This window comes from Paenarthrobacter sp. NPDC018779 (assembly GCF_044391085.1).
Lineage (GTDB): Bacteria > Actinomycetota > Actinomycetes > Actinomycetales > Micrococcaceae > Arthrobacter.
Genome location: NZ_JBIRZS010000005.1, coordinates 1 through 112,221 on the forward strand (window position 1 = coordinate 1; position 112,221 = coordinate 112,221).

Annotated in this window: 109 protein-coding genes and 2 pseudogenes (1 of these 111 only partly in view); 54 read left to right on the forward strand and 57 right to left on the reverse strand. The window is 63.8% G+C overall.

Translation table 11 applies throughout. The features are described from left to right. Nucleotides 1-210 (forward strand): hypothetical protein (locus ACH488_RS07750; protein WP_397323325.1); only part of this gene is annotated, 210 nt, incomplete at its 5' end. A 116-nt stretch (nt 211-326) separates the two neighbouring features. On the opposite strand, the gene ACH488_RS07755 is transcribed toward ACH488_RS07750, so the two are convergent. Then, a complete protein-coding gene (locus tag ACH488_RS07755; RefSeq protein ID WP_397323327.1) occupies nt 327-518 on the reverse strand; it encodes a YegP family protein in 192 nt (63 codons plus the stop codon). 156 nt (nt 519-674) lie between these two features. On the opposite strand from ACH488_RS07755, the gene nboR reads away from it, so the two are divergent. Together nboR and ACH488_RS07765 are read left to right on the forward strand one after the other, a co-directional pair. Beyond that, on the forward strand, nt 675-1,313 hold the full coding sequence (nboR, locus tag ACH488_RS07760) for a nicotine blue oxidoreductase (RefSeq protein WP_397323328.1): 639 nt from the start codon (nt 675-677) through the stop codon (nt 1,311-1,313). Between the two features lie 10 nt (nt 1,314-1,323). Then, entirely contained in the window at nt 1,324-1,785 is a 462-nt protein-coding gene (locus ACH488_RS07765; RefSeq protein ID WP_397323330.1) for a GNAT family N-acetyltransferase, read from the forward strand. Nucleotides 1,786-1,868: 83 nt separating this feature from the next. On the opposite strand, the gene ACH488_RS07770 is transcribed toward ACH488_RS07765, so the two are convergent. The 5 genes from ACH488_RS07770 to ACH488_RS07790 all read right to left on the reverse strand — a co-directional run bounded on the left by ACH488_RS07770 (nt 1,869) and on the right by ACH488_RS07790 (nt 9,242). Continuing rightward, nucleotides 1,869-4,679 carry a molybdopterin-dependent oxidoreductase gene (locus ACH488_RS07770; protein ID WP_397323332.1) on the reverse strand — a complete coding sequence of 937 codons (2,811 nt, stop codon included), beginning with the start codon at nt 4,677-4,679 and terminating at the stop codon, nt 1,869-1,871. Then, complete coding sequence (locus tag ACH488_RS07775; RefSeq protein ID WP_397323333.1) at nt 4,669-5,604, reverse strand: FAD binding domain-containing protein; 936 nt, start codon at nt 5,602-5,604, stop codon at nt 4,669-4,671. Before ACH488_RS07775 ends, ACH488_RS07770 begins: the two co-directional genes overlap by 11 nt. Then, nucleotides 5,595-6,842: an XdhC family protein gene (locus ACH488_RS07780; protein ID WP_397323602.1), complete on the reverse strand. Its 1,248-nt coding sequence runs from the start codon at nt 6,840-6,842 to the stop codon at nt 5,595-5,597. Before ACH488_RS07780 ends, ACH488_RS07775 begins: the two co-directional genes overlap by 10 nt. Before the next feature lie 315 nt (nt 6,843-7,157). Next, nucleotides 7,158-8,708 (reverse strand): NCS2 family permease, encoded by a 1,551-nt coding sequence (locus ACH488_RS07785; protein ID WP_397323334.1) that lies wholly within the window; start codon nt 8,706-8,708, stop codon nt 7,158-7,160. A 39-nt stretch (nt 8,709-8,747) separates the two neighbouring features. After that, nucleotides 8,748-9,242: a nucleoside deaminase gene (locus ACH488_RS07790; RefSeq protein ID WP_397323335.1), complete on the reverse strand. Its 495-nt coding sequence runs from the start codon at nt 9,240-9,242 to the stop codon at nt 8,748-8,750. Between the two features lie 424 nt (nt 9,243-9,666). Between ACH488_RS07790 and ACH488_RS07795 the strand changes: the two genes are divergently transcribed. After that, nucleotides 9,667-11,007, forward strand: coding sequence for an 8-oxoguanine deaminase (locus tag ACH488_RS07795; protein ID WP_397323336.1), 1,341 nt, complete (start codon nt 9,667-9,669; stop codon nt 11,005-11,007). Between the two features lie 137 nt (nt 11,008-11,144). On the opposite strand, the gene ACH488_RS07800 is transcribed toward ACH488_RS07795, so the two are convergent. Next, nucleotides 11,145-12,104 (reverse strand): hypothetical protein, encoded by a 960-nt coding sequence (locus tag ACH488_RS07800; protein ID WP_397323337.1) that lies wholly within the window; start codon nt 12,102-12,104, stop codon nt 11,145-11,147. A gap of 229 nt (nt 12,105-12,333) precedes the next feature. On the opposite strand from ACH488_RS07800, the gene ACH488_RS07805 reads away from it, so the two are divergent. Further along, on the forward strand, nt 12,334-13,251 hold the full coding sequence (locus tag ACH488_RS07805) for a hypothetical protein (protein ID WP_397323338.1): 918 nt from the start codon (nt 12,334-12,336) through the stop codon (nt 13,249-13,251). Nucleotides 13,252-13,284: 33 nt separating this feature from the next. Here ACH488_RS07805 and ACH488_RS07810 read toward each other — a convergent pair whose 3' ends face one another. Together ACH488_RS07810 and ACH488_RS07815 are read right to left on the reverse strand one after the other, a co-directional pair. After that, nucleotides 13,285-14,220, reverse strand: a complete 936-nt coding sequence (locus tag ACH488_RS07810; RefSeq protein WP_397323339.1) for a hypothetical protein — start codon at nt 14,218-14,220, stop codon at nt 13,285-13,287. A 378-nt stretch (nt 14,221-14,598) separates the two neighbouring features. Then, nucleotides 14,599-14,775, reverse strand: a complete 177-nt coding sequence (locus tag ACH488_RS07815; protein WP_397323341.1) for a hypothetical protein — start codon at nt 14,773-14,775, stop codon at nt 14,599-14,601. Nucleotides 14,776-15,156: 381 nt separating this feature from the next. Between ACH488_RS07815 and pucL the strand changes: the two genes are divergently transcribed. Together pucL and ACH488_RS07825 are read left to right on the forward strand one after the other, a co-directional pair. Next, a complete protein-coding gene (gene pucL, locus ACH488_RS07820; RefSeq protein WP_397323343.1) occupies nt 15,157-16,071 on the forward strand; it encodes a factor-independent urate hydroxylase in 915 nt (304 codons plus the stop codon). A 193-nt stretch (nt 16,072-16,264) separates the two neighbouring features. Beyond that, complete coding sequence (locus tag ACH488_RS07825; RefSeq protein ID WP_397323344.1) at nt 16,265-17,755, forward strand: nucleobase:cation symporter-2 family protein; 1,491 nt, start codon at nt 16,265-16,267, stop codon at nt 17,753-17,755. Nucleotides 17,756-17,951: 196 nt separating this feature from the next. On the opposite strand, the gene ACH488_RS07830 is transcribed toward ACH488_RS07825, so the two are convergent. Continuing rightward, complete coding sequence (locus tag ACH488_RS07830) at nt 17,952-18,707, reverse strand: IclR family transcriptional regulator (RefSeq protein WP_397323345.1); 756 nt, start codon at nt 18,705-18,707, stop codon at nt 17,952-17,954. A 221-nt stretch (nt 18,708-18,928) separates the two neighbouring features. Between ACH488_RS07830 and ACH488_RS07835 the strand changes: the two genes are divergently transcribed. From ACH488_RS07835 to ACH488_RS07850, 4 genes are read left to right on the forward strand one after another with little or no spacing between them, the layout of a single operon-like run. After that, nucleotides 18,929-20,323, forward strand: coding sequence for an NAD-dependent malic enzyme (locus ACH488_RS07835; protein ID WP_397323347.1), 1,395 nt, complete (start codon nt 18,929-18,931; stop codon nt 20,321-20,323). Nucleotides 20,324-20,357: 34 nt separating this feature from the next. After that, nucleotides 20,358-21,956, forward strand: a complete 1,599-nt coding sequence (gene aceB, locus ACH488_RS07840; protein WP_397323348.1) for a malate synthase A — start codon at nt 20,358-20,360, stop codon at nt 21,954-21,956. Nucleotide 21,957: 1 nt separating this feature from the next. Further along, nucleotides 21,958-23,220: a DUF6986 family protein gene (locus ACH488_RS07845; protein WP_397323349.1), complete on the forward strand. Its 1,263-nt coding sequence runs from the start codon at nt 21,958-21,960 to the stop codon at nt 23,218-23,220. 13 nt (nt 23,221-23,233) lie between these two features. Further along, nucleotides 23,234-24,046: a bifunctional allantoicase/(S)-ureidoglycine aminohydrolase gene (locus tag ACH488_RS07850; protein WP_397323350.1), complete on the forward strand. Its 813-nt coding sequence runs from the start codon at nt 23,234-23,236 to the stop codon at nt 24,044-24,046. Between the two features lie 88 nt (nt 24,047-24,134). On the opposite strand, the gene ACH488_RS07855 is transcribed toward ACH488_RS07850, so the two are convergent. Both ACH488_RS07855 and ACH488_RS07860 read right to left on the reverse strand, forming a co-directional pair. Continuing rightward, a complete protein-coding gene (locus ACH488_RS07855) occupies nt 24,135-24,434 on the reverse strand; it encodes a hypothetical protein (RefSeq protein ID WP_397323352.1) in 300 nt (99 codons plus the stop codon). Between the two features lie 151 nt (nt 24,435-24,585). Continuing rightward, nucleotides 24,586-24,891 (reverse strand): MmcQ/YjbR family DNA-binding protein, encoded by a 306-nt coding sequence (locus ACH488_RS07860; RefSeq protein ID WP_397323354.1) that lies wholly within the window; start codon nt 24,889-24,891, stop codon nt 24,586-24,588. A gap of 51 nt (nt 24,892-24,942) precedes the next feature. Here ACH488_RS07860 and ACH488_RS07865 point away from each other — a divergent pair, with 51 nt between their 5' ends. From ACH488_RS07865 to ACH488_RS07905, 9 genes and pseudogenes are all read left to right on the forward strand, one after another. After that, nucleotides 24,943-25,302, forward strand: a complete 360-nt coding sequence (locus ACH488_RS07865; protein WP_397323355.1) for a VOC family protein — start codon at nt 24,943-24,945, stop codon at nt 25,300-25,302. 128 nt (nt 25,303-25,430) lie between these two features. Beyond that, complete coding sequence (locus ACH488_RS07870) at nt 25,431-26,015, forward strand: DinB family protein (RefSeq protein WP_397323357.1); 585 nt, start codon at nt 25,431-25,433, stop codon at nt 26,013-26,015. A gap of 124 nt (nt 26,016-26,139) precedes the next feature. After that, nucleotides 26,140-27,105 carry a phosphodiester glycosidase family protein gene (locus ACH488_RS07875; RefSeq protein ID WP_397323359.1) on the forward strand — a complete coding sequence of 322 codons (966 nt, stop codon included), beginning with the start codon at nt 26,140-26,142 and terminating at the stop codon, nt 27,103-27,105. Nucleotides 27,106-27,107: 2 nt separating this feature from the next. Next, entirely contained in the window at nt 27,108-28,331 is a 1,224-nt protein-coding gene (locus ACH488_RS07880) for a GtrA family protein (protein WP_397323361.1), read from the forward strand. Beyond that, nucleotides 28,328-28,966, forward strand: a pseudogene (locus ACH488_RS07885) (DUF4956 domain-containing protein); the annotation flags it as partial. The gene ACH488_RS07880 and the pseudogene ACH488_RS07885, both read left to right, overlap by 4 nt. Nucleotides 28,967-29,130: 164 nt before the next feature. Beyond that, on the forward strand, nt 29,131-29,919 hold the full coding sequence (locus tag ACH488_RS07890; protein ID WP_397323362.1) for a polyphosphate polymerase domain-containing protein: 789 nt from the start codon (nt 29,131-29,133) through the stop codon (nt 29,917-29,919). 32 nt (nt 29,920-29,951) lie between these two features. Beyond that, nucleotides 29,952-31,508 (forward strand): carbohydrate-binding domain-containing protein, encoded by a 1,557-nt coding sequence (locus tag ACH488_RS07895; protein WP_397323363.1) that lies wholly within the window; start codon nt 29,952-29,954, stop codon nt 31,506-31,508. Nucleotides 31,509-31,720: 212 nt separating this feature from the next. Continuing rightward, nucleotides 31,721-32,194, forward strand: coding sequence for a sensor histidine kinase (locus ACH488_RS07900; RefSeq protein WP_397323364.1), 474 nt, complete (start codon nt 31,721-31,723; stop codon nt 32,192-32,194). A 107-nt stretch (nt 32,195-32,301) separates the two neighbouring features. After that, nucleotides 32,302-34,497, forward strand: a complete 2,196-nt coding sequence (locus ACH488_RS07905; RefSeq protein WP_397323365.1) for a transglycosylase domain-containing protein — start codon at nt 32,302-32,304, stop codon at nt 34,495-34,497. 79 nt (nt 34,498-34,576) lie between these two features. Here ACH488_RS07905 and ACH488_RS07910 read toward each other — a convergent pair whose 3' ends face one another. Next, entirely contained in the window at nt 34,577-35,308 is a 732-nt protein-coding gene (locus ACH488_RS07910) for a glutamine amidotransferase (protein ID WP_397323366.1), read from the reverse strand. Nucleotides 35,309-35,506: 198 nt separating this feature from the next. Between ACH488_RS07910 and ACH488_RS07915 the strand changes: the two genes are divergently transcribed. Both ACH488_RS07915 and ACH488_RS07920 read left to right on the forward strand, forming a co-directional pair. Further along, the gene (locus ACH488_RS07915) at nt 35,507-36,715 is read left to right on the forward strand and encodes an MFS transporter (protein ID WP_397323604.1); all 1,209 of its coding nucleotides are present in this window, start codon (nt 35,507-35,509) and stop codon (nt 36,713-36,715) included. A gap of 175 nt (nt 36,716-36,890) precedes the next feature. Next, on the forward strand, nt 36,891-38,231 hold the full coding sequence (locus tag ACH488_RS07920; protein ID WP_397323367.1) for an ammonium transporter: 1,341 nt from the start codon (nt 36,891-36,893) through the stop codon (nt 38,229-38,231). A gap of 127 nt (nt 38,232-38,358) precedes the next feature. On the opposite strand, the gene ACH488_RS07925 is transcribed toward ACH488_RS07920, so the two are convergent. Then, complete coding sequence (locus ACH488_RS07925; protein WP_397323368.1) at nt 38,359-38,964, reverse strand: DUF1992 domain-containing protein; 606 nt, start codon at nt 38,962-38,964, stop codon at nt 38,359-38,361. 182 nt (nt 38,965-39,146) lie between these two features. Beyond that, nucleotides 39,147-41,441, reverse strand: coding sequence for a SulP family inorganic anion transporter (locus ACH488_RS07930; protein ID WP_397323369.1), 2,295 nt, complete (start codon nt 41,439-41,441; stop codon nt 39,147-39,149). 249 nt (nt 41,442-41,690) lie between these two features. On the opposite strand from ACH488_RS07930, the gene ACH488_RS07935 reads away from it, so the two are divergent. Genes ACH488_RS07935 through ACH488_RS07945 form a run of 3 tightly spaced genes read left to right on the forward strand, consistent with a single transcriptional unit; the run spans nt 41,691 to nt 45,078 of the window. Beyond that, the gene (locus ACH488_RS07935) at nt 41,691-42,758 is read left to right on the forward strand and encodes an acyl-CoA dehydrogenase family protein (RefSeq protein WP_397323370.1); all 1,068 of its coding nucleotides are present in this window, start codon (nt 41,691-41,693) and stop codon (nt 42,756-42,758) included. Further along, nucleotides 42,752-44,116 carry a PIG-L family deacetylase gene (locus tag ACH488_RS07940; RefSeq protein ID WP_397323371.1) on the forward strand — a complete coding sequence of 455 codons (1,365 nt, stop codon included), beginning with the start codon at nt 42,752-42,754 and terminating at the stop codon, nt 44,114-44,116. Before ACH488_RS07935 ends, ACH488_RS07940 begins: the two co-directional genes overlap by 7 nt. After that, a complete protein-coding gene (locus ACH488_RS07945; protein ID WP_397323372.1) occupies nt 44,113-45,078 on the forward strand; it encodes a glycosyltransferase in 966 nt (321 codons plus the stop codon). Before ACH488_RS07940 ends, ACH488_RS07945 begins: the two co-directional genes overlap by 4 nt. 208 nt (nt 45,079-45,286) lie before the next feature. On the opposite strand, the gene ACH488_RS07950 is transcribed toward ACH488_RS07945, so the two are convergent. The 4 genes from ACH488_RS07950 to ACH488_RS07965 all read right to left on the reverse strand — a co-directional run bounded on the left by ACH488_RS07950 (nt 45,287) and on the right by ACH488_RS07965 (nt 49,379). Next, nucleotides 45,287-47,587: a SulP family inorganic anion transporter gene (locus ACH488_RS07950; RefSeq protein WP_397323373.1), complete on the reverse strand. Its 2,301-nt coding sequence runs from the start codon at nt 47,585-47,587 to the stop codon at nt 45,287-45,289. A 249-nt stretch (nt 47,588-47,836) separates the two neighbouring features. Further along, on the reverse strand, nt 47,837-48,418 hold the full coding sequence (locus ACH488_RS07955) for an adenylate kinase (RefSeq protein WP_397323375.1): 582 nt from the start codon (nt 48,416-48,418) through the stop codon (nt 47,837-47,839). 103 nt (nt 48,419-48,521) lie between these two features. After that, entirely contained in the window at nt 48,522-49,019 is a 498-nt protein-coding gene (locus ACH488_RS07960; protein WP_397323377.1) for an SRPBCC domain-containing protein, read from the reverse strand. 12 nt (nt 49,020-49,031) lie between these two features. Continuing rightward, the gene (locus ACH488_RS07965) at nt 49,032-49,379 is read right to left on the reverse strand and encodes an ArsR/SmtB family transcription factor (RefSeq protein WP_397323379.1); all 348 of its coding nucleotides are present in this window, start codon (nt 49,377-49,379) and stop codon (nt 49,032-49,034) included. Nucleotides 49,380-49,524: 145 nt separating this feature from the next. On the opposite strand from ACH488_RS07965, the gene ACH488_RS07970 reads away from it, so the two are divergent. Further along, complete coding sequence (locus tag ACH488_RS07970; RefSeq protein ID WP_397323381.1) at nt 49,525-52,197, forward strand: Tat pathway signal sequence domain protein; 2,673 nt, start codon at nt 49,525-49,527, stop codon at nt 52,195-52,197. 235 nt (nt 52,198-52,432) lie between these two features. On the opposite strand, the gene ACH488_RS07975 is transcribed toward ACH488_RS07970, so the two are convergent. Continuing rightward, nucleotides 52,433-54,433, reverse strand: coding sequence for a rhamnogalacturonan lyase (locus ACH488_RS07975; protein ID WP_397323382.1), 2,001 nt, complete (start codon nt 54,431-54,433; stop codon nt 52,433-52,435). 592 nt (nt 54,434-55,025) lie between these two features. On the opposite strand from ACH488_RS07975, the gene ACH488_RS07980 reads away from it, so the two are divergent. The 8 genes from ACH488_RS07980 (at nt 55,026) to ACH488_RS08015 (ending at nt 62,491) form a co-directional block, all read left to right on the forward strand. Further along, nucleotides 55,026-56,165 (forward strand): LLM class flavin-dependent oxidoreductase, encoded by a 1,140-nt coding sequence (locus ACH488_RS07980; protein ID WP_397323384.1) that lies wholly within the window; start codon nt 55,026-55,028, stop codon nt 56,163-56,165. A gap of 30 nt (nt 56,166-56,195) precedes the next feature. Continuing rightward, nucleotides 56,196-56,579 carry a rhodanese-like domain-containing protein gene (locus ACH488_RS07985; protein WP_397323386.1) on the forward strand — a complete coding sequence of 128 codons (384 nt, stop codon included), beginning with the start codon at nt 56,196-56,198 and terminating at the stop codon, nt 56,577-56,579. A 209-nt stretch (nt 56,580-56,788) separates the two neighbouring features. Next, nucleotides 56,789-57,331 (forward strand): GNAT family N-acetyltransferase, encoded by a 543-nt coding sequence (locus ACH488_RS07990; RefSeq protein ID WP_397323387.1) that lies wholly within the window; start codon nt 56,789-56,791, stop codon nt 57,329-57,331. Nucleotides 57,332-57,478: 147 nt separating this feature from the next. Continuing rightward, nucleotides 57,479-59,455 carry an amino acid transporter gene (locus ACH488_RS07995; protein ID WP_397323388.1) on the forward strand — a complete coding sequence of 659 codons (1,977 nt, stop codon included), beginning with the start codon at nt 57,479-57,481 and terminating at the stop codon, nt 59,453-59,455. A 91-nt stretch (nt 59,456-59,546) separates the two neighbouring features. Then, on the forward strand, nt 59,547-60,377 hold the full coding sequence (locus ACH488_RS08000; protein ID WP_397323389.1) for an oxidoreductase: 831 nt from the start codon (nt 59,547-59,549) through the stop codon (nt 60,375-60,377). Between the two features lie 180 nt (nt 60,378-60,557). Continuing rightward, on the forward strand, nt 60,558-60,728 hold the full coding sequence (locus ACH488_RS08005; RefSeq protein WP_397323390.1) for a hypothetical protein: 171 nt from the start codon (nt 60,558-60,560) through the stop codon (nt 60,726-60,728). 445 nt (nt 60,729-61,173) lie between these two features. Next, nucleotides 61,174-62,304 (forward strand): glycosyltransferase family 2 protein, encoded by a 1,131-nt coding sequence (locus ACH488_RS08010; protein ID WP_397323391.1) that lies wholly within the window; start codon nt 61,174-61,176, stop codon nt 62,302-62,304. Between the two features lie 7 nt (nt 62,305-62,311). Next, entirely contained in the window at nt 62,312-62,491 is a 180-nt protein-coding gene (locus ACH488_RS08015; protein ID WP_397323392.1) for a hypothetical protein, read from the forward strand. 89 nt (nt 62,492-62,580) lie between these two features. On the opposite strand, the gene ACH488_RS08020 is transcribed toward ACH488_RS08015, so the two are convergent. Continuing rightward, on the reverse strand, nt 62,581-63,909 hold the full coding sequence (locus tag ACH488_RS08020; RefSeq protein WP_397323393.1) for a hypothetical protein: 1,329 nt from the start codon (nt 63,907-63,909) through the stop codon (nt 62,581-62,583). A 277-nt stretch (nt 63,910-64,186) separates the two neighbouring features. On the opposite strand from ACH488_RS08020, the gene ACH488_RS08025 reads away from it, so the two are divergent. Further along, on the forward strand, nt 64,187-64,669 hold the full coding sequence (locus ACH488_RS08025; RefSeq protein WP_397323605.1) for an NUDIX domain-containing protein: 483 nt from the start codon (nt 64,187-64,189) through the stop codon (nt 64,667-64,669). Here ACH488_RS08025 and ACH488_RS08030 read toward each other — a convergent pair. The 7 genes from ACH488_RS08030 to ACH488_RS08060 form a co-directional block, all read right to left on the reverse strand. After that, nucleotides 64,658-65,212 (reverse strand): PIN domain-containing protein, encoded by a 555-nt coding sequence (locus ACH488_RS08030; protein ID WP_397323394.1) that lies wholly within the window; start codon nt 65,210-65,212, stop codon nt 64,658-64,660. The two genes, ACH488_RS08025 and ACH488_RS08030, sit on opposite strands and share 12 nt — an antisense overlap. Next, a complete protein-coding gene (locus tag ACH488_RS08035; protein WP_397323395.1) occupies nt 65,213-65,668 on the reverse strand; it encodes an excisionase family DNA-binding protein in 456 nt (151 codons plus the stop codon). A gap of 75 nt (nt 65,669-65,743) precedes the next feature. After that, the gene (locus tag ACH488_RS08040) at nt 65,744-66,523 is read right to left on the reverse strand and encodes an alpha/beta fold hydrolase (protein ID WP_397323396.1); all 780 of its coding nucleotides are present in this window, start codon (nt 66,521-66,523) and stop codon (nt 65,744-65,746) included. Nucleotides 66,524-66,575: 52 nt separating this feature from the next. Beyond that, the gene (locus ACH488_RS08045) at nt 66,576-67,385 is read right to left on the reverse strand and encodes an ABC transporter ATP-binding protein (protein WP_397323397.1); all 810 of its coding nucleotides are present in this window, start codon (nt 67,383-67,385) and stop codon (nt 66,576-66,578) included. Then, nucleotides 67,382-69,139, reverse strand: a complete 1,758-nt coding sequence (locus tag ACH488_RS08050) for a dipeptide/oligopeptide/nickel ABC transporter permease/ATP-binding protein (RefSeq protein ID WP_397323398.1) — start codon at nt 69,137-69,139, stop codon at nt 67,382-67,384. Before ACH488_RS08050 ends, ACH488_RS08045 begins: the two co-directional genes overlap by 4 nt. Then, nucleotides 69,132-70,178 carry an ABC transporter permease gene (locus ACH488_RS08055; protein ID WP_397323399.1) on the reverse strand — a complete coding sequence of 349 codons (1,047 nt, stop codon included), beginning with the start codon at nt 70,176-70,178 and terminating at the stop codon, nt 69,132-69,134. Before ACH488_RS08055 ends, ACH488_RS08050 begins: the two co-directional genes overlap by 8 nt. Nucleotides 70,179-70,192: 14 nt before the next feature. Next, nucleotides 70,193-71,755 carry an ABC transporter substrate-binding protein gene (locus ACH488_RS08060; protein WP_397323400.1) on the reverse strand — a complete coding sequence of 521 codons (1,563 nt, stop codon included), beginning with the start codon at nt 71,753-71,755 and terminating at the stop codon, nt 70,193-70,195. 335 nt (nt 71,756-72,090) lie between these two features. Between ACH488_RS08060 and ACH488_RS08065 the strand changes: the two genes are divergently transcribed. From ACH488_RS08065 to ACH488_RS08105, 9 genes are all read left to right on the forward strand, one after another. Further along, nucleotides 72,091-72,723, forward strand: a complete 633-nt coding sequence (locus ACH488_RS08065) for an RraA family protein (RefSeq protein WP_397323401.1) — start codon at nt 72,091-72,093, stop codon at nt 72,721-72,723. Between the two features lie 49 nt (nt 72,724-72,772). Further along, nucleotides 72,773-74,122, forward strand: coding sequence for an MFS transporter (locus ACH488_RS08070; RefSeq protein WP_397323403.1), 1,350 nt, complete (start codon nt 72,773-72,775; stop codon nt 74,120-74,122). 91 nt (nt 74,123-74,213) lie between these two features. Further along, the gene (locus tag ACH488_RS08075; protein ID WP_274262915.1) at nt 74,214-75,017 is read left to right on the forward strand and encodes a LamB/YcsF family protein; all 804 of its coding nucleotides are present in this window, start codon (nt 74,214-74,216) and stop codon (nt 75,015-75,017) included. A gap of 27 nt (nt 75,018-75,044) precedes the next feature. Further along, on the forward strand, nt 75,045-75,797 hold the full coding sequence (locus ACH488_RS08080; RefSeq protein ID WP_397323404.1) for an allophanate hydrolase subunit 1: 753 nt from the start codon (nt 75,045-75,047) through the stop codon (nt 75,795-75,797). After that, on the forward strand, nt 75,797-76,819 hold the full coding sequence (locus ACH488_RS08085) for a biotin-dependent carboxyltransferase family protein (protein ID WP_397323405.1): 1,023 nt from the start codon (nt 75,797-75,799) through the stop codon (nt 76,817-76,819). The genes ACH488_RS08080 and ACH488_RS08085 overlap by 1 nt, the downstream gene beginning before the upstream one ends. A gap of 105 nt (nt 76,820-76,924) precedes the next feature. Further along, nucleotides 76,925-77,722 (forward strand): SDR family oxidoreductase, encoded by a 798-nt coding sequence (locus ACH488_RS08090; RefSeq protein WP_397323406.1) that lies wholly within the window; start codon nt 76,925-76,927, stop codon nt 77,720-77,722. Between the two features lie 47 nt (nt 77,723-77,769). Then, nucleotides 77,770-78,948 carry a pyridoxal phosphate-dependent aminotransferase gene (locus ACH488_RS08095; RefSeq protein WP_397323407.1) on the forward strand — a complete coding sequence of 393 codons (1,179 nt, stop codon included), beginning with the start codon at nt 77,770-77,772 and terminating at the stop codon, nt 78,946-78,948. Beyond that, complete coding sequence (locus ACH488_RS08100; protein ID WP_397323408.1) at nt 78,945-79,547, forward strand: TetR/AcrR family transcriptional regulator; 603 nt, start codon at nt 78,945-78,947, stop codon at nt 79,545-79,547. Before ACH488_RS08095 ends, ACH488_RS08100 begins: the two co-directional genes overlap by 4 nt. A gap of 28 nt (nt 79,548-79,575) precedes the next feature. After that, nucleotides 79,576-80,163: a TetR/AcrR family transcriptional regulator gene (locus tag ACH488_RS08105; protein ID WP_397323409.1), complete on the forward strand. Its 588-nt coding sequence runs from the start codon at nt 79,576-79,578 to the stop codon at nt 80,161-80,163. Between the two features lie 51 nt (nt 80,164-80,214). Here the strand turns inward: ACH488_RS08105 and ACH488_RS08110 are convergent, their stop codons facing one another. After that, complete coding sequence (locus ACH488_RS08110; RefSeq protein WP_397323411.1) at nt 80,215-80,694, reverse strand: hypothetical protein; 480 nt, start codon at nt 80,692-80,694, stop codon at nt 80,215-80,217. A 1-nt stretch (nt 80,695) separates the two neighbouring features. Between ACH488_RS08110 and ACH488_RS08115 the strand changes: the two genes are divergently transcribed. From ACH488_RS08115 to ACH488_RS08125, 3 genes are all read left to right on the forward strand, one after another. Further along, the gene (locus ACH488_RS08115) at nt 80,696-80,875 is read left to right on the forward strand and encodes a hypothetical protein (protein WP_397323412.1); all 180 of its coding nucleotides are present in this window, start codon (nt 80,696-80,698) and stop codon (nt 80,873-80,875) included. Between the two features lie 313 nt (nt 80,876-81,188). Further along, nucleotides 81,189-81,734, forward strand: coding sequence for a gluconokinase (locus tag ACH488_RS08120; protein ID WP_397323413.1), 546 nt, complete (start codon nt 81,189-81,191; stop codon nt 81,732-81,734). Continuing rightward, nucleotides 81,731-82,303, forward strand: coding sequence for an MOSC domain-containing protein (locus tag ACH488_RS08125; protein ID WP_397323414.1), 573 nt, complete (start codon nt 81,731-81,733; stop codon nt 82,301-82,303). The genes ACH488_RS08120 and ACH488_RS08125 overlap by 4 nt, the downstream gene beginning before the upstream one ends. 299 nt (nt 82,304-82,602) lie before the next feature. On the opposite strand, the gene ACH488_RS08130 is transcribed toward ACH488_RS08125, so the two are convergent. From ACH488_RS08130 to ACH488_RS08145, 4 genes are all read right to left on the reverse strand, one after another. Then, nucleotides 82,603-82,983 carry a hypothetical protein gene (locus ACH488_RS08130; protein ID WP_397323415.1) on the reverse strand — a complete coding sequence of 127 codons (381 nt, stop codon included), beginning with the start codon at nt 82,981-82,983 and terminating at the stop codon, nt 82,603-82,605. A 1-nt stretch (nt 82,984) separates the two neighbouring features. Continuing rightward, a complete protein-coding gene (locus tag ACH488_RS08135; RefSeq protein ID WP_397323416.1) occupies nt 82,985-83,425 on the reverse strand; it encodes a type II toxin-antitoxin system Phd/YefM family antitoxin in 441 nt (146 codons plus the stop codon). Between the two features lie 438 nt (nt 83,426-83,863). After that, nucleotides 83,864-85,822, reverse strand: coding sequence for an ABC transporter ATP-binding protein (locus ACH488_RS08140; protein ID WP_397323417.1), 1,959 nt, complete (start codon nt 85,820-85,822; stop codon nt 83,864-83,866). Beyond that, on the reverse strand, nt 85,819-87,555 hold the full coding sequence (locus tag ACH488_RS08145; protein ID WP_397323419.1) for an ABC transporter ATP-binding protein: 1,737 nt from the start codon (nt 87,553-87,555) through the stop codon (nt 85,819-85,821). Before ACH488_RS08145 ends, ACH488_RS08140 begins: the two co-directional genes overlap by 4 nt. Nucleotides 87,556-87,698: 143 nt before the next feature. Here ACH488_RS08145 and ACH488_RS08150 point away from each other — a divergent pair, with 143 nt between their 5' ends. Next, the gene (locus tag ACH488_RS08150) at nt 87,699-88,535 is read left to right on the forward strand and encodes an alpha/beta fold hydrolase (protein ID WP_397323421.1); all 837 of its coding nucleotides are present in this window, start codon (nt 87,699-87,701) and stop codon (nt 88,533-88,535) included. 51 nt (nt 88,536-88,586) lie between these two features. Here the strand turns inward: ACH488_RS08150 and ACH488_RS08155 are convergent, their stop codons facing one another. The 8 genes from ACH488_RS08155 to ACH488_RS08190 form a co-directional block, all read right to left on the reverse strand. Then, entirely contained in the window at nt 88,587-90,116 is a 1,530-nt protein-coding gene (locus tag ACH488_RS08155) for a CHAD domain-containing protein (RefSeq protein WP_397323423.1), read from the reverse strand. 90 nt (nt 90,117-90,206) lie between these two features. Then, a complete protein-coding gene (locus ACH488_RS08160) occupies nt 90,207-90,692 on the reverse strand; it encodes an SRPBCC family protein (protein ID WP_397323424.1) in 486 nt (161 codons plus the stop codon). A 66-nt stretch (nt 90,693-90,758) separates the two neighbouring features. Continuing rightward, complete coding sequence (locus ACH488_RS08165) at nt 90,759-91,127, reverse strand: hypothetical protein (RefSeq protein WP_397323426.1); 369 nt, start codon at nt 91,125-91,127, stop codon at nt 90,759-90,761. A 125-nt stretch (nt 91,128-91,252) separates the two neighbouring features. Next, nucleotides 91,253-91,588 (reverse strand): PRC-barrel domain-containing protein, encoded by a 336-nt coding sequence (locus ACH488_RS08170; RefSeq protein ID WP_397323428.1) that lies wholly within the window; start codon nt 91,586-91,588, stop codon nt 91,253-91,255. Further along, the gene (locus ACH488_RS08175; protein WP_397323429.1) at nt 91,575-91,997 is read right to left on the reverse strand and encodes a hypothetical protein; all 423 of its coding nucleotides are present in this window, start codon (nt 91,995-91,997) and stop codon (nt 91,575-91,577) included. Before ACH488_RS08175 ends, ACH488_RS08170 begins: the two co-directional genes overlap by 14 nt. Then, nucleotides 91,997-93,226, reverse strand: a complete 1,230-nt coding sequence (locus ACH488_RS08180) for an Nramp family divalent metal transporter (protein ID WP_397323430.1) — start codon at nt 93,224-93,226, stop codon at nt 91,997-91,999. The genes ACH488_RS08175 and ACH488_RS08180 overlap by 1 nt, the downstream gene beginning before the upstream one ends. After that, nucleotides 93,223-93,681 carry a hypothetical protein gene (locus ACH488_RS08185; RefSeq protein ID WP_397323431.1) on the reverse strand — a complete coding sequence of 153 codons (459 nt, stop codon included), beginning with the start codon at nt 93,679-93,681 and terminating at the stop codon, nt 93,223-93,225. The genes ACH488_RS08180 and ACH488_RS08185 overlap by 4 nt, the downstream gene beginning before the upstream one ends. 23 nt (nt 93,682-93,704) lie before the next feature. Beyond that, nucleotides 93,705-93,908, reverse strand: a complete 204-nt coding sequence (locus ACH488_RS08190) for a hypothetical protein (RefSeq protein ID WP_397323432.1) — start codon at nt 93,906-93,908, stop codon at nt 93,705-93,707. Nucleotides 93,909-94,754: 846 nt separating this feature from the next. On the opposite strand from ACH488_RS08190, the gene ACH488_RS08195 reads away from it, so the two are divergent. Next, nucleotides 94,755-95,351: a thymidylate kinase gene (locus ACH488_RS08195; protein ID WP_397323433.1), complete on the forward strand. Its 597-nt coding sequence runs from the start codon at nt 94,755-94,757 to the stop codon at nt 95,349-95,351. Here ACH488_RS08195 and ACH488_RS08200 read toward each other — a convergent pair. The 3 genes from ACH488_RS08200 to ACH488_RS08210 form a co-directional block, all read right to left on the reverse strand. Continuing rightward, nucleotides 95,234-95,914, reverse strand: coding sequence for a hypothetical protein (locus ACH488_RS08200; protein ID WP_397323435.1), 681 nt, complete (start codon nt 95,912-95,914; stop codon nt 95,234-95,236). The genes ACH488_RS08195 and ACH488_RS08200 overlap by 118 nt on opposite strands. Nucleotides 95,915-96,090: 176 nt before the next feature. After that, entirely contained in the window at nt 96,091-96,693 is a 603-nt protein-coding gene (locus ACH488_RS08205) for a DUF305 domain-containing protein (RefSeq protein ID WP_397323436.1), read from the reverse strand. A gap of 182 nt (nt 96,694-96,875) precedes the next feature. Then, nucleotides 96,876-97,268, reverse strand: a complete 393-nt coding sequence (locus tag ACH488_RS08210; protein WP_397323438.1) for a DUF6153 family protein — start codon at nt 97,266-97,268, stop codon at nt 96,876-96,878. Between the two features lie 149 nt (nt 97,269-97,417). Here ACH488_RS08210 and ACH488_RS08215 point away from each other — a divergent pair, with 149 nt between their 5' ends. Next, nucleotides 97,418-98,506 carry a type I restriction endonuclease gene (locus ACH488_RS08215; RefSeq protein WP_397323439.1) on the forward strand — a complete coding sequence of 363 codons (1,089 nt, stop codon included), beginning with the start codon at nt 97,418-97,420 and terminating at the stop codon, nt 98,504-98,506. Between the two features lie 15 nt (nt 98,507-98,521). On the opposite strand, the gene ACH488_RS08220 is transcribed toward ACH488_RS08215, so the two are convergent. Then, on the reverse strand, nt 98,522-99,322 hold the full coding sequence (locus ACH488_RS08220; protein WP_397323440.1) for a hypothetical protein: 801 nt from the start codon (nt 99,320-99,322) through the stop codon (nt 98,522-98,524). Between ACH488_RS08220 and ACH488_RS08225 the strand changes: the two genes are divergently transcribed. Next, nucleotides 99,321-99,581: a hypothetical protein gene (locus ACH488_RS08225; protein WP_397323610.1), complete on the forward strand. Its 261-nt coding sequence runs from the start codon at nt 99,321-99,323 to the stop codon at nt 99,579-99,581. The two genes, ACH488_RS08220 and ACH488_RS08225, sit on opposite strands and share 2 nt — an antisense overlap. A gap of 285 nt (nt 99,582-99,866) precedes the next feature. Here ACH488_RS08225 and ACH488_RS08230 read toward each other — a convergent pair. Further along, nucleotides 99,867-100,016: pseudogene (locus ACH488_RS08230) on the reverse strand (helix-turn-helix domain-containing protein); the annotation flags it as partial. Nucleotides 100,017-100,269: 253 nt separating this feature from the next. Between ACH488_RS08230 and ACH488_RS08235 the strand changes: the two are divergent. Next, nucleotides 100,270-101,163: a patatin-like phospholipase family protein gene (locus ACH488_RS08235; protein WP_397323441.1), complete on the forward strand. Its 894-nt coding sequence runs from the start codon at nt 100,270-100,272 to the stop codon at nt 101,161-101,163. A 131-nt stretch (nt 101,164-101,294) separates the two neighbouring features. Further along, nucleotides 101,295-103,151, forward strand: coding sequence for a gamma-glutamyltransferase (gene ggt / locus ACH488_RS08240; protein ID WP_397323442.1), 1,857 nt, complete (start codon nt 101,295-101,297; stop codon nt 103,149-103,151). A 22-nt stretch (nt 103,152-103,173) separates the two neighbouring features. Here the strand turns inward: ggt and ACH488_RS08245 are convergent, their stop codons facing one another. From ACH488_RS08245 to ACH488_RS08295, 11 genes are all read right to left on the reverse strand, one after another. Beyond that, entirely contained in the window at nt 103,174-103,365 is a 192-nt protein-coding gene (locus ACH488_RS08245) for a hypothetical protein (protein ID WP_397323444.1), read from the reverse strand. 48 nt (nt 103,366-103,413) lie between these two features. Further along, the gene (gene mpaP, locus ACH488_RS08250) at nt 103,414-105,051 is read right to left on the reverse strand and encodes a daptide biosynthesis intramembrane metalloprotease (protein WP_397323445.1); all 1,638 of its coding nucleotides are present in this window, start codon (nt 105,049-105,051) and stop codon (nt 103,414-103,416) included. Next, nucleotides 105,048-106,265, reverse strand: coding sequence for a YcaO-like family protein (locus tag ACH488_RS08255; protein WP_397323446.1), 1,218 nt, complete (start codon nt 106,263-106,265; stop codon nt 105,048-105,050). Before ACH488_RS08255 ends, mpaP begins: the two co-directional genes overlap by 4 nt. Beyond that, nucleotides 106,262-107,080 carry a daptide-type RiPP biosynthesis methyltransferase gene (gene mpaM / locus ACH488_RS08260; RefSeq protein ID WP_397323447.1) on the reverse strand — a complete coding sequence of 273 codons (819 nt, stop codon included), beginning with the start codon at nt 107,078-107,080 and terminating at the stop codon, nt 106,262-106,264. The genes ACH488_RS08255 and mpaM overlap by 4 nt, the downstream gene beginning before the upstream one ends. An 89-nt stretch (nt 107,081-107,169) precedes the next feature. Beyond that, a complete protein-coding gene (locus ACH488_RS08265; protein WP_397323448.1) occupies nt 107,170-107,295 on the reverse strand; it encodes a daptide-type RiPP in 126 nt (41 codons plus the stop codon). 43 nt (nt 107,296-107,338) lie between these two features. Beyond that, nucleotides 107,339-107,464, reverse strand: a complete 126-nt coding sequence (locus tag ACH488_RS08270; protein WP_397323449.1) for a daptide-type RiPP — start codon at nt 107,462-107,464, stop codon at nt 107,339-107,341. A gap of 50 nt (nt 107,465-107,514) precedes the next feature. Then, the gene (locus tag ACH488_RS08275) at nt 107,515-107,652 is read right to left on the reverse strand and encodes a hypothetical protein (RefSeq protein ID WP_397323450.1); all 138 of its coding nucleotides are present in this window, start codon (nt 107,650-107,652) and stop codon (nt 107,515-107,517) included. Beyond that, nucleotides 107,649-108,860, reverse strand: a complete 1,212-nt coding sequence (mpaC, locus tag ACH488_RS08280) for a daptide-type RiPP biosynthesis dehydogenase (RefSeq protein WP_397323452.1) — start codon at nt 108,858-108,860, stop codon at nt 107,649-107,651. Before mpaC ends, ACH488_RS08275 begins: the two co-directional genes overlap by 4 nt. Continuing rightward, entirely contained in the window at nt 108,857-110,110 is a 1,254-nt protein-coding gene (mpaD, locus tag ACH488_RS08285; RefSeq protein WP_397323453.1) for a daptide-type RiPP biosynthesis aminotransferase, read from the reverse strand. The genes mpaC and mpaD overlap by 4 nt, the downstream gene beginning before the upstream one ends. Next, entirely contained in the window at nt 110,107-111,195 is a 1,089-nt protein-coding gene (gene mpaB, locus ACH488_RS08290; protein WP_397323455.1) for a daptide biosynthesis RiPP recognition protein, read from the reverse strand. Before mpaB ends, mpaD begins: the two co-directional genes overlap by 4 nt. A 129-nt stretch (nt 111,196-111,324) precedes the next feature. Further along, a complete protein-coding gene (locus ACH488_RS08295) occupies nt 111,325-111,834 on the reverse strand; it encodes a hypothetical protein (RefSeq protein ID WP_397323457.1) in 510 nt (169 codons plus the stop codon). Nucleotides 111,835-111,921: 87 nt separating this feature from the next. Here ACH488_RS08295 and ACH488_RS08300 point away from each other — a divergent pair, with 87 nt between their 5' ends. Continuing rightward, on the forward strand, nt 111,922-112,221 hold the 5' portion of the coding sequence (locus tag ACH488_RS08300; protein WP_397323459.1) for a hypothetical protein. 279 nt of this gene lie beyond the right edge of the window; 300 of the gene's 579 nt are visible here — the first part of the coding sequence; it begins with the start codon at nt 111,922-111,924; the stop codon falls past the right edge of the window.

The following is a 112,221-nucleotide window of genomic DNA, read 5'->3' on the forward strand; positions in this document are numbered from 1 at the left end:
CTCGGAGCAGACGGCTTCGGCTTCTCCGACACCCGCCAAGCCGCACGCCGCTACTTCAAAAACGACACCCACTCCATCGTCACCAAAACCCTGCAGATGCTGGCGGCGAGGGGCGAGGTTGAGGAGGGCGCGCCGTCGTACGCGATTGACCGGTACAAGCTGCTCGACGTCAACGCGGGCACCACGGGTGGCGCCGGCGGCGACGCGTAACAAGCCGACGCGCAATAAGGCGACACCTGACAAGTCGACCCAAAAGACCGCATGAAAAAGGTGGCGGCAGTGTTCCCAACGAACACTGCCGCCACCTTTGCGTTCAACCGGACAAGCTACGTCCCCAGATTCCTCCGGTCCACGACGAATCCGGTGGCTGCGTTCTCCCGGACGGCATTGATTCCGGCAACCACGGCTGCCAGGCTCGGGAACTGTGGCGACACTGCCACAACGGTTCCATCGTCGGCCGTGAGCCGGAAACGGAAGGTGTTGGTTCCTGCCTTGAGAATTTCGAAACTGCCCGCCATCTTGCTGACCTCCACGCGTCATTGCACCAGAGCTGATTTGAACGTGTCCCTTCAGACAGTAATCGCCGTCGGACGCCGCCAACAGCCCTACCCATGAGTAGTTTGCAACCGATTTTGGTAGATGTCCCGGAAAGCCTTGAAGGAGCTAGAGACCGCATGGAAGCCCGCGCGTATGGTGTGTTTATGACTCAATCCGGCACGGCGCCCATCACCGGCGTCCTGCTCGCTGCCGGGGCCGGCACCCGCTTGGGCCGCGGCCCCAAAGCCCTTCTGCCTTTCCGCGGGCGCACTCTGGTTGAAGTAGTGGCCGATACCCTGTTCGACGGCGGCTGCCGCGAGGTGGTGGTGGTACTCGGCGCCGAAGCCGAACGCATCAGGAACAGCACCGACCTGGAGCGGTACACCGTGGTGGAAAACGCTGCATGGGCAAAGGGAATGGCTGGCTCATTCCGCACGGGAATCGAGGCGGCATCGCAGGGCAACAGCATCATGGTTGCGCTGGTGGACCAGCCCGGATTAACCCCGACGGCGGTGAGCAGGTTGCTGGGCAGCCACCGTCCCGGCCGGATCACTGCGGCCGCCTACCCTGATGAGTCGGGCCAGCTGAAGCGCCGGCACCCGGTGATTATCGACGTCGGACTCCGCGCCGAAGCCGCTGCGGCAGCGAGCGGTGATACCGGTGCGCGATCGTTCCTGAAGGCGCACCCGGGGCTGGTGGACCTGGTAGATTGCAGCGATCTCTGCTCCGGCGAGGACCTGGATACCAAGGACCAGCTGCACCTGCTGGAGGGGTAAATTTGGGGGCATGATCCGCATCGAAAACGACGATCCCGCACGCCCCGACGTCCATGCCCTCTTGAGCGAACACCTGGCCGATATGTTCGCCACGTCGCCCGCGGAGAGCGTCCATGCCCTGGATCATTCGGCGTTGCAGCACGAGTCCATCACGTTCTGGACTGCCAGGGAAGACGGTGTGCTCCTGGGTTGCGGGGCGTTGAAGGTGTTGGGTGTTCCGGGCGAAGCGGAGATCAAGTCGATGCGGACCACTTCCGGGGCCAGGGGTCGCGGCGTAGCCACGTTGATGCTGAACCACATTGTGGCCGAGGCACGGAACCGCGGCTATGACCGGGTTGCCCTGGAAACGGGGACCGAGGAGTACTTCGCTCCCGCGCGGCGTTTGTATGCCAAGCACGGGTTCACGGAGTGCGCTCCTTTTGCCGACTACACCCTGGATCCAAACAGCGTGTTCATGGAACTCCCCCTTTAACCCAAGTAGGGGACAGCAAACGTCGCTATGGGTGTCCATTGCGACGTTTACTGTCCCCCAGTTGGGTAAGCGGGGTGGTTGGGTCAGACGGAGGCGGTGCTGCGGTCGCGGAGGGCCAGGTAGATCTTGTCCCGGGCGATGGGCAGATGGCCGAAGCGGATCCCTGTGGCGTTCCGGATGGCGTTGGCCAGCGCTGGAGCCACGGGGTTGAACGGGCTTTCGCTCATGGACTTGGCGCCGAGTGGGCCGGTGGAGTCGTTGGTAGTGGCAAAGTACACCTCGCTCCGGGGTACGTCCGCGAAGGACGGAATGTGGTACTGGCGCAGGATGTCCGTGGTGACCTGGCCGTGGTCATCCACCTTCACTTCCTCGTACAACGTGGCGCCCAGTGCCTGTGCGATGCCGCCCTCGATCTGCCCCCGGCATTGCCGCGGGTTGACCACCACGCCGGCGTCAGCCGCCTGGACGCTCTGCAGGATCCGCAACTCCCCCGTTCCCGTGTTGACGGCGACCCGGAAGCCATGGACGTTGAAGGCCACCGAGCGCGGCGTCCCACCCCAGTTGCCGTCGGCGGCGAGCCGGACGCCCTGGAGAGTGCCGGCGTCGTAAATCTCCTTCAGCGGCACCGAACGGTCGCCGCATTCCACGGCCCCCTCAACCAAACGGCAGCCCGCCAACGGAACACCGGTCAACGAGGCCGCCACGGTTTGGATGCGGGTGGCGAGCTCCAATGCCGCGGCAAGCGTTGCCTTTCCGGCCACCACCGTTCCGGCCGAACCAAATGCACCCGTATCGTGCTCAACGAGGTCCGTGTCCGATTGCCGCACCTGAATCTTGTACGCCGAGGAAGCCAGCGCCGTGGCAGCCAATTGCGCGTGGACCGTAGTGGTGCCGTTCCCGAACTCCGCCGTTCCGACGTCGACGGCGAACCTTCCGTCCGCTTCCAGGCTCACCCGGGTGTGGGCGAAGTGGCCGCGCGGCGGAACGGTATCGATCATGGACAGTGCCGCGCCTTCACCGGTAACCCACTCCGGGCCGAGGTCGTCGAGGCCCGCGGCACGGTAGCGTTCCTTGCCCCGGTCCAACGCATCGCGCACCAAGTCCACGCACTGGTCCAGCCCGTAGCTTCCGTAGTGCACGTCCTCTTCCGGCTCGGGCGTGGTGGAGAGCATGTGGTCGCCGGAGCGGACCATGTTCTTGAGCCTGAACTCCAGGGGGTCCATGCCGATCCCGACGGCGAGCTCGTCGATGGCGGATTCGATGGCGAAGATCATCTGGCTCAAGCCGTATCCACGGAAGGCTCCCGCCGGGACCGTGTTGGTATACACGGACTGGGCATCCACCTTCTTGTTGGCGCACTTGTACACAGCCAGGGATTCCCCGCAGCCGTGGAACATGACGCCCGGCGCGTGATTGCCGTAGGCGCCGGTGTTGGTGACCACGTCGAGTTGCAGCGCGGTGAGGTAGCCGTCCCGGTTGGCTCCCGCCTTGAGCTTGATGGTGAACGGGTGGCGCGTGGTGGTGGCAGTGAACTGCTCGGTACGGGTGAACTCAAGCTGGACTGGCCTGCGAAGGGCCAGGGCCGCCAACGCCACGAGGTCTTCCGTCAACACTTCCTGCTTGCCACCGAAACCACCGCCCACGCGGCCCGCGACCACGCGAACGTTCTCTGGCTGGAGCTCGAAGAGCCGGACCAGGGTGCGTTTCACCAGGAACGGAACCTGGCTGGAGGAACGGACCATGAGCCGGCCTTCCTCGTCCAGCCAAGCAATGGACGCGTGGGTTTCCATCGCCACGTGCTGCACGCGCTGGGTCTGGTACGTGTGTTCATGGATGAAGTCAGCGGCCGCGAACCCTTCCTCCACACTGCCGAGTTCCGCGTGGACCTCGGCCACCACATTGTCCAGCGGCCGGGCAATCCGGGACTGGACTGCATCCTTCTCCCCGTGGATCGCGGGAGCACCCGGGAGGATGGCTTCCTGCGGCGTGAAGACGGGCTCCAGGAGTTCATACTCCACTTCCAGGGCACGGGCACCGGCCTCGGCAGCTCCCACGGATTCGGCTACGACGGCGGCAACGCGCTGGCCAATGAAGCGGACTACGGTGTCCAGCACCCGGGTATCGTCCGGATCGTCGGTGTAGATCTCGTGTTGTGCGGTCGAGAACAGCTGTTGGGGCGCGTCCTCATGCGTGAAGACGGCAACCACTCCAGGCACAGCCAGGGCGGGTGCCTTGTTGATGGACACAATCCGGGCGTGGGCATGCGGGGAACGCAGGAGCTTGAGGTGCAGCAAGCCCGGGAGTTGCTCCGCCGGGACATCCAGGGTGTAGCGGGCGGTGCCGGTGACCACGGCCTGGCTGGCGGGTGCGGGGACGTTGTCGCCGAGCTGTCCCGCTTTGGCTTCCACGGCGGCTGGTGCCGGTGCCCCGGAAACGTCACTACCGGCGTCGTGCTTGTGAGCGTCGGTTGAATGCCCGCACACCGCGTCCGCGATGGAGCGGTAGCCGGTGCAGCGGCACAGGTTTCCTTTGAGGTTCCGCGGCAAATTGGCGCGCTGCTCGTCGTCGAACGTCGCGGCGGTCATCATCATGCCAGCGGTGCAGAAACCGCATTGGAAGCCCTGGCCCTCCATGAACTGCTCCTGCACAGGGTGGAGTCCCTCGGCAGTGGCAAGGCCTTCGATGGTGGTGACGGCTTTGCCCTCGGCACGGACGGCCGGGTAGATGCAGCTGTGCACGGGCGTGCCGTCCACGTGCACTGTGCACGCTCCGCAGTCACCGCCGTCGCAGCCCTTCTTGACCCCGAAATTGCCTTGCTCGCGCAGGAAGGTGCGCAGGCACTGGCCGGGACGGGGTGTGGCCTGCGAGGCAGCGCCGTTGATCTCAATTGCCATGGGAGGCCTCCTTCGAGGTGCCTGGGAGTTCGGGTTGCGCGGACGGCTGCGGCGACGTGGCGTGGGGCGGCCAGAAGTCGCCGGACACGGTCATCGATTCGTCCAGCAGCTCTGCCCGGATTTCCTCGGCAAGCCGCAACGTCATGTCATGCCGCCACTCGGGCAGGCCGTGGATGTCGTCGTGGTACAGGTCAGCGGGAATTGAATGTTCGACGGCGGCGGCCAGAGTCCGCGCGTCGGGAACCTTGTCCGCGGGGAACCGCAGCTGTACGGGCCGTTTGGTGGAAGCCGTCACGGTGATGACCAGTCCGAAGACGGGATCAAGCCGGCCGATCAGCAGCACGCCGGAGCGTCCAAGGTTGCTCAGGGACAGACGCCGGAAAGCTACGCGGGCGGAGAGTGCTTCTGCGGAAAGGTGGATGCTCCGGAGGAGTTCGCCGGGGGCCAGGACGTTTTGCAGTTCGCCCGTGACGAAGTCCGCGACAGTCACCGTGCGGCTGGAGCCATCAGGGCTGAGGATCGTGGCGACACCGTCGAGTCCGGCGCACAGCGAGATCATGGGGCCCGCCGGAAGGGACGTGCAGATATTGCCGCCCACCGTGGACATATTCCAGATCTTGAACGACGCCACAAAGGAGTCGCAGCTCGGACGGATCAGGGCGAGACCGGGCCACTCGCGGTGGGCGGTTTCCACCGCTTCCGGGAGAGCGTAGAGCTCCGCGACAGTGCAGGTCGCGGCGAGTTCGATGCCTTCATCGCTCACCGTGATGGCCGGCCAGCCCGCATTCCCCAGGTCAAGGAGCCGCTGCAGGACGGTGCTTCCGTAGGAGAAGAGGACGGTCCCGCCAGCCAGCCAGGCGTCACCTTCACGCCACTCGGAAGGGTCCGTGGTGGGCACCACGGCCTCGATGGTGTTCATGTCCATGGGTCCTCCTGGGTTTCAGGGTCTGTGTTAGCGCTCGAGTGGATGGGCCCCGAGCTGTCTTTGAGGGAACGGAACGCGCCTGTTCTGGGCCGGCTCCCGCGTGAGGTCACGATCTCCGCCGTGATGGAAACCGCGACTTCCGCCGGTGTGACGGCACCGAGCTCCAGGCCAATCGGGGAATGCAAACGCTCCAGGGCCTCGGCCGGGGTCCCCTTGTCCAGCAAGGCATCGATGCGTTGCCGGTGGCTTCGCCGCGAACCCATCGCGCCAACGTAGGCGAGCTTCAGGTTCAACGCCGTTTGCAGCAAAGGGATATCGAATTTGGGGTCGTGGGTCAGGACGCACACCACCGTGCGGGCATCGATGCGTCCGGCCGCGGCCTCGCCTTCGAGGTAGCGGTGCGGCCAGTCCGTCACTACCTGGTCCGCGCCCGCGAAGCGGTTTTGCTGGGCAAACGCGGGTCGGGCATCGCAGAGGGTGACGTTGTAGCCGAGCAATTGGCCGGCGGGGAGCAGCGCTGCCCCGAAGTCGTTGGCACCGAAGACCAGCATCCGGGCAGCGGGGAGGCGGCTCTCCACGAACAACGTGATGGGTTGCGGCTCGGGTTCTTCACGGGGGTTGTCCCATCGGTCCAGCGTGACCCAGCCGTCAATGCAGCCTTCGGGTGGAGCGAGCCGGACCAAGCCGGCGCGGCCGCCCTGGAGCAGCGGCTCAATCTGGGCAGCGGCAGCGAAGAGCGTGGCCGGATGGTCCCCCAGCAGCCTGGCGAGGTCCTCGGACTCCATGGCCCGGAACCGGACCGGATCATGCACGACGACGGCGCCTCCTTGGGCGTCGAGCCTGCGGATCAGTGCCAAGGGAGGTGGGTTGTGATCATCGTTGGCCGTGGGGCCTGTGAACGCGGAGAGCTCCGGCATTCCGGCTTTGAGGGGCTGGATGTGGACTTCCAGTTCCCCTCCACAGGTGAGTCCGACGGCGAACGCGTCCTCGGAACTGTAGCCGAACGACTCAAGCCGCGGGCCGCCGTCGCGCATTGCTTCCAGGGCCGCTTCAACCACGGCGCCTTCCACGCAGCCGCCGGACAGGCTGCCCAGGATTTCGCCGTTCTCCGAGACCATCATGGAGGTCCCCATGGGCCGCGGCACGGAACCACCGGTCCCCACGATCGTGGCCACGGCGCAGAGCTGGCCGGAGACCGCAGGCCGCCAGCTGCCCAGTGAAGGCATCAGATCCAGCATGGCTACACGTCCTTTTTCCAGGTGTCCCGGCCAGGTGGCCCGGCCGGAGCAGTGCGCGATCTTGCCCCATGTTCTCATTCCCGAAGGTTGTTGAGGGGTAGTCGCGATTAATCAGTAAGAAGTCATAGGTGCGGGGGCAAGGGCTTCATCTCCCTGCCCCCGCTCCATAGCGGAGCATCGGAACCCAGCCGCCGCCCGCCGTCGTTCCCGTATGGAGCGGGACGACGACGGCGGGCGCCTATTCGTGCGGTGGGATCCAACGGACCGCCGATCATGGTGCCGGTTTGCCCGCCGGCCCGGGGTTTCGCGCGGCCGCTAAATGCCCATCAGGGCGTTGATCGGGCCGCGGGCGAAGTAGATCACGAAGCCTGCCGTGACCACCCACATGAGCGGATGGACCTTCTTGGCCTTGCCCGATGCCGCGTTGACGACGGCGAAGGAGATGAACCCGACGCCGATGCCGTTGGCGATGGAGTACGTCAGCGGCATGGTCACGATGGTCAGGAACGCCGGGAGTGCGATGGCGAACTTGGTGAACTTGATTTCGCGGATCTGCGCCATCATCATCGCGCCAACCACCACCAGGGCTGCCGCTGCAACTTCCAGCGGGACCACCGAGGTGAGCGGAGTGAAGAACATCGAGCCCAGGAAGAGCAAGCCCGTGACCACTGAGGCCAAGCCGGTACGGGCTCCTTCGCCGATGCCCGCTGCCGAGTCGATGTACACGGTGTTGGACGAACCGGAGGTTGCGCCGCCCACTACCGCGCCCATGCCTTCGACAATGAAGGCGGACTTCAGCTTGGGGAACGTTCCGTCCTTGTGGGCCACTCCGGCGCTCTTGGCCAGGCCGGTCATGGTGCCCATGGCGTCGAAGAAGTTGGTGAACACCAAGGTGAAGACCAGCATGGTGGCGGCCAGTCCACCGATCCGGGCAAACGAACCGAAGAGGTCGAACTGGCCCACCAGGCTCAGGTCCGGAACGGACACCAGCTGGCTGGACAGGATGGGGACGTTGAGGTGCCAGCCGCCGGGGTTGTCGGCGGTGCCTGGACCGATGTGGAACACAGCCTCGGCAACAGCGGCGAGGACAGTGGTAGCGACGATGCCGATCAGCAGGCCGCCCTGGATCTTGCGGGCCACGAGGATACCCATGGTCAGCAGTCCCACGATGAAGACGAGGGTGGGGATTGAGGTGATGGATCCGTCATTGCCGAGCTGGACCGGTGGGCCGCCAGCCGTGGGACGGACAAAGCCGGAATCGACGAAGCCAATGAAGGCAATGAACAGGCCAATGCCCACGGTGATGGCGGCCTTGAGTTCCTTGGGTACTGCCTTGAAGATCGCGGTCCGGGCGCCCGTGGCGCCGAAGAGGACAATCAGGACGCCGTTGATGACCACCAGGCCCATGGCTTCGGGCCACGTGACCTCCTGGATCACTGCGACGGCAAGGAACGAGTTGATGCCCAAGCCTGCCGCGAGTCCGAAGGGAAGATTGGCCACGAGGCCGAAGACAATGGTCATGACGCCCGCCGTCAGGCCGGTAACTGCACCCACCTGGGCTGCGGAGAGCCAGCCCCCGGCTACATCCGTTGGGGCGTTCTCGGCAGAGAAGCCACCCAGGATGAGCGGGTTGAGGATCACGATGTACGCCATGGTGAAGAACGTGACCAAGCCGCCGCGGAATTCGCGGGCCAACGTGGAGCCGCGCTTGGTGATCTGGAAGAACTTATCCAGGAAGTTCGGCGGCTTCTTGCCGCCTCCGTTGGCGAGGGCCGTAGCCGTGTGCTTTGCTGGTGCCGCTGTGGGCTCTGCGTTCTTGTCCCCGTTGGGGAAGAGCGCAGCCTGCTTTTCAGCTGCTGTCTGCATTTCTGCGTTTTCCAGGATTTCCATGTCAGCCGCCGGGCCCTAGTAATCAATCCTGGAATCAAGCGTGTTCCAGGTGTTGAACGGCTGGAGGGCCGCCGGAGCCTGGGGGTCGCCCAGTTCCAGCTTGGCTACCGGCATCAGCGCGTCCCGGTTGTGGTTCTCGAAGTACTCGTAGAAGACTGCGTCATCGAAGCCCACGGATGCGGCGTCGTGACGGTCTGCGGCGAAGAACACGCGGTCCACGCGTGCCCAGAGTGCGGAGGCCAGGCACATGGGGCAAGGCTCGCAGCTGGTGTAGAGGGTTGCACCGCTCAGATCGAAGGTTCCCAGTTCGCGGCAGGCGTTGCGGATGGCCGTAACTTCTGCGTGGGCGGTGGGATCGTTCGTGGCGGTTACGCGGTTGACGCCTTCGAAGGCTCGTCCATCCGCGGTAACAATGACGGCGCCAAAGGGGCCCCCACTGTTCAGGACATTGGCTGTTGCCAGCTCAATGGATGTGGCCAGGAATTGCTCGGCCGTGACGGTTGTACTCATGTTGCGACTTCCTTAGTGCTGTGGAAGCCGGGTGACCTGTTCGGGGGCGCTGCAAAAAACAGCTCCAGTTAGCTTGGTTACCAGGCTTCAGCATGTGCGATGAAGGTTAAGTTGCGCCTGGTAGATAGCTTCCCGAGGTCCGGGTGCCCGCCTTTGGCAGTAAGAGCGTAGCACCAGATTTGTGAGCCGCGCCATAGTTTTTTGAAAACTTTATTTCGTCATGCGAAATTACGAATCCAGCGTGCCTGACTCGTCGCTGGCGCGCCAATGTGACCGGCAACCTTTGCTGCGGGCGTTGACGGCCGCCGTCGGGCGCTTTTACGCTTGGTGGACCGGCGCCTTTCCAGGTGGCCGGTTCCTGGATCAGCAGACAGGGCCGAACTGAGCTGGAACGCATTCATGCCGACCAGACAAGGAGCCCTCCGTGCTTTGGATCAAAAACCCCCTGGGTATCTTCACCGCAAACAACCTCGACGCCGGCAACGGCCTGGTGGTTTCCGACTCCGGAACGATCGTTGAACTGGTGCCGTCCGGCGCCCGCCCGTCCATGCCTTGCACCGAATTCGATGCATCAGGCCACGTGGTGCTGCCGGGCCTGATCAACACGCACCACCACTTCTACCAAACCCTTACCCGTGCCTGGGGTCCCGTGGCCAACGTGCCCCTGTTCCCGTGGCTGCAGAACCTCTACCCCGTCTGGGCGCGGCTCACTCCGAGGAGCCTGGAACTCGCTGTGCAGGTGGCGTTGGCCGAGCTCCTGCTGTCCGGCTGCACCACGGCCGCCGATCACCACTACCTCTTTCCCGACGGCATGGACGACGCGATCGACATTGAGGTGGCCGCCGTGCGTTCCATGGGCATGCGGGCCACCTTGACGCGCGGCTCCATGACGTTGGGAGAGGACGACGGCGGGCTGCCGCCCAGGACCACGGTCCAGTCACCCGAGGCGATCCTCGCGGACAGCGAACGACTCATCCGTACCTATCACGAAGCCGGTCCCGGGGCCTCTGTACAGATCGCGCTGGCACCTTGCTCGCCCTTCTCGGTGACGAAGGAAATCATGGCCGAATCCGCCGCCATGGCCGAGCGCTACGACGTCCGGCTGCACACGCACCTCGCGGAAACCATCGACGAGGAAGACTTCTGCCGGTCCATGTTCGGCCTCCGGACCGTCGATTACCTGGAATCCGTTGGCTGGCTCGGATCCCGTACCTGGCTGGGACACGGCATCCACTTCAACGACGAGGAGATCGCCAGGCTGGGAGCCGCGGGCACCGCCGTCGCGCATTGCCCCACCTCCAACATGCGGTTGGCCTCCGGTACCGCCCGCGTCCTGGAACTCGAGGATGCCGGCGTACCCGTGGGCCTGGGCGTGGACGGCTCGGCCTCCAACGATGCGTCCAACATGATTCTCGAGGCACGGCAAGCCCTGTACCTGCAGCGGCTCCGCTACGGCGCCTCTGTTCCCGTATCCCGGGCCCTGGGATGGGCCACCCGTGGGTCCGCCGCCGTTCTTGGGCGTTCGGATATTGGGCAGCTGGCTCCGGGTATGCAGGCTGACCTGGCCCTGTTCAAGCTGGATTCGCTGCGCTTTTCCGGAAGCCACGATCCCGTAGCCGCACTCTTGCTGTGCGGCGCGGACCGGGCTGATCGCGTGATGGTGGGTGGTTCATGGCGCGTGGTGGACGGGGCGATTCCCGATCTTGATGTAGCCGGGCTGATCGCGGAGCACTCGGCCGCGGCACGGAAGTTGGTGGCGGGGTAGGTTTGTCTTGCTGCCCGTAGGCGCGAGAACGCCGGAACGCTTCCCTTTCGTAGGGAACGTTCCGGCGTTTTCGCACCTTTCCGGCGCTTTCGCGGGTTGTTTAGGTCGCGTCGATCTCCAGCATCGACGCGGCTTCGCTAGATCGCGATCTTGTAGATGTGGTGCGTGTACTCGTTCGCGAACGAATCCGTGAACTTGCCGTTTTGCACGGTAATCGTACGGTTTTCCCCAACAACCTCAACCTGGGTTCCCGTGATACCTGACGGGAGGGTGAAGGTCTTGGAACCCGTGCTGCCATTGAGACCGATGCCGGCGAACAGGTAGGCACTGCCATCCTTGGCCTTCAGCATGGTGTCCGTACCCGAAGCTCCGGCATTCCAGACGTAGCTCTGTGTGTTCAGAACAGGCGCCAAGGACTGGATACCGGCCAGCGCAGCCTTGATCTTTGCCTTACGGTCAGCGGGGATGTCCACCAGGCTGTACGTCCCGAACTGGGGATCGTTGTTGTGCTGGAAGATGTTGATGCCTCTCGCCTCATGAATGATGGCAGACCACATGGCGCCTTCCATCTGCTCAGGCGTGATGGTCCGGTCATTGTTGCTCTCCAGGAACGGTCGGGCCGATTCCACGAACACCCAGTTCGGCTGGATTCCCGGGCTTGACTGGTAGACCCTCATCCGGTCCGCGACCCAGCCATACGCAGCGCTGCTCGCGGCCTTGGCCCCATCGGGCCACGACGGCGTCCGATCCGCCTCGAACTGCAGGTCGGCCCGGGTATAGAAATACTGGTCGTTGCTGCTCGCATCCACCGCGGCCATGAAGTCATCCATCAGGCCCGGCGCCCAGTACGTTCCAAAGATGCCCTTGCTGTAGTTTGCGAAGGCCGGACGGCCATCATTCTTGGCCCGGATGTTGGCGACAAGCTGCTTCATGATTTGCAGGTTCTGCTCGGCCGACACACTGCCGCAGCCCAGGCCCACCATCTCGCATTCGTCATCCGTGTCCCAGCCGACCACTCCGGGGTCCGTACCAACCTCGGACTGCTTCCACTCCCCGCCGGGAATGACCAACATGCCAGTGTCAGTGATGGACTTCATGGTTGATCCATCGTGTTCGGCGTTGTGATAGACGTTCACGCCGATGTCCTTGAGCTGTGCTGCGTGGCCGGGCTTGCCGTACCAAACACCGATCGGGAACAGATTCGGATTGTTAAGCTTCGCCGCACCCGGGAACTTGGCCCAGTATCCAGGTCCGCCGTCCCACGGAATGCGGGCCAGGTTGGCCAGGCTGCCGCCGGATGGGGGCGTGGTGGGGGTTGGGGTCGGCGTGGGTGTCGCGGTCGGCGTGGCCGTTGGAGTCGGCGTAGCCGTGGGGGTTGGCGTGACCGTCGGCGTGGCCGTCGGAGTCGGCGTAGCCGTGGGGGTTGGCGTGACCGTCGGCGTGGCCGTTGGAGTCGGCGTAGCCGTGGGGGTTGGCGTGACCGTCGGCGTAGACGTCGCTGTCGGCGTGGCCGTTGGTGACGCTGTCGACGTCGGGCTTGCCGTCGGCGTTGGCGTGGTTGTGGGTGTCGGCGTTGGCGTCGGCGTGGCCGTTGGTGACGCTGTCGACGTCGGGCTCGCCGTCGGAGTAGGCGAGGAAGTCGCCGTCGGTTCCTCCGTTGGAGTCGGCGACGAGGTGGAGGTGGGTTCACTGGTCGGAGACGGCGAGCCGGTCGGTTCCGTCGTAGGGTCCGTGGGACTCGACGTCGGCTCTGACGTAGGTTCCGCCGTCGATGTTGCGGTCGGGCTTTCGGTGGGCGGTGGCGTGCCGGGGTCCGTGCATCCTGCAAGAGCCAACGCGATCACCGCCCCCAGCGTAACGAGGGTGGGTTTCAATGACATTGTTTTCCTTTGGGGAAGCAGCGTTCATGCTGCTGCTGGGCGGCGCCAGACCCCCAGTCCGGCTCTTTGTTTCCACCTGCCAGGCAGGGGTTGTCAGCCGGAATCCCAGGTTCCGGCACAGCCCGATGACGAGCGTCAGTCATTGCTCGACCTGCTGCAGTACGACACGTGCGGACGACTGTCCGGCGCCATCGAGCCAGCAAGTGCGGCCCAAACAAAGGGGCCACGGCGACCTTTAAGACCCGAAGGGTGGCCGTTTGCCCAGCTTACGCGAAGCCCTCAGCAAGCTGCCGATTGTTACGTGGATCACATTCGCCCCATTTCGACAGGGCCGTATCCCCTTAGACGGCTTCCTGCGTGCTAGACGGCAGGGGGCGTCTAATGCGCAGCGGGTCGTCTAAGCGGCCCGCTGAAGAGCCGTCACAATCCGCGCCTTCAACTCTTGTTCCCGGAACAGATCCCGCCATGTGAGCCGAATGAACGTCCAGCCCTGTTCAATCAGGGCCTTCTCCCGTTGCCTCTCCTGGAATATGACCTCGTCAGTGGGCGCAAAGTCGAAATACTTGATCTTCCCGTCAAACTCCAAGGCCACCCTCTTTGCCCGCCAAGCCAAGTCGATCCGATGATTTCCTTCATTCGTCCGGACCTTCACCTGCAAATCGGGCAGCTCAATGCGAAGCCTGACGATCAACTCCCTGGTCAAGGTCTCGCCGGGAGACTCTGAACGAGGATCCGCGTACTTAAGTGCGCGCCGCAAGGTGAGTACTCCACTCCGCCCAGCGAGCGCACGGCACACATCCCACAATTCATTGCGATTTACGCCCTTGCGCAGCGCATGGTCCATCAAGATCAATGCCTGCCGATAGTCGAGCAGGCGGCAACAGTCCACCACGGTGCGCGCCAGAGATGTACATGGAAGTCCATCGACCATCCTGATCTCTCCCGGCTTCAGAGCCCGCGTATGCGGGACAACATCCTTGCCATGCGATACCGGCGATGGAGGTGTCTTTTGGGTGATGTGGATCCGATCGTCAACGTCCCAGAGGAACAAACGATGGAGGCGGGCAGCTGAGGTGTGGCTATAGACCAGCCAACCACCAGACGTCGAGAGCGTCCCATGGGCATGTGCGGCGATGAGTTGGCGACTCTGAACCCACGGCTTTTGCGCTGACCACACCGTCCCCCTGACGTAGCAGCCTCGCCTCAGTCTTACGAGCTCACCGCCCCGAACCAGTGCTGCAATCTTTCGTGAATTGAACCCGGAGTCTTCGAGTTCAGCCGTACGCCAAAGGTTCATGCCGACCGGGAGTTCGTGAAGCGTCTTGCTCGCCATGCAACAAGCCTCGTCGACCGTCCCGAGCGCGCAAAGACTCTACTCTCGCTATGTGGAGAAAGGCAGCCGCACGGCACGACCTGCCACGAAGAACACGCCGCCCAGGCAACACCACATCGATGGCTCCCTGCGCCATAGACGACTCCTGCCGTCTAATGGGCAGCCAAGCATCGAAACGGCCGACGGTGGGCTGGCTGGGCGTGGTGGACGCGGGGGCGGGGTAGGCGCGGGCGCGGGGTGGGCACGGGCGCGAGGTAGGCGCGGGGGCGGGGTGGGGTGGGCACGGGGCAGGGGACAACAAAGCGGGCGGCACCTCCCCAGGTGCCGCCCGCCTCGTTGGCTCTGTTGCGCAGAGTCCGCGCCCCGTCAATGCAGGAATCAGGGGCGCTGCCGGCCGAAGACCGGGAGTGCGCGCAGCCAGCGGGAGAATCCGCTCGCTTTGCGGTCGCAGTCGGCCGGAATGTAAAAGTCCGGATCGGTAGCACCGAAGGGCAGGTACAGTTCCTGGCCCGGCGCCGGGAATTCCACGACGTTGTTCGTATCCTTCGAGTCCATCTGTTCCTCCTCTTTCCAGTGCTCGCTAGCCTAAGAAGTTCCATATCTTGGAAACTTTTTATTGTTATGTGAAAAGTCTAGGAGAAGCCGAAAGCAAGCGTCAAGACCCACTTTTCACCCCGAAGAAGTTGCCCCGGTCACATTTGGCTGTTTCATAACGATCTTCCGGAACCCGTATACACAAGCCGATTTCGTAAGCTACCCTCGAATAAGTTCGTGGCGTAGGTCACGTAACCTGAGAGCAGCAGGCAGGGTCGTAATGAGCTGGCATCCATGGATGCCGGCTCTTTTTTGTTGGGGTCGGCTCCACCAGAAACGCAGTGGAAACACGCGCTTAATTTCATTGATGGAACGTAGTTTCCACCGCACAGAAGTTGGGATATGACCATGAGCAACAACATCGTCCTCGGCGAAAACCAGTACGGCAAAGCAGAAGTCCGCGTCGTCAAGGTCACCCGGGATACGGACCGCCACCAGATCGAAGACCTGAACGTCACCTCGCAGCTCCGCGGTGACTTTGAGGCAGCCCACCTCGAGGGCGACAACGGCCACGTCGTTGCCACCGACACCCAGAAGAACACCGTTTACGCCTTCGCACGTGAAGGTGTGGGCTCCCCAGAGGCTTTCCTGCTGCGCCTCGCCAACCACTTCACCGGCGAGTTCTCCTGGGTTACGGGTGGACGCTGGGAAGCTGAGTCCTACAGCTGGGACCGCATCCAGGCCCACGGCGAAAGCCACGACCACAGCTTCGTCCGCAACGGACAAGAGGTACGCACCGCCGTCGTCGTCCGCGATGGCGCAACCACCCACATTGTTTCCGGCCTCAAGGACCTGACCGTCCTGAAGACCACGCAGTCCGGTTTTGTCGGCTACCCGCGCGACAAGTACACCACCCTCCCCGAGACCACGGACCGCATCCTCGCCACGGACGTATCCGCCCGCTGGCGCTACAACACCAACCTGGACGCCTCGGCCACGGACTTCAACAAGAGCTACGAGGACATCAAGGCCCTCCTGCTTGAGGGCTTCACGGAGAACTACTCGCACGCACTGCAGCAGACCCTCTTTGACATGGGCAAGAAGGTGCTCGAGGCACACAGCGAAGTTGCCGAGATCAAGTTCTCCATGCCGAACAAGCACCACTTCCTGGTTGACCTGGGCCCGTTCGGCCTGGACAACCCCAACGAGGTCTTCTACGCCGCGGACCGCCCGTACGGCCTCATCGAAGCAACCGTCCAGCGCGACAACACCACGGCCGCGCCCGTTGCCTGGAGCGGCATCGCCGGCTTCTGCTAAGCACCACCCGGCCTGGGTCCGCGACTCAACCGCAGGCTCGGCCACCCGGAGTTCGTGTGCAGGTTCCGCCCGAGGGACGCCCCCGCAACGGCGGAACCTGCACCCAAACCCGACCCCAAAAACACCCACACTTTTGTTAGCCAGACACAGTTAGCCAGACGAAGGCGTCTGCCATGAACCCAGAAAGTCTGCCATGAACACCAAGAAGAAGTCCCGCCCCGCCAATACCACCGCCGCGCGTCCCGAGGACCAGCGGCTCTCGATCGGAAGCACCTTCGCTTACGGCTTCCAGCACGTTCTCACCATGTACGGCGGCATCATCGCTCCGCCACTGATCATCGGCGCGGCCGCGGGCATGTCCTCGCAGGACATCGGCCTCCTGATCGCCGCCTGCCTCTTCGTCGGCGGCCTGGCCACCATTCTCCAGACGGTCGGCATTCCGTGGTTCGGCTCGCAATTGCCACTGGTCCAGGGCGTGTCCTTCGCCGGCGTTTCCACCATGGTGGCGATCGTGCAGGGCGGCGGCGGAATCCAGGCGGTCTTCGGCTCGGTCATTGTGGCCTCGCTGATCGGCCTGGCCATCACTCCCCTCTTCTCCAAGATCATCAAGTTCTTCCCACCGGTGGTCACCGGCACGGTCATCACCACCATTGGCTTGACCCTCATGCCGGTCGCCGCCAACTGGGCCATGGGTGGCAACGCCAAGGCTGACAACTATGGCAGCATGGCCAACATCGGCCTCGCAGCACTGACCATGGGTGTTGTCCTGCTGCTGAGCAAGATCGGCAATGCCGCAATCTCCCGCCTTTCGATCCTGCTCGCCATGGTCATTGGCACGGTCATCGCAACCGTCACCGGCATGGCCGACTTCTCGAAGGTTGGCCAGGGCGACATCGTGGCTTTCCCCACTCCGTTCGCTTTCGGCGCGCCCACGTTCGAGGTTGCCGCGATCATCTCCATGCTCATCGTCATCCTGGTGACCCTGACGGAAACCTCGGCGGACATCATCGCAGTAGGTGAGATCGTGGACACCAAGGTGGACTCCCGCCGGATCGGCAACGGCCTGCGCGCCGACATGCTCTCCAGCGCCATCTCCCCCCTGTTCAACTCCTTCACCCAGAGCGCCTTCGCCCAGAACGTGGGCCTGGTGGCCATCACGGGCATCAAGAGCCGCTTCGTGGTCAGCGCCGGCGGCCTCATCCTGGTTGTCCTGGGCCTCCTGCCGATCCTCGGCCGAGTGGTCGCAGCGGTTCCGACGCCCGTCCTGGGCGGTGCCGGCGTCGTGCTCTTCGGTACGGTTGCCGCCAGCGGTATCCGCACCCTCGCGAAGGTCGAATACAAGAACAACATGAACCTGATCATCGTGGCTGCCTCGATCGGCTTCGGCATGATCCCGATCGCCGCCCCGAAGTTCTACGACCAGTTCCCGTCCTGGTTCTCCACGATCTTCCACTCCGGCATCAGTTCGGCAGCGGTCATGGCGATCATCCTGAACATCCTGTTCAACCACTTCAAGGCCGGCAACTCGGACAACCAGTCGGTGTTTGTGGCAGGCACGGAGCGGGTGGTCACTCCCGAGGACATCAAGTGCCTGGAACATGGCGACCGCTTCGAGAACGGCAAGCTGATCGATGCCGAAGGCAATGAGGTCCCGCTCAAGAGCACCTCGTCGTCAGAGCACTAGTTCAGGGCTAACCGGCAAGACGGCAGTGTTTCCTTGGGGGCACTGCCGTCTTTCGCCGGGTTAACGGGCTTTCGATAGAACGTACGACGGCGGCACGCGCCGAGGTGCCAGCGTCACCAGCACGGGGCACGCGGGCAAAGGAGAACCCCCATGCTTGCGGGAAGCATGGGGGCTGTTCGCTTGCTGGAAGCAGGCGCTAGTTCTGGTTGAGCTCCGCGGAGATGGCCAGGGCCGCCTCCCGCAGCATGGGAACTGCGCGGTCGGCGAAGGTCTGGTCCACACGCGTGATCGGGCCGGAAACGGAGATCGCTGTGGGGGTGGGAGCGTTCGGCACGGCCATGGCGAAGCAGCGTACGCCGAGCTCCTGCTCTTCCTCGTCAATGGAGTAGCCACGCTCACGGATGAGCTTCAGGTCGGCCAGGAGCGAGTCGATGTCCCCGATGCTCTTGGCCGTCGGGGTGGGCATGCCGGTGCGGGCCACGATGCCGCGGACCACCTCGTCGTCGAGCTGCGCCAGGATAGCCTTGCCCACGCCGGTGTCGTGCGTGTGGGCGCGGCGGCCTACCTCGGTGAACATGCGCATGGAGTGCATGGACGGGACCTGCGCTACGTAGATCACCATGTCGGAATCGAGGACGGCCATGTTGGACGTTTCGCCGAGCCGCTCCACGAGGGTCTTCAGCTGCGGGCGGGCCACGGCACCGAGTTGCTTGCTGGCACCCTCGCCGAGCCGGATGAGCCGTGGGCCCAGGGCGTAGCGGCGGTTGGGCAGCTGGCGGATGTAGCCGAGCGCCACGAGGGTACGCAGAAGGCGATGGATGGTAGGCAAGGGCAGGTCGGTGGAGGACGACAGCTCGCTGAGCGTGACGTCCCCGCCTGCATCCGTGATCAGTTCCAGCAGTTCAAAGACGCGCTCAACGGACTGCACGCCTCCGGAGGCTTTTTCAGCCATTCCCTTGTCTCCAATGACTCAGATTCCGACAACTCTTATCCGCATCGTGAAAAGAATTGCTTAGAACACCCAAGATACAGCACGTGGCAGCAGTGTGCGACGACACCGAACATGACCGATCAAGGGGTTGTGTTTCCACTTTGTAGATAATAATATCCATAATACGAAAACATTCAGTTTGGAACGGCGGCCCGGAAGCGGGCCTAACAGGAGGAATTTCAATGGCGAATCCGAGCCCCGGTAACTCGATCACCCTGCGCGTCTCCGCGCCGTCGAGCTTCACCGCGACCAGCGAACTGGCAGCCGCGGTAGGCGCAGCCGGTGCAGCAATCACCGCCCTGGACGTCACGGAATCCCACCACGAGACCATCGTCGTGGACGTCACCTGCAACACCACGGACGATGACCACGCCGCACGCGTCAAGGACGCCCTGAACGCCCTCGACGGCGTCAAGGTCCAGCACGTCTCCGACCGCACCTTCCTGATGCACTTGGGCGGCAAGCTCGAGGTCGTCCCGAAAGTAGCCCTGCGCAACCGCGACGATCTGTCCCGCGCCTACACTCCCGGCGTCGCGCGTGTTTGCCTTGCCATCGCAGAAGACCCGGCCGCTGCCCGCAACCTGACGGTCAAGCGCAACACCATCGCCGTGCTCACCGACGGTTCCGCTGTCCTGGGCCTTGGCAACATTGGTCCCGCCGCAGCGCTTCCCGTCATGGAAGGCAAGGCCGCACTGTTCAAGCAGTTCGCCAACGTGGACGCCTGGCCGGTCTGCCTGGACACCCAGGACACCGAAGAGATCATCAAGATCGCCAAGGCCATGGCACCCGTCTACGGCGGCATCAACCTCGAAGACATCGCGGCTCCGCGCTGCTTCGAGATCGAGAACCGCCTCCGCGAAGAACTCGACATCCCGGTCTTCCACGACGACCAGCACGGCACCGCGATCGTCACGCTCGCGGCCCTGGTCAACGCCCTCCGCGTCGTGGACAAGAAGCTCTCCGAGGTCAAGATCGTGGTCTCCGGCGTCGGCGCTGCCGGCTCCGCCATCATCCAGCTCCTCAAGGCACAGGGCGCGCAGCACATCGTCGCCGCCGGACGTTCCGGCGCCATCCACTCGGGTGAAAAGTACGACGACGAGCACCGCAGCTGGATCGCCGCGAACACCAACGAGGAAGGCTTCTCCGGCAGCCTCCACGACGCCCTCAAGGGAGCCGACGTGTTCATCGGCGTCAGCGCCCCGCACGTGATCGGCGAAGAGCAGGTTGCTTCCATGGCCGAGAACGCGATTGTGTTCGCCATGGCCAACCCGACTCCGGAGATCGACCCCGCCATCGCTTCCAAGCACGCAGCGGTTGTGGCCACCGGACGCAGCGACTTCCCGAACCAGATCAACAACGTGTTGGCTTTCCCGGGCTTCTTCCGGGGCCTGCTGGACGCCGGAGCCTCGGACATCACGCCGAACATGCTGGTGGCCGCAGCCGAGGCTATTGCCAACCGGGTGGCTGACGACGAGCTCAACGCGAGCTACATTATCCCCAGCGTCTTCGATCCCCACGTTGCCGGAGATGTGGCCGCCGCTGTTGCAGCTGCAGCCCACGCAAACGCAGCCAGCTAGCACCAGCGCACTATAGACAAAGGAATCCGCTCCCATGGCTATTACAGTCACTGATCCCCGGCCGATCGAACGCGCCGAGGAAATCCTCACCCCGAAAGCCCTGGCCTTTATCGAGGAACTGCACAAGCGCTTCGCCGGCACCCGCAACGAACTGCTCCAGGCCCGCAAGGCCAAGCGGGATACCGTAGCGCAGACCAGCCGCCTGGACTTCCTTCCGGAAACCCAGGAAATCCGCGACGGCGACTGGAAGGTTGCCGAAGCACCGACCGCCCTGCAGGACCGCCGCGTTGAAATGACCGGCCCGGCCACCCCGGCCAAGATGGCCATCAACGCCCTGAACTCCGGCGCCAAGGTGTGGCTCGCCGACCTCGAAGACGCCTCCACTCCCACGTGGCCCAACGTCATCGACGCGATCCTCAACCTCCGCGACGCAGCACAGGGCACCCTGGCCTACACCTCCCCCGAAGGCAAGGAATACCGCCTCCGCACGGACGCTCCCCTGGCCGTCGTCGTGGCCCGCCCCCGCGGCTGGCACATGGAGGAAAGCCACCTCCTGATCGACGGCGAACCCACCGTGGGCGGCCTGGTTGACTTCGGACTGCACTTCTTCCACATCGCCAAGCAGCTGCTGCTCAACGGCCACGGCCCGTACTACTACCTGCCCAAGATGGAAAGCCACCTTGAGGCCCGTCTGTGGAACGACGTGTTCGTCTTCGCCCAGGACTACCTCGGCATCCCGCAGGGCAGCATCCGCGCCACCGTGCTGATCGAGACCATCCCGGCTGCCTTCGAGATGGACGAGATCCTCTACGAACTCCGCAACCACGCCTCCGGCCTGAACGCCGGCCGCTGGGACTACCTCTTCAGCATCATCAAGTACTTCCGCGATGCCGGCGAAGAGTTCGTCCTCCCGGACCGCGCCACCGTTGCCATGACGGCTCCGTTCATGCGCGCCTATACCGAACTCCTGGTCAAGACCTGCCACAAGCGCGGTGCTTTCGCCATGGGTGGCATGGCCGCCGTGATCCCCAACCGCAAGCAGCCCGACGTCACCGCCGCAGCCTTCGACAAGGTCCGCGCCGACAAGACCCGCGAAGCAAACGACGGCTTCGACGGTTCCTGGGTTGCCCACCCGGACCTGGTCTCCACCTGCCGCGAAGTGTTCGACTCCGTGCTCGGGGACCGCCCGAACCAGATCGACAAGCAGCGCCCCGAGGTGAACGTCACCGCCGAGCAGCTCATCGACGTCGCCTCCGCCGGCGGCACCGTCACCGAAGCCGGACTGCGCCTGAACCTCTACGTCGCCGTCGCCTACACCGGCGTCTGGATCTCCGGCAGCGGTGCGGTTGCCATCCACAACCTCATGGAAGACGCCGCAACCGCGGAAATCTCCCGCTCCCAGGTCTGGCAGCAGCTGCGCAACAAGTCGATCCTCGCGGACACCGGCAACACGGTGACCCGCGAACTGGTCAGCCGCATCCTCGGCGAAGAAACCGAACGCCTCCGCATCGAATTCGGCGACGAGAACTTCACCAAGTACTACGAACCGGCCTCCAAACTCATCGAAGACATCTGCCTCTCCGACGACTACACGGACTTCCTCACCACGCCCGCGTATGAGCTGGTGGGCTGAGATGGGTTCACTTTCGTCTTCCGATCTGGCCCACATCGAGTCACAGCTCGCCGCCACGGACCAGTTGCTTGACCGCAACTACCCCGGCGACGACGGCTCACGCCAGCCGATCCACACCGTGTATGTCCCGGCCGACCGCTTCACTGCTTCCTTTGCGGCCGAGTGGGGAGCCCAGGCGCTCGCGACGGCGGAGGCGCACGGTGGTCTCGAGAAGCTCGGTCAGCTTTTGGGCCAGGAGCCCGATCTTGCTGCCGCTGTCGCGGCCCGGGTTGCTGCCAAATTGCAGTCCGAGCCCATCGAGGACCTCCGCCTGGACTTCGAAGACGGCTACGGCGACCGCGGCGATGAGGCAGAAGATGCCGACGTCGTTGCTGCCGCCAAGGCCGTGTCTGCTGCGGTGGCTGCCGGAACGGCTCCGCCCTTCATCGGCATCCGCTTCAAGTGCTTTGAGGCCCCCACCCGGGCACGCGGTCTTCGCACGTTGGATTTGTTCGTCTCCACGCTCGCTGCTTCCGGGGAACTCCCGGCCGGGCTGATCCTTACCCTGCCGAAGGTCACCACGGTGGCACAGGTGCAGGCCATGGATTACGCCGTCTCGCGGCTTGAAGAAGTTCACGGACTCCCGGCGGGACGGCTTCGCTTTGAGGTGCAGGTGGAAACCCCGCAGCTCATCCTCGGCGCCGACGGAACTTCCCCGGTGGCCCAGCTCCCCCACGTGGTTCCCGGCCGGATCAGCGCCCTGCACTACGGCACGTACGACTACAGCGCATCATTGGGGATCTCCGCGGAATACCAGTCCATGGAACACCCCGTGGCCGACTTCGCCAAGGAAGTCATGCAACTGGCTGTCGCAGGCACGGGCATCCGCCTTTCCGACGGTTCCACCAACATCATCCCCGTGGGTGACGCAGTGGAAGACGCGTGGAAGCTGCATGGCCGCCTGGTACGCCGCTCCCTGGAAAACGGCTACTACCAGGGCTGGGATCTCCACGCCGCCCAGCTCCCCAGCCGTTTCTCGGCGTCGTACGCTTTCTACCGCGAAGGCCTGCCAGCCGCGGCGCTGCGACTGCGGAACTACGTGGAACGCACCGAAGGCGGCGTCATGGACGAGCCCGCCACCGCGCGTGCCCTTGCAGGCTTCGTCCTCCGCGGCGTCCAATGCGGCGCAGTGGGGACCGACGAGGTCAAGGCGCTTGCCGGCGTCGAACTTTCCCAGCTGACCGCATTGGCGCACCCGCGGCTCGCACAACCAACTTCGCACTGATTAGGAGCACCGTATGGGCAACTACTACTACCCGCAGGGCGGGCTGCCGCCGCAGACCCACCTGACCACCGAACGGGCCATCGTCACCGAGGCCTACACCGTGATCCCCAAGGGCGTCCTCACGGACATCGTCACGAGCAACCTGCCGGGCTTCACCAACACGCGTTCGTGGATCATCGCGCGTCCGATTTCCGGCTTCGCCACCACGTTCTCGCAGCTGATCGTGGAGATCGCTCCGGGCGGCGGCGCTCCGAAGGCCGAGTTCGAGTCCGGCGTTGAAGGCGTGGTCTTCGTGACCAAGGGCAAGCTGAACCTGACCCTCGACGGCGAACTGCACCACCTCGAAGAGGGCGGCTACGCCTACCTCGCGGCCGGTGCCGAGTGGGGCGTGGAGAACGTCTCCGACGACATCGTGTCCTACCACTGGATCCGCAAGGCGTACGAGCGGCTCGAGGGCTACGAGGCCAAGTCCTTCGTGACCAACGAGAAGGATATTGAGCCCACGTCCATGCCGGACACCAACGACGTCTGGAAGACCACGCGATTCACGGACTCCAGCGACCTCGCCCACGACATGCAGGTCAACATCGTCACCTTCCAACCCGGCGGCGTGATCCCCTTCCCGGAGACCCACGTCATGGAACACGGCCTGTACGTCCTTGAAGGCAAGGCCATGTACCTCCTCAACAACGACTGGGTTGAGGTTGAGGCCGGCGACTTCATGTGGCTGCGTGCGTTCTGCCCGCAGGCCTGCTACGCGGGTGGGCCGGGCGAGTTCCGGTACCTGCTGTACAAGGACATGAACCGCCAGGTGAAGCTCACCTAAACTGCGCCGAAGTCGCCGGAACGCTGCCCTTTCGCAGGGAACGTTCCGGCGATTTCGTCGTTTTCAGGCGGTTTCGGCGCAGCTCAGCTCAGCGGCGGCGTCGTCCTAGGGTGAAGCCGGACCAGAACGTCAGGGAAAGCAGGCCCAGCACAGCGATGAGCAGGCCGATCTGCGTTCCTTGGCTGACGAATGCGGCTCCGTTTCCGGTGAAGAATTGGTCACTCAACGGCGCGTAGGCGAACCAACCAATGGGTTCGTCTTTCCCGTTCCACGCCACGATCAGCCCGGCTATCACGGCGATCAGCGCCAGCAAAGGCACGATGACGGCACGGACTTTGCGTGCAGGCTGCGGTGAGTTGTGTTCCCCACGTGTGTTGTTGTCCCCCATGCGTGCAAGCCTAGCCCGCCCCGGTCCGCGTTGGAGCGCCGAAATCGCCGGAACACTGCCCCTTCGCAGGGAATGTTCCGGCGATTTCGTCGTTTTCCAGCGACCGCGGAGGCGCGGGCCAACGGGACGGACGGAGGCGCGGGCCCAACGTTTACTTCGGGCCGCCGGCGATCCGGTACGACTCTTGGAGCAGCTCGGCGAGTTCACCGACGTCGATCTTGGTGAGGTGCACAAGGACGAGGTTCGGGGAACGGTCATGGTGGGGAGTCCAGAAGAACTTGTCCGGTTCCATGGCTGCCAGGGCTTCGCGTTCGTCGGTCTTGACCGTGACCACGCCGTCCTCCCAGATCCGGGCCATGAGGGTCTTGGCGAACCACGCGGGTTGCCCCCAACTGGGTCGCTCGGTAACCCCTGGCAGGCCAAGGCAGATCTTCCGGACGTCCTCTTCGGTGGCCATGGTTCACTGTGGCACCCACTTAGCGCCCAAACAAGGGACTACGCTGGGCACATGTTGACCATCGGCAGTACAGTCCTGGGCGTCAACGACCTCGCCCGTGCAACGGAGTTCTGGCAGGCGGCCCTGGGCTACGTACCCCGCGAGCCCGGCGATGACACGTGGGTGATCCTGGTGCCCGCCTCCGGTCCAGGCGCGCAGCTCGCCCTGATGTTCAGCGAAACCCCTGTCCAGGAACACCCCCGGATCCACCTGGACCTATACGCGGATGACCAGGCCGCCGAGATTGAACGGCTGGTGTCCCTTGGCGCCGGGCATGTCGACTGGGACCTGTACCCTGAAGACCCTGACTTCGTGGTTCTGGAAGATCCCGACGGCAACCGCTTCTGCGTCATCGACCGGGCGCCGCGGTAGCACCGCCGTCGGGCACTTCGCGGTCGCGGGAGAGGTGCGAAAACCGATGCGAATTTCCGTGCGAAAGGACCGGTTTCCAGCGAAGTCGCGTCCCACACGGTGTCGCAGGGAATCGGTAGAGTGCTCCCATGGATGAGAAAGCAACGTTGCTGAACTACCTCCGCACACGCCGGGCCGACCTGCTCGGCAAAGTGGAAGGCCTGAGCGAATACGATGCCCGCCGGCCCATGACTCCCACCGGGACCAACCTGCTGGGCTTGGTGAAGCACGTGGCCAGCGTGGAGTTGGGGTACTTCGGAGAGACCTTCGGGCGGCCCGACGGGAGGGAACTTCCGTGGTATGAGGCCACAGCCGAGCCCGACGCCGATATGTGGGTTCCGGCCGACGAAAGCATGCAGAGCATTATCGAGTTGCACCACTTCTCCGCCAAGCACAGCGACGAAACCATCGAGTCCCTCCCCTTGGATGCACCCGGTGTGGTGCCGTGGTGGTCCGAGGAAAAGAAGAACGTGACCCTGCACCAGATCCTGGTGCACATGTGTGTGGAGACAGCCCGGCACGCAGGCCACGCCGACATCATCCGGGAACTCATCGACGGCCAGGCCGGCCAGCGACCGAACGATCCGAACATCCCGCCGCGGAACTCCGAGGAGCTCGCTGCCCACCGCTACCGGATCGAGGAGGCCGCGCTGCAGGCCGACCGCAGGCGCTGACAACAGCGCCGGGACCAGCCCCAGGACACCGCCGGCAAACCCTTCACAGCCAAGGGGCACCCTTCACAGCCCACGCATAAGCCCAGCAAACCTCCGGCGTAGCCTGCCTCCGTAAAAAGGAGGCATGACTCCTCCACGGACCGAACACCGAAAGGGCAGCCGGACCCGGCGCGCCGTCGTCTCCGCTGTCCTGGCGGTCACTCTCTCTGCGGGAGGCGCGGCTGCCTGGGCCTTGGACCGCTTCGTCATCCCGCACGCCCAAATCACGAACGTCTCCGCTTATGAGGCCAGCCAGGCCGGGACAACCACCACCTCGGACACAACAAACGAATCAGCCGTCGTCACCGACACCAGCTACACCCAAGGCGACACCGGCGTCACCATCTCCACTGTGACCACCGGCAGCGGCGACAGCACCGTGACCTACTACGTTGCCGACGTCGTCCTCAGCGACGCCACCACGCTGAAGTCGGCCTTCGCGCAGGACACTTTCGGTGAGAACATCACCGAGAACACCTCGGACATCGCCGCCGACAACAACGCGATCTTCGCCATCAACGGCGACTACTACGGCTTCCGGGACACGGGCATCGTCATCCGGAACGGTGTGGTGTACCGGGACGAGGGCGCGCGGCAGGGCCTCGCGTTCTACAAGGACGGCACCGTGAAGGTGTACGACGAGACCACCACCACGGCCGAACAACTCGTGGCCGACGGTGTGTGGAACACGCTCTCCTTCGGCCCGTCGTTGCTGGACAACGGCGAGATCGCGTCCGGCATCGAGGATGTGGAGGTGGACACCAACTTCGGCAACCACTCCATCCAGGGCGAGCAACCACGCACGGCGGTGGGTGTGATCGACGAGAACCATCTGGTGTTCGTGGTGGTGGACGGCCGAAGCCCGGGCTATTCCGCCGGCGTCACCATGACGGGCCTGGCCCAGATCATGAAGGACCTCGGCGCCACCACCGCGTACAACATCGACGGCGGCGGCTCCTCCACCATGTACTTCAACGGATCCCTGGTGAACAACCCGCTCGGTGAGAACAAAGAGCGCGGCACCTCGGACATCCTCTACATCGCCCAGTAGCCATGATCATCCTGATACCGGCGTACGAGCCGGACCAGCAGCTCATTTCCTTGGTCAACAACCTTCGGGACGCGGATCCGTGGATCACCATCGTGGTGGTTGACGACGGTTCCGGCCCCGCCTTCCAGGACGTGTTCGACGGCGTCACCCGGCTTGGGTGCCACGTCCTCAGTTATGCGGCAAACGGCGGAAAGGGCCACGCCCTCAAGAGCGGCTTCGCATTCATCGCGGACAGGTTCCCCGGCCATGACGTGGTCTGCGCCGACAGCGACGGCCAGCACGGAGTGGCCGACATCCTGGCTGTAGCGGACAGGGTGCGGAGCGTGACGGCATCGATGGTGCTGGGCTGCCGCTCCTTCAGCGGCGATGTTCCGGCGCGCAGCAAGTTTGGCAATACGGTGACGCGGTGGCTGTTCAAGCTCGCAACGGGCCAAGGGATTCCCGATACCCAGACCGGGTTGAGGGGGTACCGCGCGGACATGATCCCCTGGCTGTTGACGGTCCGTGGGCAACGCTACGAGTACGAACTCAACCTGCTGCTCGAGGCCAAGCAGGCCGGCTACGGCATAGATACCGTGGAGATCGCCACGGTGTACCTGGACCACAACTCAGGCTCCCATTTCCGCCCCGTAGCGGACTCGGTCAGGATCTATGCACCTTTACTGAAGTTCCTGGGCTCGTCGTTCTCTGCCTTCCTGGTGGACACCATCGTCTTCCTGATGCTGACGGCGCTCTCAGATTCCCTCCTGCTGGCTGTGGTTGGTGCCAGGGCCGTCAGCGCGGGCGTGAATTTCCTGGTGAACCGCAATCTGGTGTTTGAGCACGGCAAGGAGAAATCCCTGCGTTCGGCGATCTCCGGCTACGTGGCCTTGGTGCTCGTCCTGCTCACAGCCAACTACGCCATCATGTGGTCGCTGACGTCACTGGCCGTACCCGAGCTGCCCGCGAAGCTCGCCACGGAGCTGACCCTCCTCGGTGTGAGCTATGCCGTCCAGCAGCGCTTACTGTTCGCCGGCAGGGTCCGTGCTTCGCAGCCAGCCTCTTCGGGGGAAGATCCGGCGGAGGTGCTTACGGAGGCCGGGTATGGGCAGACGGGACCTACGCGTGGACGCCCCAGGGCCGACGTCGAAAGTCATATCCCAGCCTTGGCCCCGGCACAGTTTCAGCACAGCAGCACCAGGAATCGTGGAAACCAGCCCACCAACAGATTCCGGAGAATCCGATGAACACCATCATCCTCATGGCAGCAGACCTTATTGCCATCACCATCCTCACCTTGGCCCTCTACCTGCGCCGGCACCGGCGGCGTGACCTGGTGGTTTCCTACCTCGGCATGAACGTGGGAGTCCTGGCAGTCGCCACGGCCCTCTCCGGATCCGCGGCCGGCGTTGGACTGGGGCTGGGACTCTTCGGTGTCCTCTCGATCATCCGGCTCAGGTCCACGGAACTGGCCCAGCACGAGGTGGCCTACTACTTCTCGGCGCTGGCCTTGGGTTTGATCGCCGGCATCGGAGTGGAGCCGCTCTGGCTGACGTTGTCCCTCATGGGCCTGGTGCTGCTGGTGATGTTCATCGGCGACAACCCGGCTGTCCTTCCCGCGTACCGCCACCAAACCGTGGTCCTGGACCGAGCCATCAACAATGAAACTGAACTCAATGCCCGGCTGGAGGAAGTCCTCAACGGCACGGTTCACTCGGCCACCATCCAGGAACTGGACCTGGTCAATGACAAGACGATCGTGGATGTGCGCTACGCAGTCCGGGCACGGCGCTCCGTCCCGCAGCTCGGCTTCGACCGGCCCGCGGGTGCACTGGCCCCGGCACCGCAGGAGCTTCCGGGCTCCGTGTTCCCGGGCTCTGCAGCACAGGCAGCCCAACAGGCGGCACAGCCCCACCAGCAGGCGGCGCAGCAAGCCTGGCACTCCCAGCAGCAAACACCGCCGGCCCACCAGCAAGCGGCACAGCCCCACCAGCACACCCCGCAGCAGTCGGAGCAAGCCCAGCGCCACACCTCGGCAGGTGTCGCATGAGCCGCCCCGACGCAGCCCCCGTCATCCCGCACCTCAGCCAGCTTCCCGCCGTCGGGCTTGAAGAGCTGACAACCGAAGCCGCGCTGCTGACCCGGGTGGACCGCAAGTACCTGGTCCCCTCGGCGAGCGCCCGCCGGATCTTCGCCGGATTCACCACCGTGGCACGCGTGCTGGAGATGGACGGCAGCCGGACGTTCGCCTACGACTCCGTCTACTTCGACACCCCGGAACTGGACAGCTACATGATGGCGGCGCATGGCAGGCGCCGGCGGTTCAAGGTCCGCACCCGAACATATGTGGACAGCGCCGTGAGCTTCCTGGAAGTCAAGACCGAAGGAGCCCGCGAAGCCACCGTCAAGGAACGGATTCCCTACGAACCCTGCGACCGTGACCGGCTCACCGACGAAGGCCTGGCCTATGTGAACGAAACCCTGGCCGCGGCGATCGGGGACGTGGAGTTCGGCCCCATGGAGCCCGTGCTGTCCACTGCCTACCACCGCACCACGCTGTACCTGCCGGAGTCGGGCAGCCGCGCCACGATCGATACCGATGTCACGTGGCAGCGTCCCGACGGCCAACCGTGGGTGCTGGACAACGCCGTGGTGGTGGAGACGAAGTCCGGCTCCGCCCCCGGGCCCCTGGACAGGCATTTGTGGGCACATGGTGTCCGCCCCTGCCGGATCTCCAAGTTCGCCACCGGCATGGCAGCCCTCCACCCCGAACTGCCGGCCAACCGCTGGAACCAGACCCTTCGGCGCCGGCTGCCCCTGCGGCCCGCCAACTGACACCTGCCCCTCCCACCCTTAAGGAACACACCATGCGCTCCCTCCGTACCTACCTTTCCGTTGCCGTCGTCGCCCTTGCTGTTTCGCTGGCAGGTTGCTCCACCGCCGCCACGACCGCCACGGGCACCACCTCTACCTCGTCCACGCAGCAAGTGGTCAGCGCCTCCACCATCTCCGAGGACACCCACTTCGACAGCGACGACCTCACATGGGACGCCTCCTCCGAGGTGGCAGTCAGCCTGTCCGACGGCGGCAGCAAAGTGACGTCGTCGGCCTCCACGGGCGTGGCGGTGGACGGCACCACGGTGACCATCAGCGCCGCCGGGACCTACCGGTTGAGCGGCTCGCTCACCGACGGCAAGATCGTGGTGGCCGCCGGCGATTCGGACACCGTGCGGATCATCCTGGACGGCGTGGAACTGGGCAATTCAACGGGCTCGCCATTCGTAGTGCAGAGCGCCGATGAGGCCATCGTGTACCTGCAGGACGGCACCACCAATACACTCACGGACGCCTCCAGCTACACCGACCAGGCGGAAGACGCACCCAATGCTGCCCTCTATTCCATGGCCGACCTGACCATCGCCGGCCCCGGCTCGCTCAGCGTCAACGGAAAATACAAGGACGGCATCGTCTCCAAGGACGGATTGGTCCTGGCCTCGGGGAACGTCACCGTGGACGCCGCCGACGACGGTATCCGCGGCAAGGACTACACGGCCCTGCTGGATGGCACCTACACCGTGACGGCGGGCGACGATGGCGTGAAATCGGACAACGACACGGACGAAGGCCGCGGCTGGCTGCTGGTGAGCGGTGGATCGTTGACCGTCAATGCCGGCGACGACGGCGTCAAGGCGTACAACACACTCACTGTTTCCGGTGGGACTGTCACGGTGGCCACATCCGAGGAGGGCCTGGAAGCCCAACACATTGTGGTCTCCGGCGGCGACACCACCATCACGTCCAACGACGACGGCGTGAACGCAGCGGGCGGCTCGTCCTCCACTTCCGCTGATACGGGCATGGGCGGACCGGGTGGCGGCATGGGCGGCGGCTCTCAGGAGGCCGGCGACTACACCGTGGACGTCTCCGGCGGAACCTTGACCATCAACTCCGAGGGCGACGGCCTGGACTCCAACGGCAGCGCCACCATCTCCGGCGGAACCATCGTGGTGAACGGTCCCACGAATGACGGCAACGGCGCGCTGGACGTGAACGGAGACCTCACCGTCACTGGTGGAACGGTTGCCGCGGCCGGCAGCGCGGGCATGGCCGTGACCCCGGGAACCACGTCCACCCAGTCCGGCGTGCAGCTGACGTTCAACTCCTCCGTTGCGGCCGGGACCCCGATCCACCTTGTGGATTCCTCCGGCAAGGTGGTGGCAACGTTCGTGACCACCAAGACCATCGCGTCCCTGGTCTACTCCTCCTCCGCCATCAGTGACGGCCAGACGTACACGGTGTACACGGAAGGCAGTGCTGACGCCAAGGCCGGGCTGACCACAGGTTCCATCGACGGCGCCGAGTCCATGGGGACCGTTACCGCCGGGCAGTACACCCAGGCTCAGGGCCCGGGAGGCCGGCGGTAAGTCTCAGGAAGATACGTCCCCGGGCGCACGAAGAACAGCGCCCGACGGCGGTACGCACGTGCCGCCGTCGGGCACCACAAACTTGATGGGAAATTGAGCCAAACGGACCTGTTCCTTGATGTTGCGGCGTGACTCTGGTTTCAGGCGAAGCACCCATACCTGGGGGTTTCGGCAACGAATAACCAGCAGGACACAACGACGTGGGGGAAGAAATGGAACAGGCAGAAGCTCCAACGGATGTGAGGGCCGTGAAAGGCATCATCCAGGACCAGCATCCCGTGGATTTCCACGCACTGGGTGTGGCGGGATGCATCGACCGGCTGGCCGAACCACTCCGGCGCTCCGGGGTTGAGGTGCACTGGGACATCCCCCACCACGGCATCGAGATCTCTTCTGCCTCCGCAGGTCTCCTCTACCACGTGGCCCAAGAGACCTTCAGCAACACCCTCAACTACGCCGACGCCGGCCAACTCACCATCCGGCTCAACGCCGTCTACCACGGCATCCAACTCACGGTCTCGGACGACGGCAACGGCTTCGAGATCCACGCGGCTCCGAGCGGACGGCGTCACGGCTTTGGCCTCCTGCTCATGTCGCTCGCGGTTCACGACGCCGGCGGGACAGTGAACATCGAATCGGAACTTGGGCGCGGCACCAGCGTGAGCGTGACGCTGCCGCTGGATTGAGTCCTTATTGGGACCTTGTTTGGCCACCCCAACCATGGATCGATGGCCGGACCGGACGTATTCTGTAGCTACTTTTCAGCCAGGAATCCGGACGGAACGGCAGGAAAATGGCACGGAACAAGGGTCAACGCATCGGTTTGGGCAGGTTCCTGTTCAGGCTCTTTGGGTTCTTCTTCATCAGCTTCCTCTGTGGCGTGTTGATCTCCGGGATGGTGGTCCCGGTGGTTGCTTTCACCAGCACCACCGTGGGCGGGTCCATCGGTTTCTACGAAAGCCTGCCCAGCCAGCTCGACGTGAACTCCCCGTCCCTGTCCAGCACCGTGGTTGCCTCCGACGGGACGCCCATCGCCACGTTCTACGCCGAGAATCGCGTCAAGGTTCCGCTGGACCAGATGTCGCCGTTCATCCGGCAGGCGATCGTTGCCATTGAGGACAACCGTTTCTACCAGCACGCCGGCGTCGACGCGCAGGGCATCATGCGCGCGCTGACCTCCAACCTCACCAAAGGCACCCGCCAAGGGGCCTCCACGCTGACCCAGCAGTACGTCACCAACGTCCTGAACGAATCCCGCCTCTCCCAAGGCAGGCCCGAGGACGTGGTGCTCAGCGGCCAGAAGACCATGGGAGACAAACTCCGCGAGGTCAAGCTCGCCTTGGAATTGGAGAAGCGGTTCAGCAAGGACCAGATCCTTGAGGGCTACCTCAACATCGTGTTCTTCAACCGCAACGCGTACGGGATCGAAGCTGCCTCGCGCTACTTCTTCAGCGTTTCCGCGAAGGATCTCAACCTGCCGCAAGCGGCCATGCTGGCCGGACTGGTCAATGGCCCCAGCATCTACGACCCCACAGTTGACCCCAACGCCGCGATCGCCCGGCGCAACATCGTCCTGGACCGGATGCTGGACCAGCACGTCATCAACCAGGCGGACCACGACGCCGCCGTGGCAACGCCGGTGGAGCTCAAGATCACCCCTTCGCTGCAGGGTTGCGCCGGGGCCGTGATCGCTACCTACTTCTGTGATTACGTATCCCACCTGATCCTGAACAACGACGCCTACGGCGCCACCATGGCGGACCGCGAGCGCCTCCTGTACCGCGGCGGGCTCGTCATCAAAACCACCCTGGACAGCCGCCTGCAGGCCGCGGCCCAGGCCCAAGTGGATGCCTCCGCCGGGGAGAACCCCGACAAGTGGGGTGCGGCCATGACCACCGTGGAGCCGGGGACAGGACGAATCCTGGCCATGGCGCAAAACACGGTGTTCGTTCCAGAGCCGGGTAAGTACGATACCCAGCTGAACTTCAACGTGGACGCCAAGGACGAGAACGGCTACGACCTCAACGGTGCAGGCGGCTTCCAGCCAGGTTCCACCATGAAGCCCTTTATCTATGCAGAGTGGCTCAATGAGGGCAAGAACCCCACCGCCATTGTGGATGCCTCGCGCAGGGTCTACCCCGTGGGTTTCCCCTGGCGTGACAGTTGCGGCCGCGTCCTTGGCGGTTATAGCTCAGCGCAGAAGGCCCAGAACCTCGGCGCCGACGACGACCTGCAGAACAACGACGCCGGCTACTACCGTCCCATGCCCATCAACTACGGACTCTACAACTCCATCAACACGGCCACCTTCGCCACGGCTGCCCAGCTGGACTTCTGCGGCATCCAGCGCATGGTGGACACCGTTGGCCTGCACAGCGGGCTCGACAACGCTCCTGTGAACATGCACCAGATCGGCAACCTGCTGGGCTCCATCGGCGTTGCTCCGGTGGTGTTGGCTTCCGCCTACGCCACCTTCGCCAATGACGGCACCTACTGCAAGCCCATCGCCATTTCCGACATCACCGACACCCAAGGCCGGAAGTACGACGCCCAAAGAACCGAATGCCGCGACGCCGTGAAACCGTCCGTGGCGCGAGGGGTGACGTCCGTGTTGCAGGATGTGTTGAAGATGGGTTCCGGCGTGTACATCAACCCGAAAGTGCAGAACCAGGTGCCCGTGGCGGCCAAGACAGGAACGTCCAACAACAACGGCGCCACCTGGGTTGCCGGGTACACCACACGTTTGGCCACGGCTTCCTTCTTTGGTGACACCTCGGCCGGCCAACAGCGCGCGGGGCAGGGTGTCACCATCAACGGCAAGTTCTACAAGTCCTTGGACGGCTACATGATCGCCGGGCCGCAATGGGCCAACTACATGATGGAAGCCACGGCCCTCTACCCCAGCGGCGCCTTCAATGCCCCCGCTCCCCCGCCGGCGCCCGCACCCATCACCACGGCACCGGCCGTGCCCCGGTTGACGGGGAGGTAGCCACCCAGGCGTCACCTGAGACGCTGCGTTCTACAGGCGGGGTAACCGACGACGGCGACCTGCCGCCGTCGTGGGTTGGTTAGCGGGCGTAGCGCTCGGTGAAGTTCCTGAGCACACGCATGGGTTCGGTGATCGAGGTCTGCCGTGCGGTCTCGATGAGTTCCTCGGCCTGGTGCGGCGGGAAGTAGCCTGCGTCCTTGTAGATGGTGATCCGGGTGACGAGTCCGTCCACGTCGAGTTCGGGGTGGAACTGCGTGGCGTAGAGATTGTTCTTGATCCGGAACATGTGGACCGGGCAGGCGGCGGAGCTGGCCAACAGGACCGCGTGGCCGGGGAGTTTGCTGCACGCCTCTTTGTGCCCCACGAAAGCGTCGAAGGTGTGCGGCAACCCGGCGAGCAGCGGATCACGTTCACCTTCGGCCGTCAGTTTGATCTCAGCAGGTCCCACTGGCTCACCGAAACGCCGGTCGATGGTGGCGCCCTGATGCACACCCAACGTGCCAACCCCGTAGCAGGCGCCCAGGAAGGGGAAGTCCTGCTCAACAATGCGGTCCAGAAGCGTGGAAAGCTCGGCTTCGACCCGGAGTTGGGCCGGGCTCTTCTCCTCCACAGGATCGCTGGAGGTGTAGGGGCTTCCTCCGACAATCACTCCGGAGTAGTGGTCCAAGTTAATGGCAGGCATTGGCCCTGCTTCCAGCCGCACACGGACCAGTTCAGATTCTTCGAGGCCGCAATAACGCAGATAGGCCAGGTACTCGTCGTCGGCTGCGGCGTCTTCGGCCCGGGTCGCCAGCAAAAGGAAGGGCTTCACAGGCCCAGTCTGCGGGAGAACGACGCGACATTCCAAGTAAATGGGTAGGTCTGACAGACACTCCCTGCGCGGGAACAAAATGCGTAGCGTTGGAATTGTTCACGCTAACGCCCCAAATACGTGATTCATCCCCAAGGAGCATCTTTGACGCAGGACCCCGCCGTGGTCGCAACCCAGCACAACAAGTCACCGAACGAGGTGACGCCCCAGAATCCGGTACCAAGCCAACGCCCCACCAAGATTCCGTGGGGCGGTTTGCTGGTGCTGGCCGCTGCCGGTTTCACGGCGGTGACCACGGAACTTCTGCCGTCGGGGCTGCTGCCGCAGATCAGCCGCGACCTTGGAGTGGACGAATCGGCGGTGGGTTCGCTGACCGCCGCCTACGCCGCGATCATCGTGTTTACCGCACTGCCCTTGTCGCGATTGCTGGGCGGCAGGGTTCCCCGGAAAACTCTGTTGATCGGCACCGTCCTGGTCTTTGCCATCAGCAACATCCTGCTGGCCCTGAGCCCGACGCTGGCTGTAGCCGTAGTTGCCCGTTTGCTCGGCGGCATCGCCCACGGCATGTTGTGGTCCAGCATGGCTCCCTACGTTGCGCGGATCGTTCCGGCGCATTCCGTGGGCAAATCCATGGCCGTGGTGTTCAGTGGCACCAGCATCGCGCTGGCCGTCGGCGCTCCGATCGGCACCCTGATGGGAACGCTCATGACGTGGCGGGCGTCCTTCATTGTCCTGGCCGGCGTGGGTGTGCTGCTCGCGGTCCTGGCATTCTGGCTCCTGCCTGCCGCGCATGACCCCGGAAACCACAAAGCCCCCTCCATCCGTGCTGCCCTCAAACTGCCCGGCGTCGTTGCGGTTGCCACGGCCTGGCCCTTGTTGTTGCTGGCTCATTTCACGTTGTTCACCTATGTGGCACCGTTCCTCCTGGCCTCGGGATTGCCCGAGGCCCTCACGGGTGTGTCACTCTCCGTGGTGGGTGTTTCGGGATTGCTGGGCATCTGGATCGCCGGCCTGACCGCGGATTCCCACCCACGGCGTTCGGTGATTGCCGCCGTCGGACTTCTCTTGCTGGCGTTCGCGCTGCTGCCGGTACTGGGCACCTCGACCGTCGGCATGTTCGCCCTCATGGTCCTCTGGGGCGTGTCCTTTGGCGCCATGGGTATCTACAACCAGGCGGCGATCCTCCGCGCGGGCGGCGAACACAAGGACGCGGCCAATGGGCTCACTGTGGTGACCATCCAGGTGGGCATCGCGGTGGGTGCCGGCTACGGAGCCCTGGCCCTCACCCTGGTTGGCGCGCAGCTGGTGCCCCTCGCTGCGGCGCTGCCCACCGCCGTCGCGCTGGTGATCATCATGGCGAGCCGCCGCGGCGGGTACCCGGCAGGAGGCCGCGAGAAGCGCCGTTAACATCGCCGAAACATGCCAGTCACGCGATCTTCACGAAGGCCGGATTTCTGTAACTTTCCTGCAACTTAGCTCCTCTAAGTCGGAAACATAGCTCACCGAGTATTGAACCCGGGGGTAGCGAGGGCCGACTTTTCCAGGCCCGTCACGGACAGGCTTGATCAGAAGGGAAACGCAGGTGGAGATCTCTGCGCAAAACGTCTGGCTGATGTTGTCATCGGCAATGGTGCTTTTCATGACCCCGGGCCTCGGCCTCTTTTACGGTGGCATGACCCGCGCCAAGGCGGCCCTGAACATGATCATGATGAGCTTCATCTCCGCCGGCATCGTCGGAGTGGTGTGGGTCCTGTGGGGTTACTCGATGACCACCGGCGACGGCATCCTGGGCCTGTTCGGCAACCCCTTTGCACACTTCGGCCTCCAGGACCTGGTGGGCACCCCGGATCTCATCAAGGCGGGCTTCGCCGCCACGTTCGCCATCATCACCGTGGCACTCATCAGCGGCGCCATCGCCGATCGTGCCAAGTTCGGCGCCTGGGCGGTTTTCGTGCCGATCTGGGTCACCGTGGTCTACTGCCCGCTCGCCTACATGATCTGGGGCGGCGGCCTCATGAGTGCCGGCGGCGCCCTCACCGACATCTTCGGCCAGGTCATCGACTTCGCCGGTGGCGCAGTGGTTGAAGTCAGCTCCGGAACCGCAGCTTTTGTCCTCGCATTGATCGTGGGAAAGCGTCACGGATTCGCGAAGGACCCCAACCACCGCCCGCACAACGTCCCGTTCATCATGATCGGCGCAGCCATCCTGTGGTTTGGCTGGTTCGGTTTCAACGGCGGCGCAGCCACCACGGCAGCGCAGGCCGGCCTCATCTGGATCAACACCTTGGTCACTCCCGCTGCGGCCATGCTCAGCTGGCTCGTCGTGGAGAAGGTCCGCCACGGCCACCCCACGTCCCTGGGTGCAGCCTCCGGCGTCGTCGCCGGCCTGGTTGCCATCACCCCGTCCTGTGCCAACATCAGCCCCTTGGCTGCCCTCTGCCTGGGCCTCGTTGCGGGCGCCGCCTGCTGCGTCTTTGTGGACCTGAAGTACAAGTTCGGCTTCGACGACTCCCTTGACGTAGTGGGTGTGCACTTCGGCGCCGGCGTCATCGGAACCCTGTCCCTTGGCTTCATCGCCCTTCCGGTGGACGGTGTGGGCGGCGGCCTCCTCTACGGCGGCGGCCCCCAGCAGCTCATCGCGCAGATCGTCGCTGTGCTGGTCACCATCCTGCTCTCCGGCCTGGGCACCCTGGTGATCGGCCGGGCCATCCACAAGACCATCGGCTTCCGCGTCACCCACGAGCACGAGGTCACCGGCGTGGACCTCACCCAGCACGCAGAGTCCGCCTACGAATTCGGGCTCACACCCCACGGACACTTCCGCCAGCAGCAGGCGCACCTGTCCTCGCTCATCAAGCGGAAGCCTGAACCGGCTCCGGCTGGTCCCGCCTCGGGTTCAGCCAAGGAAGACAGCTTCGCCTAGCTCCCCCCACGGAACAGCGGACGACGGCGGTACGCGAGTGCCGCCGTCGTCCGCTGTTTTGCGGTCCCCACCCAAGTAGGGGACAGTTCGCGTCGCAATGGGGGCTCGTAGCGACGTTTGCTGTCCCTTAGTTGGGTCCGTTCCAGAGGCGCTGCCACCAACTGCGTTTCGACGGCGGTTCGGGCTCGGTTTCCTCCGGGGCAGCCGCGGCACGCCGGTCGCGCCAACGTTGGACTTCCAACTCCATGTCCCGGAGCTTGGTGATCACCGGCGGCCCGCCCTGCAACTGGCGCCGGGCTTCGATCACCCGTTTGTTGAAGTCCTCGAGCGTTTCGCGGACCTGCTTCTCCATGAGGAACTGGTCCAGCTTTGACTCCAGTTCGGCGTCCTCGATGCGCAGCAGAATGGCCGGTGGTCCCAGGCCACTGATCTGTTCGCGTTGAATGAGGCCCTTGACCCACCAGTCGGGGTCGTAGCCTTTGCCGAGACCGGGGATCGGTTTGCCGGCGTACTTAAGGTTGTCGAACTTTCCCTGGGCCATGGCTTCCCGGACCAGGTAGTCGGCGCGGGCGGCCTCGTTGACCTTGCGCCGTTTCTCGCGGAGGGCGTCGTCGGCGTCGAGCTCTGCCCGTTCCTGGGCGTTGCCTCCGGTGGATCGGCCAGCCCGGAGCTCGGCGGCGCGTTCCAGGCGCCGTTTGCTGCCTTCATGGTCCACGGGCCCACCGCCTCTCACGAATCGTCTTTTGCCGGAGTCGTGGTCTTCTTTCCAGTATTCCCCACAGGGGCGGCCTCCAAACAGCCGTGCCGCCACCACCCACTTTGGGGCAGGAATACCCCGATCTGCCGCGTGGGACGGCGTGTCGGGGCGTTCCTCGGCTGAAAGTGGGTGGTGGCGGCACACGGATCGCCAGGAAATCAGCGAACGGCCATGCTTGGATCCAGTTGCTCAATCCCGTCGGGTGTCACCAGGACAACCCGGGCCGTGCAGATGTCGTAGAACAACCCCGTGGCTTGAACCTGTCCGGCGGCCAAGGCCGGTCCCGTGACAGGGTGTTGCTCAAGCTTTGCCAACTGCACGGCGACGTTGACCATGCTGAGCTGGTCGAGGCGGCTGAACCCGGCGGCCTCGGCGGCCAACGCCACGGGATGGCCATCCACCATGGCCCGGTAGCTGGGCCGCGCGTGCTCCAGCCAGGTATCGAACCCGGAGCCAAGGGCAGGCGCCGACCCCGAGGCGTCAGCCAGGACGGCTTTCATGGCGCCGCAATTGGAGTGCCCGCACACCACGATCGAGTCCACTGACAAGGCCTTCACGGCAAAGGTCAGGGTGGAATCGATGGAGGCATCGTGGTCATCGCTGCAGACCACATTGCCGATGTTTCGCAGCGTCAGCAGGTCACCTGGGCCGCTGCTGGTGATCAGGTTCGGGTTCACCCGCGAGTCCACGCACGCAACAAAAAGGGTGTCCGGGTTCTGCCCATCGGTGAGGTCCTGCACCAATGGCCGGACCTTGTCTGCGTGGCGGCGGTGATACTTGTCGATGCCAAGGAGGATGGACCGCAGCGGCGGGTGCGGATCGCCGTCGTCGTCCGCTGCCGTGCCAGCCACCACGGAAGGCTCCCATGACGCCCGCGGCGGCAACGGGAACTCCCGCAGGTCCTGGCGCTGGGGCGTATTGTCGGCAGCATCAGTGAAGGTGGTACTGCCGTGCTCCTCGATGCTGACGGAAGCTCCCGTGCTGCGGTGCTGGGCCCGCCAGGCAACCAAGGTCTCACGGAAGGCGTGGTCGAGGTAGTCGGCGTTGAGCTCCACCACGACGTCGGCGCCCTCGGGCACCGAACCCAGAACGCGGCTCAACCTGGGCAGCGCGAAGAAGCTGCAGGACCCGGCGATGGTCACACGCCACGGCGTCGCCGGCGCGGCCGGGGCATGGGCGTGGATCTGGGTTCGCAGGACCCGCCACAGCACGCACAGCGCCGCAAGGGCAAGCCCGATGATCACACCTTCCAGCAGGTTCAGGACCACTACGCACACCAGCGTCACGGCGTAGACCAGGAGATCACCGGTGCGGAGGCTCGTCTTGATGTCGGCAATCTTGACCAGCTTGGCGCCGATCACCAGCAGGAGCCCGGCCAGCACGGACAACGGGATCAGCTGGATCATGCCGGCGAACAACGCCGAGAACACCAGCACCCACACGCCGTGGAGGATCGCGGACGTGCGGCTTTTCGCGCCTGCTTCAACGTTCGTGGCGCTGCGGACAATCACGCCGGTTACCGGGAGGCCGCCCAAAAGACCGGACACCACGTTGGCCGAACCCTGGCCAACCAGTTCGCGGTTGAGGTTGGTCCGTGCGCCGGTGTGCATTTTGTCCACGGCGACGGCGGACAGCAACGACTCGATGCTCGCGATCAGCGCCACAGTGATGACGGCCATGACGGCTCCGCGCCAGTTGCCGTCTGGAAGGCTCGGCAGCGCGATGGCGTCAAAGATGGAGCCGCTGAAGCTGATGCGCTCCACGCCCGGCGCCACCGCGACGGACACGGCGGTCACGGCCACGACGGCGGCAAGCGGCCCAGGCACCTTGCGCACCGCGGCCGGGAGGTACTTCCAGCCAAGCAGGATCCCGACGACGGCCAGGCCAAGTAGTGCGGAATGCAGTTCGACGTTGGTGATCGCGCCGGGCAGCCCGGCCAGGTTTTCGACGACGGACCCCGCGGCTTCGCCGCCGAGCAGCACGTGGATCTGCTGGAGGATGATGGTGATTCCGATGCCGGCGAGCATGGCCTTGACCACCACTGGCGACACTGCCAGCGCGGCCCGTCCCACGCGGCTCAGGCCCAGGAGCAACTGCACGACGCCGGCAGCCGCCGTAATCGCGCAGGTCACCTGCCAGCCGAACTCGGCAACCAAACCGGCAACGACGACGGTCAGTCCAGCCGCGGGGCCACTCACCTGGAGGACAGAGCCGCCGAGCGTTCCGGCGACGATGCCACCGACGGCGGCTGCGATGAGGCCCGCCATGATGGGGGCACCTGATGCGGCAGCGATTCCCAGGGAGAGCGGGAGTGCTACGAGGAAGACGACCAGGGACGCCGGAAAATCGGCGCCGAGGTTGCTGAGGAAAGTGGGTTTGGTGGCGGGTTTAGCGGCGGGTTTGGCGCCGGGCGGGCTGTGGGCGTCGTTTGCTGTCTTGGATGCCTGCGGCATGGGAATCTCCTTGGCTCGGAAACTGGACCCCTTCAGCGTAGGAAAGTTGTCATGCCTAGTGACAAGCTGATGTGACAGATTTGACAAAAGTTGTGAATGGCCTGCTTCACATGGCGATAAAGGGGAACTAATGCGGGGGCCGAACGCGTTGGGACACCGCATTGGAGCTCAGGGCAAACAACTAAGGCTACTTAGGGTAGCTTGGTTCCAAACAGGCAAGACCAAGAGTCGACAGTTTGGAGGCAGTCCATGGATGAACCCACGAGCGCAGCCCAACCCGTCCACATCAGCTCGGAACCGGCACAACTGCAGGCCCTCCAGCCCCTCCTTGAGGCAGTGGGTGAACTCGTGGGCGACGTGCCGGCCCTGCTGGAGATAGCAAAGGACGTCGGCCAAACCGCGCCCCATCCCGGCGAGGGCAGTACAGGCAAGCTATGGGAACTCCTCGCCTCCGTCACAGCAGTGGACGTGGCAGCAGGCCGGGTCCTGGAACCGCATCTCGACTCCGTGCACATCCTGGCCCAGGCCGGGCAACCCCAACCAGAGGGCGCTTGGGGAGTCTTCGCCGCAGAGGGCCCGGGAATGAGGTTGGAAGCCACACGGGACGAAGCTGGGAACTACATACTGAACGGGACCAAACCGTGGTGTTCGCTCGCGGCGCAGCTCGATGGCGCTGTCATCACAGCCCATCTCCCGGCAGGGCAAGGAAGGGCAGCATTCGCCGTCAATCTGCAGCAGCCAGGCGTCACCTGCGAGACGCCCGAATGGACCAGCAGGGGCCTCCGCGAGATCCCCAGCGGGACGGTCCACTTCGAGCAAGTTCCGGCCACCCTACTCCAAGGACCCAACTGGTATCACGAGCGGCCCGGCTTCGCCTGGGGTGGCATCGGAGTTGCCGCCTGCTGGCTGGGCGGGGCCGTCGGGCTCGCCCGGGATTTCGCCGGGGCCCTGACAGACGCTGCAGACAAAGGCCGTGAACCGGACCAGCTCGCGTTGGCGCACCTCGGCGAAATCGATCGGCTCATCGCTTCGGCCGCGGCCCTCCTCGCCCGGACCGCCGAAAGAATCGACGCCCACCCGGCCGGCGCCGGCCCAAGCGCGTGGAGCGAGGCCCAGCGTGCCCGCGGAACCGTAGCTGCCGCCGTCGAGCGCATCCAGGCGCTGGTGTCCCAAAACCGGGGACCCGGCCCCTTGGCGTTCGACGAGTGGTACGGGAAGCAGATGGCTGACCTTTCCCTCTACGTCCGGCAGCATCATGGCATGCGGGACGACGCCCAGCTCGGTTCCCTGGCGCTGAAGGGAGACCGGGCATGGTGACGTTCTCACACACTGACACCGGGACGCCGGAAGCAGCGTGGTCCGCCAGCGGCGTGCGGACCCTGCCCGAACTGCCCCTCAGCACCGAAGAGCTGGCGGCCACCACGTTCGTGGTGCTGGCCGCCCACCCCGACGACGAATCGCTCGGCGCCGGCGGCTTCCTTGCCAAGCTCCAGGCAGCAGGCGCTTCGATCCGCCTGCTGTTGTGCAGCGCCGGTGAGGCGTCGCATCCGGCTTCACCAACGACGACGGCGGACCGGCTTGCCGCTGTCCGGCTCGCGGAGTTCCAAACGGCTGTGTCCGGGCTGGCGCCCGCTGCGACGTGGCGGTATTTGGAAGTTCCGGACGGGCAATTGGCAGCGTCGCGCCCGGCCATTGCCGCGTCCCTCCGCCAGGCCATCGCAGAAGAAGGGGCCGCGGCGGACCAGGTTGTGATCGTTGCTCCGTACCGGGCCGACGGGCACATCGACCACGACACCCTTGGCAGCGTGGCCGCCGAAGTAGCCGGCGAGGATGGGCATGGGTTGTTGGAATACCCCATTTGGTATTGGTTGTGGGCCGGCCCCGAGGATGTCACGTGGAAGGAGTGGGTGCGGGTCCCTTTGTCTTCCGCGGAACGTGAGGCCAAGAGCACGGCAATGCTTGCCCACGTTTCGCAGACGGAGCCGCTCTCCGATCAGCCGGGAGACGAGACGCTCCTGTCCACCGCCTTCTTGGAGCACTTTTCACGGTCTTGGGAAACCTTCGCTTGGCACCCACCCCTGGCTGGCTCCAACAGGGCTGCCGATGCCGAGGAGATCTTCGACGCGGTCCACGCCCGTGAGGCAGATCCGTGGAACTACGCCACCAGCTGGTACGAGCGACGGAAACGGGCACTGACCCTGGCCGCGCTTCCCGAGGAACACTATGGTTCAGGGCTGGAAGTGGGCTGCTCCATTGGCACTCTCAGCGAGGAATTGGCACCGCGATGCGGGCAGTTCCTCGCCGTGGACGCCAGTGGGAAGGCCCTCGCCCAGGCAAACGAACGGCTTGGTCCGTTTCGCCAGGCCCGGACCCTACAGGCAACAGTCCCCCACGAATGGCCCGATGGCAGCTTCGACCTCATAGTGGTCTCGGAAATGGGTTACTACGTAGCGCCCGAAGAACTGGCTGAGCTCCTGCAGCGCGTGAAAGCCTCCATGAACCCGGGCGGCACTCTCCTCCTGTGCCACTGGAGGCATCCGATCTCGGGGTGGCAACTGGACGGCGAGACAGTCCATGCGACGGCACGCGAGCAGTTGGACTGGACCAGCCGGGGGATTTATCGGGAGAAGGACTTCCTCCTGGAGGTACTCGTCTCGCCGGACGGTCCAGCATGACCGGCCATGAGGGCCGGCAAGGTGCAGGGAACCACGCGGGCCTGGGCAGCCAACGGGACACGGGCAGCCGCCCGAACCTGGGCAGCCAACGGGACACGGGCAGCCGCCCGAACCTGGGCAGCCAACGGGACGTAGGCAGACACCCGAACCTTGGCCGGCAAGGTGCAGGGAACCACGCGGGCAAGGGCAGCCAGCCGGACTTGGATAGCCGCGGCAACGAACCCTGTCCGGCGGCTATCCGTCACGTGGCTGTTATTGTTCCGGCACACAACGAGGAGCAACGCCTGGGACATGCGCTTGGGTCTCTGCTCCGGGCCGTCCAGGGTTTGGAACAGCATTTCCCCGCAGTGACCACCAGCATCTTCGTAGTCCTGGACAGCTGCACCGATCGCTCGGCACGCATCGCCGCGTCCTTTGCAGCTGCCCACCCGATCCTTTCCGCCATTGATGTGAAGCTGCGGAGCACGGGTGCCAGCAGGGCAACGGGAGTGGCCTCGGCCCTGGAGGCTGGGACGCAGGACCCGAAGGGTGTCTGGCTGGCCAACACCGACGCCGACTCAACAGTTCCCGCTGACTGGCTGGTCCGGCAAGTGGCGCTGGCCAACGCAGGGGCCGATGCGATCCTGGGCTCAGTGGAACCCGATCCGGCAGACAGCGACGCCGCCGTGCTTCTGCGTTGGCAGGAACTCCACCCCTTCAAGGAGTCCCACCCGCACATCTATGGGGCCAACCTCGGGGTCAGGGCATCTGCCTACCTGCAGTCCGGCGGATTCCCGGCTGTCCGCGCCCACGAGGACAGGATGTTGGTGGAGAGGCTTCGTCGGCACGGCTTCCGGGTGCAGGCAACAGACTCCATCCGTGTCACCACATCGGGCCGTACACATGCCCGGGCGCCACAAGGATTCGCAGCCTACCTCCGCGCGCTGGCACAGGATGTCCCCGTGATTGCCGAGTCGGCTTAGATTGACCACCAGCCCTGTACCGCCACGACCCACTTTGAGGCCCGGGCTGCCCCGACACGCCGTAGTTCACGGCGGAACAGGGAGTTCTGTGCTCAAAGTGGGTCGCAGCGGTACGCAACTCTGCTGCGAAGGGCAGCGGAGGCACGCAGCGCTGTCGCGAAGGACAACCTGTGCCGCGCAGGGCCACCAATCAGCGCAGGATGAGCAATCAGCGCAGGGCCATGCTCGGATCCAGCTGCTCGATCCCCTCCGGTGTCACCAGCACCACGCGGGCCGTGTTGATGTCGAAGAACAAACCCGTGGCCTGTACGTTCCCCGAAGCCAGGGCCGGTCCGGTGGCGTGGTGCTCGTCCAGCTTGGCCAGCTGGACGGCAACGTTGACCATACTGAGCTGGTCCAGACGGCTGAATCCGGCGGCCGCGGCAGCCAGGCCAACCGGGTGGTCGGCAAGAAGGGCCTGATAGCTGGGACGGGCATGCTCCAGCCACGTATCGAACCCGGAACCCAAGGCCGGGGTGGCGCCCTCGGCATCTGCCAGGACGGCCTTCATGGCCCCGCAATTGGAGTGCCCACACACCACGATCGAGTCCACTGACAAGGCCTTCACGGCAAAGGACAACGTGGAATCGATGGAAGCGTCGTTGCTGTCGCTGCACACCACGTTGCCAATGTTCCGGAGCGTCAACAGGTCACCAGGGCCACTGCTGGTGATCAGGTTCGGGTTCACGCGCGAGTCCACGCAGGCAACGAACAACGTGTCCGGGTTCTGCCCGTCGGTCAGGTCCTGCACCAACGGCCGGACCTTGTCTGCGTGGCGGCGGTGGTACTTGTCGATGCCCAGGAGGATGGACCGCAAAGGCGGCTGGCCGTCGTCGTCCGCTTGCCCAGCTACCTCCAACGACTGCCAGGACGTGCGCGGCGGAAGCGGGAACTCCCGCGGGTCCTGCCGCTGCGGCGCACTGTGGGCGGCATCGGTGAAGACCGTGGTTCCGTGCTCCTCGAAGGTCACGGCGGCTCCGGTGTTCTCCCGCTGTGCACGCCAGGCCACCAAGGCCTCACGGAAAGCGTGGTCCAGGTAATCGGCGTTGAGTTCCACCACCACGTCAAGGCCGGCGGGCACGGCCTGCAGCACCCGGTTCAGCCGCGGCAGCGCGAAGAAGCTGCAGGATCCGGCGATGGTCACACGCCATGCCTGGCCCTCACCAGCAGGAGAATGAGCATGGATTTGGGCCCGCAGCACGCGCCAAAGCACAGACAGCGCAGCAACGGCCAGCCCGATGATCACGCCTTCAAGCAGGTTCAGCACCACCACGCATACCAACGTCACGCCGTAGACCAGGAAGTCTCCGGTCCGAAGGCTGGTCTTGATATCTGCCACCTTGACCAGCTTGGCGCCGATCACCAGCAGCAGACCCGCCAGTACGGACAACGGAATCAGCTGGATCAGTCCCGCGAACAGGGCCGAGAACACCAACACCCACACGCCATGCAGGATCGCCGAGGAGCGGCCCTTGGCACCGGCCTCCACGTTCGTGGCACTGCGCACGATCACACCCGTCACCGGCAAACCACCCAGCAGGCCGGAGACCACATTGGCTGAGCCCTGCCCCACGAGCTCACGGTTGAGGTTGGTGGGCGTTCCGCCGTGCATCTTGTCCACCGCCACCGCGGAGAGCAGGGATTCGATGCTGGCAATCAGCGCGACCGTCACAACGGCCATGGCTACGGAGCCGAAGCCGCCGTCGGGCAGCCTTGGCAACGCAATGGCGTCGAAGATGGAACCACTGAAGCTGATTCGTTCAACACCCGGCGCCGCCGCAACGGACACGGCAGTGACCAGGACGACGGCCACCAGCTGACCCGGCACTTTGCGGACCATGGCCGGGACGTACTTCCACAGCATGAGGATTCCCACTACCGCGATACCCAGCAAAGCAGAATCCACCTTCATGCCCGCAATCGCGGCAGGCAGGGTCACGAGGTTTTCCACGGCGGAGCCGGCTGCCTTGCCGCCCAGCAGGACGTGAAGCTGTTGCAGGATGATGGTGATCCCGATGCCTGCAAGCATTGCCTTGACCACCACCGGCGAGACGGCCAGCGCGGCGCGGCCCAGGCGGCTGACGCCCATGAGCAACTGCACGACGCCGGCAGCGGCGGTAATGGCGCACGTCGCCTGCCAGCCGAACTCCTGGACCAAACCGGCAACGACGACGGTCAGGCCGGCGGCGGGGCCACTCACCTGAAGGACGGAACCCCCGAGGCTGCCTGCGACGATGCCGCCCACAGCCGCAGCGATAAGGCCCGCCATGATCGGCGCACCGGAAGCGGCCGCGATACCGAGGGACAGTGGCAGGGCTACCAGGAACACCACCAGCGAGGCCGGAAGGTCGGCGCCAAGGTTGCCCAGGAGCGTTGGTTTGCCGGGGCTGGGCTTGGAACCGGAAGGCTGGTTGCCGGGCGGGCTTAGAGTGTCGCCGGGCACGGCAAGAGGACCCGATAAGTGAGACATGAATATTCCTTTTGGCTCGGAAAGATTATTTCCGCAGCCTAAAAAGACACTCAATCATCGTCAACAGAATGTGATGAGAAAAACTAAAGTTGCCATTCCCCGAGAATATTTGGTATTCAAACCGCCCATTTACTCAAGCAATAAAACCAGCCTTCGAATAGCCAATATAGACCAGAAACCTAGGTTTATGAAAAATCACCATTCAAAAACGTACGTTATTTCCTAAAAATACCTCAGGGAATTTGAGAATTACCCACCAGACAGCCTCGACCGGGCCGCGGCAATCGCGGAGGCCGTAATGGCATCCCTGTCCCCCGAGCCATCCACCGCCAGCAGGATTCCGCGCTGCGAGTAGGCCGTGATCACGGGCTGCGTCTCGTCCCGGTAAAGTTCCAGCCGGCGCTGGATGACAGCCTCGGTATCATCGCTGCGGCCTTGTTCGCGGGCTCGTCGGAGCATCCGCTCCGTAAGTTCGTCGTCGGACACCGTCAGGGCCAGGACGACTTCCAGCGCCTGCTGCCGTGCGGCCAGCAACTCGTCCAAGGCGCCAATCTGGGCCACCGTCCTGGGGTAGCCGTCCAGCAGGAAGCCCGCACCGGCGTCGTCATTTTCCAGTCGTCCGCGAAGCATGGCGGTGGTGACGTGGTCCGGGACAAACTCACCGTGGTCCATGTACCTGCCGGCTTCTGCGCCGAGTTCGGTGCCATCGCGGACATGCGCCCGGAACAGCTCGCCCGTGGAGATCGCAGGAACACCGAAGTGCCGCGCAATGTACTCAGCCTGCGTACCTTTTCCTGAACCGGGAGGGCCCATGATGATCAGTCGCGCCATGACTCACGTCCGTTTCGAGAGGCGGCCGGGAGTTAAACCATAACGCCGGCGACGGCGGGTGGCTCCCGCCGTCGCCGGCTTTTCTTTGACGCTGGTTCGGCGCTCAGGCGTTGGCCGCTTCCCCGAGGAGGGCGTCGATCTGCTCGATGGCCAGACGCAGCCCTTCCTCCATGCCCATCTCGGCCATTTTCTCCATCTGCTCTGTGGACTCGAAGACCGAGGTAAGGGTCATCCGGGTCCGCTCGCCCAGGGGTTCGAGCGTCACAGTGGCATGCGTGACGCCAAGGTGGTCCACGGGTTCACCGTGCTCGTCCGCAAAGCCGTCGTCGAATTCCAGGTGTCCCGGCGCGTTGATGGCCGTGATCTTCCACCAGCCACGTGCCTTGGTGCCATCGGGACCGGTCATGTAGTACGCCGCTTTGCCACCTGGAGTGAAGTCGTAGCTTGGGAAGGTCGCGGGCCAGGTGGGCGGTCCCCACCAGCGCTCCAGCTGACGCGGGTCCTCCCAAATGCGCCACACACGCTCAACCCCGGCATCGAACTCGGTGACAATGGTGAAGCTCAACGCCTCAACATTCTTATCCACACTGACAACAGCCATGGCAGATCCCTTTCAGTTATCTTCAGCGAGAATGTCCGCAATCCGGCCGGCACGTTGCCGCCAGACGTCTTCGAATTGATCCAACAGGTGCCGGGCTTTGTGCAGGCCATCATGGTTGCCCCGCACAATCTGTTCCCGCCCCCGCTTTTCCTTGGACACCAGGGAGGCCCGTTCCAGGACCGCAACGTGCTTTTGTACGGCCGCGAAACTCATGGCGTAGAGCGCAGCAAGCCCGGATACCGTGTACTCCCCGGCAGTCACGCGGGCCACGATGTCGCGGCGTGTCGCATCGGACAACGCCTGGAAGAGGCGGTCCAGTTCGGCGTCGGACGGTTTGCTACTGAACTGATCTACAACCATTTGGTTGTACGATACTGCGGGTGTTGTCGGGAGTCAATGGCCTGCGGCAGCTCCGGGCTCCCCTTGCGGCTCACATCCCGCGCGGGGTAGGTTTTTTGAAACGTCACAAAGAAAGCGTTTTCCCAGAATCTCGAGGTGGATTTCCATGACCCAGCACGCCCCGGCAACGTGGATCGACGGCGAACCCCCGGCAACCCTCAGCGGAGGCGCCACGTGGGGAATGCCCTTCCCACGGGGCGCAGTCCAGGGTGCTTCTGCGGTTTCGGTCGAAGACCACGAGGGCACCCGCGTCCCTGCCCAGGCCTGGCCCCTCGCAACCTGGCCGGACGGGACCCTGAAGTGGGCCGGCCTTGCCATCGCGGCAACGGAGCAGCCCGCCTCCGCCTACACCGTCCGGTACGACTCCGGCGATCCGGACGCAACGGCAGCGTACGACGGCGGCGCGGCAGCCGCCGTCGTACGCTCGCCCCAAGTGACCGTCACCGAAGCCGAGGATGCGGTTACCGTCTCCACGGGACCCTTGGAGATGGTGATTCCATGCGGCGGGCAGTCCTTGTTCCGCAGCCTGTCCCGCGATGGCTCGTTGGTGGCCTCCGACGCCAGATTGGTCAGCCTCCTGCAGCACGGCGTGGTGGAGGAGGCCCGCAGCACAGTCCGCGACGGTTTCACCGGACACGTCCGCTCTGTCACCGTTGAACAGCGGGGCCCCATCCGCGCCGTGGTTCGCCTTGAGGGCACACATCGGGCGGATACCGGCACGCGGGAGTGGCTGCCCTTCACGGTGCGCTTCACCTTCCATGCCGGCGCCCGAAGTGTTCGCATGATGCACTCGTTCGTGTGGGACGGCGAGGCTGAACAGGACTTCCTGGCGGGACTCGGCGTGCGGTTCACCGTGCCGCTGGAAAGCGAATTGCACGATCGTCACGTACGGATTGCCGGAGCGGACGGCGGCTTCCTGGTGGAAGGCATCAGGGGTTTGACCGGGCTGCGGCGGGATCCGGGCGAAACCGTGCGGCAGGCCCAAGTGGCCGGTCAAGCCACGCCGGCGTTGGGTACGTGGAATCCGGAAGTCTCGGAACGGCTGCACCTCATTCCTTCGTGGGACGACTACACCCTGACGCAGTTGTCCGCCGACGGCTTCGAGCTCCGGAAACGCACCGCGCCCGGGCACGGATGGGTGGGGATCTCGGGAGGCACGCGCGCCGCCGGGTTCTGTTCGCTCAGCGATCTGTGTGGCGGGTTCGGAGTTGGCGTGCGCGATTTCTGGCAGTCGCACCCCGGGCAGTTGGACATCCGGGGCGCTGCCTCGGGATCCGCGGAGCTGACGGCTTGGCTCTACTCCCCCGAAGCCCAGCCCATGGACCTGCGTTTCTACCACGACGGCCTGGGCCAGGACACCTTCGAGGAGCAACTCGAAGGCCTGGAAATAACCTACGAGGACTACGAGCCCGGCTTCGGAAACCCCACGGGAATCGCCCGCACCCACGAGCTGACACTGTTCGCCTACGAGGCCACGCCGTCCACGGAATCCCTTGCCTCGGACGCCCTCGCTGCATCCATTCCTCCGTTATTGCAGCCCACAACGTCGGTCCTCCACGCGGCAGGCGTCTTCGGCGACTGGGCCCCGGTAGACCGCAGCACCCCCGCCCGCGCCGAACTCGAGGACAAACTGGACTTCCTGTTCGACTTCTACGCCGGCCAACAGGAACAACGCCGCTGGTACGGGTTCTGGAACTACGGCGACGTGATGCACACCTACGACTCCGACCGGCACGTGTGGCGCTACGACGTAGGAGGCTATGCCTGGGACAACTCCGAGCTCTCCCCCGATCTGTGGCTGTGGTACATGTACCTGCGCTCTGGGCGCGCCGACGTGTTCCGTTTCGCCGAGGCCATGACCCGGCACACGGGCGAGGTTGACGTGTACCACGCGGGACCCTGGCGCGGGCTTGGGTCACGGCACAACGTCCAGCACTGGGGCTGCAGCGCCAAGCAACTGCGCATCAGCAACCCCGCCTACCGGCGCTTCTACTACTACCTGACCGCCGACGAACGCACCGGCGATCTCCTCACCGAACTCGTGGACAGCGACCAGAACTTCCTGGGCCTGGACCCCGTCCGCAAGGTCCGGCCCGATGCCAACACCTACCGTCCGGACCGCGGCGCGCTGGGCGTTGGCCTCGGCACGGACTGGGGCTCGCTCGCGGCCACCTGGCTCACCGACTGGGAACGCACCGGCAACCCCCGCTCCCGCGACCGGTTGCTGGGCACCATGGAGGACATCGGCGCCCTGAAATACGGCTTCCTCACCGGTGAGGCGCTCTACGACCTGGACGCCGGAAGGTTCGACGCCGGCAGGGAAGCCATCAGCGTCTCCCACCTCAGTGCCGTGTTCGGGTTGGTGGAAATCTGCAGCGAACTCATCAACCTGGTTCCGTCCCCGGCCTTTGAGCAGGCCTGGATGCAGTATTGCCGGTTGTTCCTGGCTTCCCCCGCATCGCAGGCCTCGGAGGTGGGGCAGCCCTTGGCCGGCATCTACCTCACCCAGGCCCACAGCCGCCTCACCGCGTACGCTGCGGCCCGGCTGGGTTCGGCGGAGTTGGCTGCTGCGGCCTGGGAGAGCTTCAGCGTGGGAGGCGAAAACCTGAACCACGCGGAGGCATTCACCGTGCAGAAGATCCTCCCGCCCTACGTCCTGACACCGGTGGACGAAGCGCCCACCGTCTCCACCAACGATGCCGCACAGTTCGGCCTCGCAGTCATCCAAAACCTGGCCCTCGTGGGCGGGCACCTGCCGGCGGCAGCCCCACAGCAGTAGCCCGGCGCGGTGGTTCCGGGGCCGCCGCTGGAGGCTCCGGCGTCGTACGAGCTGTGCCGCCACCACCCACTTTGCCGCGTATCGACGCGACAAACAGCCCACATGGGTTGATTTTCCCGCGATCCGGGCCGAAAGAAGGTCGGGACGGCACAGCGAAGCTGCAAAAGCCGCCGGCCGCCGCACACAACAAAGCCGCCCGCCTCCGAAAGGGGGCGGGCGGCTTTGCTGTTGGCGCTTACTTCTTGCCGGTATAGACGACGGCGGGAGCCGCCGGAGCCTTCATGCCCTCACCGATGAAGAAGCTCGGGTGCGGCGGCTGGTTGTACGCCACGTTCTCGCGGGCTACGGCCGCGCGGTACACGGTGTCGTGCATCAGCGTGCGGAGGCGAACCTCAGTGGGAGCCGTGGTGGTGTAGATCCGCAGCTCCGTGCTGTCTGTGGACGGCCAGGCGATTTCTTCGCGCCAGTCACCCAGGATGTCCGCCTGGATGGACGGGGTGCCCTTGGTGGTGTTGTTGCTGCGGGCGCCATCGGCGGTCAGCAAGCGATCGCTGGTTTCGGTTTCCCAGTTCCACTTGGAGATGGTGGGAACGCCGCGGGAAACGGTGGCGTCGTAGTCGTGGTCGACGATTTCACGGAGCAGGTCGCCATCCCACCAGGCAAGGAAGTTCGCGGCGGGGATGTTCTCCGCGATCAGCTCACCCTTGGCGGACATCAGCTGGCCACGCGGTGAATCCCACGCCGCCGTCCCGCCCACGGCCCATCCCTCGGCACCTTCATAGCGGGGATCGATGTCGCCTGCAGCTCCACGTCCGGTGTCCTTGGTGGCCGGGATGCTCCACAGGACCTCGCCGGTAGCTGCATCACGGAAGGTTGCTCCGCGGTTGCCGCTCTGGCTCATGCTCTCGTGGACGGCAAAGGTTTCCAGGCCGGGCCGCGAGGGATCCAGATCGCCCGTGTGGATGGCGTCGCCGTGGCCAAGCTTGGTGTTGTACAGGGGCTGGCCGTTGTCGTCGATGGTCATGGAACCGAAAACGAACTCGTCCTTGCCGTCCTGGTCAACGTCCGCCACGGACAGGTTGTGGTTGCCCTGGCCCTTGTATTCGTCGCCGGCGGCGTTGGAATCGAAGGTCCAACGCTTCACGAGCTTGCCGTTCACAAAGTCATAGGTCACCAGCACGGTTCGGGTGTAGTAGCCGCGGCTGAACATCATGGACGGGTGTTCGCCGTCGAGGTACGCGACTGCGGCGAGGAAGCGGTCCACACGGTTGCCGTAGTTGTCGCCCCAGCCGGCCACCGATCCGCGCTCAGGCTCATAGGCGACCGTGTCCAGGATGGTTCCCGTCTCGCCCTTGAACACCGTAAGGAACTCCGGGCCGGCCAGCACATACCCGGCGCTGTTGCGGTAGTCGGCGTTGGCGTCGCCGATCACGGTGCCCGACGCGTCCCGGGTGCCATCCGCCGTCTTGAACGAAATCTCGGCCTTGCCATCGCCGTCGAAGTCGTACGCCAATACCTGCGTGTAGTGCGCACCGGCGCGGATGTTGCGGCCAAGGTCGATGCGCCACAGCTTGGTGCCGTCCAGCTTGTAGGCGTCCACATAGACGTTGCCCGTGTAGCCTGACTGCGAATTGTCCTTCGCGTTGGACGGCGACCACGTCTGGATGACCTCGTACTTGCCGTCGCCGTCGAGGTCCGCCACGGTGGCATCGTTGGCTGAGTAGGTGTAAGCCTTGCCGTCCGGGGTCACGCCGTCCGCGGGCTTGTCCAGCTTGATGGCGAGGTAGTTTTGGGCCAGCGGCGTCACAGCCTCGGTCAGTTTGTCCTGGCCTTGGCCATTGCCCACCGTCTTGATGACGTAGCTTGAGGTGGCCGTGCCCGTGGGATCCACGAAGAAGGTTGAATCGCGGATGGGTTCGGGCGTGATGTTTTTGCCGTCGCGCAGAACCTGGAAACCGATGCTGTCCTTGTCCAGGCCCAGCATGCGCCAACTGACGGTCACGCCTTGGTCAGTCAGGACCGCCACCGGCGCACGGTCCAGGTTTTCCACCTGCCGCTTGGGCGTTTGGTCCTTCGCAGCGTTTACGACGGCGGATACGTTGCCCTGCGCTGTTTGCGCGGTTGCCGCTTGCGCGAGGGGCACACCGGTGAAGGCCAAGGCTGCTGCGGCGAGGGTGGCCGTGGCGGTGAGGGGAACGAGTGGTTTGCGGGAGGAACATTTCGAGGGGTAAGCCAAAGAACATCTCCTTTGATGCTGGGCGACGGAGGGTCCGTCACCCATTTTTGGAACGTTTCACTAACGTGCCCCGAGAAACCCTTCCTACAAGTGGCGGGATCCAGGGCTGCGCACCCAACCAGGTCGCAGAAAACGTTGTTTTGAGCTCATAACAACATCTACTGCTGGTTAGTTGGGAAGTGAAAACGCTTTCCGGGGTCTATATTTACAGCGCTCCACACCTTGGTCAAGGGTTTGACTGGAAATTACTGGGAGTTTTCGACTCTTGATGTTCACTTTTGTTCCCCTCCCATCTCCCCTCCCACCCCACACCCCACACCACCACACCCACCGGACGCTCTCTCACCGAATACCCCTCCCTGTTCAACGCTCTCCCATCTGACAGAGGGGCCGGAGTACTCGTTTATTCTGCAGTTCGAAAGAAGCTGGCGGACCAACGACCCCACGTGATCGAGTGATCCGAAGCCCCGAGCGCACTACCGCTGGTGCCGCGTGTGACGGTCTGTTGCTCTCGGTTGAGCCGCATGTAGCCCCATTGAGGACAGTGACACCAGAACTTGGGCGGCCCGGCACTCCTCCGTAGTGTGCTGCCATGCCGAAGCCTTCCGTGATTCCCTTGTCAGTCCTTGACCTCAGCCCTGTGTCGGCCAACCAGAGCTCCGGCGACGCCCTGCGCAGCACCATCAACCTGGCCGTCGCAACGGAAGCAGCAGGCTACTCCCGGTATTGGTTGGCCGAGCACCACCTCAACGACGGCGTGGCCGGTTCGTCCCCGCATGTGCTCGCGGGCCTCGTGGCATCGGCAACAAAGAGCATCCGGGTAGGCACGGCAGCCACGCTCCTGGGCAATTACCGGCCCCTCCAGATCGCGGAGAGCATCGGTACCCTGGCAGCGGTGTTCCCTGCTCGGCTGGACTTGGGCTTTGGACGCTCCGGTCCGCCCAAGTCACCCAGCGAGCCGGCGCCCGGCTTTGTTGCACCCGACAGCAGCGAACCCGGGGAGCGCGTAGTGGACGGACTGGTGGTTCCCGCTCCCAGGCCCATCTTTGGCGCGGTCCTGCCGCGGAAGTTCCGCCTGCAGAGCGAACTCCTGGGCCGTTTTCCGGGGGATACCGACAACTTCGAAAACGACGTCCAGGACATCATCGGCTTCTTCACCGGCGACTACCGGACCAAACACGGCGAGGAGGTCACGGCAACTCCGGCGCTGGGCCAGTCCCCGCAGTTCTGGATCCACGGTTCCACGGCGGGTCCAAGTGCCAGGCTCGGGGGCAAGCTGGGCCTCCCCTTTGGCGCCAACTACCACGTGGCCCCGGCCACCGTCCTGGATTCCATCGCCGAGTATCGGGCACACTTCAAGCCTTCCGAAACCTTGCGGGAGCCGCATGTGATCGTCTCCGCGGATGTCCTGGTGGCACCTGACGAGTTCAGCGCCCGTCGCTTGGCCCGCGGCTACGCGCAGTGGGTTTACGGGATCCGCAGCGGACAGGGCGCCATCCCCTACCCCTCGCCTGATGACGCTGCGGACTTCACGCTGGACGCCGAAGCCGAAGAGCTGGTCAAGGACCGCCTGGATACCCGCTTTGTGGGAGACCCGCATCAAGTCAGCGAAAACCTCCGGACCCTGCAGCACGCAACCGGAGCCCAGGAATTGCTCATCACCACCATCGCCCACCACCCCGCCGACCGCGAGAGCTCCTACCAGCTCCTCGCCGAGGCCTGGGGTCTCTGAGTTTGTCCGTTACCCACCAAAGGAGCACCAATGACCACCGAAACCACGACTGAAACAGACGACCAACTCATCACTGCCGAACAAGCAGCCGCCCTGATCGCTGACGGCGCGCTGGTCATCGACGTCCGCAGCGAAGGCGGCCGCGCCAGCACCGGCGCAGTGCCAGGCGCCGTCATTGTGAACCGCGAACACGTGGAAGAAGACTTCGCCCCCGGCTCCCCGCACCGCCTTACCCAGGTCACGGGAACGGAACAGAAAATTGTTGTGTTCTGCGGCTCGGTGAACGGCTCACGACCCGTGGCGCAGAAGCTCAAGGTCCTGGGCTACGACAATGTGGTCCACGTCGACGGCGGGTTCCTGGCCCTGCGCGACGCCGGCGTACCTGCCACCGGGCCCACGGCACCGTCCGCGTAGCCAACGTTCTCTCACCTTTGACGCCTTTCAACCGATCGCTCGATCACTGGGTGAGAGAGCGATCCCCAAAAGAGGGGGGTGGGTGAGAGAGCGATCCCCAAAAGAGGGGGGTAGGTGAGAGAGCGATCCCCCAAAGAGGGCATTAGGTGAGAGAGCGAGCGGATGGAAGCTACCCGCGCCAACTGACCGCCGTCGTCGAAAGGACCACCATGACCACCCAAGCAACCGCCGCCACCGGCACCTATGTGATCCGCGAGGCCCGCCACGAAGAGTACGACGCCGTGGGGCGGCTGACGTACGAAGGTTTCGGCCATCACCTGCCCGGCGCCCGCCAGCCCGACGATGAACGGCTGGAACTGCTCCTCAACGCCACGGCGCGTGCACAGGAAGGCGTGCTGTTGGTTGCCGAAGACGCCAGGACCGGGTCCCTCGTGGGGACAGCGAGCCTGCTTCCCTACGGTTCCCACCTCAGCCGCCAAGCCGCGGAAGGCGAAGTGGAACTCAGGCTGCTCGCGGTGCTGCCCGAAGCCCGCCGGACCGGGCTCGGCAGGCGGCTCCTGAACGAGGCCGCACGCCTGGCCGCGGAGCAGGGCGCAAAGCGCGTGGTGCTGGATACCGCCGTCGACAATAAACCATCCCAAAGCCTGTACCGGCAACTGGGCTACGTCCGCCGGCCCGAACGCGAGAAGCCGCGTCCCGCGCCCAAGGTGCAACTGGTGGTGTACACGCTGGAGCTGCCTGCAAGGGGTTAGCTCCCGCGCCTTTGGCTCATGCCGAACGCCGAGAGCCAACCCCTCGGTGTTAAGGACTCATCAAAAATCCTCCCAGCCCGGTACTAAGCACCCTTGGCGGTGCTATGTTCAGCTCAGATCGAGGAGCGTCAGGCTGGGAGGAAAGCCATGACCACGTTGAGCAGGCCACCCGCGGACCCGTCGGCCCCCAAGCCCAGTGGCTGGACACAGTTCCGTTCCTGGCTGCTGTTCGGTTTGCAGGACAGCAAGGGCAGCCATCAGGGTCCGGGCGGCGTCAGTGCGGCCCACGAGAAAAAGCACCACTGGTGGCAGGTCATGTGCCTCACCGGCGTGGACTACTTCTCCACCCTCGGTTACCAACCGGCCATTGCCGCCCTGGCCGCGGGTGTCATCTCGCCCATGGCCACGATCGTGCTGGTGGCCGTGACCCTGTTGGGTGCCCTGCCCGTGTACCGGAGGGTGGCCGGCGAAAGTCCCCGGGGCGAGGGTTCCATCGCCATGCTGGAACGGCTGCTCCCCCGCTGGGGCGGCAAGCTCCTGGTCCTGGTGCTGCTGGGCTTCGCCGCAACGGACTTCATGATCACCATGACCCTCTCCGCAGCCGATGCCACCGCCCACTTGATCCAGAACCCGGTGATGCCGGGCTGGTTGCAGGGGCAAAACGTGCTGGTCACGGTGTTCCTGTTGGCCCTATTGGCGGCCGTGTTCCTCCGTGGCTTCAAGGAAGCGATCGGCGTGGCCGTGGTCCTGGTGATCCTCTATCTGGTCTTGAACGTAGTGGTGGTGGCAACAACGGTGTTCGAGGTGCTCACCCATCCCACGGCCGTTGGCGACTGGTGGCAACTCCTGTGGACCTCGCACGGTAATCCGGTCATGGCCGTGGCCATCGCGCTGATCGTGTTCCCCAAGCTCGCCCTTGGCCTTTCCGGCTTCGAAACCGGCGTGGCCGTGATGCCTCAGGTGCAGGGTGCTCCTGATGACACCGAAGCCAAGCCCACGGGACGCGTCAAGGGAACCCGGCGGATGCTCACCACAGCCGCGCTGATCATGAGCACGTTCCTCATCACCTCCAGCTTCACCACCGTGGTCCTCATCCCGGAACACGAATTCGAGCCCGGCGGCCAAGCCAACGGACGGGCCTTGGCATTCCTGGCCCACGAGTATCTGGGCCTTGGTTTCGGCACGGTCTACGACATCAGCACCATCGCCATCCTCTGGTTCGCCGGCGCTTCCGCCATGGCCGGACTGCTCAACCTGGTGCCGCGGTACCTCCCCCGCTACGGCATGGCGCCCGAGTGGGCCAAGGCCGTCCGGCCCCTCGTCATGGTCTTTACCTTGGTGGGGTTCTTCATCACCGTGGTGTTCAACGCCGACGTCGACGCCCAAGGAGGTGCCTACGCCACCGGCGTGCTGGTGCTCATGACGTCAGCCGCCGTGGCCGTGACACTGTCCGCCCGCCGTCGTCATCAACGCAAACGGACCATTGGCTTCGGCGCCATAGCCGCGGTCTTCGTCTACACCACGGTGGCCAACATCGTGGAGCGGCCCGAGGGCATCCGGATCGCGGCGATCTTCATTGCGGGCATCATCGGGATCTCGCTGCTCTCCCGCGTGCGCCGCTCCTTCGAACTGCACGCGACCCACGTCCACCTGGACCGGCAAGCCCTTGAGTTCATCCTGGACGACGATTCCGGACCCATCAGGCTGATCGCGCACGAACCCCGCAGGCTCACCGCGGAGGCCTACCGGGAGAAGCTGGTCTCTGCCATCGAGGTCAGCCACCTGCCGCTGAACTACCACGGGATCTTCCTGGAAGTGGTGCTGGACGATACCTCCGACTTCGAGACCGAGCTGTACGTCAAGGGAATCGAACGCCACGGTTACCGGATCCTCGAGGTCCACGGACCCGTTGTGGCGAACACCATCGCTTCCGTGCTGCTCCACATCCGGGACGTCACCGGGCTCATGCCGCACATCTACTTCCGCTGGACCGAGGGCAACCCCATCACCAACCTGCTGCGCTTCCTGTTCCTAGGCGAAGGCGAGATCGCCCCGGTAACGCGTGAGGTCCTCCGCGAGGCCGAGCCGGACGTGAGCCGGCGGCCGTGGGTCCACGTGGGCTGAGGGGCACTGGGAGTACCCGGATCAGCCGTCACTCCCGCAGCACCGCGGAGTAGCGTTCAGTGGGAGAGGACAACCCACCGAAAGGAACACCATGACCACCTGGCTCATCACAGGCTGCTCCACCGGACTTGGCCGGGCACTGGCCCGCGCCGTCCTCGCCCAAGGCGATAACGCCGTCGTGACCGCCCGCAGCACCGACCCGCTTCAGGAGCTCACCGCGGAATTCCCGACGACGGCCCTCGCCGTGGCACTCGACGTCACCGTGCAGTCGCAGGTGGACGCCGCCGTGCAGCAGGCCGAGGAACGCTTTGGCGGAGTGGACGTACTCGTGAACAACGCAGGGTACGGCTACCGCGCCGCTGTGGAGGAAGGCGACGACGCTGACGTCCGGGCACTGTTCGACACCAACGTTTTTGGACCCGTCGCCATGATCAAGGCCGTTCTCCCGGGCATGCGGTCCCGGCGCTCCGGCGCAATCGTGAACATCTCCTCGATCGGCGCCCGCATCTGCCCTCCCGGGTCCGGCTACTACTCCGCTTCTAAAGCCGCCCTTGAAGGTATCTCCGGATCGCTGCAGAAGGAACTGGCTCCACTGGGGATCTCCGTGACCACCGTGGAGCCTGGCGGGTTCCGGACTGACTTCGCGGGCCGTTCCCTGACACAATCTGCCGTCGCGATTGACGACTACGCCGATACCGCCGGCAAGCGCCGCAAGGAGAACGACACCGTCCACGGCACCCAGCCCGGCGACCCGGACAAGGCAGCCCACCTGATCATCAGTGCTGTTGAGGCTCCCGAAACGCCCTCATTCCTGCTCCTGGGGGCCGACGCCGTGTTCGCCTACAACGCCGTGGAGGAAGCCATGCGCGCACAGGTTGACGGCTGGCGGGAGCGCAGCGAAAGCACCGGTTACACAGACTAAAGAGGAGCGTGTAATCGGTCACACTTGTGGCGTTTGGCTTGTTTTTCCGGGTGCGCAGCATGAACCATGATGGAGGGAACCCGTTCCCGTACAAGCTGAATCAGCAACCTCACCGACGAGGATGCGGCCCCGGGCGAAGAGGCTTGGGGCTGTTAAACAGCCTGAGTGAAAGTACTGACAATGACGACACATACTGACTCCATCACGCTGAAAATCTGGGATAACACGGCCATCGACCACACCATCGATGCCGCTATCCGGGACCTCACACCCCGCGCCACCGCAGAAAACTGCGGGATCGCCGTGACCCTCAGCGGACCGAAAACCTTCACCGTCAGCCTGGCCCGCTAAAGCAGCCCCAGCAGACAAAAGCGGACGACGCCGGTACCCACCGGCGTCGTCCGCTGTCGTTTAAGCGCGCGTGCCCGGGGCGCGAGGTTGGGGCGGGGCTGTGGGCGCGGGCGGGGCTGTGGGCGCGGGAAGCGAGCCCGGGGCGAGGTGTGCGACTTCGCGGGAAGCGGACCCGGGGCGGGGTGTGCGACTTCGCGGGATGCGTGCCAAAGCCCCCGCAAGTTTCCGTACTGGTTGGCATGTTTACAGCGAAGTCGTGCCAGGCCGTGCTACTTTCCCGCGAAACCGCAGGCGCACTAGTCCGTTTGATGCACGGTTCGTGATGCCGGCAGTGCAAATTTGCAGAAAAGCTTGAGTATTCCTTGATCCTTTGGCGGGTCGTTTCTTGTGTTGGCCTTGGAAATCTAAGGGTGTCAGCACGCCAGGACGAACGAAAAGGACCGCCATGAGCACGCAAACCCTGCAGGCAGCAAGGCCGCATACGGACGCCGAGCTGCGCCACGGTGCCCACCGCGCCGCCGGCGGAGTGGTCACGGTCCTGGTCCCGGCACACAACGAGTCCGCTGGCATCACCGAAACCTTGGTCTCGCTGGGAAACCAGACCCGGCGACCTGACCGCGTGATCGTGGTGGCGGACAACTGCACCGACGACACAGAGGAACTCGCGCTTGCCCAGGGCGTTGAGGTTCTCCGTACCGTTGGGAACAAGGACAAGAAGGCAGGCGCCCTCAACTACGCCCTCAGCACACTGCTCCCGGACGCTGATCCCGAGGATTTGATCCTGGTGCAGGACGCCGATTCGCAGCTGGCCCTTGACTTCATCGAGAACGCCACGGCGAACCTCCTCAAGGATGAACTGCTCGGTGCAGTCGGAGGCGTCTTCAGCGGCGGACCCGGCGGCGGCTTCGTTGGACACCTCCAGCGCAACGAATACGCCCGCTATGCCCGCGATGTGAAGCGCCTCCACGGCAAGTGCCTGGTAGTGACCGGAACGGCAGCGCTGTTCCGGGTCAAGACCCTGCGCGACGTTGTCTCCGCCCGGCTGGAAGGTACCCTCCCTCCAGGCAATGGCAAGGGCGGCGTGTACGACACCTCCGTGCTCACCGAGGACAACGAGCTCTCCTTCGCATTGCTGACGCTCGGGTACCGCATCGCTTCGCCGTCCAACTGCACCCTGGTCACCGAGGTCATGCCCACGTGGCGTGAGCTCTGGGCCCAGCGCCTGCGCTGGAAGCGGGGCGCAGTTGAGAACTGCGTGCAGTACGGCTGGACCAAGGTGACCCGCGCCTACTGGGGTCGGCAGTTCCTGTCCATGATCGGCGTCGTTGTTACCGCCGCCTACTTCGGTTCCATCATCTTTGCACTAGCCACCGGAATGGGCCTGAACCTGCAGCCATTCTGGGTTGCCGTCACCGGCATCTTTGTTTTGGAACGCATCATCACGCTGCGTTTCAGGGGCTGGAGGTACATGCTTCTGGCCGCCACGATGTACGAAACCGTCATCGACATCTTCCTGCAGGCCGTTCACGCGAAGGCCTACCTGGATGCCGCATTCAACCGCAAGAAAGTTTGGTAAAAGACTCATGTACAACAACCCCGCAGGCCCCGCAGCCGGAGCTTTCGTTGGAGCCACCGGTTCAGGAACACTCGCCATGACCGGCGCAGGAGACCTGTTCTGGTTCGCCCTCGCAGCCTTCGCCATGCTCGCCCTTGGCCTGGCCGTCAAGCGGATCGTCCCGGTGCGGGCCGAAAAGAAGGCCTAGCCATACAGACCCACCAAGCCCAGCAAGCCCGCCGTTGTGTCGGATGCCCCCAGCGCGACACAAAGGCGGGCTTGCTGCATGCCGCAGCCTCAGCTCACTGCTGCGGTATTCGCGGAGTACCTGGAGACCGTGGTGTAACCGGCCTTGGTACCGGTAACCCGGACCATCATGGTGTCCGCCTGGTCGGTTGCCACCAGCGTGTAGGTCTTGGCCGTGGCGCCCGAAATGGCGACGCCGGACCGGTACCACTGATAGGTGAGCGTGGTTCCCGTGGTCCACGTACCGGTGTTGGCCGTCAGTGTGGACCCAACGGTCAGCGTCCCGGAGATCGTTGGCGTGGGAGCTATCAGAGTGCCTGCCACGACGGTTGCCGTTTGCGCGGATTCCTTGGTGGTGGTGGCGTAACCGTTCTTGGTGCCCGTCACGCGGACCGTGAGCTTGCTGCCCTGGTCGGCCGCCGCGAGGACGTAGTTGGATGCGGTGGCACCGGAAATGGCCGCGCCGTTCCTGTACCACTGGTAGGCCAGGCTGGTTCCGGCGGTCCAGGTTCCTGCGTTGGCAGTCAGGGTGCTACCCACGGCTGCCGTTCCGCTGATGGTAGGCGTGGGAGCGGTCAGCGGGATGCCGGCAACGAAGGAGAAGTCGCGGATAGTGACGGATTCCGGAGCGACGTGGGCCGCATCGCCGCCGCCTCCGCCGGTGACCCAGAGGTTGAAGTGGATCTGTTCCTTGGCGGGAACCGGAACGGTGGATCCTTGGAGGACTGTACGCTTCAGCAGCGTTCCGCTCGCATTTACCCCCGCGAACGTCTCAAAAGTAATCTTGCCCGGCTCCCACACCATGCGATGCGTCAGAATCGGGGCGTTCGTTGTGTCGAAGTTGATGGTGTTGTTGCCCTGGCCAGGAGGCTTGGTGGCGTCGAACCAGTATCCGTGCCCCTGAACCACCGGCCAGTCTTCTCCATACGCAGCCCCGCCACCCCAAGCAGACGCCTCGCAGAGATCAATTTCGGTGTAGCCCGGAGCAGCATTGGGATCGTAAGTGAAAAGGCACCCCCACACCACTTCCTTCTGGAGGGAACTGACGTCCTTCTCCACCGTGGTGCTGTACGTGCCGTAACCGAAACCCTCGCGGGTGGACTGGAATTCTGCGCCGACAGGAGCCGAACCTGTCGGGTTGCTGATGGAAAGCTTCACGTAGCCGTTGGCGTCAGGATTGCTGACGTTGTTCGGGTCCCAGGTCCCGTTGTACATGGGAGCCCCACCCCAGAAACGCTTCTGCCAGTTGAAGCCTTCCCAAGCGAAGCTGCCCACCGGTCCTGGATCTTCCGCAACCACTGCTGCCTTCTTTGCCGCTTGTGCCGATCCGATTCCTGCAAACATGGACAGACCCACCGCCAAGGTGAGGGCCAACCCCATGACTTTTCTTCCCCCAGTTGGAAGGAGCCTTACTGACTTTGACATAGCTGTAGCCTCCGATTGATGCGCCCAGAAAGGCCTCCGACAATCACCGGAGGCCCGCAATGACGTTCCACCCCCACGAGTAACGTCATGTCCGTTGATTATGAGGGAGACAGTTGTCTTCGGGAAGACGACTGGTAAACCAATTTCATCGTTACGCCATCAATTGGATGTGTTGGCCGTTGCCTGGGGTAACGTTGGCCTTGTCTGTCCCCAGGTGGTTTCGGGAGGGCAAATCAGCATTCGAAGCGCAGGAATTCTCCTCTACCGGCACTCCCCCGCGGGAGTGCTGGAACTCTGGATTGCCCACATGGGCGGCCCGTTCTGGGCACGCAAGGATCAACACGCCTGGTCCCTTCCCAAAGGAGAATTTCCCGAGGACGAAGACCCTTTGGTGGCTGCGCACCGCGAGTTCACGGAGGAGATCGGCACTGCACCGCCCGCCGTCGAGTACCACCTGCTCGGGGTCTTCAAGCAGCCCTCAGGAAAGCTGATTACGGCCTACACGGCTCGGGCCGATTCGTTTCAGCCGGACCACATCGTCAGCAACACGTTCCCCATGGAATGGCCCAAGGGTTCCGGCGCCATCAAGGAATTCCCGGAGATCGACGATGCCAGGTGGGTGGATGAAGCCACGGCACGGACCAAGCTGGTCAAAGGGCAACTGCCGATTGTCGATGCGCTGGTGGAGCACCTGGCCGGACGTTCAGCGACGTAGAGCTGCCGAGATCTGCGGCAATCCCTCGTCCTCGAGCCTCTTGAGTACGTCATTGACATCAAGCGGAGGGTTACGAAACGTCTCAGACATGTTGCGGACCGCGATGTGAAGTTCGACGGCATCCAAGTGAAACTGATCCATGAGGAAATCGTCCGGATGCTTTGCCTCCATCCCCCAAGGCTCAAGTAGCTCCGCAGGGAAGTGCTTCAAATTCTTCGTCACGATAACTTGAGCCTGTGCCTTCAGCGCCGCAGCCATGACATGGGTATCGCCAGCGTCCGGAGAACCGGCAAAAACCTGCTCCAGCGGCTCGTAGTTGGTCACAAGACAGTCCGGAATCGCGTCACACATGAGCTTCCGTGTGCGGTCCAGTTTCGAACCGTCCAGATCCGGCCGATTCGCCTTCAGGTTCCTGAACGTCTCGTCCAGAATGGCCACGGTCCAACGCGCATGGACCAATCCGCTCTGGGCTACACGCACCAACAGATCACGGAGTGCACTCGGATATAAGACATTGGCATCGTAGACGACCGTGAAGACCACCTAGATGAGCCCCATCTCCTGAGTCAGAGCGGACAGCTCGTCCGCCGCGTCCTTTTGCGCAGTCGAAGAGCGACGCTTGTAGTCGTAAAGTGACTCGGCCATGACGCGGCGGTGGGTGCCGACCTTCCGGAAATCAATCTGGCCGGATTCAAGGAGTCCAACCAAGTACGGACGCGATACGTTGAGCAGATCGGCCGCTTGTTGGGTGGTTAGTTCGGCATTCATTGGGATGACGGTGACGCCTTGACCTGCAGCCATCTTTCCGAGGATTCGGATCATTAGTTCTGCCGCGGGTCCAGGCATCTCAAGGTGTCCTCCGTCAGCCACGGTCATCTCTACCGGCCGCCGCGGGTCGGAATGTGCTTCTACGGCCCGCCTCAGAATTTTCAAGGCATCGCGCGCCAGCTCGGCGTCACTTCCGTGGGGATAAGCCGGAGTTGCAGGTTCAGCAGTCATCAGAGCCCCTCCACTCTCATTGTCTTGCTCATCCAGCGTAGTCGATAAACGAAATAAACGAAATAGGGGGCTGAGTCAACCGCTCTTCCTCGCGATGAACTCCCGGATCCAGTCGATGGTCCGGGGGTGGTCCAGGTGAAGGCCGTGCCCCGCGCCGGGTACACGCACCAGCACCGAACCCGGGATGTGCTTCCGGAGGAGAACGGCATTGGCCAAGGGCGTGAGTGGGTCATCGGTTCCGTGGAGGACCAGGGTCGGCGCCTGGATGGACCCGAGTTCACTCCATGCATCGTGATCGCGGCTCGCTTTGAAGTGCCGCGCCTTGGCCCAAGCCGAGGCCTTGGAGTTGAAGAAGGTTTGCACAGTTTCGGGGTGGTCCGCGGCCCATTCGGTGTCAAAGAACAGCGGAGCCAACCTGGACAGGTCGCCGCTGATCAAGGCTTCGAGGGCAACCGGAGAAGCCCGCAGAGCCGGATCCGCTGAGCGCCCGCCACTCGTCGCTGCGAGAATCAACGTCCGCACCCGGGACGGGAAATCGATGGCCAGCCACTGCCCGATCCGGCCACCCATGGAATGCCCGTAAACATATGCGGACGAAACCCCCGCAGCATCCAGCACTGCAACGGCATCCTCAGCGAGCATACGGGTGGTGTAGCGCTCGGCCTCCCCTCGGCCACTGCGTCCAATCCCCCGGTGATCGAAGCGGATGACGCGGAAAGAGCGGGACAGCAGCTCCGCCGTCGGGCCCCAACCGTCCATGGCGGTCGCCTGTCCGGCGATCAACAGCATGGGTTCGCCGGAGCCTGATTCGGTCCAGGCAAGTTCGGTACCGTCGCCGGCCGCAGCAAAGTTCACCGTGACACTGTAACTTTGCTGCGGCCCGCCAAGCCCCCGAACGCGAACAACGTCACACGGCGGCGACCGTACGTGGGCCGATATCGAAGCCCGGGCCGCCAGGGACGGAATCGATCAAGCGGCGCGTGTAAGGATGCTGCGGATTCCCGTAGACGGCATCCACCTCGCCGGACTCAACCACCTCGCCGTGGAACAGGACCAGGATTTCGTCGCTGACGTGGTGCACCACATCGAGGTCATGCGAGATGAAGGCCATGGTCAGGTCCAGCTCCTTCCGGAGCCGGCCGATCAGGTTCAGGATCTCGGCCTGCACGGAGAGGTCCAGCGCGGAAGTGATCTCGTCGGCAATGATGAGCTTGGGTTGCACCGCCAAGGCACGCGCAATGGCGATGCGCTGCCGCTGGCCACCGGAGAACTCGTGCGGATAGCGTTCGGCGACCTCGGAGTCCAAGCGGATCGTCGAGAGCCAGTAGGAGATCTTCTCACGATGTTCCTTGGGGTTGGCCCGCAGCGGGTCAATGGCCTCGGCGAGGGTCTGCCCGATGGTCCGCCGCGGGTTCAGGGACGAATACGGGTCCTGCGGGACCATCTGGACTGCCCGGCGCATGCGCCGCCGTTCGGCCCCGGACATCGCCGAAACGTCGCGTCCGGAGAACGAAATCACACCGCCGCTTGGCTTCACCAGGCCCACGATCGCCTTGGCCATGGTGGATTTGCCTGAGCCCGATTCGCCCACGATTCCCAGGGTCTTGCCTTGATGGATGCTTGTGTTGACTCCTTTCAGCACGGTGGCTGCGGATCGGCCGGAACCGAACGTCACCCGCACATCGTTCAATTCCAGGACTGGCTGGTCGGTGCTCACTTGGCAACCTCCTTGGTGTCACTGCCGGATTCGTCCGCAACCTCGTCCATGGTGAAGTCAGTTGCCCTCACGGTGATGAGTTCGGCCTTGCGCTCGGCGATGGACGGTGTGGCCGCCAGCAGGGCCTTGGTGTAGGGGTGTTTGACCTTGCCGGCAGCGAGTTCCTCGCCCGTGAGGCGCTCCAGGATCTTGCCGCCGTTCATGACGATGACCTTGTCGCAGAGCGCCTGGACCACGCCGATATCGTGCGAGATGAACAGCATGGCGGTTCCCATTTCCCGGTTGATGGTGCGGAACTGCCGGAGCACGTCGGCCTGGACTGTCACGTCCAGGGCGGTGGTGGGTTCGTCGGCAATGATGAGCCGCGGGTCCGTGACCAGCGTGGACGCGATCATTGCCCGCTGCAGCATCCCGCCGGACAGTTCGTGCGGGTGCTGCTTCATGCGCTTCTCCGGCTGGGTGATCCGGATGTCGGCCAGTGCCTTGACCATGCGACCGAACGCCGTGCTGCGCGACTGGCCAAGGTGCACGCGGCTGACTTCGGTCAGCTGGGATCCGATGCGCAACGCCGGATTGAAGCTCGTTCCGGGGTCCTGGTACACCAGCCCAATGGAGGTTGCCAGTTCACGTGGGTTGTTCTTCTTAAGCAGGTTCAAGTCGCCCAAGCGCATGGTCTTTGCACTAACGCCCAGTTCCTCCGGCAACAGGCCCGCGATGGACATCGCCGTCAGCGACTTTCCTGATCCGGACTCGCCAACCAGCCCCACTACTTCGCCCGCGTGGATGCTGAGCGAAACGCCTTTCACCAGGGGAAGGCCCGACGGCGTGGTGACAGTCAGGTTGTCCACCTCAACGAGCGCTTCGGCATCGGCCCGCAGCGAGGCGGGAACCTCGGATGCCTTGCGAAGGCTGCCGAACTTGCGGCCGCCCCGGGGATCGGTAGCGGCTGCGAGGCCGTCACCGATGAGCATGGCTGACAGGCCGGTAATAGTGATCATGATGGACGGCATCACGGCCTGCAGGGGCTGCGAGTAGATGTTGACCAGGGCCTCGTTGAGGAGGCGGCCGAAGTCGTACTCAGGGTTCTGCACGCCCAAGCCAATGAAGGACAGGCTGGACAGGTCGATCAGCGTTGTCGCGAAGACGGTTGCCGTGAGGACCAAGAGGGGTTCTGCCATGTTGGGCAGCAGGTGCCGGGTAATGATGTGGGGTCCGGAAACTCCGAGCAGGCGGGCCGTGGAGACGTAGTTGCGCTGCGAGATCGAGGCTGCCATGTTCGCCGTCAAGCGCGCGAAGGCCGGGATGCTCGCAATGGAGATGGCCAGCACGGCAGACCACGTGCCCTGGCCCAGGATGGCGGCAATCAACAACGAGAAGATGAGGCTCGGGTACGCAACGGCAGCTTCGATGACCCGGAGGACCGCGGTACGGATGCGGCGCGGCGCCAGCCAGACTGCAGTACCGATTGCGATACCTGCGACGACGGCAATCGCCGTGGTTGCCGCCGTCATGAGCAGGGTGAGCCGGGCCGCAACCAAGGACCGGGCCAACACATCACGGCCGAAGTCGTCCGTGCCGAGCCAATGCTCGGCGCTGGGCCCTTGGGATGCCTGCGGGGTCAGCTTCTCGGCGGCGTCCGTGAGGAACATCGGGGCGATGAGTGCCGTGAGGACCAAGGCGGACATCAACACGATGCCGACAATGAGGCCCGTGGTCCAGCGGAACCGTCGGCGGGGACGGGCGGTCTCAGCCATTGGACTTTCCTCCAAGGGTGCGGGGGTCGATGAGGCCAAGGATGACGTCCACCAGCAGGTTGAGCACGATGGCCAGGAAGCCAAGGACCAGGATGATGCCCTGGATGACCGGGTAGTCCTTGTTGACGATTGCCGTGACGATTTCGCGTCCCAGTCCTGGCCAGTTGAAGACGTTCTCCACGATGATGGCACCGCCAAGCATGCCCGCCAGGATCAGCCCGGCCAAGGTCAGAGCAGTGGTCAGCAGGTTGGGCAGGGCGTGCCGTGCGTAGAGCCGCAGCGCGGGCAGGCGCCAGCCCCGGCCGGTGCGCAGGTAGTCCTGCTCCAGCACGGTGGACGTCTCGCGGCGGACCACGCGGGCAATCGAGCAGATCGGTGCGATGGAGAGGCCGATCACGGGCAGGATCAGCGAGGCCAGCGAGGCCGCACCGGCCGCCGGAAGGACCTTGAGCATGATGGCGAAGACCACCACCAGCATGGTGGAGACCACGTATTGCGGGACCGCCTGGAAGAAACCGGTGAGCATCCCGAAGGACACGTCCAGCCATTTCTTGCGGCCGCCGCGGGTCAGGATACCCACCAGCATGCCCACGGGAACCGAGACCAGCAGCACCAGGATGATGCCCAGCAACGCAATCTCGGCAGTGAACGGCAACTTGGTGGCGATGATCTGCGAAACCGAGGTGCTGTAGGCGAAGGATTCGCCGAGGTCCCCGGTGAACAGTCCGCCAACATAGTGGATGAACTGGATGTAGAGCGGATCGTTGAGGCCGAGGCTGTTGCGGATGGCCTCGATCTGTTCGGTGGTCGCGTCGGCTCCCGCCACGGCCACTGCCGGATCGCCCGGGATGAGCGGAACCATGAAGAAGGTCACGACGACGAGCAGGGCTACGGAGAGTAGGACACCGCCGGTGCGGCGAAGGGCGTAGTCGGCCCACGGAGACAGGCTCAGGGCCCTGCCCCGGGGGCCTTCGGCGGCCCCCGGGGTTTGGCTCTCAAGGATTTGGACTTCCTTGGAGAGCATGGTTGGTTCAGTCATCGTGAAGCCTTTGCTTACTTGGTGATGCGCATGGTGGCGTAGTCGACAATCCCGGAAGGTGCCTGGATGGAGAATCCGGAGCGCTGGGCGACGATCTGCGGCTCACCCACGAACGGAACAATGTCGTTGTCGCTGAGGATGCTCTTCTGTGCCTTGGTGTAGGCATCGCAGCGGGCCGATTCGTCCGTGGCCGCCTGGGCCGTGGCGATGTCCGCCAGGATGTCCGCGTTCTCGCCACCGCCGATGTTGCGGCCGCCCTTTTCCGTGGGAACACCGGCAATGCGGGTCAGGGAGGCTGCCACGGTTCCTACGAAGTTGGCATCGCCCTGCACGGTCAGGTCCCAGGTCTCCGGCTTGGTCTGGGTCATGGTGGCCCAGGTTCCGTTGTCCACAAGCTGCAGGTCCACGGTTGCCCCGGCGGCGCGGAGTACTTCCTGGACGTAGGTGCTGCCTGCGCCGTTCGGGCCGATGCTGGTGGTGCCCACCATTTTGAAGGTCTTCCCCGAGAGCACTGCCTTGGCCGCGGCAGCATCTTCCTTGGTGAGGCTCGAGTTATCCGGCAGGACGCAAGGAACCGTGGGGGCAACGATCGAGTTGTAGGTAATGCCCTTGCCCGCATATGCGGCAGCGTTGAAAGCCTGCTGGTTCATCAGCTGGGCCACGGCCTTGCGGAGTGCGGGGTCGGTAAAGGGGCTGCCTTCGCGCTGGTTGAACAGGAGGAAGATGCCGGCAAAAGGCACAGACGTGACGGAGTAATCCTTGTTGCCTTCGAAGCGCTGTACGTCGGCGGGTGCGATGTCCGAGACGTCCATTTCACCGGTGAGGAGCTGGTTGGCCACCGTGGTCTTGTTGACGCCGGGGAAGAAGCGTACCGTCTTGGCCGGAACACCTTCCAACGGCTTGGAGTACTGCGGCCACGCTTTGTAGTCCTCACGGAGCGTCATGTCGTAGCTGACGCCGTGGCTGGCCTTGGTGAGGGTGTAGGGCCCGGAGAACGCACCCTTGACGGCGCCCTTGGCCAGTCCATCCAGGTCGGCGAGGCCGGCCGGGCAGATGATGCCTGTCTGCGCCAAAGTCAGGCCGCCGATCAGTTCCGACCACGGCTGCGCCAGCTTGATGTCCACTGTGCCGGCGGCGTCGTCGCCGGTAATCACCGGCTGGCCGGGACCGAAGACGAGCTTGCCGAAGTTGTTCTTGGTGGCGGGATCCGCGAAGTAGCTGAGGGACTTCGCCACGATGGTGGGAGTAATGGGGGTACCGTCCGAGCACGTTGCGTCCTTGCGGATGGTCAATGTGGCGTTGGTGGCAGTGGATTTCCACTCAGTGGCCAGTCCGCCGATGAACTTCCCGTCAGCATCCCTGCGGACCACGGTGTCGTACAGGAACCGGGCCACCTCGTAGTCGTCCTTGGCGTTGGCCTTGGCCGCGTTGAAGGTAGTGGGATCTGCGTTGAGGGCGGTCCGGATGGTGTCCGTGGACATCGCCCCGCCCGAGGCGTTTCCTGCGGGTGCCTGGCCGCCCGTGGTGCAGCCGGTCAAAAAGAACGCGGCAGCCGTGAGGGATGCCGCTGCGGCCATGAAAGTGGAACGTCCTTGCATAAGGGGTGAACCTCCTGGTCGCCTTCAGGGCTGCCTGGCCGCGGCGGATGCGATGCGCCGGGGAGTGCCGAAACCCGAAGGATTGAACTGCGATAAGTTTCGCGAATGAGAAGAGATTCACACATCGGCCGAACGAAGTCAACGCTTTTTTGTGAGTTCACCCACAAGAGACCTGCACCACGCCGAGGTTTTACAGACCGGAAACATCCGGGGCTTGACGGGATGGGGAAAAAACGCGAAACTTTTCTCATATGTGATTGGCGTCTCAAGGCGGCCAACCCGAAGAACCCCGGATCAACCCAAAGGTGGAACACATGGCAACGACTCTCGAGCTCACAGTCCGCAAGGCACAGTGGACCCGTCCGCCGCGGGAACTGGTCCGCGCCTTCGAAGAATTCCCCGTCGCCAACATCGGAGACGCCATGGAGCGCCTCGGACTGGTGGACGGCAACATCAACCCGGTGTGGGCAGGCGCAAAGTGCGTCGGTTCCGCACTGACTGTCCTCGGTGCGGCCGGTGACAACGCGGCAGTCATCGAATCCCTCAACTACATCGAGCCCGGTGACGTAGTAGTCATCAACGGCTTCGGCCACGAACACCGGGCGCTGGTGGGCGAACAGCTCTCCCAGCGCTTCGAGGCCGCCGGTGCTACCGGTGCCGTCATCGATGGCTACATCCGGGACCGTGCCACCATCACCGACATCAGGTTCCCGGTGTTCGCCCGCGGCACCACCCCTGCCGGACCGTTCAAGAACGGCCCCGGAGTCATCGGCGAACCGGTGGCCATCGGCGGCATTGTGTGCTCCGCCGGTGACATCGTCGCCGCAGACGATGACGGCGTCGTCATCATCCCCCAGGCCCGCGCCGCGGAAATCCTGGAGCTGGTCAAGGCTGTCGCGGTCCACGAGGCCGAAATGACCGCCGAAATTACCCGCGAATACAGCTAACTCCTTCTCCCCTCCCCCAACAGCGGGACCTAAACTGAGAGAACCACCAATGTCTAGTTCATCGACGGAATCAGTGGAACTGAACACCGCACAGGTAAAGGTCGTCACAGCCGACGGCAAGATGGTGCGCAAGGCGACGATCGCCGGCACCATGGGCTCCTTCGTGGAGTGGTACGACTACGGCATTTACGGGCTCCTGACCACGTACCTTGCCATCAACATCATGGGTTCCAAGGATCTCGGGTCCCTGCTGCTGACCAACGTAGGCTTCCTGGTCAGCTTCCTGGCCCGCCCCTTCGGAAGCGTTATCTGCGGTTATCTGGGCGACAAGCTGGGCCGCAAGAACCTGCTGTCCATGCTGCTCCTCCTCATCTCCGGCGCCACCGCCTGCATCGGCCTCATCCCGTCGTCGTCGGTCATTGGCTGGGCGGCCCCTGCGCTGCTGATTCTCTTCCGCATCCTGCAGGGCTTCTCCGCAGGCGGCGAAGTGGCGGGCGCCATGGCGTTCGTTGGGGAGTATGCGCACAACAAGCACCGCAACTACTCCATGAGCTTCATCGCCGTGGGCTCCTTCTGCGCCCTGTTGTTCGGCAGCGCCTTCTCCGCGACGCTGATCACCACCCTCGGTGACGCCACCATGGAATCCTGGGCCTGGCGGATTCCGTTCCTGTTCGCGCTTCCGCTCGGCTATGTGGGCTACTACATCCGTTCCAAGATGGAAGACACCCCGCATTTCGCAGCACTCCGTGAACGCAATGAAGTAGAGCGCAACCCCCTGCGCGCGGTCTTCACGTCCAAGCGCCACCTGAAGGCCATCGCTCTGACCATCTTCCTGCCGGCGTTGAACGGCCCCGGCTACTACCTGCTGTTCGCCTACATGCCTACGTACCTGAAGACCCAGCTGGGCTCCGGCAACAACTTCTCCATGGTCCAGGCATTGCTGGTGACGGCCGTCAGCCTGGTTGCCATCATCATCTCCATCCCGCTGATGGCCCGCCTCTCTGACCGCATCGGACGCAAGCCGGTGCTGGCACTGTCCGCAGTCCTCATGGCCCTGGTCTCCTACCCGATGTTCGCCATGATCACCACCGGCAACATGGGCCTGGCCTGCATCGCCACCATCGTCATGGCCATCGCGTTCTCCGGCCACGCCGCCGTGGTCCACACGGTCCTGACGGAAATGTTCCCCACCACGGTCCGCTACAGCGCCTACAGCATCGGCTTCAGCCTCAGCACCATCATCTTCGGTGGCAGCGCTCCGCTGATCATGACCGAGATCATCAAGGCCACCAGCAACAGCATGGTTCCGGCCTACGCCTCGATCGGCACGGCCATCATCACCCTGGTTTCAGTGTTCTTCCTGAAGGAAACCAAGGGACAGCCGCTGGCCACCCACTAACAAAACCCGTACGACGGCGGCCTGCCGCCATTGCTGCCAGGCCGCCGTCGTTGGACCATAAAGCACCACACGAAAACCATTGGGAGTCACCTTGGGCATCAACTCAGTCGCCGTCGTTGCAGACCTCGGCGAAAGCTACGGAAACTACACAATCGGCGACGACGACGCCCTGCTGGGCCTGGTCACGGCCTCCAACATTGCCTGCGGCTTCCACGCCGGCGATCCCCGCGTTATGGACGCCACCGTCAAGGCCTGCGTGGAACGCGGCATCGAACTGGGCGCGCACCCGGGCTACCCGGACCTGGTGGGCTTCGGCCGCCGCCTGATCGAGGCCAGCGAAGAGGAAATCCGCACGGACGTGCTGTACCAGATCGGTGCCCTTGACGCCTTCGCCCGGATCCACGGCGGCAAGATCAGCCATGTTGCCCCGCACGGCCGCATGGGCAGCATCGCCCAGACCGACGCGAAGCACGCCCGCGCCATCACGGACGCCATCAAGGCCTACGACCCGTCCTACATCGTGATCTGCCAGAACGGCCTGCTCGCCGAAGAATCCCGCAAGCGCGGACTCGAGGTTGGCTACGTCTTCCTGGCCGACCGCGGCTACGGCGAAGACGGCATGCCGGTGTCCCGCAACACCGAGGGCGCCCTGCTGCACGACCCGGAGGAAATCGGCCGCCGCGTCGTCCAGGTGGTGACCGAAGGAACGGTTCGCGCCGTCACCGGCAAGGTTGTCCCGCTCGGCCACGATGCCGACGTCGTGCTCCTCCACGGCGACCACCCGCAGGTCCTGGAGAACGGCACCGCCCTCCGCGCCGCGTTGGACAAGGCCGGAGTCAAGGCAACCGGGCTGCAGGAAGTGCTGGCCGAAAAGGCCAGGCTCGCCACCGTCTGAGCTACCCGACGAACAAGCCAAGGACCCATGAGCACGCACCCAGAGCCCGGACAATTGCCGGACATCAAGGCCGTCCCGTTCGGTGATTCCGCGCTGATGGTCAGCGTGGCGTCCGGCACAGCGGAGGAACGGCAGGCCGGCAGCCGCCGGATCCGCGAAATCCTCCTGGACGTGCGGCCCCATGGCCTGCAGGACGTGGTGGCCGGCGTCGACTCCATCCTGGTGGAGTTCGACTGCCTCGCCGTCGGCCACGCCCAGCTTGCCCAAACCATCCGGCTCGCGGCAGCTGGCCGGTTCCAGCAGGAAAACGGGCAGGCCGATGGCAAGCACTTTGTGATTCCGCTGGTGGTCAACGAAGCCTTCGCTCCGGACCTGCCGGATGTGGCTGCGGAGCTGGGCATCAGCCAAGAGGCCGTCCTTGGGCATCTTGAGGATTCGGTGCTTTCGATCAATCTCCTGGCCTCGGCCATGGCACCCATGATGGGCACCGTCCAGTTCCCCGGGCAGGTCAGCCGCTGCAGGGAACCGCGGACCAATGTGGACCCGGGGTCGGTGATGGTGGCGGGAACCAACGCCATCATCCAACCCTTCCCGGGACCCACTGGCTGGAAGGTCATTGGGCGCACTCCACTGACCATCTGCGATATCAGGGAGAATCCGCCCACGTCCTATAAGCCAGGAGACACTGTCCGGTTCAAGGTGGTCCCGGAGTCCGAGTGGGAACGCCTGGAGGGGCACTTCCTGAGGACTGATTCGTACACGATTGAAGGGGCACTCTGATGGTAGAACGCACTGTGACCCTCAAAGTCCGCGAGACTGCCTGGTTGGCCACGTTCCAGGACCTGGGCCGCGAACAGTCAGAAGCCCTTGGTGTCCCTTGCGGCGGTGCGGCCGACCAGCACTCAGCTGCGGTGGCGAACATCCTCGTGGGCAATGACCGGTCCGCTACTGTCCTGGAACTCATGGGCGGCCGGTTTGTTTTCACCACGTCCAAGCCGGTCCTGATCTCCGTCACGGGAGCTCCCGCGGATGTCACTGTCAACGGCAGCGCCGTGGCCATGTGGCAGCCCGTCTGCGTTCCGGCGAAGGGACGGGTGGTGATCGCGAATGCCCGCGGCGGGATGCGGAACTACATGGCCTTCAGCGGGACGCTTGCCACCGATCGCTTCATGGGCAGTGCTGCCCCCGAAGCGCGAATGGGCTTTCCCCAGCAGATCGCCGCGGGCCAGCATCTGGAACTCGGGACCACCTATTCAGGTTTCGAGCACCCCTACCTGACGCAGCCGCTGTTCCGTCTCCCGGTACCCGTTCCTTCCTTTGAAGACCCTCTGTGGACCATCGACATTGTGGAGGGGCCAGAAACGGACGCAGCAGAGGGTATCCGGGAACTCCTTGCTTCCCGCGAGTACACCGTCACTGCCAAGTCCAACCACGTTGGCCTTCGGCTGGACGGCCCGGTGGTGCACCCCGAGGGACTGGGTGAAATCGTGTCCCACGGTGTACCCATCGGCGCCTTCGAGATCCCGCATGGGGACGAGCTCATCATCCTGGGGCGCTACCGGACCCTGACGGCGGGCTACCCGATTGTCGCTTTCGCTACCAAGGCCTCATTGCCCATGTTGGGCCAAGCCCGTCCCGGGCAGCGCATGACGTTCCGCTGGGTGACCCAGGAGCAGGCCGTCGCGGACTACCACGAGTCGCAACGCCTGCTTGGTGTCTTGGAATCACGGGTCCAGAGCCTCTTCGGCGCCGTGGACCTGCCGCATCATTCGCGAAGCGCTTCCGTCCGGGCGGCAGCCTGAGCCTCAAGGGGCCAGGAACACTTGACCTTCGCCCTTCGCAAATGAGAAACTTTTCGCATATGTGATAGCTATCGCAATACTTTCCACATCTGGAGGAACGGAACCATGGGACTTCTCGAAGGCAAAGTCGCCGTCATCACCGGCGCGGGTACGGGCATGGGCCGTTCGACGGCGGAACTGCTCGCAGCCGAAGGCGCACAGGTAGTGCTAGTGGGCCGTCGGCTTTCCGTCCTGGAGGAGGTCGCCTCGGTCATCGCGAACGACGGCGGCAAGGTCACCTCACGCGCCGCGGACATTTCATCCAAGGACGACGTCGACGCCCTGGTTGCATGGGTTTCCGAAAACCTCGGGCCCGTGGACATCCTGGTCAACAACGCCGGGAGCGCCAGCAAGGTGTTGAACGTCCGCTGGATCAGCCAAGAGGAATGGAATAGCGTCCTGGACGTCAACCTCAACGCCGTGTACCTCCTGACGCAGGCCGTACTGCCGGGCATGCTCTCCCGGAACACGGGCACCATCATCACAGTATCCTCGCTCGCAGCGGTCAACCCGAACCTCCTGGGCGGTGCTGCCTACGGTGCAGCAAAGGCCGCGGTCCGGAACTTCATGACCTATCTCCACAACACCTTCCGCAACGAAGGACTCCGTGCCATCACCATCCTTCCCGGTGAAACAGCAACCCCCATCCTGGACAACCGCGCCCGGCCACCCCGGGACGACGAACGCGAAGCGATGGTCCAACCGGAGGATGTTGCCCGCGCCATCCACCTCGTGGCTACCCTTCCCCAGCGCACCGTGGTCCAGGAACTCGTCATTGCACCGACCGTGCAGCGCGATACCTCCGGAGACATCGACATCAGCCGCTGGGCTGGAGCTCCCCAAGAAGACCTCCCCCAGCAGTAGCAACCCCCATCAACTTTCCCTTCCCAACCAGCCGAAGCAGGACTGCCATGACCCCCGAACCATCCACCGCCGTCGCACCCTTCCAGCCTTCCGAGGCGGTGCTGCGTGTCCAGCGCACGTCATTGCGGGTCCAGCAGCCCCAGTCCAAGGGCGACCTTGTGTCCTTGGCCATGGGCGAGCCGGACTTCGACACCCCCGGACAGGTCCGCGCTGCTGCCGCCCGCGCCCTGGAAGAGGGCCACACCCACTACTCGCCGTTGCTCGGCGAGCTGGTGCTTCGCGAGGAGTTGGCTGCCCGTATCGGCCAGCTCCTCGGCGAAGTGGCCAGCCCCGCGGACGTGCTCATCACCCAGGGCGGAACGGCCGGCCTGTCCGCTGCGATCCTGGGCATCGTCAACCCCGGCGACAAGGTGGTCATCCCGGACCCCACCTACTCGCTGTATGCCGACCTGGTGAGCATGGCCGGCGGCACCACTGTTGCTGTTCCGTTGGCCGATGACCTCCACTGGGACCTTGATGCCCTGGCGTCCGCGTTGCAAGGCGCCAAGATGTTCGTCTTCTGCAACCCCTCCAACCCCACCGGCATTGTCCACTCGCGCCAGGAACTCGAAGCCCTCGCAGACATGGTTGCCGGAACGGACACCCTGGTCCTCTCCGACGAGGCCTACAGCGACCTCGTCTACACCGAGGAACCCTTCACCTCCGCCCTGGAAATCCCCGGCCTGGCAGGCAGGACCATCTACTGCCAGACGTTCTCCAAGAGCTACGCCATGACCGGCTGGCGCGTCGGCTATCTGTGGGGTCCTTCCGACGTCATCGCCTCCGCAGCGCGGGTGCACAACACCTTCAACGGTTCCATGAACACGGCCGTGCAACTGGCAGCGTTGACCGCGCTCAAGACCTGCGGTCCTGACATCAAGCGCATGCACGCCTCCTACGCCGAACGCCGCCAACTCATGTTCGACGGCCTCAGCAAGATCCCCGGCCTCACGGTCAGTTCCCCCGAAGGCGCCTTCTACCTCTTCCCCAAGTACGACGTTGACCTCCCCGCTGCCCAGATGGTGGCCCACCTGCGCGAATTCGGCGTGGCCGTACGTCCAGGCAGCGAGTTTGGGCGCAACGGCGAACACCACCTGCGGCTTTCCTACGCCGCCAGCGCTGAGGCGATCGCTGCCGGCGTCGAACGTCTTGCTGCAGGCCTCGCGGCCCTCAGGCAGGATGCGTGACCCTGCTCGACCCACCGGCAGGGCTGCGCGTTGACATGCAGCGAAACCGGATGCTTTTGGTAGACGCGGCCGGCCGGCTCTTCGGAGCCGGCCGCTCGGCTACCATGTCGCAAATCGCCGCGGAAGCCGGAATTTCCACGGCCACGGCGTATCGGCACTTCGCATCGGTGGACGACGCGCTGGCGGCATACCGGTTCGAGGTGGGCCGCGAACTGCTGGAGTTCAGCCGAACCCAGACCTCGGCCGGCCTCGAATTGCTGGAAGCCGTGTGCGCCAAATGGGTGCACTTGGTGGTCCAGCACGGCGAGTCCATGATCCATACGCGGTCCGCCGAAGGCTACCTGGCCCGCGTCAAGGCGGGCGCGTACTACCTGACCGTCCAGGCCGATGCCCTGGCCACACCACTGCGGGAAGCCTGCCGGGAACTCGGTATTCCGCATCCAGGGGACGAGGCGCTCTTCCTGTGGAACGGCTTCTTCGACCCCCGTGAAATCAACGATCTCATCCAGAGCCTGCACCTCACGGCCGAGCAAGCCTCCGCCCGATTGGTCAGGACCTTCACGGCCGCCCTGACAGGGTGGTCCGCTTCCAGGACCTAAGCTTGAGGAGACGAAAGGGTGCCCATCAATGCGTAGTGACACACAGCGCAACCGCCGACAACTGGTCAAGGCAGCGGGTCAGCTTTTCGCGTCCCGCCGCGGTCCCATCAGCATGACGGACGTCGCCAAGCATGCCGAAATATCCACGGCCACCGCTTACCGGCACTTTCCTTCAGTCGAGGACATCCTGGCCGAGTACCGCTTCGGCGTTGGTGAGAAACTGCGCGACTACAGCCTCAAGCAGCAGGAGCTGACCGGCGTCGAACTTTTGACCACGGTGAGCCGCAAGTGGGTGGACCTGGTCACGCGCCACGGCGGCGCCATGCTTTACACGCGTTCCGGCGAGGGCTACCTGGCCCGACTTCGTTCGGGTGCCTTCTACCTGACAGTCCAGGCAGACGCCCTGGAACGTCCCTTGCGCGAAGCGTGCGAGGAACTGGGCCTGCCGCCGATCGGCGATGAGGCGATGTTCCTGTGGAATATCCTGTTCGATCCCCGCGAAATCCTTGACCTCATCAACACTGTGGGGCTCACCAAGGACCAGGCCACCGCGCGGCTGATTGCAGCGTTGAAGGGTGCCCTGGCGGGTTGGAGTGCGGACCGCGGACAGGCCTGAATTTCCCGTAACACCAAAAAGCCGGACCCGCGGGTCCGGCTTTTTCACTGCCTACAGGGCAACTGGCCTGATCAGTTCACGGATCCGCTCAGCTGGCAGTGATATCAAAGCTGCGATGCGGAAGACGTCCATGTGCCCGGCTTCCAGGCATTCCAGGACGTCGCTGCGGAGGCTCTCCACGCTTTGCTCCTTGTCCTTGAGAGCGTGCTCGAGTTGCTTCGCGACGGCGGCAAGCCCGGAAAGGTGCCATTCCTGCGGTGCCCCGGAGAAGTGGAGGTCCTGGTAGGCCCCTCCGAGCCTCTTGACGTCGGCGGCCCGGATTCCCACAACAGCGGAAACAGCAGCCAGGGAAACCTTGTCCGCCAGCGCCGCGGCGATGGCCTCGTTCCGGCGGCCCAGGAGTGTGCGGATGTGGCTGTCGATGCGGGCGCGGGGCACCCTGGACCCGGCGAGACGCAGTTCAAGGGACGTCAGCCGGGGCTGGTGCGGCGTGACTCGCCTGCGCGGCCGCGCCTCAGCTACGTAGGTCACGGTGCGTGAGGCCCTGGACCAGGTGCCAGACAACCGCTTCATTCCGGTGCGTCGGCATGATGCTGCCTTCAAGCACCTGCAGGCTTGGGCCAACCTGGCCTACGGGAGTCCACAGGCCACTGACCGGGCAGTGGCTTCCGGTTCCGGCGACGTACCGGCACCGGTGCTGGTGGCCAACTGAATGTTCTCCAACGATGCGACGCATCACATGCCTCCGGGGATTGGGGAGTTTGCTGGGAAACTCGGGGAAATCTGATGGATTAAGCGTATGTCGCAGGTCACTCAAAAGCAATAAACTTTTCTCATTTGTTTAAGTTTTCTCATGGTCGCCTGAAGGGCTGGGCAGCCTCGGAACCATAGGCACCCGGTGTGGGCCGATAGCTTTCACATATGGAAAAGCCCTTGACTGGAGCGCCCTGCGTCTGCGAATCTTTTCTCAAATATGATTTTTTGGATCATCCGTCTGCAACGGCGCGACCGGAAGGAACTTCCACATGACCACTGCTCCCCACCCACCCATGGTTGTCATGGGCGTCTCCGGATGCGGCAAATCCACTGTCGGCTCACTGCTCGGCGAACGGCTCGGCATGGTTTTCCAGGATGGCGACCACCTGCACCCCGCCGCCAACAAGGCCAAGATGGGAGCCGGCATCCCGTTGGATGATGCGGACAGGAAACCATGGCTTGAAGAAATCGGCCGGGTACTCCGGGATTCTTCGGACGCGGGCACCCCGATGATCATCGCCTGCTCCGCCTTAAAGCGCAGTTACCGCGACCTGCTGCGGGAGCACGTTCCCGGCGTCGTCTTCGTTCACCTCAATGGCGACCGCGCGACCCTCCTGGCCCGCATGAATGCCCGCGACCACGAGTTCATGCCCTCCAGCCTCCTGGACTCCCAGCTCAGCACCCTCGAACCACTGGAACACGATGAGCAGCACGTGCTCGCAGACATCACGCTTGCGCCCAGCCCCTTGGTTGATGCCATCTGCGATCGGCTCTCCGTGCTCACGCTGCCGGTTGGGGCTAGCGTTGAGGGATGACCTCTGAGTTCAGGTACGACGTCGATGTACTGCACCTTTTGATCTCGCCCGCGCACGCCTACTTCGGGCGGGCGCGGGAAGGAGCAGCCGACGTTCCTACTCTTGATGCCGCAACCGCGGAACTCGTGGCAGGCAAGGGCATCGTGGGCGACCGGTTCTTCGGTAAGGCCGCCCACATGGACGCAGCGGTGACCGTCTTCGCCGTCGAAGCGCTTGAGGCAATCGCAGCAGAACTCGACGCCGGCCCTTTCGATCCGCTGCTGACCCGCCGGAACGTGGTGGTCCGCGGCGCCGAACTTGCTCCTTTGCTGGGCCATGAGTTCGTCCTCGAATCGGGCGGCGATTCCGTGACTTTGAAGGCCGGACGCCCAGCCCATCCCTGCGCTTGGATGGACCAGATGCTCGCGCCGGGAGCCCACAAGGCCATGCGGGGACGGGGTGGTGTTCGCTGCCAGGTAATCTCCGGCGGGTTTCTCCACCGAGGGCCTGCCGTGTTGGTGAGCCCGGTAGCCCTCGAGCCCGCGCGGGCCGGCGAGGCGACGGTACTGAGGCCATCGAGGCTGCCGTAGCCGGGCATCGGTCGGCCCAAGGCGTCACCCTAGGTCAATCCCACATCCGGAAGGCACGTACCCCCGCGACCAACTTTGCGCCGGCCCCCGACGCCGACGCCAATCCCACATCCAACACGCGTGTACCCCCACGACCAGCTTTGGGCTGACGCAGCCCTTAGTTCAACCCAAACCAGTTGAATAGGGCTGTCTTGGGCGTCAAAGTGGGTCGTGGAGGCACGCCGGCCGCGGCGGAAGCCTCTCGCCCGACGCCGGGTTCAGTGTCAAAGTGGGTCGTGGCGGCACACGGGCAGCAACTCTCACCGGAAGTTGCGACCTGGCTCTGTCTCATTCGGGTGGCCCACTTCGACCCTTTCAATCAGCACTCGCCCCGACCCCTTGCCCTTCTTGGCCGGCTGTACCACCGCGTACCAGATGCGGCCACTATGCGTGAACTTGTACTGATACCGCGCGTATTCCACCCCTTGGTAGGTCAGGCTCTGAAACCTGCCCCGCAAGATGTAGCAAAGTCCCGGCTGTTCCAAACCCGGCGTGTTCGTCAGGTAGTCCCATGCATCAGTCAGAGTATTGCGGGCGGTGGCTCGGGCGTCCTGCCATCCTTTCTCCGCCTCACGGGTGATGAATTCAAGAACATAATCTGTGCTTTTCCCCGGCCTTGCAACGCCGTCGGTCTTCGACAAGCTACGGACCCTCGACCACAACGGGCCGGTCGAAATAGACGAGGTCCACATTGCCCACAGGGATTCCCTCCGCCACGGCCGAGGCAGTTGCCTCCCAAGCTGAAATCACCACGCCCAGCCGGCCAAAAAAGCCGACAGCCGCACATCCTCTGGCCACATCCACAATCTCCGCAGCGAATTCCTCCTGCTCTTCACCGGAGAGGAAGGTCAGCCACGGGAACGGGAGCCGAAGCCGGGTTATGAAGTCCCCTTCGCCGAGTGAGGCCGCAATAAGAGCAGAAGCCAACTGCAGGCCTTGCCGATCATTGCGATGATCGCTTGCCTTGGAAACGATCAGGTCTTCTTTGCCGCGGCGGGTCACCACAATGTCACCCTCATCGATGTGCGACAAGACCTCCTTCGGCTCGCGAAGGAGTTGCGTGAAGGTGGCGGTTGTAGTCATGGAGAATAGTTTATCTGATAAACATCAGATAAACATCCAACGGTGAGGGGACCAGCACCGTGAACCCGGCGCCTCAAGAACGTCAGGAGGGCTCGTACTGACTTTCTACCCCAAGTGCAGCCGCTATGGCCTTGAGGCCGACAGAGGCGCGTACCGCCACGACCTACTTTGGGCTGAGGAAGCCCCTAGTTCAACCCAAACCAGTTGGATAGTGCTGGCTTGGGCTTCAAAGTGGGTAGTGAAGGCACGCTGGCCGCGGCGGAAGACGGTTGGCCGACGCGGCGTCCGGCTGCAAAGTAGGTCGTGGCGGCACGCCGGCCGCGGCGGAAGTCGGTTGCCAGACGCTGCGTCCGGCTGCAAATGAGTCGTGGCGGCACGCGGAGAAGGTCGGGGAAAGACAGTCCGGCAACGCAGGCGATCGGCAGCAAACGGGAGCCCTCAGACTTCCGCAGCCGGGGCCGCGAACTGGGCTTCGTACAGCCTGGAATACGCGCCACCCGTTGAAAGCAACTCGGTGTGGGTCCCCTGCTCCACGATCTGCCCCGCCTCCATCACCAGGATGAGGTCGGCGTCGCGGATGGTGGAGAGCCGGTGGGCGATGACAAAGCTGGTGCGGTCCGAGCGCAGGGCGTTCATGGCTTTCTGGACCAACACCTCGGTTCGGGTATCCACGGAGCTGGTGGCCTCGTCCAGGATCAGCACCGAGGGACGGGACAGGAAAGCCCGGGCGATGGTGAGCAATTGCTTCTCCCCCGCTGAAACGTTGCTGCCCTCGTCGTCCAGGACGGTGTCGTACCCCTCTGGCAGTGAGCGCACGAAACGGTCAACATAGGTGGCCTGTGCAGCTTCCACAATCGAGGACTCCGAAGCATCCGGGCGTCCGTAAGCTATGTTGTCCCGGATGGTCCCGCCGAAGAGCCAGGTGTCCTGGAGGACCATGCCCATCCGCGAGCGCAGTTCCTGCCGGGACATGGTGGAGATGTCCACACCGTCCAAGGTGATCCGACCGCCGTCGAGCTCGTAGAAGCGCATCATGAGGTTCACCAGCGTGGTCTTGCCCGCGCCGGTGGGCCCAACAATGGCGATGCTCTGGCCAGGTTCGGCCACCAGGTCCAGGTTCTTGATGAGCGGCTTGTCCGGCGAGTAGCTGAAGGAAACGTTCTCGAACACGAGCCGGCCCCGGCCACCCACAGCATCAGAACCGACGGGCTCCGGAGACTCTTCTTCTTCATCCAGCAAGTCGAACACCCGCTCGGCGGAGGCAACGCCGGATTGCAGCATGTTGGCCATGGACCCAAGCTGTGCCAGCGGCATGGTGAACTGCCGGGAATACTGGATGAAAGCCTGGACGTCACCGAGTTGCATGGCACCGGAGGCAACCTGGAGGCCGCCCACCACGGCGATGCCCACGTAGACGAGGTTCCCGATGAACGTCATGGCCGGCATGATGAGGCCACTGACAAACTGGGCCCCGAAGCTCGCCTGGTACAGCTCGGAATTCTTCGAACGGAAGCGTTCCTGCACCTCGTTCTGCCGCCCGAACACCTTCACCAGTGCATGCCCGGTGTAGGTTTCTTCGATCTGTCCGTTGAGTTCGCCGGTGTTCTTCCACTGGGCGACGAAGAGTTTCTGGGAGCGCTTGGCGATCAGCACGGTGGTCCCCAGGGTCAGCGGAATAGTGACCAGGGCAATCAGTGCCAGCAGCGGCGAGAGGATGAACATCATCACCAGTACGCCCAGCACTGTCAGGAGGGAGGAGACCACCTGACTGATGGATTGTTGGAGGCTTTGGGAGATGTTGTCGACGTCGTTGGTGACCCGGCTCAGGAGTTCACCGCGTTGGATGGAGTCGAAGTAGCGCAGGGGTAGCCGGTGGATCTTGGCTTCGATCCGCTCGCGCAGCCGGTAGACGGTCCGTTGGACCACGCCGTTGAGTACGTACGCCTGCATCCACCCGAACCCTGCGGCAAGGACGTACAGCGCCAGCGCCCACAAAAGCACGGAGGACAGGGCCGCAAAGTCGATCCCGACCCCGGGTGTCAGGGTCATGGCACTGAGCATGTCGGCTTTGGCGTTGTCACCGGAGGCACGCAACCCCGCAATGACCTGATCCTTGGTAACCCCCGCCGGAAGCTGTTTGGAGACGACGCCGGCAAAGATCAGGTTGGTGCCTTCGCCAAGGAGGCGTGGGCCTATGACGTTCAAGGCCACACTGGCCACGGCAAAGACCACCACCAGTCCAAGCCAGAACCGCTCCGGCTGCAAGGTGCCCAGCAGACGGCGGGTGGATCCCCCGAAGTTGGAGGCTTTCTCCGCCGGGATGTTCATTCCAGCGAAGGGGCCGCCCCTGCCCGGACCCATGGCTGGACGCTGCGGCCCGCGGGTGACGGTGCTCATGCTGCCTCCTCCGCTGCGAGCTGGGAGGACACGATCTCCCGGTAGGTTTCGGAAGTCTCCAACAACTCATGGTGCGTTCCCTGCCCAACGATCCTGCCGTCGTCGAGTACCAGGATCTGGTCCGCGTCCGCGATGCTGGAGACGCGCTGGGCGATAATCACCAGCGTGGCGCCGCTGGTGTGCTGCTTGAGGGCCTGGCGGAGCCGCGCATCCGTGGCGGTGTCCAGGGACGAGAACGAGTCGTCGAAGATGTACAGCTCAGGGCGTTTCACCAGTGCCCGTGCGATGGCCAGGCGTTGGCGCTGCCCACCGGAGACGTTGGTTCCGCCTTGCGAGATGGGAGCGTCCAGCCCGCCCTCCATCTGCTCCACGAAATCGCGGGCTTGGGCTACTGAGAGAGCCTGCCAGAGTTCATCGTCCGTGGCGTCCGGCTTGCCATAAAGGAGGTTGCTGCGGACCGTGCCGGAGAAGAGGTAGGGCTTCTGCGGCACCAGGCCGATGTGGCCCCACAACAGGTCCGGGTGCAGTTCGCGGATGTCCACGCCGTCCATGCTCACCGAACCGGAGGTCACGTCGAACAGCCGCGGCATCAGGTTCACCAGGGTGGTCTTGCCGGCTCCGGTGCTGCCGATGATCGCGGTGGTCCGGCCAGCCAACGCGGTGAAGGACACCCCGCTCAGGACCGGCTGCTCGGCACCCGGGTAGGCGAATCCGACGTCGTGCATTTCCAGCTGGCCGCTGCGGCGGCCGGTGAGGGAAACAGGGTTCGACGGCGGCAGGACACTTGAGTCGGTGTCCAGCACCTCGCCGATGCGGTCGGCGGAGACGGAAGCGCGCGGGATCATGACTGCCATGAACGTCGCCATCATGACGGACATGAGGATCTGCATGAGGTAGCTCAGGAACGCGATCAACGTGCCCACCTGCATGGAGCCGTCCTCGATCCTGAAGGACCCGAACCAGATCACGGCCACGCTGGAAACGTTCATCACCAACATGACCACGGGGAACATGAGGCTCATCAAACGGCCGGCCCGTAGCGCAACGTCCGTGACGTCGTCGTTCGCTTTGCCGAAGCGCGCCGATTCCATGTCTTCCCGCACGAACGCCCGCACCACGCGGATACCGGTAAGCTGTTCGCGGAGGACGCGGTTCACGGCGTCGATCCGAATCTGCATCTTGCGGAATAACGGCACCATGCGCGTCACGATCAAGCCAACACAAACCAGCAGCACCGGCACGCATACGGCGATCAGCCAGGACAACTGCGCGTCCTGCCGAACGGCCATGATCACGCCACCAATGCTCAGCATCGGGGCCGCGACCATGAGCGTGCAGGACATCAACACCAGTTGCTGGACCTGTTGGACGTCGTTGGTGGAGCGGGTGATCAGCGAGGCCGCGCCGAAGCGGGTGACCTCCTGCTCGGAGAATTCGCCCACGCGGCTGAAGATCGCATCCCGGACATCGCGGCCCATGCTCATGGCCGCCTTGGCTCCGAAGTAGACGGCGATGACGGCACAGGCGATCTGCAGCAGGGTGATCAGGAGCATGAGTCCGCCCATGCGCAGGATGTAGCCGGTGTCCCCCACGGCCACGCCGTTGTCGATGATGTCGGCGTTGAGCGTCGGCAGGTACAGCGACGCTATTGACTGCGCGAGTTGGAATACGACGACGGCGATCAGCAGCCGCTGATGCGGCCGCAGGAAACGAACAAGGACTTTCCAAAGCATGCGGTCTCCCAAGCCCGTGGCAAGGGTCCGCCAGAACGTGGTGGACCGAAGGCCAGTTTACGTCTGGTTGCTGTGGGCAACTAGGGGGAATTCAGTAGGCTGGAAACGTTCCACCCCAGAACCGCTACGAAGGGACCGAAGTCTTGGCTTACATCACCGTCGGAAACGAAAACAGCACTGAGATTGAGCTCTATTACGAGGATCATGGGTCGGGACAGGCAGTGGTTCTGATCCACGGCTACCCGCTGGATGGTTCGTCCTGGGAGAAGCAAACCGCGGCACTTCTGGACGCCGGCTACCGGGTCATCACCTACGACCGCCGCGGTTTCGGCAAGTCCAGCAAGCCCACCGTTGGCTACGACTACGACACGTTCGCCGCGGACCTCAAGACCGTCCTGGAAACCCTGGACCTGAACGACGCCGTGCTGGTGGGCTTCTCCATGGGCACCGGCGAGGTTGCCCGGTACATCGCCACGTACGGTTCCGCCCGCGTTGCCAAGGCCGTGTTCCTCGGCTCGCTGGAACCCTTCCTTTTGAAGACGGACGACAACCCGGACGGAGTTCCGCAGGACGTCTTCGACGGACTGGCCCAAGCCGTCAAGGCCGACCGCTACGCGTTCTTCACCGAGTTCTTCAAGAACTTCTACAACAGCGATACCTTCCTGGGCACCGAGCGCCTGAGCCAGGAATCCGTTGACGCAAGCTGGAACCTGGCCTCCCAGTCCGGCGCCTTTGCTTCGGTCGCCGCCCAGCCCACCTGGGTGACGGACTTCCGGGCGGACATCCCCAAGATCGATGTTCCCGCGCTGATCGTCCACGGCACAGCGGACAACATCCTGCCCATCGACGCCACGGGCCGCCGGTTCAAGGATGCCCTGCCCAGCGCCGAGTACCTCGAGATCGAGGGCGCGCCGCACGGCCTCCTCTGGACGCACGGAGCCGAGATCAACCAGGCCTTGCTGGGCTTCCTGAAGAAGTAGCCCCTCCGCCCGGAAGATGCCCCCGAAGCTGCTGCTTCGGGGGCATCTTGCCTACTTCTTGAGGCGGAGTTTGCGCGCCTTCTTTCCGCTGCGCAGATACTCCTTTTCGGAAGCCTCGGCCACTGCCCGTTCGGCTTCGTGGAGCAGCCCGTACGTGAAGGCTGCGTTGCCCGCTTGCTCAGCGGAGCCTAGTTTCAGAAGTTCAGCACGGGCAACGGCACTGTCCTGGTGCTCGCCGAGGATCCGCTGGACTTCATGCGCGGCATCGGAAAGCTTTGCGGCACGCTTGCCATGGATGCTCTCGACGGCGGCCGCCGCAAACCGCAACTTCTTGGCCGCCTTCCGGACGTCGTGGAACGCTTTGTCACGTGCGGGCCCGACGGCGGTACCCACGGCCGCGTCGTGACGCTTGGCCAGGCGCTTGGCCGCCTTGTTGACGAATTTCCGGGTTGCCTTCCTCGCCCCGGGGGTTACCGACGGGGCAACAGGCGGCGTATCGAGAAAAGCTTCGAGCTCATCGAGCAGCCTGAAGTAACGCGGGCTGTTGAGCCGGGCATGGATGGCGGAGAGGGAGGTGTCCTTCCGGACCTTCATACGCTCGTCCAACTGGTTCTTTAGCGGACCGAGCACCAGTTTTCCGGGCAACTCGTCGAGGGACCTCCGGAAACGCTCATGCAGTACCTCCGCATCCCTGTAACGGCCCAAGGTCTTGGCCAGCGATTGCAGTCCCAATTCGAGCTCCGTTACCGGATAGGACTTGAACAGCTTGCGGTAGCTGTGCAGCACGGAGCGGATCCGCCGGGTCGCAGAGCGCATCTGGTGGACGGCGTCCTCGCGCTCCAGGCGAACGTGTGCGTCCTGCAGCAGCAACATGGCCACCTGTTGATCAAGGTAGTTCAGCACGGGAACCACCGCAGGCCCTTTGCGCTGGGGAATTTCGCGGCCGGTCCCCTTCTCGTTTGGCCACAAGTCGCCGAAGACCGTGGCCAGCTTGGACGTGCGCCCGCTGGGGTTCGCCCCGGTTTTGGCCAAGAGGGTTGCAGCGGCATCGAGGAATTCCTCCCCCGCAGCATCGTCATCGCCGGAGGCCAGCTCCACTTCCCATTCCCGCCAGCTGTGGGCGTGTCCGTCGCCGAGGGAGACCAGCGCGTGCACGTGGTCATCCACGAACTCGGCGAGGCGTCCGCCGTCGGACTGGTATAGCTGGTAGCTGGTGCGTTCAGTGGTGAGCGTTGCCACTGCGGTCACGGCATTGCCCCGGGTGTAGGCAAGGATACGGGACAGAAGCTCCGGTGGAACCGTTTCGGGCTGGCCCAGCGGAGCATGGATTTCGGTTTGTTTGCCGGGGCTGTGCGGGAGCTTGAGGTGCCAGCCGGCGTCGGGTCCGCCGGTTCGCCGCCGCAGGGTGATCCTGCGAGCAGCCAAGGCCAAGTCCTGCGTATCGAAGTAAACGGCTTCCAGCTGATGGGTTGCGGGTTCACCTACCTTGCTGACGCCGTCGATTTTGTGGAGTTCCGGGAGCGGCGTGGAAGCGTCGGCGTCGAACTTTTGCTCTGCTTCCACACTGGTGGACTTGGCCATAAGTGCGGATCCTCCTCGTTTGGAATAGGCGGTGGAAGGCGCCCGTGAAGGCCGGCCCGTTCGCTTGGCCGGCCTTCACGAGGACTTGCGTTATACCAATGCTCCTCCGCCTTCGTCCACATCGCCACCGCTGACGGTGCCCCGCCATGCGCCGGTTTCGTGTCCTTGGGCTTCAATGAATTTCTTGAACTTGTCCAGGTCCGCACCAACCCGAAGGCTGTCCGCTCCCACGGCAGAGCCGGCCTTCTCGGCCAGGCCGTCCGGTTCCCACTCGATCTCCACATTCACGCGGGTCCTGGCGGCGTCCAGTGGCTCGAATGTCACGGATCCGGCGTTGCGGGGGCCATCGACGCTGGCCCAGCTCACCAAGGAATCCGGGACCTGCTCAATGATCTGCGCGTTGTAGTCACGCTTGACGCCGCCAATGTTGGTGGAGAAATGGAGCGCCGTCTCATCGATCTGCTGGACGGCCTCCACCCCGTTCATGAACTCCGGAAAGCTCTCAAACTGGGTCCACTGGTTGTAAGCAACAGAAACGGGGACGTCTACTTCTACTGATTTGTTTACGGTAGCCATGAATTGTTCCTCCTTCGGTGCTGTGGTGCATGTCCGCGGGCACGCTTGTTGCCTTCGTCCGGACGGCTAGCCTGCGTTGAAGTCCTCTTCATCGTCATCGTTCGGGGATTGGTCCTGCGGAAGGTTGTTCCCGCTGCCATCGGGCAGGTCGCCGTCCGGCTCCAGGTTCTGCTCTTCACGGGCCTGCTCGTCTGTTCCTCCGAAACGGCCTGCCCCCGGTTCCCCCGAACTGTCCGAGTCTTCCGGATCCAGGTGGCTTAGGTTGGGTGCTCCCGTGGCATACGTTTCGCCGTCGGGGCTGTCCTGGCTCAGGCCAGCCTCGCTGAGGTCTTCTTCCACGCGGGGCTGCGCCTGGCTGCCTCCGGCTTCCTGCTCTGCTGTCGGCGTGCCGTAGCCTCCAACTTCCTCATCGGGTGTCGGATTCTGCGTGTCCATGAGACCTGTCCTTTCCATGTGGTTGAACACTTGATGGAACACTTCGAATTTATAAGGGTACTTAGCGTCATGTCCACCGTTTACAGAAAATACTCAGCAAACTTATGATTTTGGGCTTTGAGGCACTATCGTGTGAGCCCGGATTCGTAGGGCGTGAAGTCCGGCCTCAACGTGATCGCGTCCGTTCCCATCTGGGCGATGTCCTCCCAAAGCACCAGGAACGAGCCCCCGTGGCGCCACCGCAGCAACTGTGCCAGGGGCCACGGTTGGGACAGGTTCTGCCGTTCAAACCCCAGGAATGACGACGCCGTCCTGGGACTGACGATGATCCCCACCAACCGCGCCTTGCTCAAGAGCTTCGAGGGGGCGGAATCCAAGGCGAACCGCAGGTCCGAGACCTCACCCAGCCTCGTCCCGGTGCTGTCCACAACATCCGTGCCAAGCACGTCAGTCAGGATCATGGCGACCTCCCGGAATCCGCCCGATCACATGGTTCCGCAGCCATCGTTCCACCCACGAGGCATCCAGGGAGTCAGACCGCACGCCGACGGTCAGCACAGTGTCCACGGCGGAGACAACCTCCCAAGGGATCCTGATCAACCTGCTCGACGGCGGCCTGCCGCCAAAGATGCGCGTCCCCAGGACGGGTCCGGTCAACAACGCGGTGATGTGCGGAGGATCGGAGCCCTCCGGAACAGGCTCATCCGGAACCGGACCACTGAGTTCGATGTCGTCAACCGTGGTGACCGGGACGCCGTCGACGTCCAAAACCTGCCGGTCCAGCAGATGCAGCTGCGCATCGAGCACCAACCCGGCAGTCCGCGGCGCCGGCCTGAGTTCGCTTGCGTCTATCCCCCTGCGCTTGGCCATCAGGCACCCGCTCCCGTAACGATCATCAAGGGGATGGCCGCGATCGAGGCGGCAAGGATGATGACCAGGTAAATCATCCCTGCCACATTGACCGCGCGTTTGTTGACGTACTTGCCCATGTATTGCGGATCGTTGGCCACAATGAGGATGGGCAGGTAGGTCAAGGGCAAAGCGATCGCGGAAAAGACCACGGAATACTCGGTCACCAGGATCGGATCCACGCCCGTGGCCAGCACCGCCACACCCACCAGCAGCACCACGATCATGGACAGGTGGAAGCGGGCTGCCTGCGCCGGCCTGCGGAACTTCCCCCAGGACCATCCGAAATACTGTGCCAGCGTATAGCCACTGGACAACGTGGTCTCCAGGGCCGCCCCGAACGTCGCAGCAACCACGCCAAGGATCAGCACAGCAAGGGCCAACTGGCCGCCGGCCTGCGCCACGGGCAGCACCACCTGGGACAGGGTGGTGACGCTGATGCTGGCAGGCAAAAGAACGACGGCGGCGCACGCGGCAATGGCGAGCGAAAGGAACCCGCCGAGCGGGAAGCCAAGAAGGACGTTGAGCCGGGCCTGTGCGAGGTCCTTCACCTTCCAGCGTTCCTCCACTGCGCCCGAGGAGAAGAAGAACACCTCGTAGGGCGTCATCGCAGCGCCGAAGAGTGCGATTGCGTAATACCAATACGTCCCGCCGCTCTCCTCATGGGAGATCGACGGAGCGAATGCCTGGGTGGCCAATTGGCCCCAGTCCGGTTTCAGGAGGAACAACGCCACGGCGAATACCACCAGCGTGAGGCCCATGAGCCCGGTGACGTTTTCCATGATTTTGAACTTCACCCGCCAGATCACCAACCACACGGCAAGAAGGGCAACGGGAACCCACAGCAGGTAGGCCACCCCGCTGGCCAGCTGGAGGGCAAGGGCAACGCCGCCGATTTCGGCAGTCACCGTCATCAGGTTGATCAGGAAGGATGCGCCCAGGTTGGCCAGCCCGGCGCGGGCGCCCATGCGCTCACGGATCACCTCGAATGTTGCCCGGCCCGAGACTGCAGCCACCCTGCCGGACATGTTCGCGAAAAGGCAGATGCCCACCACACCCACCAGGACTACCCAGGCCAGGGACATACCGAAGCGGGAACCCACCACCGCGTTGGTCACCAGATCCCCGATGTCAACGAAGCCCCCGATTGCCGTCAGGATGCCGAGCGCTACACCGAGGAGCCGTTTCACTGGATGCCGGCCTTGGTCATGAGTTCGTCGAGTTGTTCGGAGGCGCTGTGCAGTTCGTCCAGGACGGGAACCAGCTTGGACTCTCCCGAGCCGGACTGGCCGCCTTCAGGCCCGCCCTGCGGCGCGGTCAACGCGTCGCGGGCGTGGAGCATGGCCCGGGAAGCCGAGGAGAATGTGGCCAGGACATCCTCACGCAGCTTCTGCTCTTCGGATGTTGAGCCTGACAGGGCCTCTACCTCATCGGTGGCAGACTCGAGCTGCTTCACCATGTCGTCAGCAGCGGTGGAGCCGGCTGCCGCCGTCGTATGTTCCTTGATCCGCAAGTCCACGGCCAAGGCGGTGGTCCGCACGGCGGACACCGCGTCTTTCAGGGGACCTTCCAGTGCCTGGCTGCTGGGAGACTGCGCGCAGGACGAGAGCGCTCCGGCCAACGTTGCCAGGGCAAGGAGAATCATGGCGAAATGCCACCGAAACCGGCTCACGATGGTTGCGGAACCTCGCATCCACCCTGCGGATTCAGCCCGGTGTAATTCAGGGGCCCGGCAACAATATTCAGGGCGATGGTGGCAAATTGTGAGCACTGGGCCGGAGGTGCACTGTAGTAGCCACGCTGCCCCGCGGCCACCGCGCCAATAACGAGCCACACAACAACGATCAGCCCGATGAATGAACCGATGCGCATTTTGTCCTCAATCGATTCAGGGACTTTCCGCACAGGGCGGAATCGGGAACGGCCGCGGGCAATATGTCCTTTGCCCGCGGCCGCCAGTCCCGATCAGTCCGTCGGATTGGTTTCAGTCGTCAAACCGCGGTCATCCGCAGCTTGGTCATCTTTTTCTTCAGCCGGCCCGGGCGGGTCCGCCGACTTGTTCTCTCCAACATCGGCGGCGTCATCCGGCTCTCCGCCGGATGGGACGCCCACCGGCACCGGCACCTGAGCTGTTGATTCAGGTGAGCCAAGATCCCTGGGGATCGGCTGGCCGGGCGTCGTGACGCCGTCGTGGACCTGACTAAAGCCCCCAGATTCCACGGGATCCGAAGTCATACGCGCGACCGCCCCCGTCCGAGAACCCATCCCAGCAAAGCCAGGACAAGCAGGATAATTCCTACCCACAGCAAGAAACTAAGGGCTTGGTTGAATCCACCAACCAGCAGCAGGACGATCGCAATCACGCCTGCAATAACCAATAGTGTGTTCATAAAGCTACGCATCCCTTCAAACAAATATGTCCAGTGAGGAAGGCGTCCGCTGGAACTCCTTTCGAAGCTCCACCCCATGGCAACGGGCACCGTACGGAGAATGTCCTCTCCTTATTACGTACTTACCCATATCGGCTGCGGTTCAAACAAAGCACCCTTTATGGGAAGCACGTGCACAGCAACATGATAAGCATGCTTTGTGTATTGGCGAAGAGGCTCGCGGGGATATTTAAGCATCACTTCACGCCGTGGCGCCATGGTGATCTGGCCCTCAATCCGGCACGGGTCTGGCCTCTTCGCCGTTGGACAAGAGACGAAGGGAAGCCCCATGCTCATCGTTCTCACAGGAATAGACGGTTCAGGGAAAACGACGGCGGCACGCGCCCTCATGGCCGCAACCCGGCATACAGGTCGCGCGGCACTGCTGCTCAGCAACCACGCTGCGCGACGCCGCCTCTCCAACATCAGCCGAGGCATCGGCTGGCGCCTTCCGCCGCGCCTAACAGACGCCGTGGAGACTTCCATCCGGGTGTCCAACGTTCTTGTCTCGCATGCGCGGGCCTGGTTATTCGCCTGCCGCCACCCCCGCGGGCTGGTGGTGATGGACAGGCATCTCCACTGCCAACTCGCCCTGCGCCGAGTACACGGCCTGCGGGAGGGCCGAGTGGTTCCCTGGCTGCTGGCCCGGCTTCCGGCACCGGATGCCGTGGTGTTCATCGATGCCGCTCCCGAGCTGGCCCACCACCGGGTGACCATCCGTGGCACCGACCAGGAAACCCTGGACCATTTAACGGCCCTTCGGACTGCCTACAGCTCGATCCCGGGTTTTGCGGAATTCGTGGTGGTGGACGCCAATGGCACCCCAGCGGAAGTCTTGGCGGAACTCGAACGGGTGATCGCCCCGGCCGGATCGGCTGGTGCATAAGCTGTTGCATGAGAGGGGGCCGGCAGTCCGCCGCTTTCCTCAGCCAACGCGTACAGGTAGCGGCTCAGCAGCACCTCATCCGTGTATTCCGGACGCCACACTGGCAGGATCATCAGCTCCCCGCCGCGGTCAAGGATGATGGGGAACGTCTGCGCCTCACGTGACGTCCCAATTGCGCCCACTTGCCGCCGGTAGCGGTGCTCCAAGGCCGACGACCCAATGGGAACCACCCACGATCCGTGGGCGGCCACCTGTACTTCGTGGAACAACGCAAGCCGACCCGAACCATCCAGGGCCACCTCCGCAAAGGCGGTTCCGGCGTCGTGCTCTTTGGGACTGAGCTGCCCCAGAACAAAGACGCGCGGCCAACCCGCCGACTGCCCGGTATCCACCACGGGAACCGGCGTACGGCCGGACTCACGCAGCATCGCCACCACTCCACCCACTACTTCGGCGAGCTTGGGTACCACGATCGAATCGGCGGCGGGCCTGGGCGGCGGCGCACTGGAAGGCAACGGGTTTCTGTGAATCCTGGCGTCGAAGAAGTCTCCGAACCTACCCATGGCGGCCTCCTGGGAAGGCCCCACTGCTGAAGCCCATACACCAGATTGCAGCCGAAGCCGCCGGCTGTCCAGAGCGAATTTTCGACGGCGGCGTGGTAGCCGGAAACCTGCGGGATCGCTGGTTACCTCCAGCGATCCCGCAGCTTTGCGGCGAAGTCGCGGGCCCAACCCGTCGGCTAGAGAGTGCTTAACAGTTGCTGCATCTCCTTGATCTCGGATTCTTGGGCGCTGATGATGTCCTTGCTGAGTTGGACGGCGGCGGCGTTCTTGCCGTTGGTCAGTTCAGTCTTGGCCATGGTGATGGCGCCCTCGTGGTGGGTGATCATCTGGGTCAGGAACAGCTTCGCCGCTTCCGTTCCTTGGGCTGCCTCGAGCTTGGTCATGTCATCGGCACTCATCATGCCGTCCATGCTGTGGCCGGACGGCATCTGCATTGACTGGTTCCAGTCCTTGAGCCAGCCGTTCATTGTGTCGATCTCAGGAGCTTGGGCGGCCTTGATCCTGGTGGCCAGGCCGGTGACGCTCGTGGGGATGTCCTGCTTCTTGAGGATCACGTCGCTCATCTCGATCGCCTGGGTGTGGTGCGGGATCATCATCTGGGCGAACATCACGTCTGCGGTGTTATGGTCCGATGCCGCAGATTGGCTGCTGCCCATGTTTCCGTGGTCCATGCCGGGCATTGACGATGCCGTAGAGCCAGGGGTTCCCGAACAGCCGGCCAGGGCAATGGCGGCTGCGATGACGGTGGCTGCTACGGGCAAGAGCTTCTTGGTGTGCATGACAATAGGGTCCTTCGTGGTGGGTGCAGGGACAGTTCCTGCAGGGGTGGTCAACATCAGCGATGCGCTCTTCGGCGGGCTTCCGCGGCCGAATGGCGCTGTGAAGATACGGTCCTCATGTGGTCCGGGTATGGACCGCTTGGGATCCGGGCGGTCCGCTCGGGACCGGCGCCATGGATGGCCTACGTTCTGCTGATGGACAGGTCCCCGGGTGAAGGTCCGTCGGGGCGGTACTGCCACACTGCGCCCGTGGTGAAGGCCAAGGGCTGGAGCGTAGCCGGAAGGACTGTGCGGTTGTCCGGCGCCGGAGCTGCGAGGGCACCGCTAGCCACCGTCGGAGTACAGGAGACGTTATTGACGTGCTGATCCGTACAGTCTGTGGCGCAGGAACAGTGGCCGGAGGACGAGACTTCCGCCGCGGCCTGCGCGGTGTGGGTGGCAGCCGCCGTGGCGTGCAATGAGTGCGTTCCCGTCATCACGTGCATGCCAAGGATCCCGGCAATCAACGCAAACACTGCCGCGAATAGGCCCGCTGTCCGCAGGAAGGAGCGAGTGTTGGCACCAAGTGTTTCCACGGCTGTCCTCCTTCCCCGTGGCTCCAGCCTACCGGGCAGTGTGCGGCCGCGAGGACCGTGGAGACGCGCGTTTCACAGCTTCACGGCTATTGCCATTTGCTTCAGCTAGTGTGGGCTCAATCGTCGATACTGAGAATATTGGGGGCACCTTGGAATTTGCGGAACGGCTTGCGGCATTGGCAGCAAAAGTGCGGCAACAGCGCGGAGTGATCGAAACGGAAGAAGCAACGAAGAACGCGTTCGTCATGCCGTTTATCTCATCCATCTTGGGATACGACGTTTTCAATCCACTTGAAGTCGTACCGGAGTTCACAGCAGATGTCGGCATCAAGAAGGGGGAGAAGATCGACTACGCCATCGTTAAGGATGGCGAAGTCCAGATTCTCATCGAATGCAAGAAGTCGATCGAGCTTCTAAGGATCGAGCATGCCTCTCAACTCTTCAGGTACTTTGCGGTCACAAACGCGAGGATTGCGATCCTCACCAATGGCGAGGAGTACCAGTTCTTCACAGATCTGGATGCGCCCAACCGGATGGATGCCAAACCGTTTCTGGTCCTCAACCTCAACGACATCGACGAAACCCTGATTCCTGAACTTCAGAAGCTGTCCAAAGACGTCTTCGATCTGGATTCGATCATCGGCGCAGCCAGCGAGCTGAAGTATATCGGCGAACTGAAAAGGACACTCGCAGCCCAGTTCCGGGAACCGGAAGACGAGTGGGTCAAATTCCTTACTGCGAGGGTTTACTCGGGTCCATACACCCAGCGAGTTCGCGAACAGTTCACAGCCTTGGTCGCCAAAGCATCGAAACAGTATCTGAATGATCAAGTCAACGAGAGGCTAAAGAAGGCCCTCGGAGCTCAAGCATTCACCCCCAGCGAGGAAGTCGCTGCTGCCGCTGTGTCCAGCCAGCCGGTTTCCGAGGCGGACTTGGTTGAAGCAGACGGCATCGAGACCACTCTCGAGGAAATTGAGGGGTACCAGATCGTTCGTGCCATCGTCTGCAGTGACGTAAAACCGTCACGCGTTGTTCAACGGGACGCCAAGTCCTATTTTGCAATTCTCCTGGACGACAACAATCGCAAACCGATTGCGCGCCTGCACTTCAACCGAACTCAAAAATACATCGGGATATTCGATGTAAACAAAGATGAGACCCGGGTTCCTATCACTTCCCTGGAGGAAATCTACGAACATACAGATGCACTGCGGGCCAGCGTCAAGAGTTATCTCTGAAGCCATCCTGCATGGTTAGGAACGGCCGATCCTTCGGAAGCCCGGCACGCCCTGTGGGTTCTCTGCCAGAATCCTGAGGTTCATGCCCGCGCGATCCCTGTCATCGTCTTCCAAAAGCATCCAGGAAGGATGAGTGCGGTCCTTCAAGCGTTCGTAGAGTCCGATAATCCGGGAACGGTCGCTGCCTTTCATGAGATTGCACAAGGCCACTGGCTCCCTGATACAGGCGGCCAGAATCACAGCGTCGTCGAGGTGACGGCGGGTGTCACGGCTGTCCTGGCGAAAGGCAGCGCCCTTGAGTACCAGTGCGCCCAGAACATTTGGAACACTGATCAGAGTCTCGCCTTCATCATCGTGAAGCCTGCAGTAGAAGGTTCGCTGCAGCGCCTGAGTGCCTGCCGGAAGGGCGAACATGTCATTACCACCGAGTCGCTGTGGAACGCTGGGAGCCAGGCGGTCGGCGACCATGACATCGATCTGTTCAGATCCACGGATGAAGCGGTGCGCTGGTGCAGAAGAGTCAATCGATGGCTGAAGCATGTAACCCAAGGTTCCGAGTCTTCCGGCCACGAACGACACCGTCGTAGCCGGAATCTCCAGATGCAAAACGATGTCTACGTCCACCGTGGGCCGTGCAGTGACCAAGCCGTCTAGGACCGAGTGAAGCTGCACCATCAGGCCACCGACCAGAGTCCAATGGCTGGCTCCAATATTCCGAGCGAGTTCGAGGCACTGCGGCCATGGGCGTCCCCACCCGCCGAGAGGCGTGCCTACTTCTCGAATCTCGCGGCCGTCCTCATGCTGCCGCTCAACCATGAGCAGCCAGCTCGTCGACGAGTCGTTGCAACACAGCACGTCCAGCGGCTTGTTCCCGCGCCGATACGGCTTCCGCAAGATCAAGGGCGATTGTCGCCTGAGGAACACCGTGGCGGAAAGCGCCTTCGAATTCGACCTCCCTCAGAGTGACATTCCCTCCGGCCGACTCTTCCAGGTGAAATGCGTTCGCCATTTCGTCCGCCACGCCCAAAGGAACGTACCCATCAACGAAGCCGGCACCCGGGGCGAGGCCGAATAGTTCCGACATTCCGTCATCCCGCAAGGCACTTCCGCCAGTTGGCGCCACGTGCACGCGAATTTGCTCCACGACCTCCCCCGTGGCGCGGAAGATCCTGACGGATGCCCGCCTCCGAGCGGCAGACATGATGTCGTCCACAGAGCGGTCTTTCAGAGAGACTTTCAAGCGATATCGCTCCGACGACTCCAGCCAGGGAGCGTCGCCACCGCTGAGCAAGGACAACGCGGCCCAGACCACCCGGGTGCTCCAAGCCCGGCCCGTCCTTCGTGGCCTGTGAAGAGCCCTGTTCAGGGAGTCGCTGGTGATGAGTAGCAGCGGGCCCGCTTTGTAGCTATCGAGCTGTCCGTGGTGGACCATATTCCGGACCTGACGCTGGCTCACTCCGAGGCGTCCTGCGACCTCTGCAGTCGTGAGATGCGTGAGAGTCATAGACATAAAACTACCCCTAAGGGAAGTGTTTTGTATATACAGAATACTTCCCCGACCGGCATAGTTTCATTCGCTCCGCCAAAAGCCGGGGCTGCGATGGCGAACCGTGCTAGCATTCCCGGAGATCGTGACAAATCCCCAGGAGGTGAGACCCATGTACGCAGTATCCGCAATGGGCGCTCCCCAGGAGTCCACGGTTTCGCGGCTGAAGTAGCCGCCATCGGAGCGCCAAACACGCACATCGCGAAAGGCGACTCCAATGAACACAACACATCCTCAAGGAAACACCCGCGCCCTGGTCCTCGGTGGCGGCGGCTCAACAGGCAACGCATGGCTGATCGGCGTCGTTGCAGGACTGGCCGAAGCTGGACTGGACGTCACCAAGGCCGATCTGGTCATCGGCACCTCGGCGGGTTCCACGGCAGCAGCCCAGATCACCGGCGGGAATCCCGCCGAACTCTTCGCCGCCGTCGTCAATGCCGACTACCGTCCCCACACCAACCACACCGACCCCAACAAGGGGCGCGTCCGCAGCGCGTCCAACCACATGGAACGCACGGCCCGCATCATGGCCGAATCCGAAGACATGGCGGACATGCGCCGTCGGCTGGGTGCTTCGGCCCTTGAACTGCAGGCGGCACTGGACGCTTCCACGCAGGACAGGTGGCGCTCTACCGTAGCCAGCCGGCTGCCCAGCCCCGAGTGGCCGGATACGCCGATCCTCATCACCGCCGTCGACGCCCGGACCGGCGAACCGGTGGCGTTCCATCGGGACAGCGGGGTGGAGTTGGTGGACGCCGTGGCCGCGAGTTGTGCCAGCGGCTTCGCGTACAGCATCGGCTCGGGCGACTATATCGACGGCGGCTACCGCGCCAACGCCGAGAACGCGGACCTCGCGTCCGGGTACGGCGCGGTCCTGGTGCTGTCACCGTTTGGCGGGAGGACGCGGACACCGGCCGAATGGGGAATGGATCTCGCCACGCAGGTGGACGTCTTGCGGGCAGCTGGCAGCAAGGTGGAGACGGTCTTCCCGGCACCTGACGCTGAGCACATGTTCGGTGCCAACGCCATGGATCTGTCCCTTCGCCCGGCCGCGGCGCGGGCAGGTTACGAGCAAGGGCGGCAGCTCGCACCACTGCTCGGGGACTTCTAGGACTGATCCGGGAAGCAGCCTAAATACGCCGAAGCACGGCAAAACTCAACCGTTGTTCCCCTCCTGACCCCGGAGTAGGGTGGCCGGACCGCCAACCCTCAACACCGTCTGGGAAAGATCTGGGAGACACCATGACACAGGTGAGACGTCGAATTGCTGCGGTCACAGCAGCCTTCGCCCTGAGCGTCACGATCGGAGCCGTTGCCAGTCCGGCGTTCGCTGATCCGCGCCAAACGGAGAAGAATGCCACAGCAACAGGCTACGGAGGCGCTGTTTCCACGGTTGACCCGGAGGCTTCTGCGGCGGCTATCGAAGTACTGAGGAAGGGCGGCAACGCGGCCGATGCAGCGGTCGCGGCTGCCGCCACCCTCGGTGTCACCGAGCCCTACAGTGCCGGTATCGGTGGTGGCGGGTACTTCGTCTACTACGACGCCAAGACGGGCAAGGTGGGGACCATCGACGGTCGCGAGACCGCTCCGGCAGGCATTACCAAGGATGCCTTCATTGACCCTGCGACGAAGGAGCCGTACAACTTCACTCCGGAACTCGTGACCAGCGGCGTCTCCGTGGGTGTCCCAGGTACGCCCGCCACGTGGGAACGGGCGTTGCAACGGTGGGGAACCATGGATCTGGGCGAGGCCCTGAAACCTGCCATCAAGGTGGCCAACCGTGGCTTCGTAGTGGACAAGACGTTCCGCCAGCAAACGCTGGACAACCAGCTCCGCTTCAACACGTTCACCTCTACCCAGAAGCTTTTCCTGCCTAATGGCGACGCTCCCGCCGTCGGAAGTGTCTTCAAGAACCCCGAACTCGCGGCCACTTACAGGCTGCTCGCCAAGGAAGGTACCTCCGCGTTCTATGGCGGCCAACTGGCGAAGGAGATCGCAGCCACGGTGCAGGCGCCGCCGAAATCCGGTGCCACCGACCTGCCAGTCCCCGTGGGTTCCATGACCACCCAGGACCTGGCGAACTACGAGGCACTCGACCAGGAACCCACCCGCATGAATTACCGCGGCTATGACGTCTACGGCATGGCTCCTTCCAGCAGCGGCGGAACCACGGTGGGCGAGGCGCTCAACATCCTGGAGCCGTCCGACCTCGCGGGCATGGGAACAACGGACGCGCTGCATCACTACTTCGAGGCGAGCGCGCTGGCTTTCGCTGACCGCGGCGCGTATGTCGGCGACCCTGCCTTCGTCAAGGTCCCCACCAAGGCGCTCCTCGATCCCGTGTTCGGCAAGGAACGTGCGTGCAACATCAATCCGACGGCGGCCGCCACCAAGCCTGTCGCCCCCGGCGACGTCACAACGTACGACGGCGTGTGCCCGACTTCTGCGGCACCCCTCGCCGACGAGACAGACACAGAAAACATCTCCACCACCAACATGACGGTCGCGGACAAGTGGGGCAACGTTGTTGAGTACACGTTGACGATTGAGCAGACCGGTGGCTCGGGAATTGTTGTTCCCGGCCGCGGATTCCTGCTGAACAACGAGCTCACCGACTTCACCACGGTGTACAGCGACACGGATCCGAACAGGATTGAACCAGGCAAGCGTCCGCGCTCGTCGATGTCCCCCACCATCATCCTCGACGACGGCAAGCCCTTCCTTGCGCTCGGCTCACCCGGTGGTTCCACCATCATCACCACGGTTCTGCAGACCATCCTGAACCGCGTGGACTTGGGCATGAACATCTCGGAGGCGCTTGCGGCACCGCGCGCGGCCCAGCGGAACACGGCGAATGTCACCGCGGAGCCGGACTTCATCACCGCTTACGGCCCACAACTCACGGCGCTGGGACACAAGCTCGTTCCGGCCGGCGATGCGTTCACCTCGGCTGCCGAGATAGGTGCAGCTACCGCGATCGAGTTCGGCGAGGACGGCAAACTGACGGCGGCCGCCGAACCGGTTCGACGCGGTGGCGGCTCGGCCATGGTGGTGTCCACGGACCAACGCGACCACGGCAAGGGACCCAAACCCAAGTAGGTGACGCAGGTGCGGACCGCGATCAGTCTTCTTCTTCGCGGTCCGCCCTGACCTCCACCATGGAGCGCCAGAACGACACTCCCGCGCCAACTGCGCAGATGGTGCCGGTGACGATCGGCCATGCGGTTTCGCTTCCGTTCGAGAGAAAGACGTAAAGCGAGTAGAAGGCCAGGATCAGGGCCAGCAACAGCCACACGAGCGATTTTTGGTTCACGATGAATTCCTTTGCGTTGATCCGTTTCTGGTCATGTGCCGGGACCACCTAGTCCCCCGGCCAGAGTGGTGATGTGGAAATCGCCTTCCACAACCACGCCCCCAAGCTGAGCTGAACGTGGCTGGTGATCTCCGCACGTCCGGACGACGGCAGGTATCCGGACGCCCGGACATCAGCGTCGTAGGAAAGGGCGGGGACGGCCAGGCCACCAAAGGTCACGGGCACCAGGGCCTCAAGCGGCGCTTTGGATAACGACGGCGGCAGCGAACCGATGGTGGCCATGCCCAGTTCCCGGTGGATCACCAAGCCCTGCGACTGCAGGGAGACACGGTCGCCCTCCGCGAGCTTGGCAAGCGTTGAACCGACAGGGATGACGATGTTCAGGCGCCCGTTCACCAGGGTGTAGCCCGCAACCTGGCTGGACGTCACCGGGACCGCGGCCAGAATCACGGCAAGCACCCCCATTCCTGCTGCACCCACGAGTACCCGCCGCCAGAGTGGACTCCCGTTGCGTGCTGCCGCAAGGAAGAAGCGCACGATGCTCGCGGATACCAAGGCCAGGAGCAAGAGCAGAACTGCCGCCACCACCAGATGTCCAGCGAAGCCGAACTGCAGGAACACCGGAACCAGTCGCTGGAAACCGATGGCCATGAATGCCAGGCCGGCCACGAAACTCGCCAGGCCAAACCACGGAAGCAGACCCCGCTTGGGCAGGGAGTGCCGTGCCCCGAACACGTGGACCCTGACCAGGTCCCCCATCGCGTCCATCGACTTCCGCCGGAGATAAGGAACATCCAGGGCGGACATCAGTGCCACGTAGCCGTCCAGCTTGATGAAGGGGAACAGGTTCAGCACAGCCACGCAGTAACAGAGCACCCCATAGAGAAGGACACCGTCCTTGGCAGTGGACGCGGTCATGAATCCCTGCAACGAGAGGGCAGCACTGCCCAGCCCGAGGTGGACCATTGGACCAGCCAGCGCCACGAGCACCCTTTGCTTACGCGAAGGAAGGCGCCAACCATCGGTCACGTCACAGAAGAACGCGGGCGAGAGATAAAACAACATGATGCCGATGCGCCTCGGCTGACCGCCAAAATAGGCCAGGGCCAGACCGTGGCCCAGTTCGTGCAGCAGCGTTGAGGCGAACATCGCTGCGGCCACCCCCAGGTAGGCCTCCAGGGGAAGTGGCGTCGACAGGACCCGCAGGATTTCATGCCCCGCAGTGCTCAGGCCAACCATCCCGCCGAGCACCAGCAACGCGGCCAGGACCAGCACTTCACGTCGGACCAAGGCCGCTACCACGGGACGAAGTGAGTACAGGAACACGGTTGGGTTAAATAGCGTGAACTGGACCGTTAGAGGAGCCCGGAACTGGACCCAGCGGACCTTCGCGCGGTGAGTGCCGCCGTCGAAAATCCGCGTGCCCGCCAGTTGCTCCACCACGCCAGTGACATCCCGGGCCGTCCATGGCTCACCCAGTTGTTCCGCTACATGTTCGGGTCCTTTCACACCGTCCACAGTTCGCAGGACTGCGGCCACATCACCCGAGACCCTGGCTCTGGGTACGCCGTTCAGCGCAACGATCCATGGAGCATCATCCTGCACTGGAGGGTCGATCGATGCCGCCGGCGCCAGCTGTACGGGCCAGACTGGCGGATCGGTGGATAGTTTCTTGGCCGGGCTCATATCAGCGGATGCGGGGTCAGTGTCAGTCGCTCGGAAACGGGGCCGAACAGGGACAGGTTCTTGGTCTCGTCCATGGTCAATTGCACGGCACCCGGGCAGACGACTTTTCCGGTGACCCAGCCGAGTTCCGCGATTGGCGTAGGAAGCCTGTGGGTGAGGTCTACCCAGTGCGAGTCGATACCTCTACTGGCCAGATGCCTCACCAGGACATCGACACCCGGTACAGGTTTCACGGCTGGGACCGGTTCCGTGGGGAAGGACTGGAGCCATGCCTGCAGGGTGGATACGGCTTGGGGAGTGCTCCAGAAGTCGGCACGGGAAGAGTCGTCGGTCACCGAATCCCCCGCACCAAAGGGCGATGGCTTCCGGGACAGGAACAGCTCGCGGATCTGCAGCCCTTCCTGCAGCGCACCGAGCATGGCGGACAGTGGATCGGCGGACGCCTTCAGGCCCACGGCACCGAACGACGCCGACGACGTGGCGCCGATAATGACGCAAACCGCCGTGTGGACCGGGCTGTCGTTGCCCACGAAGGCCAGAGTGAGGTGGACGCCTGCAGTTTTGGCCGCTTCAAGAAGGACAGCCAGGCTCCGATCACGGGCTGATTGGGGCAATTCCGCGAGGTCCACCTTGTGCAGGGGTGCCTGCGAGCGCCATGCGGACAGGAAGGCGTCGCGTTCCAGCACCTCCACGAGGGCCGAGGCCTGTGCGAAGGCTTCCGACGGTCCCGAGGCCGCACCGTTCGGGGAGGGGTCGAAATAGCGTGCCCACTTGGATGGGGAGGGGCAGCCTGGCCTGTAGTCCACCACGGGTGCAGGCACCTGCGACTCCGCCCCGGTCAGCAACTCGGTGGCCCGATACCAAGGGAAATCGCAGGCCAGCGCGGAGGCCCTACCGAGGCCGGTGGTGACAAAGTCGATTGGCTCCGCACCCGGACTCGCCATCAGGTGGTCGGCGTCCGCCAGAACCGGTGCCAGTGCGAACCGTTCCACGGCTTCGCCGGCGCCCCGGATCAACGATCCGCGTCGCCGCACGTCAAAAGCGCCGACGGCGGAGGCGAACCCTGACGTGGCCGACCCACCATTGGCGAGTAGTGCGACGGTCCGCCAGAGCCCGGACTCGTTCGGCGGGTAGACGGTGGCCTCGGAGACTAAGCCGTAGGTGGGATCCAGGGTCAGGACAGGATCGAGGGTCAGTTCCGTTGCGATACTCATTTCCCACACACCCATAGTTCGATGTCATTCAAGCCAGGACTCGGAGTGGCAATCCGGACGGGCCGGCGTTCCAGGATGGTCAGTCCCTCTCCGGTGAGTTCCTCTTGGATGAGGTCATTGCTGACGAACGCAATCTCGCTGGCATACGCCGACGAGTGGTACGTCCCGCCCTCGTTGAAACTGACGTGGATCATGGTCACGTGCCGCGCACCGTTGACGGGATCCCGGCTTTCCGCCGTGATGAGGAAGGAGTCTTCCCCCAACGCCGAAACTGTGGTGCCGCCGTCGTACGTTGTTCCGCCTTGGTGGCTGTCAGCGTTCAGGACGGTGAGCAGGAACCGTCCGTCCGGGGCCAAGGCCTCCCGGACCCGGCGGAAGAGCCGGCGGCGATCGTCACGGTTCAGGAGCGTCACGGAACTGGCGCCGAGAACGACGCAACCGAAACCGCCGTCGAGCTCAACTCGGGACATGTCCGCTTGCAGGAGTTCCACGTCCGCGCCCCTCGGGTTGAACGGAGCCGTACCAACCTTCGCGGCGAGCAGCTCCAGCATTTCCACGGAAGAATCGACGGCGGTTACGGGACGCCCCAGCGCCAGCAGCGCACGCGTTATCCGTCCGGACCCGGCCGCCAGTTCCAGGATGGGACCCGTCGTCTTGCGGGCTGCTGCCTGGATTTCGGGTAGTTCGGTGAGGTCTTTGGCGGTGATCTGGTCATAGAGGCGGGACCCCGAAACGCTGTAGAGGTCTTCAGGCGGATCCAGGTGTCCGAGGACGCGCAGGATGGCATCGGCAGTCTGGTCAGGTGCTGGGTTCATCGGCATGTGTCCTTGGGTATTGCTTCGGGAGGAGCACACGCGGGCAGTTGAGGAAGGAAACCACCCGCGTGTGCTGGCTTGGGTAGCGGCTAGGTGGCCGCGATGCCGACGACGATGCCGGCAATGATGATCACGTCACCAACGCGGATGTACCAAGGGGTGTCATCCGGGGTGTCCAGGTTTTCAAGTTCTTCGATGCTGAGTTGGAGCTTCATTGCTGCCTCCTTTCGCGTGTTGTGATTGCTGGTTTCACCGGGTCTAGGTGATGCTCACGGCGATGAGGCCGATAGCCACTCCCTGTGTGACGCCGACAAACCAGTTGTTGAAGTCCGGAGTGTCCAAGGACTCGACTTCCTGGATGGCCAGATTGAGCTGTTTCTGCATGTGCTTTCACCTCCTCTCCTGCGGTTGCGCGGTTGCGGTCACGATCACGGTCACGTGATGGTGACGACGATGCCCACCAGCGCCAGGCCTACGGTGATTCCGTGGATCCGTTCGGTCCAGTCGTCCGGCAGGTCGATGCTTTCCAGTTCCTGGATGTTGAGGTCCAGGGCTTTGGGAGTGCTGATCATGTGCTCACCTCCTCCCTCTTGCTGAGCGCGGGTGATCCGTCGGGCAAGTTTTGGATGGTTGCTGTGCGGAGGACGTGCTGGACCTGGAAGACGTCGAGTCCACGCAACATGGGGAGGACGCCGCCCCAATGGCGGATGGCGGCGGCAGCGGTATCCCGGATGGTTTCCTTGCTGGCGGGCACCACCCGTGGGACGTCCCATTGCTTGATGACTTCCGCAATGCCCCGGGCGGGGTTCGGGTTCAGGTGCGTTGCGCCGTTGGTGACCTCAGCCCAGAGCCGGTTCAGCCGATGTTCGCTGCCCCAGGCCGCGTTGCCCTTTCCGATCTCGGCCCACACAGGCGGGATCAGCGCGGCGGTTGCCGTCATTTTCCGCGTACCCGTCAGGTATGCCAGTTCGTTGGCGACGTACCAATGCCTGGCGCCGTACGGATTACGGCCCATCAGCGACCAACCGGTGTGGGTTTCCATGCTGAGCCTTGCCGCGGCCAGCCGCAGATCAGGGGTGTCCTCCGTTTTCAGTTGCTCCCCCACGTGCAGGATCCGGCGCAGCAGGTGGTGACCGTCGTCGTCGAACATGCTGGCGGTGCTGCCGACCATCGTCCCGGCCACGCGCAGGAACGCTTCAAGAAGCCCCTCCAGAACCAGCGTCCGCGGCAAGGTGGCGAGGTGCCCGGCGTCGAGCACTGCGGCGTCACCGGCAAGGTGCGGCGAGGCCAGCAGGCGGCGTCCGACGGCGGTATCCAGGCACGCTACTGCGCTGACTTCCGCGCCGGTCCCCACGGTGGATGGGAGGAGGACCGTTTTCAGGCGCTTGTTGGAGAACGGGATGGGAGGCAGCACCAGCAATCCTGAACGCTTGGCGTGGCGCTCCACGAAGATCGCCAGGCTGGGGTCCGCGGAGAACATCGCGGCGAGTTTGACGGCGTCGAGAATCGAACCGCCGCCAAGCCCGACGATCGTGTCCAGCCGGTGGATCTGGATAAATTCGATGACATTTCTCAGTGTTTGGATGCTCACTGGCGTTGCCTTCAGGTCGAGGGCTGGAGCTCCGCGGAGATCGCCCTCCCTGAGCCGGTTCCGGTGCTCGGTGAGGGAGGCATCGGCCACGATTCCCACGCGGCCGCGGGTCAGTGAGCCCACGTACTTGGGCGTCATTCCGGCACCCAGGATGACGCACCGGGTCTTCCAGGTGCGGTCGGCGATCATGCGAAGATTCCGTCGGCGCGGGCTTCGGCTATACCGTGAACGATGGCCAGATGCAGTTCCCGGAAGTTCTCCTCCGTGTACGTGAGCGCGGGCAGGAGTTGGATCCTTCCCGGGCCGGGTTGGACGATTGCACCGGCTTGGTGGATGCGCCTCACCACGGCGAGGGTGCCGTTGGCCGAAAGGGGCGAACCGTTGTCCGTGTGGAGCTTCACGCCCCGCATGCAGCCGCGTCCTGTCGTTCCGCCGATACCTCTGATGTCCTTGAGTTCGGTAAGGAGCCGGTCCAGCCCCTCGGCAACCTCCTTGTTGAGCCTCTGAAAATCCAGGCGCTCCATCTCACTGATGGTGGCAAGGACCGCGGCGCAGGTGGACGGGGTTCCGGCTTGCGTTTCTCCGTGGACGAAGACGGATTCCGTGGCATCGAAGACGTCCGTGATGCGTTGGGAGATAAGGAGTGCCGCACAGGCTGCGGCGCCGTTGGTCAGGCCCTTGGAAGTGACGATGATGTCCGGCGATTCCGCCCATTCGTCGGACACAAACCAGGAACTCACGCGGCCGAATCCTGTTGCTACTTCGTCTGCCACCAGGAGGAATCCGTGGCTTACCCGGTGCTGCTGGAGGGCCTCGAGGAAGTCTGCCGGGACCACCTCCGCTCCGGAGCCAAGCACGGGCTCCACCACCACTGCCGCAATCCGATGGCCCTCGCGGCGCATCAGGTTGTCGAGCTCCTGGTTGGTGTCGAAGCTGATGTGCCGGATGTTGCGACCATCAACGCCATAGACCGCTTGCCCTAGGTCATCGCCGCTGAGGGCCTGGCTGCCGTACGTCAAGCCGTGGTAACTGCCCTTAAGCCCGACTACGAGTTTCCTTTCCGGCTGGCCATTCAGGACGCAGAACTGGCGGGCGAGCTTCATGACGGCGTCGTTGGCCGCACTCCCGGATGTGGAGAAAAGGACCTTGCTGAACGCGTTTTTGGACAGACCCAGCAGCGCGTCCGCTGCCTCGATGGCGCGTTCGTGTGCCGTCCGGAAGAGCGGCAGATAGGAGGCTCTCGTGAGTTCCTCGGCCACTGCCGCGGCGATGATGCGGTTGCCGAAGCCAAGGTTGGCGTTCCACAGACCACTCTTCGCGCACAGCCGACGCTGCCCGTCCGCGAAGGTGACATGAACGCCGTCGGCTGCTGTTGCCGTGAAGCTGTCCTGGTCAAAGTCGTGCTGGGTGACCAGCGGGACCCAGAGCGGAAGACTCACAGCAGTTCTCCAAGGAGGTCGATGCCCAGCTGGTCGAACTGGGCCACGACGGACCGTGCCGAGCCCTCAGCGGCTGCCGGCGCGACGCCCAGCGTGGTGGCGGTGACCGTGGCTGCTGCCTCTACGTCCCTGAGGTTGGAGATCGCTTCGATCAGGGTGGCCGCGTCTGCGCCGATTTTGAAGAGCCGGCCGGTCTTGGTGTCCAGGAGCCTATACTCACCGTGCCGTTCGAGGATGAAGGGCGCTCCGGGCAGCGGATGGTTGTGGCTTTCCGTGGCCCCGTAGAGGCTTAGGCCGAATCCGACCAGTCGGGTATCCGCCTGATGGTCCCGCAGGATGAACTTCCACGCGTCCAATGCAGCAAGGTAGCGCGGAATCCACGGGCGATCGCTGAGCTGTGCCCTCATCTCCGCGGCATCGCTGATGGAGGCCACCGCCGATTCGGGTTTAAGCGGGACGGCTTTGATGCGGAGATCATGCAAAGGATCGCCGGCCCAGCCGATCACTGTTCCATACGGTCCGTTGAGAATGGTGCCATCCGCTGTGATGTGGATTCGCGACAACCTCCGGTCGAGGCTGCCCTGCCGGGCCAGCAACCCGCGTTCGCTCAGCACGGCGTTGACCTCCGTGAGCTGGCCTATGAAGTGCCCGGATCTCCGCGCCTCGTCCGCATCGTCGAAGAACGCCTGCTGGTCTTCCCGTCCCGTGATCCGGACAATGGTCGCCCCCACCAGGTTGACGAACGGGAGGGCAACGTAATCCTGGATTTCAAGGTTCAGCGTGCCACCCACCAGCAGCTCGCCACCCGGCTCATCAAAACCGCCCTTGACCGTGGCGATGTCCGGATCGTCAGCGTCACCATCCACCACCAGGACTACAGAGCCCTCCACGGCCAGGTCCTTGGCGTAACCCGCATGCGCGGCGTTTTCCGCGAAGACCACATGGCCCGGTATGCGGTCCGGAATTCCCGTCACCCACTGATCCACCGCCGCCGCGATGGTTTGCTGCTGACTCAGCGTCAAAGTGCCAACCCCCAATAGTTGTCCTGTTGTCCTTGACCGGGCCCTTCGGACGGGCTCGTTCATGGCTAGGACACTATGGGCGCGGAAGGCCTCCACGATTGGGAAAATCGAAATTAGGTGGTGATTTTGGCGAAATTAGGTAGTGAAAACGGGAAACTAGGGGTTTTGACAGGGGCGTCTAGGTGGTGGGTTTTAGTGGCCGAACATCTCCAGGCAGCCTCCGTCCATGATGCCGCCACCGGCCTGGATGGTGACTTCACCTTCTCCCGGGACGACGCCGTACAGGCAGCCTCCGCTGGGCACCGCGACCCCGAAACGGACACCGTTGCCGCCGTCGTCGGTTTGAACTTCCTTGAGGTTGAGCGACGCGAAAGCCGCTTCGACGTTTGCCGGGGCTGCCGGCTTAACTAGAGCGTTCAAGGCTTCTTTGGCTGGGTCCAGGTGTGTGTCTAGCTGCGCCTGCATCTCCGGGCTGAGCTTCCGACGCTGCCTGTACATCTCGTTCTGGGCCATGGCGGCGTTGCCGTCGTAAGCGACGCAACTACTTGGCTGCGGTTCCGTCCCGGCACTCGGACAAGCTGCGGTTGGGGTGGGGCTCTGCTGCGGGAGTGCCGTGGTTGGTGGAACGCCGCAGCTCACCAGTGAGAGAAGTACGACGGCGGTAGTTGCGAAGGCTGATATCGAAGGTTGTGTTTTCCCCATCCAAGGGACGATACGGTAAGCATGCTGTTTTATCCATCGATTAGGCTAAATGACGTAGAAGCCATCTCGTGTCACTAGCATGTGCCTATGCAGACTTTCACGTGGGCAGATGCGGGCGCTGACAAAGCCGGGACCAAAGTCGCCGTCTTACTTCCCGGATCTGGGTATCCCGTCGAGGGTCCGGTCCTGTTCTGGGTTGGTGAGATGCTCGCTGCGCTTGGATGGCACGTGCAGGCCGTTAGGTGGACGCCGGAGGACAAGGCGCATCATGATCCGCATCTCCTGGTAGCGCAGGCCGCCGAACAGGCCTTCGCCGATTCACCCGTCGCAAGTCAGCGTCTCATTGTGGCCAAGTCGCTGAGCACGCTGGCGATTCCATGGGCCGAA

What these genes read in the sequence shown, in the direction of transcription:
- ACH488_RS07755 (WP_397323327.1), bottom strand. Translation starts at nt 518, where the DNA reads ATGGCGGGCAGTTTCGAAATTCTCAAGGCAGGAACCAACACCTTCCGT.
- nboR (WP_397323328.1), top strand. Translation starts at nt 675, where the DNA reads ATGGAAGCCCGCGCGTATGGTGTGTTTATGACTCAATCCGGCACGGCG.
- ACH488_RS07765 (WP_397323330.1), top strand. Translation starts at nt 1,324, where the DNA reads ATGATCCGCATCGAAAACGACGATCCCGCACGCCCCGACGTCCATGCC.
- ACH488_RS07770 (WP_397323332.1), bottom strand. Translation starts at nt 4,679, where the DNA reads ATGGCAATTGAGATCAACGGCGCTGCCTCGCAGGCCACACCCCGTCCC.
- ACH488_RS07775 (WP_397323333.1), bottom strand. Translation starts at nt 5,604, where the DNA reads ATGGACATGAACACCATCGAGGCCGTGGTGCCCACCACGGACCCTTCC.
- ACH488_RS07780 (WP_397323602.1), bottom strand. Translation starts at nt 6,842, where the DNA reads ATGCTGGATCTGATGCCTTCACTGGGCAGCTGGCGGCCTGCGGTCTCC.
- ACH488_RS07785 (WP_397323334.1), bottom strand. Translation starts at nt 8,708, where the DNA reads ATGCAGACAGCAGCTGAAAAGCAGGCTGCGCTCTTCCCCAACGGGGAC.
- ACH488_RS07790 (WP_397323335.1), bottom strand. Translation starts at nt 9,242, where the DNA reads ATGAGTACAACCGTCACGGCCGAGCAATTCCTGGCCACATCCATTGAG.
- ACH488_RS07800 (WP_397323337.1), bottom strand. Translation starts at nt 12,104, where the DNA reads ATGAAGTCCATCACTGACACTGGCATGTTGGTCATTCCCGGCGGGGAG.
- ACH488_RS07810 (WP_397323339.1), bottom strand. Translation starts at nt 14,220, where the DNA reads ATGGCGAGCAAGACGCTTCACGAACTCCCGGTCGGCATGAACCTTTGG.
- ACH488_RS07815 (WP_397323341.1), bottom strand. Translation starts at nt 14,775, where the DNA reads ATGGACTCGAAGGATACGAACAACGTCGTGGAATTCCCGGCGCCGGGC.
- pucL (WP_397323343.1), top strand. Translation starts at nt 15,157, where the DNA reads ATGACCATGAGCAACAACATCGTCCTCGGCGAAAACCAGTACGGCAAA.
- ACH488_RS07825 (WP_397323344.1), top strand. Translation starts at nt 16,265, where the DNA reads ATGAACACCAAGAAGAAGTCCCGCCCCGCCAATACCACCGCCGCGCGT.
- ACH488_RS07830 (WP_397323345.1), bottom strand. Translation starts at nt 18,707, where the DNA reads ATGGCTGAAAAAGCCTCCGGAGGCGTGCAGTCCGTTGAGCGCGTCTTT.
- ACH488_RS07835 (WP_397323347.1), top strand. Translation starts at nt 18,929, where the DNA reads ATGGCGAATCCGAGCCCCGGTAACTCGATCACCCTGCGCGTCTCCGCG.
- aceB (WP_397323348.1), top strand. Translation starts at nt 20,358, where the DNA reads ATGGCTATTACAGTCACTGATCCCCGGCCGATCGAACGCGCCGAGGAA.
- ACH488_RS07845 (WP_397323349.1), top strand. Translation starts at nt 21,958, where the DNA reads ATGGGTTCACTTTCGTCTTCCGATCTGGCCCACATCGAGTCACAGCTC.
- ACH488_RS07850 (WP_397323350.1), top strand. Translation starts at nt 23,234, where the DNA reads ATGGGCAACTACTACTACCCGCAGGGCGGGCTGCCGCCGCAGACCCAC.
- ACH488_RS07855 (WP_397323352.1), bottom strand. Translation starts at nt 24,434, where the DNA reads ATGGGGGACAACAACACACGTGGGGAACACAACTCACCGCAGCCTGCA.
- ACH488_RS07860 (WP_397323354.1), bottom strand. Translation starts at nt 24,891, where the DNA reads ATGGCCACCGAAGAGGACGTCCGGAAGATCTGCCTTGGCCTGCCAGGG.
- ACH488_RS07865 (WP_397323355.1), top strand. Translation starts at nt 24,943, where the DNA reads ATGTTGACCATCGGCAGTACAGTCCTGGGCGTCAACGACCTCGCCCGT.
- ACH488_RS07870 (WP_397323357.1), top strand. Translation starts at nt 25,431, where the DNA reads ATGGATGAGAAAGCAACGTTGCTGAACTACCTCCGCACACGCCGGGCC.
- ACH488_RS07875 (WP_397323359.1), top strand. Translation starts at nt 26,140, where the DNA reads ATGACTCCTCCACGGACCGAACACCGAAAGGGCAGCCGGACCCGGCGC.
- ACH488_RS07880 (WP_397323361.1), top strand. Translation starts at nt 27,108, where the DNA reads ATGATCATCCTGATACCGGCGTACGAGCCGGACCAGCAGCTCATTTCC.
- ACH488_RS07890 (WP_397323362.1), top strand. Translation starts at nt 29,131, where the DNA reads ATGAGCCGCCCCGACGCAGCCCCCGTCATCCCGCACCTCAGCCAGCTT.
- ACH488_RS07895 (WP_397323363.1), top strand. Translation starts at nt 29,952, where the DNA reads ATGCGCTCCCTCCGTACCTACCTTTCCGTTGCCGTCGTCGCCCTTGCT.
- ACH488_RS07900 (WP_397323364.1), top strand. Translation starts at nt 31,721, where the DNA reads ATGGAACAGGCAGAAGCTCCAACGGATGTGAGGGCCGTGAAAGGCATC.
- ACH488_RS07905 (WP_397323365.1), top strand. Translation starts at nt 32,302, where the DNA reads ATGGCACGGAACAAGGGTCAACGCATCGGTTTGGGCAGGTTCCTGTTC.
- ACH488_RS07930 (WP_397323369.1), bottom strand. Translation starts at nt 41,441, where the DNA reads ATGCCGCAGGCATCCAAGACAGCAAACGACGCCCACAGCCCGCCCGGC.
- ACH488_RS07935 (WP_397323370.1), top strand. Translation starts at nt 41,691, where the DNA reads ATGGATGAACCCACGAGCGCAGCCCAACCCGTCCACATCAGCTCGGAA.
- ACH488_RS07940 (WP_397323371.1), top strand. Translation starts at nt 42,752, where the DNA reads ATGGTGACGTTCTCACACACTGACACCGGGACGCCGGAAGCAGCGTGG.
- ACH488_RS07945 (WP_397323372.1), top strand. Translation starts at nt 44,113, where the DNA reads ATGACCGGCCATGAGGGCCGGCAAGGTGCAGGGAACCACGCGGGCCTG.
- ACH488_RS07950 (WP_397323373.1), bottom strand. Translation starts at nt 47,587, where the DNA reads ATGTCTCACTTATCGGGTCCTCTTGCCGTGCCCGGCGACACTCTAAGC.
- ACH488_RS07955 (WP_397323375.1), bottom strand. Translation starts at nt 48,418, where the DNA reads ATGGCGCGACTGATCATCATGGGCCCTCCCGGTTCAGGAAAAGGTACG.
- ACH488_RS07960 (WP_397323377.1), bottom strand. Translation starts at nt 49,019, where the DNA reads ATGGCTGTTGTCAGTGTGGATAAGAATGTTGAGGCGTTGAGCTTCACC.
- ACH488_RS07965 (WP_397323379.1), bottom strand. Translation starts at nt 49,379, where the DNA reads ATGGTTGTAGATCAGTTCAGTAGCAAACCGTCCGACGCCGAACTGGAC.
- ACH488_RS07970 (WP_397323381.1), top strand. Translation starts at nt 49,525, where the DNA reads ATGACCCAGCACGCCCCGGCAACGTGGATCGACGGCGAACCCCCGGCA.
- ACH488_RS07980 (WP_397323384.1), top strand. Translation starts at nt 55,026, where the DNA reads ATGCCGAAGCCTTCCGTGATTCCCTTGTCAGTCCTTGACCTCAGCCCT.
- ACH488_RS07985 (WP_397323386.1), top strand. Translation starts at nt 56,196, where the DNA reads ATGACCACCGAAACCACGACTGAAACAGACGACCAACTCATCACTGCC.
- ACH488_RS07990 (WP_397323387.1), top strand. Translation starts at nt 56,789, where the DNA reads ATGACCACCCAAGCAACCGCCGCCACCGGCACCTATGTGATCCGCGAG.
- ACH488_RS07995 (WP_397323388.1), top strand. Translation starts at nt 57,479, where the DNA reads ATGACCACGTTGAGCAGGCCACCCGCGGACCCGTCGGCCCCCAAGCCC.
- ACH488_RS08000 (WP_397323389.1), top strand. Translation starts at nt 59,547, where the DNA reads ATGACCACCTGGCTCATCACAGGCTGCTCCACCGGACTTGGCCGGGCA.
- ACH488_RS08005 (WP_397323390.1), top strand. Translation starts at nt 60,558, where the DNA reads ATGACGACACATACTGACTCCATCACGCTGAAAATCTGGGATAACACG.
- ACH488_RS08010 (WP_397323391.1), top strand. Translation starts at nt 61,174, where the DNA reads ATGAGCACGCAAACCCTGCAGGCAGCAAGGCCGCATACGGACGCCGAG.
- ACH488_RS08015 (WP_397323392.1), top strand. Translation starts at nt 62,312, where the DNA reads ATGTACAACAACCCCGCAGGCCCCGCAGCCGGAGCTTTCGTTGGAGCC.
- ACH488_RS08020 (WP_397323393.1), bottom strand. Translation starts at nt 63,909, where the DNA reads ATGGGGTTGGCCCTCACCTTGGCGGTGGGTCTGTCCATGTTTGCAGGA.
- ACH488_RS08035 (WP_397323395.1), bottom strand. Translation starts at nt 65,668, where the DNA reads ATGACTGCTGAACCTGCAACTCCGGCTTATCCCCACGGAAGTGACGCC.
- ACH488_RS08050 (WP_397323398.1), bottom strand. Translation starts at nt 69,139, where the DNA reads ATGGCTGAGACCGCCCGTCCCCGCCGACGGTTCCGCTGGACCACGGGC.
- ACH488_RS08055 (WP_397323399.1), bottom strand. Translation starts at nt 70,178, where the DNA reads ATGACTGAACCAACCATGCTCTCCAAGGAAGTCCAAATCCTTGAGAGC.
- ACH488_RS08060 (WP_397323400.1), bottom strand. Translation starts at nt 71,755, where the DNA reads ATGGCCGCAGCGGCATCCCTCACGGCTGCCGCGTTCTTTTTGACCGGC.
- ACH488_RS08065 (WP_397323401.1), top strand. Translation starts at nt 72,091, where the DNA reads ATGGCAACGACTCTCGAGCTCACAGTCCGCAAGGCACAGTGGACCCGT.
- ACH488_RS08070 (WP_397323403.1), top strand. Translation starts at nt 72,773, where the DNA reads ATGTCTAGTTCATCGACGGAATCAGTGGAACTGAACACCGCACAGGTA.
- ACH488_RS08080 (WP_397323404.1), top strand. Translation starts at nt 75,045, where the DNA reads ATGAGCACGCACCCAGAGCCCGGACAATTGCCGGACATCAAGGCCGTC.
- ACH488_RS08085 (WP_397323405.1), top strand. Translation starts at nt 75,797, where the DNA reads ATGGTAGAACGCACTGTGACCCTCAAAGTCCGCGAGACTGCCTGGTTG.
- ACH488_RS08090 (WP_397323406.1), top strand. Translation starts at nt 76,925, where the DNA reads ATGGGACTTCTCGAAGGCAAAGTCGCCGTCATCACCGGCGCGGGTACG.
- ACH488_RS08095 (WP_397323407.1), top strand. Translation starts at nt 77,770, where the DNA reads ATGACCCCCGAACCATCCACCGCCGTCGCACCCTTCCAGCCTTCCGAG.
- ACH488_RS08105 (WP_397323409.1), top strand. Translation starts at nt 79,576, where the DNA reads ATGCGTAGTGACACACAGCGCAACCGCCGACAACTGGTCAAGGCAGCG.
- ACH488_RS08120 (WP_397323413.1), top strand. Translation starts at nt 81,189, where the DNA reads ATGACCACTGCTCCCCACCCACCCATGGTTGTCATGGGCGTCTCCGGA.
- ACH488_RS08125 (WP_397323414.1), top strand. Translation starts at nt 81,731, where the DNA reads ATGACCTCTGAGTTCAGGTACGACGTCGATGTACTGCACCTTTTGATC.
- ACH488_RS08135 (WP_397323416.1), bottom strand. Translation starts at nt 83,425, where the DNA reads ATGACTACAACCGCCACCTTCACGCAACTCCTTCGCGAGCCGAAGGAG.
- ACH488_RS08140 (WP_397323417.1), bottom strand. Translation starts at nt 85,822, where the DNA reads ATGAGCACCGTCACCCGCGGGCCGCAGCGTCCAGCCATGGGTCCGGGC.
- ACH488_RS08145 (WP_397323419.1), bottom strand. Translation starts at nt 87,555, where the DNA reads ATGCTTTGGAAAGTCCTTGTTCGTTTCCTGCGGCCGCATCAGCGGCTG.
- ACH488_RS08155 (WP_397323423.1), bottom strand. Translation starts at nt 90,116, where the DNA reads ATGGCCAAGTCCACCAGTGTGGAAGCAGAGCAAAAGTTCGACGCCGAC.
- ACH488_RS08160 (WP_397323424.1), bottom strand. Translation starts at nt 90,692, where the DNA reads ATGGCTACCGTAAACAAATCAGTAGAAGTAGACGTCCCCGTTTCTGTT.
- ACH488_RS08165 (WP_397323426.1), bottom strand. Translation starts at nt 91,127, where the DNA reads ATGGACACGCAGAATCCGACACCCGATGAGGAAGTTGGAGGCTACGGC.
- ACH488_RS08170 (WP_397323428.1), bottom strand. Translation starts at nt 91,588, where the DNA reads ATGATCCTGACTGACGTGCTTGGCACGGATGTTGTGGACAGCACCGGG.
- ACH488_RS08175 (WP_397323429.1), bottom strand. Translation starts at nt 91,997, where the DNA reads ATGGCCAAGCGCAGGGGGATAGACGCAAGCGAACTCAGGCCGGCGCCG.
- ACH488_RS08185 (WP_397323431.1), bottom strand. Translation starts at nt 93,681, where the DNA reads ATGATTCTCCTTGCCCTGGCAACGTTGGCCGGAGCGCTCTCGTCCTGC.
- ACH488_RS08190 (WP_397323432.1), bottom strand. Translation starts at nt 93,908, where the DNA reads ATGCGCATCGGTTCATTCATCGGGCTGATCGTTGTTGTGTGGCTCGTT.
- ACH488_RS08195 (WP_397323433.1), top strand. Translation starts at nt 94,755, where the DNA reads ATGCTCATCGTTCTCACAGGAATAGACGGTTCAGGGAAAACGACGGCG.
- ACH488_RS08200 (WP_397323435.1), bottom strand. Translation starts at nt 95,914, where the DNA reads ATGGGTAGGTTCGGAGACTTCTTCGACGCCAGGATTCACAGAAACCCG.
- ACH488_RS08205 (WP_397323436.1), bottom strand. Translation starts at nt 96,693, where the DNA reads ATGCACACCAAGAAGCTCTTGCCCGTAGCAGCCACCGTCATCGCAGCC.
- ACH488_RS08225 (WP_397323610.1), top strand. Translation starts at nt 99,321, where the DNA reads ATGAGCAGCCAGCTCGTCGACGAGTCGTTGCAACACAGCACGTCCAGC.
- ACH488_RS08220 (WP_397323440.1), bottom strand. Translation starts at nt 99,322, where the DNA reads ATGGTTGAGCGGCAGCATGAGGACGGCCGCGAGATTCGAGAAGTAGGC.
- ACH488_RS08235 (WP_397323441.1), top strand. Translation starts at nt 100,270, where the DNA reads ATGAACACAACACATCCTCAAGGAAACACCCGCGCCCTGGTCCTCGGT.
- ggt (WP_397323442.1), top strand. Translation starts at nt 101,295, where the DNA reads ATGACACAGGTGAGACGTCGAATTGCTGCGGTCACAGCAGCCTTCGCC.
- mpaP (WP_397323445.1), bottom strand. Translation starts at nt 105,051, where the DNA reads ATGAGCCCGGCCAAGAAACTATCCACCGATCCGCCAGTCTGGCCCGTA.
- ACH488_RS08255 (WP_397323446.1), bottom strand. Translation starts at nt 106,265, where the DNA reads ATGAGTATCGCAACGGAACTGACCCTCGATCCTGTCCTGACCCTGGAT.
- mpaM (WP_397323447.1), bottom strand. Translation starts at nt 107,080, where the DNA reads ATGAACCCAGCACCTGACCAGACTGCCGATGCCATCCTGCGCGTCCTC.
- ACH488_RS08265 (WP_397323448.1), bottom strand. Translation starts at nt 107,295, where the DNA reads ATGAAGCTCCAACTCAGCATCGAAGAACTTGAAAACCTGGACACCCCG.
- ACH488_RS08270 (WP_397323449.1), bottom strand. Translation starts at nt 107,464, where the DNA reads ATGCAGAAACAGCTCAATCTGGCCATCCAGGAAGTCGAGTCCTTGGAC.
- ACH488_RS08275 (WP_397323450.1), bottom strand. Translation starts at nt 107,652, where the DNA reads ATGATCAGCACTCCCAAAGCCCTGGACCTCAACATCCAGGAACTGGAA.
- mpaC (WP_397323452.1), bottom strand. Translation starts at nt 108,860, where the DNA reads ATGATCGCCGACCGCACCTGGAAGACCCGGTGCGTCATCCTGGGTGCC.
- mpaB (WP_397323455.1), bottom strand. Translation starts at nt 111,195, where the DNA reads ATGAACGAGCCCGTCCGAAGGGCCCGGTCAAGGACAACAGGACAACTA.
- ACH488_RS08295 (WP_397323457.1), bottom strand. Translation starts at nt 111,834, where the DNA reads ATGGGGAAAACACAACCTTCGATATCAGCCTTCGCAACTACCGCCGTC.